Here is an 87,680-nt window from a genome sequence, read left to right as displayed (position 1 = left end):
TGAACAAAATTGAGCGATGTTGGTCATGGTTGAAGAGTCGAATTCGTCAACAACTTATTCAATTTGACTGTATCAGGGATGCTATGGAATATGTACTTCGCCTAGCGTCCTAACCGCCTTGTCTGTTGCTATAGCTGGACAAAAATATTTACAGTCATTGTACAATACGGTTCAGTTAAGAAGAATAGTAGGTTGGGTTGAGCGGCAGCGAAACCCAACAAAGCCTTGATAATGTTGGGTTTCGTTCCTCAACCCAACCTACGCCAGTTTTAGTTTCTAGACTTAACTGAACCGTATTGAGTCATTGCGTACTCCTTTAGAGAACCCGTTGGCGCAACCTCTCATAGAGAATGTGTTATGTAGCAGATTAACTGCTTTTAAAAAGTTAGATCTGAGCAATTATAAAATTTTAAAATATGCCAAAATGGCAACCAGCTTTTTATTAACCAAGTTAAATTATATGAAGATAAACGACTTCAAGGGTTTTGTTGTCAGGGGCTACCACGTATGCAAATTCCTTTTGTAAAACACTATTTACCAAGTGATTTACAAAAACAAAAAACTATCTATATCAATTATTTGCAGAGTATTTTTCCCAGCAAATAAATAGCAATAATTAAGTTTGGCATTTGCTGCAACAGGAATATTAAATGCGTATGGGCGTTGTTGTTGAAGTACGCATTAGCCCCCAAATAACGGGCAACGTCTGTATACATTCCTGTTCACTTCAGCAGCAAATGGCAGAGTGGGAGTTTGAAAGCTAACGGATATGCTTCCTCCCACTCTCTTTTTATCAAAACAGAATTCTGGCTTCTGAATTATTCTTTAAAAATTAGTATCTTGTAAAAATTCAATAATCGCTGCATTCAGCACCTTAGAAGCACCGCTAGAGGCATCATGACGACAGTTAGATAAAATCTGTAATTTGGAATTAGGGATACACTGATGCAATTTTTCACCATGACTAGTAGGAAACCAACTATCTTGCTCACCCCACAAAACTAGTGTAGGACACTTAATTGCACTCAGTTTATTTTGAATCTTAGTGAGCATATTTGGCTTATTTGCTTGCCAATTTTCAATTTCTCGCGCGGCGATTTGTAATTCTTCGGCAACTTTTGCGATCGTACCAGGCAATTCAGTAAACGGGTAAGTTATCCAATAAATATCTTCCTGTGTCAAGATTGAGGGATCGAATAATACCCTACGTCTTTCTATTGCCATAACTTCTCTAAATAAAGGTGCAAACAGATATGTTAGACGTAAAGAGTCAATTGTTTGCATTATTTCTAGTGGCATTTGGGCAAGTAAGAACATAGACCAATGAGGTAGTTGTTCGGCAAAAACAGGTACATTTACTACTACAAGCCGCCCGATTAATTGCGGATTCTCTTGAGCAAGAGCCAGGGCAACTAATCCCCCCAGAGATTCTGCCACAATCACTGCGGGTTCATCACATAATGCCTGAATAATTCTTTTAAACTCAATCACTTGATGACCATTATGTTCTCTACGAGACAATGGTTTTTCGGAAAAACCAAAACCTTTGGCATCAAAACAAATTACCCGATAATATTTAGATAATGGCTCTACACTGTGACGCCAATTGTAGCTCCAACTCCCCATACCATGTAATAAAATTAGCGGCTTACCTTCACCTTTTTCACCATAAGCAATTTGTACAGGATAGCCTTTAACATCAGTAATAACTACACTTTGCCGCCCTTTAGGGAAAGTAGCTTGCCACCAATCTTTCATTCTTTTATCAATAAACAATTTAACCAGTTTTGTGAGTTTAAGTTGCATAGCAACTTATAAGCAGCAAGCCTTGTAGCTCTTGTCTTTATCCCCGTTATAAAACTTAATTACGAATTAGGAATTATTTTAACCACCTGTTAAGGCGTTCCATAAAATTCTAATTAGTATCACGGGCAATGCTACTAAAACAATAGATATTAGCAACAATCCAACTAAAACGGCAAAGATAAACCACCTGTCTGCACTCTTTTGCTCACTGGGAAACTTTAAGTACTCTTCTAATAGTTTGATATTATTAGTGTTAGCTCTCCAGGCAAAATCAAAAAAGTCTCCCAAAACGGGGACAGCGCCTACCAAACCATCAATAATCACATTCAAAACCATTTTACCCAAAGTGGCTCTAGATACACCTAGCCGTGCAGCTTCTAGGATAATGTAGCTAGAAAACATTATTCCCAAAAAATCACCACCAATCGGTATGAGTCCTAAAATTGGATCTAAACCAAAACCAATTTTTGTGCCAGGAATGGTAATAACATTATCGAGCAGCCGACTTAACTGGCGCAGGCGCTTCAACGTGGGTGCTTTAATATCAGGTTCAATCATTGAAAATCCAGAAGGAGAATCAGGCATGAAAGCGATCGCTAACTTTGTATTGAATCGTTAGATATTCTACTCCCCAACTGAGCTTTTGCAATAAATTTCTCAGGGATTTACTATTTAATATTTTTCTCTAGATGTCGACTGCGCTTTTAAGCGCATATCTTCGCCGACAGTCACGTTCAATTGATCGCCGATTAACATAACAGCAGCGCTCATTGACAGCCAGAGCATTAAAACTATCACAGCCCCTACAGCACCATATACTTTATTATAATTGCCAAAATTCGCCACATACATCCGAAATAGGCCAGATAATATTGCCCAAAAAACAGCTGCTAAAATTGCTCCAGGCATCATTGGTGTGCCTGAGTTCCACTGGCTTGGCCCATAGCGATAGACAAAGCTAAAGGCGGCAGCAACAATACTTAAAGCTAAAGGCCAGCGTAACAACTGCCAAAGATGCAACAAGAAGATCAAAGAGCCATTTTGGTTCACTACCATTGCCAATAGCCAATCACTAATAAACACTAAGAAAGAAGCCAACATCAAAAGCAACATAGTACCGACTGTTAATCCTAGAGAGACGAGTTTGGCTTTCCAAAAGGGGCGTATATTTTCTGAAGGAATTAGATGGATTTGGTCGAGGGCTGTCATAGCCGTATTCACCGCCCCAGAAGCAGTCCAAATTGCTAATACAAAGCTTAGAGAAAACAAACCACTGTTTTTGGAGTTGGTAATTTCTGTAGTGGCAAAATCACGAATTAGATCCAGGGCTTCTTCAGGTAGGACTTGGCTCAGTTGCACCGCCAGTTGATTAAAGGTGTTTTGTAAAGATTCTGCTAATAAGCCAATGGCTGTGAGGATAGCAAGAATTGCTGGAAACAGCGATAGTATCGCATTGTAGGCGATTTCCGAAGCAAGTCCCAAAAGTCGCCTTTCCATTGTCCTAGCAAAAGTTTTTTTGAGCGTGTGCCAATTGAGGTGGCGAAAGAAGCGGAAAAAGCGAGGCTTTGGCATGATTTAGAGTAAAAACTGGTTGGGTTTCTTAACTACTGTGCCAAATTTTGTGTAACGAGCGCATCTATCTTTTTACCGCAAAAATACTGAGTGGGATAGAGGACTTCCAGAGAATAAATTACCCAATTTATTCAAATGATATTTTTCTTTTCCCCCTGCTCCCCTGCCTACACAGCGATTGATTATTTTAATTGAAAGTACCTACTGGGGGTGAGTTCCTGTCTAATGACTCTTGACTAATGACCGTTGACTCTTGACCATTGACTAATGACTAATGACTATTAATTTATGAATCAAGATTTAACACAACAGTGGTTGACAGAAATCCAGCTACTCAAAGAGCAGATGGCGGGACTTCAGAGCGAGCGCGATGCGGCTTGGGAAAGCGCCCAAAAATGGCGTCAACTTTATAACACAGAAGCAGAACAACGCCGCACAGATGCCCAATTATCCCAACAGGCGATCGCATCCCTTAAGGCAGATTTGCATAAACTCCAAGGTTTTGAAATGGAGACACTGGCTGTTACACCAGTCACAGCTATCCAGCAAGAAATAGAACAACTAAAATCTGTGCAGGAATTGCAAGCTAAACTTATCGCTGTAATTAAAGAACGCGATCGCCTTTTACAAGCTTTGAAAACTGAGCAGGAAAACCACGCCCAAACCCGCAATAGCCTGACTACTGCCTTGGGCGATGCTATTGATAGCTTGACACGCGAACGAGCCGGGGCAGGGGAGAAGGGGAAGTAGGGAGTGGGGGCAGGGGGCAGGGGAGGCAGGGGAGGCAGGATAATAACCAATGCCCAATGCCCAATGCCCTAAAATCCCATTGCGTCGGCTACTGCGCCCAATTCTGCTGCAATACCCTGTTTAAATTGACTGTAATTGTGTTTGATTGCTGTATCTGGGTCTTTCAGACCATTGCCTGTGAGGACACAAACTACTGTTGCCCCTGTGGGAACTTGATCTTTCACCTGTAACAACCCAGCTACAGAAGCGGCGCTAGCAGGTTCGCAGAAGATACCCTCTGATGATGCTAAAAGTCGATAAGCGTCGAGAATTTCGGCATCGGTAACGGCGTGGAAATTTCCCTGACTGGCGGTTTGCGCTGCGATCGCTAAATCCCAACTAGCAGGGTTGCCAATGCGAATTGCTGTCGCTAGGGTTTCGGGATGCGCCACTGGCTGACCATGTACTAAGGGGGCTGCACCTGCGGCTTGGAATCCCATCATTCGGGGTAAGCGATCGCACTTTCTGGCTTGATGATATTGACAAAAACCCATCCAATATGCTGTGATATTTCCGGCATTGCCTACGGGAATACATAACCAGTCTGGCGCATCACCCAGCGCATCGACAATTTCAAAGGCTGCTGTTTTCTGCCCTTCTAGGCGGTAGGGATTGACCGAATTCACCAAAGTGATCGGATAGCTTTCGGCCATCTCGCGGACAATTTCTAGGGCTTGGTCAAAATTACCTTTAATCGCCAATACTTCTGCCCCATATAGCAACGCTTGAGCTAATTTGCCCAGTGCTACATAACCGTCGGGAATCAGTACAAAGGCATTCATGCCCCCACGCCTTGCATAAGCGGCAGCGGCAGCTGAGGTATTGCCCGTGCTGGCACAAATTACTGCTTTAGCCCCTGCTTCCTTCGCCTTGGAAATTGCCATAGTCATCCCTCGGTCTTTGAAGCTGCCGGTGGGATTGAGACCGTCGTATTTTACAAAAACCCGTACTTGTCTGCCAATGCGTTCTGCGATCGCTGGCACTGGTATTAGAGGCGTGTCGCCCTCCAATAGAGTGACAATCGGTGTTTCTTCGCTGACAGGCAAGTATTCCCGATAGGCTTCTATCAGTCCGGGCCAGGGTTGGCGATGAGATTTAGCAACAGACAGGCTCAAAGTCACAGTATTTAAAATTTCTTAATGTAAGGATTGGATATTTAGAAAGTGTGGGATCGGGACATGCAGAATGGCGAAGAGGAAGAAAGTCAATTTTTCGTTGCCAGTTACCAGTTCAAAGTTCCCTAACCCCAAAGAATCTTATTAAGAATATTATTTTTTGTGGTGCAGGCGTTTCACTTGCTATTTTTATTTAGAACGTTACTTTATCATAAACCGCCACGGCGACCTTCGGTTTAACAAATTACCTAGAGTTACTTGAAAAGTATTTGGCTGTGAATTTAGGTATTTATTGATAAATTCGGGAACTATTTGTGTATTTTTCCACTTTATTCGCTTCCATTACTAAAGGAAAACACGCAATATTTGCCTCTTTAATTGGTAGGCCTCCACTTCCCTTCTCTACGAGAAACTACGGCAATCGCAAGTGCTTCGCCCTACGTGTTTTCATAATTTAGCCTAATTCTTGATAAAGTCTACATATAATTTCTTACGTAAATTCCCCAAAAACAGCAATAATAATTTGTACAACCATAATTGACAGGTTATAAATTAACTGTTCCTAAGTACCGTACAGTGGAAGCAAGCTTGACAGACTTGGGAGAATATTTTTTGGAACACAGCTATTACGATGATCGTCTTTTATGATTGAGACTAAAATCCATTAGAGTAATTGATTGAAAATATACAATAATTTAATAAAGCTTAAAATAGCATTATTATAATATTTCTAATGGTGTGAGTTAAGTTGTGGATTTAATTAGCGATGCCTACTTATTTATCTAGTGTTTCCGATCGCGAGTCCCAGGCCGCCTGGGTGAGCAAGTTAACCAAGTCTTATTATCAAGACGATCAACAAGCTAAATTGATGCATTTACAAGCAGAGGTAGACTCCTTGTTGCAGCAGTTGGAAAACCTGAAGAACCAACGTATAGCAGAAACTAACCAAAAAGAATAAATCAATCTTGATAGATAGCGATATCTACGACGGGCTACGCCTACGCTTTTGCCCTCTGGATTCTAAATTTGAGTCAGGGACGTACTATTCAAAGCGCTGATTTTTCGTTGACCAGCGCTTCAAGCTGTAGTTATGAGCGTTTTCTACTAATAAAGCTAAGGATTGCACATCTGAAAGCTTGGCGATCGCAGATAGTCTTTGTGAGTAATTTCCTGTAAAATCAGTGTAAATTACTTCATTGCTATCAGACAAAATTATAGTTCGGTCACGGCGTTTCTCTGGGTTTTCACCGGAATTTTCCGGGGTAGACTGATTTAAAGATACTATTGCTGCTGGTGAGATAGTCAGTATTATTTCTGGTTGAGCGTTATTTGTTAAATCAATCACTTGAACCGGCCAATCACCTAACTTTTCCTGCATCTGCTCAAAGCTAGGAATAGCGCCACCCTGAACTTCACGAGATTTCTGCAAAGATTGCCACACACTCGATAGTATTACCTTTACTCTTTGGGGATTTTGTTGATGCAGTTGTCGGAGAGTAATGGGAGATGGTTGCACCCATTCCAGTGCTGCATTTGTCAAGGTTAAAGGCTTGGGTTGAAGAGCATTGTTTTGATTCTCTGGAATTTTTGGGCCAGCAGCTAAAAGGCGTAAAACTTTACCCCGTAGTTGCACCGCTTTGATAGCGGCTATAGTAATTTGTTGTTCTCCATTTGGCAACCAGACCACAATCTGGATTTCTGGGTCAGAAGTGATTCCCAAAGTTTTCCATAAAAATTTGGCGGTGTCAATTTTAGGTAAGTTGAAATTCTCAAAGGGGGAATTTAGCCAGCGTTTCCCATCATGAAATGCACTCACCTCCACCTGATACTAAACTTGATTATCTGTGAGTTGCAAATCTGCTGAAGAATTTGGTTGCAGCCACTCGGTATTGGTAACTTGAGTGATTGGTTGCACTGTACCAACAATCTGACTAGGGTGAGTAAAGGATATTTGCGACTTTGTACCTTCACCATTAAGTCTTGCTAACAGACCTTGAATATAGGCAAGATTATCTTTTGTAATTTTTGGTTGCGCCCTTAACCAGGAATTAGTATGTTCTTTTCCTTGCTGAACTTTTGAAATCAAGGCAAACCAAGCTTGCACCTCTCGTCTATTAGGGTTCACCCGCAACGCCTCTGCTGTGCGATTCCACAACCGTTTTTCATCAGCTTTGAGTAGGGTAGCAATTTCTTGGGCATTATGTGGCGATGCTTCAAACACCTGTAATGCTTTTCCCCAACGACCATCAATCAAATCTGCCAGGACTTCTTGACTAGGACTTGCCCAAGTTTTCTCGGCTTGGGTTTTAGTAAGTTGGGAATGGAAGCGAATCAAATCCATTTGGGCTTGCGCCGCCTCTGTCCAAATTCCTTTGCGCTGTTTTTTAATGAACTTTAACCATTCAAAGGCTGGTGTCCACAGTCCACTACGCGCAATTGATAGGGCGTTTTGATATGCAGAATCCTTGAGGGCTGATGATTTAAGGGTAATCGCCTCCAATTGAATTGGTTTAAGGAATAACTTCAGAGGCTTAACTTGGTAAACCTGTAAGTGCGGTTCTAAACCTATACTTTGATCAACAACTAACTCTTTTGTACCATCACCAGTTACCTGCTGCCATTTGGGTAATTGTCCATTAGGACTAGTCCAAGACAACATTTGTAGTAAATTCGTGCGTTCTGGATTGTAGTATACAACTTGACCATAGGTGATAGCACCAGTTCCTTGTTGGCGTTTACCCCGTAAATCAAACCAAACCCCCGGAGATGGTGTGCCACCTTCAAAGCGTTGCACTTCAGTTAAAGGTAGGGAAATACTGACATCGGGTTCTGATGTCTCATCACGCAAGGGAGAAATCACAAAGGATTCTTCTAGTCCAGTTACAGGTAATTGAGTTGCTAGATAGTAATAATTTTCTGACTGAGATTTAAACTCTAACTCCTCTGATAGCTGGTAAACCCTAAGTTCCACAAGTTCTTCACAATCAGATTGACAATTAGCACGCTGTTGAAAAACTGGCAATAAAAATGAGTTTTTCGCATTTTGATTTAAAGGCAGAGTTTCCCCAAATATTTGGTTTTTTCGACTCAAATCTAATTGAATTTGTTTGAGAGTTTGGGGGCGTTCATGATTACCAAGGGGGATTTGTGCCCATGCAGGTAAAATTTTATTTAGCCAGCTTACTTGATCTGGATTGAAGATGAAGAGAACACTAATCCAGGCAAAAGCCGTAATTAGACTAGCACTACTTAAGAGAATTGCGATCGCTAGCATTGATGACAACCAACTCCCCCGTTTTAGCTTTTTCTGGGGTTTTTTAGCGACACGTTTCATGCCACCAGCACGAGGTTGATTTAGTTTCGAGCCTTTTGGTGTGAGCTTGCGTGAGCGATTTGCCATAGATTGGGAACTGGGGATTAGGAATTAGGGATTGAGAATTAGAGATTGGGATTGGGGATTAGGGATTAGGGATTGAGAAAACTCTTTTCTAGTCCCCAGTACCCAGTACTTAGTGCCCAGACCCAATATCCAATACCCTGTTATACTCGCCCTTTCAGAAGTTGCCCAGAAGGATTGAGTCTAATTTGGAACAAAATCCGTAAATGTGCCCATGTAAATACTAGATAATCGCGGATACACTCTTCGCTTAAGTATGTGAGCAGAGTGTAAAAAGTTGAAAGGTATACTTATTAGCCGCAGTCATCGCCAAACCTGGATGCTTGCATGGTTACTAATTGCGGGGGTAAATGGAGTTGCACAAAAAGCACTAGCACAAGAGTACATAAATACAGAAATTACTCAGCAGTTAGGAGTTAAGGGCGATAATATTATTCCCTCATCCCTCTCCCTAGAAGAACCGATGGCGCAAGTTACATCGGTTTCTCAACTCAAAGACGTACAACCCAACGATTGGGCATTCCAAGCATTGCAGTCTTTGGTAGAACGCTATGGTTGTATAGCTGGCTATCCAGATAGCAGCTATCGTGGTAATCGCGCCTTAACTCGGTATGAATTTGCTGCGGGTGTGAATGCTTGTTTGGATAGAGTCAACGAATTAATTACTACAGCCACCAGCGATTTAGCCACCCGCGAAGATTTAGCAATATTACAAAAATTGCAGTCAGAATTTGCCCCAGAATTAGCAACTTTGCGGGGTCGTGTCGATAATTTAGAAGCCAAAACTACCGAAATCGAAGCCAATCAATTCTCAACCACAACCAAACTCAGTGGACTACTGATAGTTGGCATTCAAGGACGGACTAAAAATCGTGGTGATGTTAATCCTAGAGATGGACAAAAAGATACAGATGATGCAGGGACAAACACTAATGTCCTATCACTGGCGCAACTGTATTTAACTAGCCAAATTACTCCTACTAGTTACTTGTTTACAGGTCTTATAGATGGTAAAGGAAAAACTACACCTAGATTTACCAATAGTGTTTCCCGAAATGATGTTTTACTTGGCTACGAATTTCCTACAGATAGCTTAATTGTAAGTGACCTCAATTTTCATTGGTTGGTGACAAATAACTTCGCAGTAATGGTGGGAACAGAAGGCGTAAGTATGCCAGCTGCTTTCCGAGGCCCTAATCGGGTAGAAAGTGCTGCAACCGGGCCGTTGTCTTATTTTGCCCAAAGAAACCCAATTTTAAATATGGGATACGGTCACGGCGGTATAGCTATTGATTGGCAATTTGCTAAACGCGCTAGTTTGCAGGCAATTTATACTAGTTATCTACCAGGAAACCCTGGTAAAAATAGCGGTTTATTTGATGGAACCACTACTACAGGTGTCCAATTGCTGCTGACACCAACTGATACTCTAGATTTAAGTTTGTATTACGTTAACAATTACTCCACCGATGGTTGTTTACTAACCTTTGTTGGTGATGAATGCTTAACTGCGGTTAATACCACTACCGGGAAATCAGCACCTCTGCAAACCAACGCCATAGGTGCGACTGTAACTTGGCAAATTTCTCCCTACATTAGTGCAGGTGCATGGGGTGGTTATACTAAATCTTATATTCCTGGGCAATCGGGACATGTAGAGACGACAAATTATATGGTGTTTCTGAATTTCCCCGATTTATTTGCTAGAGGAAATTTAGGGGGAATTTATGTCGGTCAACCTCCTAAAATCACCAGTAGCGACTTACCGATAGGGAATAATGTCCCTGATTTTGTAAATACTGGTTTAAGACGTGCAGGTGGACAACCAGGAACAACTACTCAAATTGAGGCATTTTATCGTTTTCAACTAACAGATAATATCAGCATTACACCAGGATTAATTCATATTTTACAGCCTGGTAATACACCAGATAGTGACTCAGTTACCGTCGGCATTCTGCGAAGTACTTTTAGTTTTTAACTCAACTTTCACATAAATATTATGTAACTTAAGTATTAACAGATGCTTATACCCAATACGCTTGGGTTAAGAATAATTGTAGGTTGGGTTGAACGGAGTGAAACCCAACAAAGGCTGGAAAATAGACTTCTTGCATAAGTCCGGAAAAGGGAAAGGAGGAAGGGAGAAAAGGTTCTGTATTGTCCTTTTACCCTTTTCCCCCTCTTGCAAAAAGCACTTTTATAAGAGGTCTAATGTTGGGTTTCGTTCCTCAACCCAACCTACAAATATTACAAGTGTTTAACCGAAACTGATATTACTTGCAAACTGCTGTATGTAAAAAAAGGTTTGGCTCACCGCCAAACCTCTATATAAATCCAGTGCATAACAACATCCCGCATATAATTTACCTATTATTATATGTATAGGGCATCTTCCTATAGGGTGTATGCAAATATTCTGGAACCTGATGTTTTATTTTTTCAATATAACCCAATACCTAAAATCTAAAATTAATCAGCCATAGGCTAGAGGCGAATAGCACAGAGTTTGTCGGCGTGTGATATATTATGTCAAAATCGCCCCACCCATCAACCGCTCATACCGATATTTCAACTCTTCTTTCATCAAATACCAACGCTCTAAAGTTGCATCCATCTCTATTATTTTCTCTGCTGCTTGTCGTGCCAAAAGTAAAACTTCCTCATCTTCGACCAAACTCGCTAAGGTAAAATCTGGCACTCCAGATTGGCGGGTTCCCAGTACTTGCCCTGGGCCGCGAAAACGCATATCCATTTCGGAGATGAAAAAACCATCCTGAGATTGTTCCAATACCTTCAACCGTTGTTGAGCATCAGGATTCCTAGAACTGCTCATCAACAGACAGTAAGACTGAGCTGCGCCACGACCAACACGCCCCCGCAGTTGGTGCAGTTGTGATAAGCCAAACCGCTCTGCATTTTCAATGAGCATCACTGTAGCATTGGGTACGTCCACACCCACCTCAACAACTGTAGTAGAAACCAAAATCTGCGTTTGGTTATCGCGGAATTTAGTAATTGCTTCATCCTTATCGGCTGAACTCATGCGACCGTGTAGTAGCCCTACTTGGAAATCGGGAAAAACGCTTTCTTGTAGCTTTTGATGCTCTTCTGTTGCCGATCGCAGATCCAGTTTTTCTGATTCTTCTACCAGGGGTAAAACCACATAAACTTGTCTACCTTGGGCAATTTCTCGGCGGATCAGATCGTAAGCATGGTTGCGTTGCTGTCCTGACAATACTGTTGTCTGAATCTTTTGCCGTCCTGGTGGTAACTCATCAATCTGGCTTACATCCAAATCCCCGTGTATCGTCAGTGCTAAGGTTCTGGGAATCGGGGTAGCTGTCATAGTTAACACATGGGGTTGCTCACCTTTTTGCTGCAAACGCGCCCGTTGTTCTACGCCAAAGCGATGCTGTTCATCTATTACCACCAATCCCAGCTGATGGAAGTTTACGGGGTCTTGAATCAAGGCATGGGTTCCCACTAACAAGGGTAATTCACCAGTTCCTAACTGAGAATGTATTTGTCTTCGTTTAGCAGTTTTAGTGGAACCTGTCAGTAATTCCACTGGTAAATGCAAAAGGTTAAACCAACTAACCAACTTGCGATAATGTTGTTCTGCCAAAACTTCTGTGGGAGCCATCAGTGCTGCTTGGTAGCCAGATTGAATTGCTGCAAGGATAGCTAACACGGCGACAACCGTTTTACCAGAACCGACATCGCCTTGCACCAAACGATTCATTGGCACAGGTTTTTGCAAATCGTTGAGGATGTCGTTGAGAACTCGTTGCTGTGCGCCAGTAAGTTGAAAAGGTAGTATTTCGTGGAATTTCTCTACAAGTTGACCGCGTGGGACAAGGATGGCGCTGGTTTGAATCGCTCTTGCTTGCTGTTGACGTTGCAGTAAACCAAGTTGTAGGTAGAAAAATTCATCAAAGACTAGGCGACGGCGGGCAACTTGTAGGGCGGCGCTATCACTGGGAAAATGGATATTAGCGATCGCATCTTTCAATTCCATCAAACCATATTTCTGTCGTAAACCACTTGGCAGAGGGTCTTTCAAATTAGCCGCAGCAGGCAAAGCAGTAATTACCGCCTGTCGCACTGTGTTCGCCACCACGCCCTCAGTCAGTCCATAAATTGGCACCACCCGCCCAATATTCAGCGACTCAATCGAATCTCCTGGATTTGCCAAAACCTCTAGTTCTGGATTATCCAGTGTCAAGCCGTATTTACTTTCTTTCACCAACCCACAGGCCGCCAAAATGCTACCTACTGCATAACGGCGTTTTAAACTTTCTTGCCAAGCCCGACTGCTAAAGCGCGTACCTGCGTAAAAACGACCAATTTTAATTTGACCACTATTATCTTTTACTACCAGTTCTAAAATTGATAATTTCTGATTTTTAGGGCTAGTAAAGCAGTTGCAACGCTTCACTGTAGCTACTATTGTCACAGTCTCACCCGCCTGTAACTCGCGGATATTTACCTGACGCGCATAATCAATGTGGTCACGAGGATAGTAGAAAAGCAAGTCACGGACGGTATGTAAACCAAGCCGTGCCAAATTATCAGCTTTTTTAAAACCTATTTCTGGTAAATCACTGAGCTTTTGCTCAATTTTCGGTGCAAGTCTCCGACTCACCTCAGTAACAATTGGAGATTTTGGATTTTGAGTTTTGGATTTATAAGTTCTCCCTTGCTCCTCTGCTCCTCTGCTCCCCTGCTCCCCCTGCTCCTCCTTCCGCTGCTCCTCTTGCTGTAATTGCGAAAGATACCTGCGAGTCTCTGCTACTAAATGTTGTCTTTCTTCCAGTGCTAAATGTGGATAACTAGCAAATTGCACCGCTAATCCTTGCCAACGGCGGCGTTCAGTTTGGGGTAAGCCTGTTGGGAATTTGCCCAAAGTGAGGCTTAGAAATTCACTGAAACGGTATTGTCTGCCCATCAAGTCTGTAAAGCCACGTTCAGCTTCTATTGCCAAGGCTTTGTGCAATCGTATCCAATCTGGTTTTTCATTAATCATTGGTCATTAGTCATTAGTCATTGATCATTGGTCATTTGACTTTGGACAAAGGACATAGAGCTGCCAAAGGCAACCCGCAGGTAGGACAAATGACTAATCCTCAAACCAACTAGCACGCCATGCAGCTTCAGCTTCAGCAATTGCCTTTTCTTGATGTCTCTTTTGATACTCTCGTCCTAGCTTGTTTAGTTTAACTAAAGTACTGCGGATTTGCCTACGCTCAGACGAGAGAGTTACATCAGCAAATTCAATTTCTCCTAGCCGCAGGTTAATAGCCATAATTTGTGTCAGCCTAGAATCTTCTGACTGCTGCTCATTTTCAATTTCAATTACTAAGTTTAATAAATTGGGTGGCCCTGGCATTACCTCAGCAGATGCTTCTGATGCCGCAGCCGCGGCTGCTAAAATCGGTTCTGGTAATTTTTTGGGTAATACCCCAGCTTTTTGTAATAGAACATTAGCATCATGCGAAAGTTTTTTCAGTATCTCTTGCGTGACCTCTTCTAAGTTCTGTTGCCATTTTGCCAACTCTATAGGATTAGAGGTGTCGGCAGTCAGAGGCAGAGAATTAGAGGTGTCCAGAAATACCGAAGATGAAGAGGATGTTACTTCCCCATCTCCTTCATCCCCGTCATCCCCCTCATCTCCCTCATCTCCCTCATCTCCCTCATCTCCCTCATCTCTCTCATCCTCTTCATCTCCTCCTGCTTCTTCACTTTCAATGCAAACGAGCAACTCTTGCGCTGCCAGTTGGCCCAACTTGCGGATGGCTTGTTGCAATTGTTGGCGCTGATTCAATGACAAATGCAGAAAGTTTTCGGGATATCCTTGGGTACAGAGGTGGTAACTTGCGAGAATCAACTGTTTTCGTACAGCTAGCCCCAAGGTGGCTAGATAACTAGCATAAGCGTTTTCTAGTTCTACTGCGATCGCGCGTATCGCTTCTTTCAGCGCTAAAATATCACGTTCAATTCGCTCGATTGCTCTTGCCATATCTTTTCGTTCTTGTCCATGTGAACTATTACATAGTACAAATGTACGAATTTATTTTAGGATAATTTTACAGAGGATTTTAGATTTTAAATTAAATGCAAATATCTTGCGTCTCTATTAAATAAAATACAGGTCAGGCGATTTGCTTGACCTGTTTGGTAAAGAATCATTAGTCATTAGTCATTTGTCCTTGGTAAACACTAAAGACTAAACTGACTAATGACTAAGTATTACTTGCTGCCCATTTGTGCAGCAACTTCATCAGCAAAGCTAATTTCTTGCTTTTCAATGCCTTCGCCCAGTATATAACGGACAAAGCGAGTCACTTGAATGTCTCCGCCTAATTGAGCCTTCGCTTGCTTCAAAAGGTCTTCCACGGAAATACCTTGATCGCGAATGTAAGGCTGATCGAGCAAAGCCAATTCTTTCAGGCGTTTTTCAATCCGTCCCTGAACAATCTTTTCTTTGATGTTATCTGGCTTGTTCGCCAAATCGTCCTTGCCCATTTCAATGTCTTTTTCCTTTTGGGCAATTTCGCTAGGGATTTGATCTACGCTCACATACTCGACATTTGGGCAAGCCGCAACTTGCATTGCAGTGTTACGTGCCAAGGTTTGAAACTCTGGATTAGCAGCCACTGATTCACTTGGTGAACCCAGTTCTACCAATACACCAACTCGACCACCAGTGTGAATGTAGCTGTCTACTACACCTTGTTCGCCTTCTGCTATGGGAAAGCTGACAAAGCGACGAACTTGAATATTTTCACCAAGGGTAGCAATGGTTTGCTTGATGAATTCTTCTACAGTCACGCTTTCATTATCAATATAATGTTGAGCCAACAAAGACTCAACATTATCAGCAGTCGCTGCTTGCTTTGCTAGATTCTTAACAAGAGCTTTAAAAGCTTCGTTACGAGCAACAAAGTCGGTTTGGCAGTTGACTTCTATGAGTACTCCCACTCGACCACCGGGCTGAATGTAAGTATCCACTAAACCTTCTGCCGCAATGCGATCGCTTTTCTTCCCCGCCGAAGCGATGCCCTTCTTCCGTAGCCAGTCTACGGCTTCTTCTATGTTGCCATCAGTCTCTTGTAGCGCCTTTTTGCAGTCCATCATGCCAGCACCAGTTTTTTGGCGTAGCTCTTGGACGAGTTTTGCAGATATTTCCGCCATGTTGCCTCAATTCCTAACTTGACCTCGAGTTGTAATCGCTCACGGGTGTTGAGTATTTCTATCTTACTCAGGGCTGGGGGAGAAAAAATAATGAAGTTATAAGGTATGAGTTTTTTTCGCCTCTACCTTTGCCTACCTTATGCCGCAGGCGAGGGCGGATTATTGCGATTTTGCAAACAACCGCCCTCTGCTGCACACTTACTTCACCCCGGCTTTGCTTATTCCTCTGTTTCCTCGTCGGGAATTACGGCATCAGTATATTCGGTTTCTTCGTAGTCATCGTCATACTCACTACCGTCGTAATCTTCGTAATCTTCTTCAGCATCTAGCTGACCGTGACGACCTTCATAAATGGCATCCGCCAATTTTCCGACTATCAGCTTGATTGACCTGATAGCATCGTCGTTGGCTGGGATGGGGATATCTACTACATCTGGGTCACAGTTTGTATCCAGCATAGACACAATCGGAATATTCAGCTTTTGGCATTCTTGAACTGCGTTATATTCCCGCCGTTGGTCTACAATTACCACGATATCGGGCACTTTCCGCATTGTTTTAATGCCGCCTAAGTATTTCTGAAGCTTCGTCATTTCCCGACGTAGCATTGATGCTTCTTTTTTCGGTAACAAATCTAGTGCGCCAGTTTCTTCACGGCGTTCTAAATCTTTTAGGCGGTCTACCCGTGTTTTGATGGTTGCCCAGTTGGTCAACATTCCACCCAACCAGCGTTGGTTAATGTAGTGGGAACCACAACGGCTGGCTTCTTGGGCAATAATTCCAGCTGCTTGGCGTTTGGTGCCGACGAAAAGAAATTTCTTTCCTTGTTCTGCGTGCGATCGCATATAGTTGTAAGCATTATCCATCAACTGGGCAGTTTGCACCAAGTCGATAATATGCACACCATTGCGGGAAGTATAAATGTAAGGAGACATTTTTGGGTTCCAACGCCGGGTCTGATGCCCAAAGTGAACCCCTGACTCCATCATTTGAGCCAATGAAACTACTGGCATATATTTTTCAACTCCGATTCGGGTTAAACCTCCATCCAAGTGTATTTCCCAACTGGGAAACACCCGAATTCTTAGATGTGCGAGATTAGTTAACCATACTAGGTTAGCATATTCCGAAGAGTTGTAGTTGCTTGACTGAGTGAGGGCAAGAAAATAGCGCTGCCCACTCAACAATTGAACAACGCTATGCTTGTTACTGATAAAAATCTTGCTGTTTTCAAGTCTATTGACGGTCTTCTTGATCCTTGGGCTGAGATTTTTGTCGCCGTTGTTCAATCTGATCGTCGATAGTTTCTCTCATTTTCCGATCAGCAGCATCCATCGCAGAATACTTAAAGCGGTTGATTATGCCACTGAAGAAGTTGCTAAAGAATCTTTCAATTTCTTGCATAATTTAATACCTCGGTATTTAAAGGTAAATTCTTGACTTTACATTTGTCTGGGAATTTCTAGTAGAAGTGGTAAATAAAACCCTAACCTGTTCTCGAAGTATCTGTTAGTCTCTTAGCGTTTCTAAGTGCTTAGGCGGTTTATTTATCCTTTGTTTGATTCAGTTTTGCTTGTGAATGACTGTATAAAACAGTCTCATCAATTCAATCAGTATTGTTGAGACTTTCTAGGTTTAAACGCTATAGACATTATTTATTGTATTCTGTCTAAGGTAATAAATGTAGCAAAGACATAAGTAACAAATTGTTTACTTGGCATTGGGCTGAGATATAACCAAAAACCTCCAAGATGATCTACAAAGGCTTGATTTTCTGTTGTAAATCAGTAGGGGCACAAGGCCTTGCGCCCCTACCGCGTGGTCTATTTACCTGAAAATAGCTCTAAATCAGGGGTGAAAAACTCAGATATAGCAAATTTTCGAACTGTTTTGCAGAAAATTACATATATATCGGTTTCATATATGGTCTAAAATACTATTTATACCTCGTTCCTGGGCTGCTGCCTGGGAATGTAATACTTGGAGGTCAAACTGGGAGGCAGAGCCTCCCACAATAGCATTACAAGGCAGAACTTTGTAACGAGAAGTAATCCACATTTGGTTATGTCTGTCAATGCGCAAGTCCTAGTTTTCTTCCTTTTGCCTCCTGCCTTTGTTTATAAATTTTTCTGGAACTAAAATATTAAAAATCAAAAAGCACTGAAGAGTAAGCAAGTAGACATCATTTAACTAGATTATGCGATCGCAAGTTTAATTAACTAAAATTAAGCAATCTCAACAATTGGAATTGCTCACCTTTGACTCGATATGAATTGTTTTGTTTATTTCTTATTAACTTTCTTAAAATGAAAATTTAACAATGCTAAGATAGCGCGATTTGCTGAATACTTTCTATGTTAATTTGTATTATTTTGCTCTCAGCCTTTAGATAGACCCTTTAGTGACTTATACCAAACTTTTTGATTGACATCGGCATATTTTTGGTTTTATAAATAACTAATTGAGTTTATGTTATATTAATAAATAGAAGTATAAAAATATCAACCCTTTATTTATTACAACTTTTTTTAGAAAATACACTTTTTGACATTCGGATTAGATTCTTAATTTTTCTCCTTATGCCGCGAGTTGCCTTTTCTAAGGAGGCCCACATTCAAGAGAATCCCAATGTAATTAGACAAAAATACCCCTGCACAACCAGCGAATAAGCTACTCGCATCTCTTCCAGCCAGTGATTATGAGCGTCTTGTTCCCCACCTAAAGCTAGTTTCGCTTTCCCTTCGGCAAGTCCTTTACGAAGCAGGCGAACCGATCACACAGGTCTATTTTCCTATTAAGGCAGTGGTTTCTATAATCACCGTAATGGAAGATGGCTCAAGTGTGGAAGCTGGTTTAGTAAGTAATGAAGGCATGGTGGGTATCCCGGTAATTTTAGGAGATAACACTACAACCACAACAGCATTTGTGCAGATTGCAGACAGTGCCATGCAGATAGATGCAAATATACTCAAAAGTGAGTTTGATCGAGGTACAGCCCTTCAAAGCTTGCTGCTGCGCTATGTGCAAGGCGTATACACTCAAATAGCACAAGGTTCTGCCTGCAATCGGCTTCATAAATTAGAGGGGCGGCTGGCTCGGTGGTTGCTAACTGTTTCTGACCGTCTGGAATCAGAGGAGTTTCCACTCACGCAAGAATTTATTTCACAGATGCTGGGTGTACGTCGTGCTGGTGTCACTGAAGCAGCTAACATCTTGAGCCAAGCCGGAATGATCACCTACCACCGTGGCCAGATTAAGATTTTGAATGGGAAGGCTTTAGAAAACACTGCTTGCGAATGTTATCAGGTTATAGAAAACGAATTTGCTCGTTTATTAAGCAATCAGCCTAATAAACGGCAAAAATAGTTTTATTTAAGCTTCTTTGTACGAAACCGCACAGACTCAAACAAGTCTGTTGATTTAAACTTTTTTAGCTTGTCCACATCTTTCTTTAGAGAATAAACCTTTTGACATTAGGATCAGAAAGCTAAATCCTTTCCTTATGCCCTGAGTTAGCTTTTCTAAAGTCACCTACTTTTAGGAGAGTGACTTCTAATGTCATTAGATAAAAACCTTTTTCAGCAACCACCGAATAAGCTGCTTGCAGCTTTGCCAGCCAGCGATTACGAACGTCTTGTTCCCCATTTAAAGCTAGTTTCGCTCCCAGTTCAGCAAATCCTTTACCATGCAGGCGAACCCATCACACACGTCTATTTTCCTGATAAGTCAGTGGTTTCTATAGTCACTACTATGGAAGATGGCTCAACGGCTGAAGTTGGAATAGTAAGCAATGAAGGTATGGTGGGTATCCCGGTAATTTTAGGAGACAACACTACAACTACAACATCATTTGTGCAGATTAAGGGCACTGGTATGCAGATGAATGCAGATATACTCAAAGCCGAGTTCAATCGGGGTGGAGCTATTCAAACCCTGCTGTTGTGCTACGTGCAAGCTGTATACTCTGAGTTGGCGCAAGGAGCTGCCTGCAACCGTCTCCATACACTAGAGGAACGGCTGGCTCGCTGGCTACTGACAGTCTCTGACCGCTTGGAATCAGAAGATTATCCACTCACGCAAGAATTTATCTCACAGATGCTAGGTGTACGTCGTTCTGGTGTGACAGTAGCGGCTAGCACCCTTAGCCGAGCCGGAATGATCACCTACCAACGTGGTCATATTCGCATCGTCAACCGAGAAGATTTGGAAGCAACTTCCTGCGAGTGTTATCAAGTTATACAAAAGGAATTTGCTCGGTTACTGGGCAAAAAGCCCAGTAACCGAGCCAAAAAAATTTTTTGAGTATGTGTACGAAACCGAACAGACTCGCAAAAGTCACTTGATTTAAAGTATATTGAGCAAATTTCTCTTTTGATGTTCAGTGAGCGAAAACACTCTTAAGCCGCAAGTAAATAAATTACTTGCGGCTTTGCCAGCCAGTGATTATGAGCGTCTTATTCCGCACCTGAAGTTAGTTTCGCTTCCCACTCGGAAAGTCATTTACGAACCAGGAGAACCCATCACACACGTCTATTTTCCCCAACACGCAGTAGTTTCTATAGTCACTAGTCACTATTATGGAAGATGGTTCGACGGTGGAAGTGGGAATAGTTAGCAATGAAGGCATGGTGGGTATCCCAATAATATTAGGAGGCAACACAACAACTACAAAAGCGTTTGTTCAAGTGTCGGGTGCGGGAATGCAAATGGATGCAGATGTCCTTAGAGCTGAGTTCAATCGGGGCGGAGCTATTCAAAACCTACTGGTGCGCTATGTACGAGCTATATATACCGAACTTACACAATCATGTGCCTGCAACCGTCTTCATACATTAGAGGAACGACTGGCTCGTTGGCTCCTCACAGTTTCTGATCGTCTGGAATCAGAAAGTTTTCCGCTAACACAAGAATTTATCGCCCAGATGCTCGGTGTACGGCGTTCTGGTGTGACAGTGGCGGCTAGCGCCCTCAGCCGAGCCGGAATGATTCGCTATCAGCGTGGTCAAATTAGCATTCTGAACCGAGAAGATTTGGAAGCAACTTCCTGTGAGTGTTATCAAGTCATCCAAAAGGAATTTACTCGATTACTAGGGAATCAGTCAAGACGCGTAGGCGTAGCCCGTCGTAGACATCGCCGATGAATTATTTTATTAACTAAGTCGGCATAGTTAAAGCAAACTATCTGAAGAAAATTAAATAAGGCTCAAACCCTTTTTACCTCTGCTCTCTGCTCCCTGCTCCCTGCCCTGCCTTATCGTTACAATAATTATTTAAGCCAAATACTTATGTTCGGAACCGGACAGACGCTTGCTAATTAGTTGCTTTAATATTTGTAATGTATGCATCAAATAGTATTTACAAATAAGTGCCTGATGATGTAATTGCTACTCCAAGTATCTAAGTTACAGAGCAGTGAGAATAATGTCTAATCAATCGATGTCTTTTAAAGGTCTACGATTGCTCGTTGTTGATGACGACGCTGATACCAGAACATTGCTTACTTTCCTGTTTGGATTAGATGGAGCAGAGGTAATCACAGCTGGTTCAGCAGACGAAGCTCTTAAAATCATGTCATTTTTTAGACCAGACATCCTAATTAGTGACATTTGCTTACCCGATGAAGATGGCTACTCACTACTGTTGAAGATCAGAAATCTGGAAGCAAAGCGAGGGAGAAAGATTCCAGCTATTGCTCTGACAGCATCTACTTTCGACGAACACCGGAAAAGTGCCCTATTAGCAGGTTATGACATATACCGATGCAAGCCGATAGACATAGACGAGTTATCTGCTACGGTTGCTAGTTTAGCTGAACTCGAACAATACGCTTGAAATATTTGAATGGAACAAAAGAGAAATCAGTAAGTAAGAAAGCTATAAGCTAAATTTTATTTATTTTAAAAATGGGATGTCTACGACGGGCTAGTTTGTCGTAGACATCCCATTTTTTCGGGAATGTTTTGACTAATTTTATTTTTTTTTAATTTCGCTACTAATAAAAACCTTTTGAAAACACAGTGATATAAAATATACTAAGAATAAATACAGAGAATTACTTGGTTATTCTTTGTGATTACTCATTTTTTCATATATTAAGGAGCGCATTATGGAATATCTTGCTTATTCTCACATGTTTATTGCTCAAGAAGAAGCATCTGGAAATACTAAATATAATCTCCCTAAACCTCAATTCAATTGGAAAAAGCTGCTTAAATCTTCGGCTTGGTTAGCCTTAGCTGGCGTTGGTGTATTACTTACTGCTCTCACCCAAATTCAAATGAGTTCAGCTGCTTATGTAAGAACTAACGGCAGTTGTCTACGTATCCGTACAGGCCCAAGCATCAACTACTCTTATGTTGACTGTATATCAAATGGCACAACACTTCCAGCGATTGAAAGGTATGAAAATGGTTTTGCTAGGCTTTCTACAGGTAGATACGTTTATGCCAGATGGATTGGTGATAGACCTAACTATGCTCCTGTAACTAGACCTGGTGGTGTTGGTGGTTCGGTGATTCTTACTCCTGGTTCTAGAGGTCAGCTTGTTAGAGATGTTCAAACAGCTTTAGGTAATCTCAGAGTTGATGGAGTTTACGGTCAACAAACTGTTAGCCGAGTCCGAAGCTTTCAACAAAGTAAAGGTCTACTTGTAGATGGTGTTGTCGGCCCCCAAACTCGAGCCGCTTTGGGTATTTAGCCAGAAGCCACTCTTTGAAAATCTCGTGGTTGAGTAAAGCTAGCACAATGTCTAAGCTAGTTTTTAAGGTTTGTATAGCAGTACACCTGTAGGGGCACGGCATGCCGTGCCCCTACCCATCTGTCGCATTCTTTTTTCAAATTGGTATTACACAGCAAGTTCTTAAGGGTGCATCCCAGTTTTTATTTTTTAATGAGAAAATAATTGTCATTGCGTTCGCGTAGCGTCTCGTAGAGAGGAGGAACGACGTTCGCGCAGCGTGTCGAAGACAAGCAATCGCATGGACTCGCTCTGAGTTGGAGGATTTGGCGATTGGTTCGCTTCGCTCGCAATGACATGCAATAAAAGTGGGATGCTCCCCTTTTAAATCCAATACGGTTCAGCAGTACGTTGATATCTTTAATTAATTGTTCGCGTTCGTGTGCTGATTTTATTTTTAATCATCCGAGCGTGGTTTACTTTTTCTGCCACCATCTCTAGTTTTGCCTAAAGGCATCTCATCATTATCAATTATCCTTATTGTTTTTTGGAGTCCCTAAAGAACAGCGCAAATGAACCCACGCTGCAAGGGGTCAGAAAATCCTAAGTACTTTTCCCTTTAACTGTCCTCAGTTGTACTTGGTGGGAGCAGCCGCTTCATTTGGTGAGCCAATAATTCTAGTCCAGCATCCTTGGCAAAAAATCCGTCTGCTTCTGGACACATTTGTTTGCCATGCACCTCTAACTCATTTTTGCTCATAAAAGCCGTGACGAGGATGACTACAGGAGAACGAGGCAAGCGGCGCTTGAGAGCGGTAACGATTTCCATGCCATCTGTATTTAACTCATACCGAGCCGTAGGTAACACAAAATCGACCAGAAATATATCGTATTGGTTTAGTTCATCTAACTCCCACAAGAAACTAGATACTGACTTATAGGTTGCTATAGCATATTGCTGCTTCAGAAAGCGTTGGACGATGCGGCACCAGTGTTCGTCATCATCCAAAATCGCTAGCTTGTACATGGAGATTCAATTCCTTTTTTGACCAAGAAGACTAATCATATCCAAAAAGGCATCGTAGTCAGTAATGGGTTTGGTATAGCAACTGTCGGCCCCAGATTGGGATAACAAGAAATGTTGATCGGCGGGCATGGTGTAAGCCGTTACTAAGATAATTGGTATCTGTTTACACAGTGCCTTCAAATGGCGCGACAGGATGGAGCCATCAACTTTTTGTCCTTCCCACCTAACTCCCGGCAAATTGATATCCATAATTACCAGTTCTACTGCCCCCACTTCGCATAAATGAAATATCTCTTTTGGTTCTACAGTAATAAATACTTGATGACCTCCCAAACGTTCGATTAGTTTGGCGGTTCCCTTTGCTAGGAGTTGATTGTCTTCAACCAGCAGGATGTTCAATACTGTCACCTCTGATCTGACTCGGTTCGTCGTTTAAAGGCAGAGTAAAACTCACCGTGTTTCCCTGCCCTAACCCAGGGCTTTCAAGCCATATCTTACCACCCATCAGTTCCACTAATCGCTTGCAGATAGTCAGCCCTAAGCCTGTGCCCCCATAGGAGCGCTGGGCAGAACCATCAGCTTGCACAAATGGGGAAAACAGTTGCTCTGAGCTTTCCATCTCAATACCGATGCCTGTGTCGTGTACCGAGATTTGCGCCATTGTCCCAGTACTATCGACGACAGCCCGGACATCGATTTGACCCTCATCTGTGAATTTGAAGGCGTTATCCAGCAGGTTTGTCATTACCTGACGGACTTTGATCTTGTCGGCGAAAACAGTCTCGATTTCACAATGGAGTGTCAGAGGAATTGCCTTGTAGCGGCTTTCGGCACCTGAGAGGAAACATTGCTCTTGTAAAAGCTTTTGCAGATAAACTGTCTCCAAATCTAAGGCTATGCGCCCGTCTTCAATCTTGGCAATGTCAAGCACATCGTTAATTATAGTGACAAGATTTTGCGTCGATTGATAAGCGCCATCTATATATTGGCGCAACTCATCTTCGTCTTCATAAAGGCGCTCTTTGAGCAACTTTAAATAGTTTAAGGTTGAGGCCAAAGGGGTTCGCAATTCGTGGCTGGTAGAAGCCAAGAAGTTGCTCTTGAGGCGACTCACCTCTTCGGCGGCAGCTCGGGCATGAGAGAGAGCTTCGTTGTGCATTTCAACTACCAGGCGTTGCTGGCGTTCCCGGTGATAGAGGCGGTTTTGCAGCACAGCCAGCGATAGGTGAATGTTCAAAGACTGGATGAGTTCCATCTCTTCGATGCTCCAGACGTGAGCTTTATCTTGTTTGAGCGCCTGCCATTGCGCCATTGACTGGCGAGGTCGCTGTTGGCGCTCATCGGCTTCCTCATAGCCTGGCCAAAGATTTTTTGTGCCGATTTGGTCACGAAAGAATGTTAGATACCCCAGGAATTCTTTACCATAATACAAAGGTTGAACAATCAAACCCCGAATCGGTGTGGTCTGGAAGGATTCAATCAGTTGGTGCAGACGCGGTTCTTGCTGAAGATTAATTACCACTCGCAGGGGAGGTTTATCTTTTTGAGTTAAGGCAGTGTCGATGGGAGCAGGAGTTTCCCCTACCTCTTGCCAAAGGGGATGATTTTCTAGTGAGTTTAGTTGCTCATACTCGGATGGAGCCGGTTGATTTCCGTAAGTATAAAGATGGGCTGGTAAAGCCTCATCCGGGGAAGTGAGGTACAACCTTCCTCCAGAACTACCAGAAGCTTTTACTGCTTGCTCTAGAACGTTATGCAAAATCTCTTCAGGGGTCAGAGGCGCGTGCAGCATAGTGGCAATCTGATTAACGATCGCTTCCCTCTGCTGTTGCTCCTGTACCTGACTCAGCAGATTTGCCTGGGTAATTGCCAATGAAACCTGGTCAGCCAGCAATTGCACAACCAGCAAATCCTCAGATGTAATCTCTCTGGGTTCGGCATGATGAGAGATCAACAGCCCCCAGAGTTCCTGTTGATAAATTATTGGTACCACGAATGAAGATTCCACACCCATCTGGGTGAGATAGTCTACATGGCAGGGGTCTACCGGACGGCTTAAGATATCTTCGAGGGGTTGCTCTTGCACTTCTTCAACGGTCAAGTCCCCGGTTGCCGTTGTTTTGGGAGCCGGCAGCGAGTTGAGGATAATTCGCTGTTCGCTGACATTGACAATGGAGCGGGTACGTGCCTTGACAAACAAAGCCCGCGCTTGGGGCGGAATGTCATCAGATGGATAATGTAATCCTAGCAAAGAAGGTAGGCGGTTGGGGGCGCTGGCTTCGGCAACGACATGTCCATGCCCGTCGCGATCGAAGCGGTAAACCTTAGTCCGGTCGGTTTGCAAAAATGTTCGCAACTCGATCACAGTTGCATCCAAAATCTCTTGCAGGTTCAGCGATTGCCGGATGCGGTTCGCCATGCGAGCCAGCAGAGCTTCTTTGCGTTCAGGAAGGAACTGATCTTTTAGGTTTCTAAAACCGGAATTTGTAGCCAACTCTTACTCTCAACTTATTAAAATAATTATTTATTATTTAACTAGGCTAGCAATTACCATCGCTAATTTTGCTGGTTCTATTGGTTTAGTCAAATGTTCTTGGAATCCTGCTTGGAGAATTTTTGACTGGTTTATCTCTCCAGCATAAGCTGTCAGTGCGATCGCTCGAATCTCTCCCCCTTGCTCAGGCGGTGGCGATGTCTGACGACAAGCCGCTTCGCGTCTACGAATTTCCCGAATCAGCATATAGCCATCCATTTCTGGCATCCCAATATCACTTAAAATAATATGTGGTTTCTCAAGTGCAAAAGCTTCTAGTGCAAGCGATGCTGAAGCGAAGGCACGCACAGAGGCACCATACTGTTGCAGGGTAAAAACTATTAGGTCGCGGGTGTCAACTTCATCATCCACAACTAGCACATTTACCCCCTGGAGATTAGGGGAACCGTCAGTCAAACCCTTGTCTTCACTGGTTTGAGGCTCGACATTCTTGATAGGTAACAACACAGTAAAGGTGGCACCTTTATTTTCTCCCTCACTTTCTGCTTGGACTGTTCCACCGTGCAGTTCAACGATTTGACGGACGATCGCTAAACCAAGCCCCAAGCCGCCAAAGCTTCTTGTTGTGGTATTGTCAGCTTGACGGAAGTAATCAAATACGTAAGGCAGAAATTCTGGGTTGATGCCTTTACCCGTGTCACTCACTTGAATTTCCGCTTGTGTACCCACGCGCTCAAGTCGAATTTCCACCTCACCCCCAGCCTCTGTAAACTTAACGGCGTTAGAGAGCAAATTCCAGACGACTTGCTGCAAGCGACTGGGATCGCCCAAAACTTGCCCTACATCCGGTGCAAATCTTGTCTTGAGTTGAATTGACTTAGCTTGAGCCGCTAAACGCACGGTATCAAGGGCCACTTCAATAACGGCGGACAGGTCAACAGAACTGATCTTCAGGCTGAGTTTTCTTTGAAGTATGCGGGAAACATCCAGTAAATCTTCCATTAGCTGAGACTGCAACTTGGCATTGCGCTCAATGGTTGCTAAGGCATAAGCTGTCTTTGCTTCATCAAGTTTGCGAGTTTGCAGAAGTTTAGCCCAGCCCAAAATTGGATTGAGGGGAGAACGCAGTTCGTGAGATAGAACAGCGAGGAACTCATCTTTGAGACGATTAGCTTGTTCAGCTGCATTTTGTGCCGCTTCGCTAACGACACGGGCGGCTTGCTCACGCCGTGCAGATTCTTCGGCTGCTTGACGGGCGTTGCTACTGTAAATAGCGGTGGCTGTAAAATTTGCGAAACTGGTCATCAGTCGCAAGTCTTCTCGATCAAACTGCCGATCCTCATTGTGAGATACAATCCAAATCGTGCCAAGTGGTTGATTGGCAATCAATAAAGGAACCACCAGTATCTCAACGATTGTTGGCTGAAGCTGTTGCAAGAAGGTGAAATACCGTTCGGGATAGGAATACAGCAAAGGGGCTTGACGTTCTAGGCAGATACCGCAGCAACTAAAACTGTAAAGGGTGGCTGTTTGTTCAGATGCTTCTAACATCCCGGCAAGTGTGACCCAACGGCAAATATCTTCCCCGTTCGGAGTCACCTCAAGTAAGCTGACACCCGCTGTTTCTGCCCGACACAGTTGAGTAATTATTTTTACAAGCTTTTGGAGCAAAATTTGAGGCTGCTCAACTAGTTGCCCTATCAGGGTATGAAGTGCATCGTTTTCTTGCTTGAGGTCAGTGGTTCTGGGTATTCTACGAGACAATTCTTCAGTGATGAGAATATCCTCTAAATATATTTGCTCCACTTCCTCATTGGTCATTACACTACTCCGCTTCTAAGAAATATTGTCTCAGCAGATCCTGTCCAGATTCACCCAAGTTTCGTAACATTTATTGAATTTTTATCAAGAAAAAATCAAAATTCAGAATTAATTCTGAATAAAAGGTTTTATACATTCGCCTAATAAGGACAGTCTACAATTTGGTGGTAGTATAAAATCCTTTTATTCTCAATCCTGGATTTTGGCCAAGCCCTCTGAGCAAGGTAGGAGGCAAGAGTAAAGAAAAATTTTTCGGAAAGCCTTTTCCCAAAATCTAATTGGGCACGGGCCGCCATACCTCTGGTATGGCGGCCTCCAATACACTTACGGACTCGCAATCTTACGCTATCAGTTGTGGTTATAATCCCCCATTGATTGTTCTTTTTAGCATAGATGCCCCCGGTTTCTTTTTTGGCTTTCTTTTATTTACACAAAATAAAGACTACGACAAACGATGTACTCTTGATACTTCTTGAGGGAAGATTTCGGAAGTTCTTGATAATACCAGCACGGATTTTTAATTTTAAAGCCAATGTTGAAATTAATTTACATCCACCAGATTAAGTAGGTCGGCACAATTAAATCGAACTATATAAAATTTTGTATGGGTAAGGGGAAAAGGTTAAAGGGTAAAGGTTTTTTCCTTTTCCCTTTACCCTTCTTAATTTAGTTGTGTTTTTTAGCGCTCACTTACTTAATCAACACAATTGACTTACCTTAGCCGCAAGTTCTGCGGGGTTCATCTGCTCGTAATGTTCAAAAGGTTGATGAATCCAGGGGTCGTCAGGCAGATAATCAACATAATAATTGGGTGCTATAACTGAACAGGCTTTATACCAAAGAACGGCGGTGCGAATTTCTTCAATGGGGAAATCAGTATTTTGCTTAAGCCAAGGTATAGTCTGCTGGAGTGTGATGCCAGAGTCTACCAAATCATCTACTAAGAGAATGCGCGAACCTAAGTTTTCGGCAGTCATCGTTAGGTGGCGGGAGAAAATTAAATTATTTCTTTCAGTGCCACTGTAAGACGAGGTTGCTAAAATTGCCAGAGGCTGCTGGTATATACGGGAGAGAATATCTCCAACTCTTAGTCCTCCTCTGGCAAGACAGATAATCTGGTTAAATTCCCAACCGGATTCATAAATCTGAATAGCCAGTTGTTCGATTTTTTGGTGATAATCTGACCAAGAAACATAAAGGTCTGGCATAAGTCTAACGGGAGTGGTAGATAGCTAGTATTGAAGGCGATCGCAGACTTTTTATTTTAGTATGAGTGCAAAGTTTTATGAATGATTCTACTGCTGATGGTGATAGCCAACGAAATCCTCTTACTGAAAAACTCGACTTAAAAACAAAGCTGGCTTACGGTGCAGGAGATTTAGGCCCGGCAATTACCGCAAATATCTCTGTCTTTTATCTACTGATTTTCTTTACCAATGTCGCTGGTATCCCTGCGGGTTTAGCTGGCACTATTTTGATGATTGGCAAAGTCTGGGATGGGGTAAATGATCCGCTTGTCGGGTTCCTGACTGATAAAACGAAATCTCGGCGTTGGGGCCGTCGTCTTCCTTGGATGTTTTATGGAGCAATTCCCTTTGGAATTTTATTCTTCTTGCAGTGGATTGTACCGCCATTTAGTGCAAATCAGAGTGAGAATATTTGGCCGCTGTTCTGGTATTACGTAGCGATTGGGGTGCTATCTCAAGCGTTTTACACGGTTGTGAATTTGCCTTATACGGCGATGACTCCAGAACTAACTCAAGATTACGACGAACGCACCAGCCTTAACAGCTATCGCTTTACATTTTCCATTGGTGGCAGCATTCTGTCATTGATTTTAGCGCTAATTATTTTTATCAAAATTGCCGATCGCCAACAAGCATATCTAGTTTTAGCAGCAGTTTGTACTGTAATTTCGATTTTAGGATTATATTGGTGCGTTTTTGGAGTCCGCGATCGCATCTTGGCTTTTGAGGCTAAACGCATCCTAGCCGAGGAACCTGCATCTCTCCCTTTCGGCGAACAGCTAAAAATAGTCTTCAGCAACCGACCTTTTTTATTTGTTATTGGTATATATCTTTTTTCTTGGTTAGCTGTGCAGATTACAGCCAGTATTATTCCCTATTTTGTAGTCAATTGTATGGCCCTTAAAGAATCAGATGTGCCCACAGTGCTGATTGCAGTCCAAGCAACTGCCCTGCTGATGCTATTTGTCTGGGGTGAGTTGAGTAAAAAAGTTGGGAAAAAAGTTGTTTATTTTCTGGGAATGAGTTTGTGGATAATAGCCGCCGCCGGACTATTTTTCTTACAGCCTGGTCAAATAGTTTTGATGTATGTGATGGCTGTGATGGCTGGTATTGGTGTCTCCACAGCTTATCTAATTCCCTGGTCGATGATGCCAGATGTGATTGAATTGGATGAATTGCAAACTGGACAACGCAGAGAAGGCATTTTTTATGGCTTCATGGTTTTGCTACAAAAATTTGGTTTAGCTTTCGGGCTGTTTTTGGTGGGAAATGCTTTGCAAATATCCGGTTTCAAAGAATCTGTAGCCGGAAGCCCACTACCCATCCAACCTGAATCTGCACTGTTTGCGATTCGCATTGCTGTTGGGCCTATACCTACAGTTTGTTTGCTTTGTGGCTTAGTTTTAACGTATTTTTACCCAATTACCCGCGAGATGCACGCAGAGATCATGCTGAAACTTAAAGAACGGCAAGAGAAGAGGGGAAGTTGAGGGGGTGGGGAGTGGGGAGGCAGAGGGGCAGGGGGAAATTTTGGAAGTTGCTAGTCATCGCCCAAATATGCAATCCCAGATTTTTGTGTTATGGCAACCGCTAAGGCGGTTAGGACGCAAAATGTGGCACAGCTAACGACAAACATCTCTCTACTCAATGCCCAATGCCTAATTTCTTGTATTTGCGATCGCAAACTAATTTAACCTAAATATATGCCTTTAGCAGAGGTAAATTTAAATCGATATTTTATTAAATAGTAAGTATCAGGAACGATTGAACTCAGTCTCAAATCCACTTGCAATCGCCTTGTAAATTTGTCAGTTGCTTATTCTTACAACAAATTTGGCTTTACGGGACTGATTGTAAATCCTTCTAGATAAAGTATCAAAAGTTTTCTGTCTCCGCTTAATATAAAGCTCTTTTGCCTCATTTCAAATCTTAGAAATTAGGCAATTTTCTATGTAGCAATAGTTAATTCAAATAGTTAAACTCTTTACTGACACTGTTTTCTCAGCTTCATGTACCGTAATTTGTGCCAGCCCAAACTGTTCAATTACGGCTGCATTCGTCGTCAAATGTCTACTCACTTCAGCCACCCGGTAATGACTTTCTTGCGACGCTAAAGCAGCTGGCAATAATAACTGATCTGCTAAATGTTCATCCACTGCTGCACCGGTGTGATGAAACTCAAGTAGTTGCTGACAAGCAATTTCTGCAACTGTCTCCGCCGATAACCGCAAACGCCCAAATCCACCAAAACCAGTCAAGCTGTTCTCATACTCAGCAGTTAGGAAAATACCCGCTCCAGGTGCTATACCTCTTTCTCGCAAGGCGTGTACAGCAACTTTCAAATGGGCTTCCCGTAACAAATTTTCCGCCCGATTCGCCATCCGTTGGGGAATATGCGAAGGCAGTTCCGTTACCACTGCTAACCCCCGCACCTGTTGTAAATCTCCCCGTTCCAACAAGTCGATTCCATTGAGTTTACCACCGCCATGCACCTGTAACTCAACCTCTCCCCCACCTTGAGGAAACCACCCCCAAGCGCCTAACTTGACTTGTGCCTCTACACCCATGCGTTGTAATATCGGTAGATAAACTTGCTCAATGTACGTCACTGTTGGGCTAAAGTTCACATGAGTTCCACCCTTTAGCGTTATCTGGGAATTGCCAGATGCTAGTGCCAAAGGTAAAAGAATTGTCTGTAAAACTAGAGCGATCGCACCGGCAGAACCACCAACTTGTGCTTTACTAACATCAAAGGTATAAGTTCCAGCTTGCACAGCACTACCTGGGATGAATTCTAGCAGCATTGAACCCAAAGCATCACCTTGCATTTGGGCATTACAAATCCTCGCCGCAGCCCGAACTGCGGTTAAGTGTTGTGCTGCTAATCCTGGCTTTTTGCGTCCAGCGCGAATGCCTGAAATTCGTATGGGTTCGCCAGTGATGGCGGCTAGACTTAAGGAAGTGCGAAGAACTTGTCCGCCTCCCTCTCCGTAGGAACCGTCAATTTCAATCATGGGCGATTTTGGAATGGTGGATTTTGGGTTATCCCCACGGCTCTTAAAATCAAACCACAAATTATAAACGTCTAGCAGCTAGTTTTTTAAAGACAAGTTACACAAATATACAGAAAAAGTTCTGATTTGCGTTTTTTGTAGTTTGCTAATTTTGAATTTGCAATTGAATAACCTTGCTTTTACCGGGATTCATCAACCGATATGGGTCAACTATTTCCTTAAATTTTAACTGCTCAGGATCAATAACTTTTCTGCCGCCCTCTTCAATAATATACGTGTGGGGATTGGCAATACTCACACCGTGTTCTTCGTGATAGCGAATAATCTCGTTGAGGCGTTCTTCTGTGCTGTAGCGCACAAGTTGCAAAGCACCAGGAACTACCGCACCGTTCACGCGAAAGAATTCCAAATGCATCATTACCTCATCGCCGAAGTGATGATACATCTGCTGTACTAGTCGCAAACTGCGGTCACGAGGAAACATACTTTGTAAATAGGTAATATCGGTATCTACACTCCGGGCGTGTAAGGTAGTGTGGTTCCAGCAAAATTCTCCTAAATGTATACCTTTGGCTGCTTCCTCGGCTGGTTTTTCATAGGTAATTTTACCGCCATATTGCTGCACCAAACCTGGTAAGAATTCCAAACTCGATTCAGCAATTATCAAAAATACTGGGTGAGTCCCTTCAGGAATATACTCTTGTAAGGCATGAAAGTATTGAGGAATTGGAGATGCAAAAACAGAAATTAACTTCTTAATCATCCCATCAGCATTGCCAAGAGCCTGACCAAACTTTGCTGCTGTCATAAAGTCGTCAAAGGTGACAATCACTTCTGCCCAAGGATAAGCTGGCCCCAAGGGGATTTCTACTTCAGTGATGATGCCGTTAATTCCCCAAGCATGATTCACCTTTTGCACATCGTCGCCGCGTAATTCGATCGCACGGGGTTGATCTTCTACAGTTACCACTCGCAGTGCTAGGATATTACCGCGATCGCCTAGTAACCCATATTGTATGGAGCCAATGCCCCCACTCCCCCCAGCAATAAATCCGCCAATTGTGGCTGTGCGATAAGTCGAGGGAGCCATGCGGATTTCCCAGCCGATTTCTCGTGTTTTTTTATCTACCGCCGCCAACTTCACCCCAGCTTCTACCCGCGCCACCCCCGGCTTTACCCAAAGAATCTCTTGCATCGGCGTCATATCTAAAATTACGCCACCGTGTAATGGTACGCATTGCCCATAATTCCCAGTTCCCGCACCTCGCACTGTCAGGGGTACACGGTGTTTCGCGCAGGCGGCGGCAACTTTTAAAACCTCTGCTTCACTGGCGGGACGCACTACAATATCCCCGACTTTTCCCTCTAGTTTCGGCACAAGTACCGGGCTAAAGGTGTGATAATCTTGGGATAATTTTGCGACTTGGGCGGAGTCGGTGATGGTTTCTATGCCTTCTAGAGAATTAATTAGGGCATCTAATGTTGTCATAGCTTATATCCTTTTTTTAACGCTGAGGGAAGCGCATAGGTTCGCAGAGAGTTAATTACTCTGCAAACCTTTGCGTAAACCTTTGCGTTCCTCTGCGTTCTAAAATCTTAATTCTCATGTTTCACAGCACTTTCATGCCACTTACTTAATATAAAGTCAGATAGGGCACTCAAGCTGACAAAAATTAATACACCCAATCCAGTTGTGAGAAATAATGCTGCAAACATCCGAGGAATTTGTAAGTTGTAGCTGGAGATTAAAATCCGGTAAGCAATGCCAGATTTTGCTCCACCAGTACCAGCGACAAATTCGGCTACAACTGCACCAATTAACGCTAAACCACCGCTAATTTTTAAACCACCTAAGAAATAGGGCATGGCGCTGGGTAAACGGAGATACAGCAGTGTTTGCCAGCGAGAAGCTTTGTAAAGTTGAAATAGATTGAGCAAGTTCCGGTCAACGCTGTTGAGTCCTAGTGTAGTGTTGGATACGATAGGGAAAAAGGCGACAATCCAGGCACAAACTACTAAAGCGGCGAAGGTGTTGTTTCTTAGCCAAAGAATGATTAAGGGTGCGATCGCAACTATGGGAGTTGTTTGTAAAATTACTGCATAGGGAAATAAACTGCGTTCAATCCATTTACTTTGGGTGAACAAAACCGCCATTAGTAAACCAGAAATTGCCGCAGCAATAAAAGCAAAGACTGTGATTTGAAATGTAACTAATAATGATGGAAAAAGCTCGTTCCAATCAGCAATTAAAGTTTTAAATACTAATAAAGGGCCAGGAAGAATGTAAGGAGGTAGATGTGTTATCCGCACAAATATATCCCATAGCAATAATGCTAAAACACCAACTACTATCGGTGCCAAAACTTCAGCAGAAATAAACTTGCTCAATGTTTTTTGTGGTTGGGTACGACGGATAAATAGCATAGAAATTCAAAATCTTAAATTGGCGCAAAGCTTATATCTTGCGCTAAATGCTGAGAAAGCTGCCGACAATATTGGTTATACAGCAATGATGTTCGAAAGTCATCGTTACGAGGATAAGGAGCATCAATTTCTACATCTGCTACAATTCGTCCTGGACTTGTCCCCATAACTAGCACCCGATTTGATAAGTACACTGCTTCATAAATATTGTGGGTTACAAAAACCACTGTCCATTGGTATTGATGCCATAAATCGAGTAAATCACCATTGAGTTTACTTCGAGTAATTTCATCCAATGCCCCAAAGGGTTCATCCATTAACAAGAAATTTGGCTGAGTAACCAATGCCCTAGCAATTGATACCCGCATCTTCATCCCACCTGATAACTGGCGGGGATAGTTTTCCTCAAAACCCTCTAACCCTACCAGTTTTAATGTCTGCTGTACTAATTTTTGGCTATCTTGTTTAGACATTCTCGCCAACTTTAGCGGTAAGCGTACATTCTCCCTAACGTTTGCCCAAGGCATGAGTGCGGCATCTTGGAAAACAAAAGCCAGCTTTTTTGCTTGCTGAGATATACTCCAATCAATACTACCAGAACTCGTGCGCCCCAATCCGGCAATCAGACGCAGGGCTGTACTTTTACCGCACCCGGAGGGGCCAACTAAACTAACAAATTGCGACTCTGGAATTGCTAAATTAAGGTTTTGCAAGGCAACAGTACCATTGATGTAGACCTTGCTAATCTGATTGAGTGTGATAACCGGATGCTTACTCATTCATTCCTACAGATGCAATTTGTGGAGGAATATCAAAAGCTTGTGCTTGCAAAACCGGACAGTGCAATTTGTCAACCCTTAAAAGAGGCTTTTTTAACATTGCGCCAAGCTGTTGAGAGTGTTGAAGGGGAAATAAGCTCAGATGTTGAGACTGAATTAGATACTCCACTTTGAAAGGTAGCTAAAAATCTGGAGAATAGCAAGGGACTTCCAACTAAAAAAATATCCTATCGCGGTATGGGCAGGGGGAGAAAGAAAAATATTATCTGAGTAAATTGGATAATTTATTTTTTGGAAGTCCCCAAGCGAGCGCTTACTTTTTGTAATAGCCTACCCCTTTATTCACAAATTGCAAGGTGTATGCTTCCTTGTAGTTAACGTTAGATTTAGCAATTTTAGTATTAACCATGCTTTCAAAGAGTGATGTCCACTTGGCATCACTCATTGCCCCAATACCTTGTTTTTCTGCTATATCAGAAAGGATAATTTCATATTCTTTTAATTTTTGAATGCTATAGACAAGTTGCTCATCCGTCATTTCTGGATTATCTTTTTTAATCAACTGATTCCCCGGTTGAGGATTTTCTAAGTAGCTATACCAACCTTTAATTGACGCATCAACAAATCGCTGCACTAATTCAGGGTTCTTTTCTACTAGTTCTTTCTTTGTTTCAATAGTGGTTGCATACGGTTGATAACCATAATCTGCTAATAAAAATACCACTGGCTGAAAACCGCCTTGCTTTTCAATAGCAAAGGGTTCAGACGTAATATATCCTTGTTGTGCTGAGTTTTTGTCAATCAGAAAAGGAGCCGGATTAAAGTTGTAGGGACGCTTTTGATCGTTGGTAAAACCATACTTGGCTTCGAGTAAAGGCCAATAGGTAATGCTAGCAGCAGCAGAGACATAAATTGGTTTGCCTTTAAGATCGGCAAGGGTTTTAATTGCTGGGTTGGGATGTGTAATAAGACACCAAGGGTCTTTCTGGAAAATTGCTGCAACTGTGATTTTAGGAATACCTTGTGCTATGGCGTTCACGGCATCTATGCCATAACCCATGAAGAAATCTACCGCACCCCCCATCAACAATTGAGTACCACTGGCAGCCTGTGGGCCACCCATTTTGATAGTTACATCTAAACCGTAGTCTTTGTAAATACCAGTGGCGATCGCTTGGTAAAATCCACCGTGCTCTGCTTGTGCTACCCAGCTTGTACCAAAGGTAACTTTATCCAACTGAGAATTGCTAGTTGACAGTTGCTTGCTGTTACTACAAGCAGCAATAACGCTGCTACCAATCCAGATAGAGCCATATTGAATAAAATTGCGGCGGCTAAAGCGATGAATTGCTGTTGATGGGGGTAATGACAGATTCATAAAACAGTATGATGATTTCTCCTATTTGCCGTTGTAGCTGAATCTAAATGTACATTCTAGAATCAACTTTTGATTCACTAGCGAATAGGGCTGAATTTCTAAAGCGCGTTGAAAAGCTCGGATAGCTTGACCATACTCTCCTAGTGCCGCATAACACAAGCCCATACCGTGAAGCGCACCAAAATGTATTGGATTTATCTGCACAACCATCTGACAATCTGCCAAAGATTTTTGATAATCACCAATACTGTAATAAAGGAAAGCTCGGCGATTCCAAGCTTCGGCAAAATCTGGCTGGTCTTCAATTAATGCTGTCAGCGCTGTTTCCGCTTCAGCAATTTCACCTGCATCTAGCAATTTTTGACTGCGGTCAATTATTTCCAGCCCATAGATTCCCTTTTGCTGAAACCAGATCCGCCAGATTTTTCTGGTTGCTTTGTCCCGGACTGTTGCATCGGGGTTTTTTAACTCTTCAAGTAAGGAATTGATAGATAAAGAATCCATGAATTTAAGATCAGTGAATATACCTTTGTATTAACTTTCTCACAAAATATATCTATTAAATCATTTTTAAAGTCATCTTTAAATTTGCGGTGATTAATTGCTATTTATGAATTTTCTGTGTTCTTTATTGTATTCAGCAATACGACTAATACCACACTAGACATTTAAGTTATCAAAATAAAGACTGGCTAGAGGTAGTTGACATATCCCTAGTGAGTAATAGCTAATAAAAACATCTCAAAAAATAATCACTATGTAACGATCGCTATTATTCAAGCTCATATCAATATGCTAGAACTGCATCCAGTGATTATACAACTAGGCGGTAATTTGGCTGCGATCGCTTCTCCCAACAAATCTATAGCTAGCTGTGCGTGTAGATGATAAATGCAAAGGTTCTGACGTGTTTAGCTTTGAAGAACAGATTAAAATACGCCCTAGCCCCGATGAATGCACTAATGCTTGCTCCCGATCAAAAATTGGTGCTAGTTTCTATAATGCGAGCGGGACAAGGAATTTCGGATCGATGCTGGAGTTAATGCCATCAGCACGCGTGGAGCATATTGCAATACGCTTGGGTTAGCATCAAAAACCATATAACTGGATAGGTAGGTTGGTTTACAATACGATTCGGTTTACAAAGGTATCTGTTGAAGCAAGCAGGGGGAGAAGAGAAGCAGGGGAAGATAAATAATAACGGTTTAGTTTCTCAACCCAACCGAGGATTCTCCTTAACCCAGGCGTTATTGGGGTATATTGGTTTATACCGTGGGTTGAAGATGCAGGCAATGCCTACGCTTATTTGCCACAAAACAAGCTAATTACCCGTGAGCAAATGATGATCAATGCAGTCATTAACCGAATACTAGATGAATCATTGATTGACAAATTTTAGCTTAGTAAAATTTTGAAATTTTTCCCAATAAATTCATAGCAAATATTAAATTCATCTACTAACTTAATATACAAAATTTATTTATTTTCTCAGACTATTCCTTGAACATCTACTATAATATTTGATACTTCGGTTCAGAAAGTCAAACGATAATATTACATGATAGCTGCTAATGTTACAAGCTAATATTGAACAATTAGAAATAGAAATATCACAGCGAATCATCAAGTTCTATAATGATAAGCTAGGCAAATCTCCTAGCAAAATAATTTGTCACTTTTTTGATACTGAAATTGTAATTTCTTTAGAAAACTCAGTTACTCAAGCTGAAAAAACTCTACTGAGGGGAGGTTATGCTAATTTAGCTGAACAAGTACGATTATATTTAGATAAAATAATTAAACTAGAATTAAAAAGTTTGATTGAGGAAATTATTGGTAAACCTGTCTTTGACCTCGTGACAAAAACGAATTTAGCAACAGGTCGTACTGGGATAATTGTAGTTCTCAATCCATTACCTGAGCTTTGTAACCCCGAATCTATCCCCAAAACAAATGTCAATAACTTAGCTGAATAATGTGGCGATTGATTACCACTTCTAATTGATTAAAATGATAGGGTTTAGTAATGCAATCATCAAATCCTGTGAGCCTCGGAGAATTATCATCTTGTGTCATCGTTAGAGGTGTTACTCCAATGATTGGGATACTAGCAGTTTTTGAGTCGTGTTTGAGGTCATCAATAACTTGATTTGCACTCGAATTAGAGAGCATCGTATCTAGGAGAATTAAATCTGGTTGATGAGTTTGTGCCAACATCACAGCCCTCACCCCTTGTTTAGTACAAATGCATGAGAAATTTAATGTTTCTAGATGAGAATTAAGAAGCTCTAAATCATGTAGACTCTGTTCTACAACCAAAATTAAAGGCTGTCCATTCATAAGCAGTTAATCCTGTCCAAGAAAGGCTAGGCGTAAAAACTCAACCTATCAGGAAAACCTGGAGGTCTTTTTTCTGGTAAGTGCTTAAGTAAATCTACGAGGTTTTTTTCAGGCGACTAACTAAGGCATCAAATGAATAAGCTGATGTATGATTCATTAGTTTGTCTATCTGCACTAAATTTTAGGAAAAAACATAATAAATTAATCATAATATCAAGCAAATATTAGCATATATGATGTATATAGTTGCCACAATTAACTAAAAAAATCGTAATTTTTTAGTAAGTAGGGGACACTTAAGGGACTTGGAGTTGTGGATTGATTATGAATTCTGACTCCTGTTTTATCAGTCTTACCCAGCAATGCCACAATTGCGTAGGTTAGCAGGAACCACAGGTATTGCTTCTGTTGATCGCTAGAAATTGATTAAGTATATTTAAGCATCAAGTAACTGACGTGCAAAAGCGATCGCCTCTGTTGCTGTTGAGATTTTCCCCTCAGCTTGTGCAACACCAACTTCTCTCAAAAGTTGGCCAATTATTGGCGAAGCTGGAATATCTAATGCTATAATCAACTCCTTCCCGTTCACTAATGGAGTGGGATGAGCGACTAGATCATCAGGGTTCAGGTAGCGGTTGATCAAAGGTGCCAAGACTTGGCAGATCATTGCCTTGGTTTCCTCTGTAATGGCCACTACTGAGTGTAGCGGCTTGTCACCAGACATCGCCTCTACCAAATTATTAAGTGCTACAGCTAGCACTGCTGTAGCGGGAAATACAATATCTGCGTCATGGAACAAAAAATATTGTTCTCGTAATGACATATCGACTACTTGAAACTGCGGTAATAGTTTCAGAGCAGTGGTTACACCCCGGATTTCAGCACGACTATAAGTTAATTTCTGTAGCTCTATTTCTGCTAACTCTGGATCTGGGTTGACAAGGCAAGCAAGTTTGGCAATACCTAACCAAGTGGTTTTGATACTATCGCGGACATATTTTTGTAGTTGTGCCCCTAGTTGTTGCCAATTTTGAGTGAGTAACGCAGCTGCTGTGTCAACTGCTGCTAGTTTGAGCAAGTTTTCACGGGTGGCGTTTTTGAAGAAAGGGGCAAGTAAACCATCTTCCCAAGCACTTGTGATCCAAGGAGTACCCTGAGAATTGCTGAGTAGATAGCCAATTTCTACCCTAACTCGTTCGGCTGCAACTTTGCTGATATGTGATGCCAAAGAACAAATAGCGGCTTGGGTAGTTGGCTCAATAGTAAAACCTAGTTGCGCGGCTTGGCGATAACCTCGCATTAAGCGTAAAGGGTCAGCTTCTAGGTTTGCAGGTGATACCATTCGTAAAATGCCCTGTTGTAAATCTGCATAACCTTGGAGAGGATCGATGATTTCTTGGGTATGGGGATTATAAGCGATCGCATTTACTGTAAAATCCCGCCTGTGCAAATCAACTTCTAAACTATCTCCTTCCTGTTGGGCAAAATCAGCCGTGGCGTGGGGAAAAACTACACGGGCAATTTGTCGTTCTGCATCAAGCAACACAAAACCAGCTTTGTAATGATGAGCGATCGCTCTCGCTACCTTTACCGCTTTGGATGGTATAACAAAATCTAGATCCAGATATTCACGAGTTCTGCCAAGGATCGCATCCCGTACAGCGCCACCTACCATGTAAGCGGGTTGTGGCAAGAATTCCAAGCTGAAAGGCCAATTTTCGGGAGCTAGAGTAGAAGGAACTGATTTATGCATTGTAATAAAAATCAACCCAGCAACTCATGAATAACAGTTGGGCTTAAGTTAGATTAACAATAAAGGCCCCTGGAGTTGGTTCTATTATGTGTATTTGCGTGAATTGCCACTATGTAGACCGATGTGTTACCTATCATGCTGTAGAAGGGCAGCACCAACAGCCTCACTTGACCGAAACACCGAACTTTGATCCCAATGAACCTTCTATCAATGTCAACATTCGGACTAAAGATGATGTAATTGAAATGGAATGGGATGTTGTTGGTTGCCTAAGCTTTAAGCGAGAAACGGGTAAGTGGTCGAAATTGCGTCCTGGTGAATTAGTGCCCACTTGATAGAAAATGCTTGGTGTATCTTACAGCTATTTTCAGGTAAATAGACCACGCGGTAGGGGCACAGCATTGCTGTGCCCTTACGTCACATGTGGTTCTGTAATGAGATTTTGTTCTTCAGCGATCGCCAATTTATGGCATAGGGAGGAGATGTCAGGAAAGTGATCGCTATTAGAGAGTGAACAGCAGGCGAACATTTGCGATCGCCTACGGCGGGCGCTTGCGCCATCGCCTTCTGATTTTGTTGAAACAGCAAAACCTTTACCCTGAGACTTTTGCCCGTAGTTTATTTAATTAAGAACCACTACGTTATATGCTTAAATAAATCACGTTAACTTTATAAAAATAGATATTTTAAGTAACTTTGACAACGGAACTAAAAGACCTAGCAATAAATAAATACGCTTTAGCACTACACACCACCACTCCCGAATTGGGTTTGGCAATTAGTAATTTTGCAGGTGAAACTCGCTCTCAAGTTTGGAATTTGGGGCGTGATTTATCTAGCTTAGTGCATCAATATTTAATTGAATTTATCAAACCGCAAACTTGGGCAGATTTGTCCTTTATCGCAGTTGCAAAAGGCCCCGGCGGCTTTACAGGAACTCGAATTGGTGTTGTCACTGCTCGTACTTTAGGGCAACAGTTAGATATTCCTGTATTTGCGATTTCAACTTTGGCTGCCGTAGCTTGGGCAGAAGCAGGCAAAAGTCAAAATCCAAAAACTATTGCTGTGGAAATGCCAGCACAACGAGGTCAAAATTTTGCTGCTATTTATCAGTTTGAGTCAGATGCTTCTAAACTAAAAGTTTGTTTATCAGATAGAGTATTCACACCAGAAGCGTGGCAGGAAACTTTAGCGAATTGGAACACTAATTATCAGTTGATTCAAGCTCAATCTGGGTTAGCAACGACGGTGACAAGTATTTTAGAATTAGCTAATCTCGATTGGCAAGAAGGCAAATTTCCTAATTGGTCAGAAGCTTTGCCATATTATGGGCAGCATCCAGTACAGGATGCATAATGCTCCTAAACTATTTATAAACATAGGACTAGCACTTTCAAGGTGGGTAAATTTTTGGACAATAATTTCTCTTTTCTCTGTGTTCTCTGCGCCTCTGTGGTTCAATAAATTACTTTTAAACCGCAGAGGCACAGAGAACACAGAGAGGAAAACAGAGATTTTATGGAAACTCGTTGAAAAAATTACAGCTTCTCAATGAGAATTCAAAAATCAAAATAGCCACAACCAAACTGGGAGAGTAAGCAGCAACAGTATAGCCCCAGCAGCTAAGGCAGTAACTGCCAGATCGTGATCAAGGTTGAATGCCTCAGCAATTACGAGTGTAGCAAAAGCTGGAGGCATGGCCATTTGTAAGACAATCACCTTTGCGATCGCTCCAGTTATTCCAAATACTGGTAAAATAATGCCCAAGATCAAGGGAACTAGCAGCATTTTGATTCCCAAGCTCATCCCTACTTGTGGTAGGCTACGCCAAGATTTGAGCAGCGCCAGTCGCATTCCAATTAACACCAGGGATAAAGCTACACCACTCCAAGCAAATTTTTCTAACCAGAATTCCGCAACTGTAGGAATTGTCACCTGCCGAAACAACAAGCCAAATCCGAAACCCCATAGCGCAGGATTAATTAAGATAGCCCTAGCAGTCTGCCAATGATTCTGGACACCACCGCCAAAACGCGCTGCTAGGAATACACCCAGGCCGTAAGTTCCTGGAAATGAACCTAGCAAATCGTAAAATAGCGCCCAAGCAAAATATTCCTTACCTACCATTGCTAAGGTAATGGGAAAACCAAGATAACCTGTGTTACCCAACATTGCTGCTAATATCAAGCTAGCTTGAGTTGGTGGTTGGGGGACAGTATTTCTAAAATAGGCTTGTGCTTTAATTGCTAACCAAGCTAAAAATGCTCCTAGTAAAATGGCTAGGTAAGCGATCGCAGGTGCAATCCAAATTTGCCCCGACAAGCTAGATTGACGCAAAAACGATACTATGCTTATGGGTACTCCCACCCAAAAAAGAAACTGTCCCAAACGTGTAGGAACTGTCACAGGTAGTTTGCGTCCCAGAATAAAACCTACCAGGACTAATCCTCCCAGCTTGACGTATAGTTCTAAAAGGTTTGTCAAAATTGCGCCTAAGAACCACAGATGTAAAATGCTACCTGTTACGTTTACTTTTGTCCAGTGCAAAATCTGTTATGGTTATCCCACAAAAACAGGAGTTTACCCTTGAATAAGGCTGGGTTTTCTGGAAAACCGCAAAACTCATCGAATGACCTTGGTGATGATATTCCAGTGGCTGTACGCGTTACCCCTGATGCAACACCTAAAATTTGGTTGCAACCCCGAATTCTGCTTATTGGGGGAGCAACGGTATTTGTCTTGCTGGGTTTAATTAGCGGTTTTTTGTTTTTCGTCACTGCACCCAAAAAAACCGCCGATTCTCAACCCTTGGTCACTAGTTCTACACCCACACCAACTACAGAATCTGGTAATGTCAACACTCTGTTAGGGCATCTGGCATACCCAGAAGCCCCTGAATCAGAATTAGTAACCATCTCCGCAAATAGGGGCATTAGAATGCGAAAAACTGCTGCCCAAAAGTTTGAGGAGATGGTAGCAGCAGCGCGGAGTGCAGGTGTAATTTTAGTACCAATTTCTGGCTTTCGCTCAGTCAAAGACCAGGAGCCATTGTTTTTTGGTGTCGGTGCCCAGCGAAATCAGACCCCAGCACAACGAGCTGCCCTCAGCGCTCCTCCTGGTCATAGCGAACATCACACAGGGTATGCTGTGGATGTTGGAGACGGATCAGTACCAGCTACTAATCTTCAAACTAACTTTGACAATACCAAGGCTTATCGGTGGCTGCAAGCTAATGCAGCGCGTTTTGGCTTTGAAATGTCATTTCCTAAAGATAATGTTCAAGGTGTGAGTTATGAGCCGTGGCACTGGCGTTTTGTAGGCGATCGCAATAGCTTAGAAATGTTCTACAAAGCCAGAAATTTGAGACCCGCTAAAATATCGCCATAAAAGACAGTAGACAGGAGTCAGGAGTAATTGGTTTTTCCTTTTCTCTCCCTACTCCTCTCCTATAATGGAGGCTGAAGCACTACTTCTGTAAGGTTTGGACAGTAGTATTCAGCAATTTTTTTAGCGATCGCATCTGGTCGGGAAATTTTATCTAGATTGCAAAGTAAAATTACGGTAATTTTGTCGTCAATAAAGCGGGTAATGTTACTTGCGAATCCTAAAATCGAACCATTATGACCAACTACTCGGCGATCGCCATAATTCAATACCCACCAACCTAAACCTGCAACATATCTTAACTTTTCCCAATCACCCCCTTGATTGGGAAAATGAGGAGTCCACATTTTATTAAGGGTTGATTGCTTTAATAGAGTTCCACCACAAAGCGCCTGTTCCCACTTCACCATATCTTCTACACTAGAAAGTTGACCTCCAGCAGAATAGGTAACAGAAGGACTGTAGTAAGGTTTGTTAACGAGTTTACTGTTTGACAACCGATAGCCAGCAGCCCGGTGTGGCACTATGTCACTGGGATCATTCATCACGGTTGCATTCATTCCCAAAGGAGCAAAAATGCGATCGCGCAACAAATCTCCATAAGATTGTCCAGTTACCTTTTCTAAGATCAAACCCAGTAGATAGTAGCCTGTGTTGTCATAGGCGGTAAACTCACCCGGTTGGAATTTGAGAGGTAGATGAGTAACTAGAGCCAAAATTTCAGATTTCGATAAATTAAGATGGGTAATTTCCCAGTAGTTTGGGGCATCGGTATAGCTAGGAATTCCAGACTGATGAGACAGAATATGCCCGATTGTGACATTTTGCCAGGTTAGGGGTAGATAATCGAGATAGTCTGCGTAGTTTACCGCCGCAGGCATCGTATCTTCTAGCGAAATTATCCCTTGTTCTACCAGCATCATTACGGCTGTAGCGGTGAAAGTTTTACCGACAGACGCAATTTCATAAACTGTATGTTCAGTAGCTAGAACAGAGTGTTCAATATTCGCCAGTCCATAACCCTGAACTAAAACAGGTTCACCTTCCTGCACTACTGCAATAGAAAGCCCAGGAATCTGGTTTTGAGTCATTGCGTCTCGAATATAGTCGTCAATCATAATCGGCAACGCTCAGTACAAGTGTCCAATGCCCAATGCCCCACACCTAGTTCCGTCTGCTGTTTTCTGGACTTTTAGGCACTGGTTTCTGATACTTACCTGGATACTTGCGCTGAAAATATTCTTCCATAATTTGTAAGATCATTGGCGCAGCAATGCTACCACCACCACCGCCGGAATGTTCAGCAAATGCCACAATCAGAACTTCTGGCTGTTCAGCAGGTGCATAGGCTCCAAACCAAGCGTGATTTTGCTTAACACGCCCCTTCCACGCTTCAGCAGTGCCACTCTTACCAGCGACTGGGGGAACTGTTGGCTGCATCAAAGTCTTACCTGTACCTTCAGTTACTACTTTCCGTAGTCCTTGACGGAGAACACTTATGGTTGTTGGCTTCATATTTAAAGATTCTCGCCAACTTTTTGCTTCTTCATTGTCTTTAAGCAAATGCGGCTGGACTCGGTAGCCACCATTAGCGGGCACAGCAAACATAATAGCGACTTGTAAAGGTGTAGTTTGTAAAGCACCTTGACCAATTGACATATTAATGCTATCACCTACAGTCCAAGGTATCTTCCAAGCTTTCTGCTTCCATGCCTCATCTGGCACTAAACCTTTTGTCTCTTCGTTGGCAAACTCAAAACCAGTTTTTTTACCAAATCCATACTTGCGAGTCCATTCAATTAAAGTTGGGCCGCCGACTCCGCGACCAATTTGATAGAAAAAGGTATCACTACTCCACTGCAATGCACCGACAAAACCCAATGGCCCAAATCCGGCGTGATTCCATTCACCAAATCGGGTGCCGCCAAAGTTTAAGGAACCGTAAGTTTGCAAGACTGTGCTGGGAGAAAATTTACCTGATTCTAACCCGGCTGTAGTAGTGACAATTTTGAAGGTGCTAGCGGGTGGAAAAGCACTGAGGGCGCGATTAACCAAAGGATGATCGGCTCCTTGTACAGTTTCCCAATCTTTTTGGGTGAGTTTCTGCTTCGAGAAAATATTTGGGTCAAAGGTGGGGTGAGATACCATTGCTAAAACAGCACCGTTCTTTGGGTCAAGTGCCACGATCGCACCGTCGCGATCGCCTAAAGCTTTTTCTGCTGTCTTTTGCATATTTAAGTCTACGGTCAAGTGCAAATCATTACCAGCTTTTGCCTGTTTCTCACCTAAAACCCGGAGTGGGCGACCTGCACCATCCACTTCTACCTGCTGACCGCCCCATTCGCCCCGCAGACTTTTCTCATAAGCTTTTTCAGCTCCCATTTGACCAATCACATCACCTAATCTGTAGCCTTCCTGCTTTTTTTCTTTTAACTGATCGGCCGTCAGTTCTCGCGTATAACCTAATATATGAGCTAGTTCCTTGCCGTGGGGATAGTAACGAACGGCTTCTGTATGAATTTCTACGTCCTTCAGTTCGGTTTGATACTCCTTCAATGCTGTAATTTGCGCTTCGTTCAAGTCACGAGCAATTCGTATGAGTGAAGAAGAATTAGCACCTGCCTCTTCTAATTTCTTTTGAATCTCTTCTTGGGGAACGTCGAGAATTTGAGATAGACGCGCTCCCACAACTGACCATGCAGGCTTGGTATGTGCCATCGGCCACAAATATACAGAGCGAGGATAGCGAGTACTGGCCAAAAGTTTGCCATCGCGGTCAAAAATATTACCTCGTTCTGGTTGTTTAGGGATCATCCGAATTCGATTTGACTCGGCTCGTTTTCGGTGATTTGCTCCTTCAGTAATTTGCAAATATGCTAAACGAACACTGATACCAGTCATCATCAGTAGAGTAAATATAATTAAAAATATTGGCTGGAAACTCCGTCCAACTGTACGTGTATTTTGTTTTCCGCCAAGTGGAGATGGGTTGAATAAAGTCATAAGGCAAAAAGAAAAAACATTTCCAAATTAAGATTATCTGTAAATAACTCTGCTAAATTCTTAGCAGGTATTTAACGCCAAACTAAGTGGCAGTGATTAATTGTTTTCAATAGATACCATAACCTCATTTCCTCCATTGCGTCGCTCAAAGGCTCCATCGTAGAGATGCCACACCTTATGCCCCTAAAAATATACACATAATTTGGGATGATTTATTTTTTGAAGCCCCTACTAGTAGTCTGTCCCATTAATTTTGAGGGATAAGAGAACGAACCGCAAAGGGCGCATTCGCGCAGCGTCTCGTAAGAGTTGGACGCAAAGTATAAGAAGGAAAGAAGAGAAGTTGAAATTTGATTCACCTATCAGAACTAATGGGACAGACCACTAGTGGTCTACCCCATTAATTTTGATGAGTTCGTAAGTAAGCACTTCAGTGTTTAAAAATCTAAGACTTAAGTCCTTGTTTTCTAAAGACTGAAGTGCTTACTACAAACCTTCAAAAATAGCTTGACAGACTACTAGTACCGCAAGGCAGAAGTCAGTAAGAGGCAGGGAGTGGGGGGAAGGGAGCAAGAACTGCTTCTTGTTGACGCGCGCGTTGCCCTGTAATTACCATTTGGACTCCACTGGCTGGCGCAAGGGTAAAACCTCGACGCTGAGGTAGTTCTGTTCGTTGATTAACTAGCTCTAACTGATAGCCTGACAGAATAGTTGCTAATACTAGCCTCATTTGAAATATGGCCAAAGCCTCGCCAATACAACGACGGACACCACCACCAAAGGGCAGAAATTCATAGGGAGAAAATTGCCGTTCTAAAAAGCGCTCTGGTTGAAACTCCTTCGGTTGGGGATATAAGTCTTCACGCTGATGAGTTAGATAAATGTTGGGAAGCAGTACAGTCCCAGGCTCTAAAGAATGTCCCAACAGCTTGGCAGGTTCTTGTACTACTCTGGGAAAAGAAAACATGACGACGGGGTGAATTCGCAAGGTTTCATTGCAAACAGCACTTAAATATGGCAGTCGGTAAATGCTCATGGGATCTGGAGAATCACCCAGGGTATCCAATTCCTGAAGTAGTTTTTCACGGACTAAAGGCTTTTGATGAATCCAATACAATCCCCAAGCGATCGCCGTTGCTGTGGTTTCATATCCAGCAAGTATCAAGACCATCAATTGATCGCGCAACTCCTGATCAGTCATCATTTGACCAGCTTCATCCTGGGCTGATAACAGTAAGGAGAGGATATCGATGCGTTCTGGATCTGCTTGCTGTCGGCGTTCAGCGATTTCAGCGTAGAGCAATTGATCAATTGTCTGCCGATCGCGCAGAAACTTTCCCCAAGGACTCCAAGCTCCTAAATCCTGTTGCAAGAATGAAAAGAAAAATAAACTAGAGGTCAAAGGTGAGCGAAACAGATCTAGCAACAACGGTAATAGATGCTTAAGCTGTTGAAATCTTTCTCCCTCAGACAAACCAAAGACGTTCTGCAATATGACTTGTAGGGATATTTCCTGCGTTAAATTTCGAGCCGAAAAGGGCTTATTGAGTGGTAACTGATTAAAGATTTGTTCAGTCAGATCACAGATTTGTTGACCGTAAGCTTGCATCCTCTCTCCATGAAAAGATGGCATGACCAGTTGTCGTTGACGTTTGTGGCGATCGCCTTCTAGTGTGAGAACTGAATAGTTTCCTATGAAAGGTTGTACAATTCTGTTAAGCTTGCCAACAGCAGCAAATTTCTTTCTATCGTTGGTTAAAATTTCCTGGATTGCTTGGGGATGGTTTACGAATACTACAGTGTCCCCAAAACCAATTATCTTACCAGTAAAAATGTCGGGATACTGTTGAGCAGCTTTTTCCATATACTGAACAGGATCAGCTACCCATTGCAGCTTTTGGAGAAAAGAAGGAATTTTTAGAAGATTAGGTAGTTGCATTTTTTGGAAAGGGGTAAGGAGATATTATAAGATAACGGTTTGCTTCTTTCTGCTATGGCATTAAAATCAAGGTTTTATAGTTAACCTTCAAAAACTAAAAGCCCAACCAATATCATCAACATAGTTGTATTGATTGGAACTTATAAAGGAGAGATAAAGTCAATCTAACTCTCCTTTTTTATTTGTAAGCTTATACTATTTAATTAATATTTTGCTAGCTCCAGCATCTCTACAGTTTTGTAGCGAGCAGTGAAGGAATACCAATCGAGATTACCACGTATCCAAGCATGAATTCCTAATATATATTTTGCTAACTCAGCATCTATTTCTTGTCCAAAAGATGGAATGTTTGCTTCCAAATCTAACAATTTTTGGATCTCATTATCATGCATTTTAGTAGCAAGCTTCATTGCTTCTTCTAAAGAAATTTTGTGTTGGCAATGTAGTACAAATACTAAATTATGAACATGACCAGTTGCCAACTCTCTAGATAATGAAAAGATATCATTAGACCAGCCAAGAAGGTTATTTGTAATTTCATTAAGTTGTTTAAAAATATCCTGTTTTCGTAAAAAATCAGGAATTATCAACTGATCACAAAGTTCAATTAATGGCAAGGCAACATCTGCACCTGCGCTTAACCTACGCATTGCAATATAAGTCTCAGTATCGGGTACAATTCCATCTACACGGTTGTTTGCTTCTTCAAAACAACCGTATAAATATTTCTCAAAGCCGCAGATAAAATAATTTAACCATTTCAGGCTTGCTTTTTCAAGCATCCGCTCTCGTAAGTTACTTAAAGCACGACTAAGAGGTATATCATGGCTCGTAACTTCTGCCCCTTTCAATATTTCTAGAAATCTCTTGTGAATAGCTTTTAGAAGTTCAGGTTTTGTTTTCAAGTTTGATAAATCGCATTGATCATCCCAAATAAATAGCCAACTCAACCAGTCATTTGCTATCTTCAGTTCTTGAAAGTTAAGTTGCAATAAGGATAGGTAGTAGCTGCCATCAAAAAGAATTTGGACTTGCAGAAACGCTGATAAGATGATTCATTTGCCAGAAGATTAAAACCAAGTACCCATTCAAGAGCATACTCTTCTAGAACATTAATATTTTTATTGATTTGTGGTGAGAAAGGACAGAATAAATCGGCAGAAATTAATTTTTCCATAACCAATATAGTTATTAAAAGTTTACAAGTTAAAATTTTGGAAATAACTCCTTTAATACCAGTTTTCATGCAGTGCATAAATCATCTTTACGCTAAAATCCTGATGTTTAAGAAGATATAAATATTCCAACTATTAACTCTTTATTTTTATTTATTTTTTTAAAAAAGATATCTGAAATCATACTAAAATAAGATTTTTAAAAAATATTATTTACGTAAGTGTGCGTTCAGGATAAATACAGAAAACAAGTTTGCAAAGTCAGTAAGAGGTAAATAGCAGTAATATTATTTTTATAAAAAATATACTAATTGTTTAAAAAAACAAGAGTATTAATAACTAACTTCATAACGATTGCTTTTATTAAAAAGATTGTTCAGTAGTAATATTGTTCTGGGCTAACATTATCTTTTTCAAAAGACAAGAGTAATAATGACTAATTTAAAGCCAGCCGTCTTCATGAAAGAGGTGTCCATCTGTAGTCAAAATTAAAATTAGTGCTTCATTTTCATACTGTAGCGATCGCTCCCGTAGTCGCAGAGAGCAATTTAGCGTGAGAATGTTGCTGTTATCCAAGTTTTTGGGAACTATAGGATTGTCATAGAAAAAAATTTTCAGTCGGTCTGCAAATAAAATAGAGGTAACTTAGCTGTGATCGCAGGGCAATAGTGAATAAGTAACAAGTAGTTAAATTAATTTAAATACATGAATTACGAGCTAGATATAAAAATGCTTTATACACCAGAAGACAGTTTAATTTTAGTGGTAGATGATACTGCTACCAATTTAGAGATTGTCTTTAATATATTAACTAATGTCGGCTTTAAAGTTATTACAGAGAATGATGGTAAAAAGGCCATTAAACAGGCTCAAGAAAAATTACCTGATTTGATTCTGTTAGATGTGATGATGCCGGGAATAGATGGATTTGAAACTTGTAAAAGGCTGAAAGAAAACTCAGATATTTGTGATATCCCCGTAATTTTTATGACAGCTAATTCTGATACTGAGAGTAAGGTAAAGGGTCTAAATATAGGGGCAGTTGATTACATTACCAAACCCTTTCATGAAGAAGAATTATTGGCTAGAATTAAAACCCATCTGCAATTACGAAATCTCACCAAAACTTTAAAAAAACGGGTTGCAGAAAGGACAGCAGCATTATCTAGGGTATTGAAAGACTTACAAGAGTCTCAACTTCAGCTTGTACAAACAGAAAAAATGTCTGCCCTTGGTCAATTAGTAGCAGGAGTTGCTCATGAAATTAATAATCCGGTTGGTTTCATTCATGGCAATCTTGGACACGCTTCAGTATATTTCCAAGACATGATCAACCTCATTGATCTTTATCAGCATCACTATCCTAATCCAGTTTCAGAAATTCAGGAGCAAATTGCAGCGATAGATTTGAAGTATATACTTACCGATCTACCTAACTTAATTTCTTCAATGAAAGAGGGCGTTCAGCGCATTCGTGACATTAGTACCAGTCTGAGAACCTTCTCTCGAGCAGATAGCGATCGCACAATTTCTTGCAATATTCATGATGGCATTGACAGTACAATCATGATTCTTAAACACCGCTTAAAAGCATCCGAGGTTCGTCCTGATATTCAAGTAATTAAAGATTACGGTAATTTGCCAGAATTAGAATGCTTTATCGGACAACTAAATCAGGTATTTATGAATTTGTTAGCTAACGCTATCGACGCTTTAGAGGAGTCTAATGTAGGACGCACCTATATTGAAATTGAAACCAATCCCAATCAAATTTTGATTCAAACTACTCTTGCTGAAGATAAAAATTATATTTTGATTCGGATTAAAGATAATGGAGTGGGAATGTCCGCTGATGTCCAGCAAAAAATCTTTGACTATCTATTCACCACCAAGCTTGTCGGTCAAGGCACAGGACTAGGATTATCAATTGCTCGTCAAATTGTTGTCGAAAAGCATGGAGGAACTCTGGAGGTAAATTCAGCAAGAGGAAAAGGTTCAGAATTTATCATCAAGCTTCCCATTTAAGAATCATAGCAAATCGTAATTCCCCTAGTAAAATGCTTTCCAGGACAATTGAATCAGGTATTTATGAATTTATTGGCAAATGCCATTGATGCTTTAGAAGAGTCTAACTATGGATGGAGTTTTAATGATATTAAGGTAAATCCTAATCAAATTACAATTCATACTGCTCTCACTGAAGATAACAATCATGTCTTGATTTGGATTCAAGATAATGGCGTAGGAGTATCGGCTGATGTTCAGCAAAAAATGTTTGACCATTTATTCACAACCAAACCTATGGGGAAAGGAACAGGTTTAGGATTATCAATTGCTTATCAAGCAATTGCCCAAAAACATCAAGGTAGTCTAGAAGTAAATTCTGTGTTAGAAAAAGGTTCTGAATTTATAATCACTATTCCACTTTATTAAACTATAAAATATACAAAATATACACATTTTTTATGGAAATAAAAATTAAAATTTCTCAATATATAGCAATTTTATCTGATTTGCGACAATAATTTTTTATAACATAGATGCAGAGCAGCTTGTCGCAGGCTACATCATTATAAACAGAAGCAAACATCAAATTCTCAGAATAAAAAGATTAAACAGTTACTTTAGAGACATTTTGGGGAATTCTATAACTGTAGTTCTAAGATTGTGTACTCAAAATTTATGACCAATTCACTTAACGATTCAATAACTCCCCTTAATATTTCTTTAGAACGCGATATATTTTTACGTACATTAATCAGAGAATTATCTGGCACTTTGCAGGATGTTGTTGGTTTAGAAGAAGCTTCTGGATTTATTAGCGTAGTTGGTGAAAGGATGGGGAGGCAGATTAACCAAGATTATAAATCTGCCCTGGCAGTCTCCAACCTTTCTCCTGAGCAAGTAACTAATGTCTTGATTGATTTAAAAAAACGAATTCAAGGCGATTTTTATGTCATTGAGCAGAATGATGAAAAAATTGTATTCGGCAACCGCGTCTGCCCATTTGCCGAAAAAGTACTTAATCGCCCTGCCATGTGCATGATGACTTCAAATGTCTTTGGGACGATCGCAGCTAATAATCTAGGATATGCGAAAGTAGAATTGCAGGAAACTATAGCACAGGGTGCTTCTGGATGTAAAGTTATTATTTACTTAAAAGTTACAGAAGAGGCAGAAGATGCAGAAGGTCGAGAATACTTTAGGGGAATGGAATCTGTGTAAATCCTTCAGCAGCAAACAAAATAATTTCAGGATATAAGCTTAGTATAGATATGTAAAGTAGAGTCAAACCCGAAAGTGGAAGCCCCATGACTCCTGAACAATTTCTTGAATTTGCCAGAGTTTTACCAGAACCTTTACTTCTGGTAAGTGGAGAGGGTCAGCTGTTAGCTACGAATCAACCAGTAGCAGATATGCTGGGGTTACGCCGTCAGGAATTGCGGGGAAGAATGCTTTTTGAACTGGTAACTGAGCCTACTAACGATATTGTTAAGTACTTGCAATCTTGTTCAAGTAGCAGGGCAATGGTGATTGGCACTTTGACTTTACGGAAGAATGATGGACAAACCTTAATATGTCGTAGTCAAGGAGCAGTTATTCAACCTTGGTCTCCTGAATCTTCAGCTTTAATTATCTTACGCTTGGAAAGTAGAGCTTTAGCCAGCAGTAATTTCGTTTTGTTGAATGAAAAAATCGATGAGTTAGCAAAAGAAAAGAAGTTCAAAGACGAAAACAAGCTGAAGAAGCGCTCAAGAAAGCAAATCAAGAGCTAGAAGTTCGGGTTGAGGAACGCACAATTGCTTTACAAGAAACACTAAATGAACTACAACTTACCCAAACTCAGCTTATCCAAGCTGAGAAAATGTCTAGTTTAGGTCAAATGGTCGCTGGTATTGCCCATGAAATTAATAATCCCGTGAGTTTTATTTATGGAAACCTTCACCACGCCCATAAATATAGTCAGGATTTACTAACATTGGTACAAACTTATCAACAACTTTGTCCACATACTCCTCCAGAAATTCAAAAGCAAGTAGAAGAAATAGATTTAGATTTTTTGATTCAAGATATAACTAAACTCTTCCAGTCGATGCAAGTAGGAACATTACGAATTCAGGAAATTGTTAAATCATTACGTAGCTTTTCCCGGCTTGATGAAGCAGAATTCAAGCAAGTTAATATTCATGAAGGAATTGATAGTAGTTTAATGATTTTAGAGCATCGCCTGCGAGATAAGCGTGAGTGCCCAGAAACCAAAGTCATCAAAAAATATAGTCAACTACCCAATGTAACTTGCTACCCCAGTCAACTCAATCAAGTGTTTATGAATATTCTTGCTAATGCAATCGATGCATTGGAGGCATCGGCGAACAATGACAATCAAAAACTAACAAATAATAATCCTCAAATTGAAATTAAAACTGAGGTAATAGATCAAAAATGGATAAAGGTTAGTATTGCTGATAATGGTTCGGGGATAAATGAACAAGTTTGCTCAAAGCTATTTGATCCGTTTTTTACGACAAAAGCGGTGGGTAAAGGTACTGGACTAGGGTTATATATAAGCTATCAGATTATAGTTGAAAAACATAACGGAGAACTTAGCTGTTTTTCTGTTCCAGGGAAAGGTGCAGAATTTATAATTAAGATACCTGTTAGTTCAGTCTGATAAAATTTAATTTTTACTTTAATATTCTATAGTTTTAATTATTCCATCATCGGGGCGCAAGACCTTGCACCACTAAAAATATAGAAATAATTTAGGATAATTTATTTTTTTCAATTCTCCAATATTAAGTTAGAAATTTAGTTTAAAGTTAAAATATATGACGAACGCCTGTCTGCATATTAGCAAACAGGCGTGTCTCTAAGTACAAACTTTGGTTGAGACTCAGGCTATTAAATCTTAGCAGTAGAATCAACTGAGAGTTGAGACTGACTAACTGAATCTAATTCTGGCAAAAGCAGTGGATTTTCTGCTTTTACATTAGTGTTAATTGTTGCTTGCAACATGGGGGTATTGGAGACGGAATTGTTCGCCAATGTAAACAGTGGATTTGACAAAATCCCTGCTATGGAAGTAGCAATTAATGTTACTACCAACCCAACTTGCAAAGGTCTTAGTCCAGGTAAATCCCAACGCACTTGTGGATAATTCTTTACCGCGTCGGACATTTCATGGGGTTCTTTAACTACCATCATCTTGACTACACGAATGTAGTAGTAGATGGAGACAACGGTGGTAACTAAGCCCAGCAGGACTAACCAATAAAGACCTGCTTGCCAACCAGCCCAGAATAAGTAAATCTTACCGAAAAACCCAGCTAATGGTGGAATACCACCCAAGGAAAGTAGGGAGATACTCAACCCCAGTGTTAGAAGTGGGTCTTTTTGATATAAGCCAGAGTATTCGGAAATCTGGTCGGTTCCCGTGCGTAGTGAGAACAGGATAATGCAGGTAAAGCCGCACAGGTTCATGAACAGGTAAACCAGTAAGTAGAATATCATACTGGCATAGCCCGCCTGTGTACCAGCAATCAAGCCAATCATCACAAACCCAGCTTGGGCAATGGATGAATAAGCGAGCATCCGTTTCATGGTAGTTTGGGCTAGGGCGACTACGTTACCCAAGATCATGCTGAGAACAGCCAGAGCAGTGAAGACAAACCTCCACTCGTCAGCAACAAGGGGGAAGGCTGTTGTTAGCAAGCGGATGGCTAGGGCAAACCCAGCTGCTTTGGAACCGACCGATAAAAAGGCGATGACTGGGGTGGGAGCGCCTTCATAAACGTCTGGTGTCCACTGGTGGAAGGGTGCAGCGGAGATTTTGAAGCCAATACCTGCGATCGCAAAAACCAGGGCAATGACTAAACCTAAAGATTGACCACCTTTCGCTGTGGCAATGCCATTAGCGATCGCACCTAGTTCAGTTTGTCCTCCAGATAGCCCATACAGCAGTGATACACCGTACAAAAAGATTGCTGTACTGGAAGCTCCAATTAACAAGTATTTCAGCGCCGCTTCATTGGAACGGGGGTCACGCTTGGTATAACCTGTTAACAAGTAAGAGGAGATACTCAGGGTTTCTAGGGAGATGAAAATCATCACCAACTCACTAGCCCCGGATAAAAACATCCCTCCCAAAGTAGCACTCAGCAAAATAGCGATGAATTCGGCTAAAGGAGTGCCGCTCTGCTCAACGTAGCGAATTGACATCAGTATAGTCGCGATCGCAGACAAGGCAATAATACCGCGAAAGACAATACTCAGGTCATCACTATTAAAGCTACCGGTAAAACCGATGGGATTAGGAGCGTCCCATTGAAAATATAGGGCGACAATCGAAGTAAATAAACCTGCGATCGCTAGATATCCAATCCAGCGTGCGGATGTACGCCCCAAAATCAAATCAACAATCAAAACCCCCAAGAGGGTGAGAATAACAATCCCCTCTGGTAAAATCGTTCCAGCGTTTAGCTGGGATGCAATATTAGCAAAATCCATGAGATGTATAGGTTTTGGGGATTAGACATTAAGGCTAACTCTGTTCACTCTAGCAAGTTTTCTAATTCCCAGACTAGCTCTTTTAACAAGAGCTTAACAGCTTGGGTGCAGATGGCAATCGCACCAACTTGATTGGCTTACTCGCAGCTTTCTCAGTATCTAGGAATTTACCTAACAGCTTTCCTACCTCGTTTTTCACGCGTGATAGCAAATATGATAAATAATTATGCGGCAACAAGTGCGTGCCGTAGGCGATCGCTACGGACAAAAAGCTCATAAACTAATTAATAAGGGCACAGCAATGCTGTGCCCCTACAATATTCATAATTCCTAAGTTTATTAAAAACCTACTGATGGCAGCTTGCCTTGTAGTGACTGAAATTTAGACTGAACACAGTTAGCACAATTGCAACCAAGTTGATCAATAATCGGATTCGATGTTTGATTCAACTTTGGTGTTGCCAGTTCAGGAATTTGTTGTGTAGATGCTACCGTAATAATTTGTGTAGCATATTCAGATTTCAGGCTGGATGCGTGTGCTGGATTGAGTACCAGCAGCATGGATACTAGAAATGCGGGACAGGCAAGTAAAATCAGTTTGACTATGTTCATAATTCACACAAAGATAGCTTTGCTGATACAGCATAGCTAATAAATTGCCCACCTTCAACTTTAATAATTCGTAATTCGTAATTCGTAGTTCGTAATTGTTGGGTTTAATTACCCTTCTCCCAAAGGGAGAGGCCAACGCCACCGTCTATAAGTGGCGCTTTTTTTCGGTCTGCGTATAAATACTTTGATGTAATATCGGAATCCGATTTGATTTCTGAATTACTCGAAGAGGTAAGGGACTCTTTATTGGGGACTGGGGACTGGGAAGAAGGAATAAAGGTGTACTGAGTTTTGTTCAAAAATCAAATATGAGTCCTACAGTCTTTAATTACGAATTACGAATTACGAATTACGAATTATTTTAACTGCGCCCAAATCCTTGACCCCGCAAAACCTTTGACCATACAAGTAATTCGCCCTGTTCACCCCCTGCGGCCAGTAACTTGCCTTGGGGATGCCAAGCTAGAGTGGAAAATCCTCCTGAGACACCTGTGATAATTTGGGATACTTCTTTGGCTTTGTTCCATAAACACAACCAACCGTCAGCAGCAGCAGAAGCGAGAAGGAAGCTTTTAGGTGCAAAGGCGATCGCATTAATCACACCCACATGATTAGTTAATACTCGTGCTTCCCAGCCTAACGAATCATCTTCGAGCTTTTCCCACACCACAATACCTTCAACGCTAGAAGATGCTAATATTGGCGCACCGACTTTAGTGGTAGCTTCTGACCATGCCAATTGGCGAATTTTACCAGGGAAGCCACGCATCACCCAAGGGTCGGGATTGTTCCATTCCAAAACGGTGACACTACGATCCATATTGCCAGAAGCCAGGAATTTACCATCAGGCGACCAAGCCATCGCTACACTCACACTAGGCATATCCAAGATGTATGGTTCTTCATCCCAGCTTTGACTATGCCAAATCTTGATACCCTGATAACCGCTAATGGCTAAGTATTGCCCATCAATGCGCCAATCAATCGCCAAAACTGACGAGTTTTCAAAATTCAGCGTTACAACAACCTTGCGAGTATCTGCATCCCAAACTTGGACATAACGCCCCAAACTAAAAGCCAGTTGGTTACTGGTGTAATTCCAAGCTAGCTTGTCAACCCATGCGGGGGCATTTTCCAAGGTGGCGATTAATTCAGTATCGCGCCAAATTTTCACCTGTCCATCTTGTCCACCAACAGCTAAAAATTTTCCATCTGGTGAAAAGGCGAGACAGTCTACTGATTTACCGTTACCAGTTTGTAAACTTGTGAGTTCGCCATTATTCCACAGAACTACTTCACCAGCGGCGGAAGTTGCTGCTAAAGTTTTACCTTGTGGCGACCAAGCGATCGCAGTTACATAATCTGAAAGTGTTCCCGAATAGTGTTGTTCAAATTCCTTAGATTTGCTGGTTGTGGTGTTCATAGTTATTGGGTACTGGTTACTGGGGACTAGGGACTAGGGAGTCAATTTTCCCAATCCCCAATCTCCTATTTATGCTAGACAAGCGAGAAAATCTTGCTTAAGTTTTGCTGCATCAAGGTTGCGCCCGATGAAGACTAGTTCGTTTTTGGGGGTTTCGTTTGGTTTCCAGGGGCGATCGGGTTTGCCATCAAATATCATGTGTACTCCTTGGAATACAAATCGATTATCTTCTCCAGCAATATTTAAAATGCCTTTCATCCGAAAGATATCTGTCCCTTGGGTACGTAGTAACTCGGAAAGCCAAGTGTTTAATTTTTCTCCATCCACTGCACCTGCTTCTACTAAAGCTACAGAAAAGACGCTTTCATCGTGTACGTGGGCATCTTCGCCTAAGAAATCTGGATCAATTTCTAATGCACGATCTAAATCAAAGGCTTTTACACCTAATAAAGCATCCATTCCTAGTTCAGAATTTTGGGTACGGTAGATTTTTGCGATCGCATTCATCGCCCGAATCCGTTTCTCCAATTCATTCAACTCTTCTGGCGCTACCAAATCTGTTTTATTAAGTAAAATTACATCGGCAAAAGCAATCTGTTCTTGTGCTTCGTCTGCATCCCAGTGCTGCGAGATGTGCTTGGCATCTACAACTGTCACCACTGCATCTAAAGACAGTTGACTTTGCAAATCTTCATCCACAAAAAATGTCTGAATCACTGGTGCAGGATCGGCTAATCCAGTTGTTTCAATTACTAAATGGTCAAATTTATCGCGCCGCTTCATCAAGTTGCCAATGATGCGAATTAAATCGCCGCGTACTGTACAACAGATACAGCCATTATTCATTTCAAAAATTTCTTCATCTGCATCGATAATCAATTGATTATCAATACCCACTTCCCCAAATTCATTGACAATCACAGCAACTTTTTTGCCGTGTTCGTAGGTGAGGATGTGATTGAGTAGAGTCGTTTTACCTGCTCCCAAATACCCTGTAAGAACAGTAACGGGAACTGAATTGTTGATTACGTCAGCCACCATACTCTAAATTCCTCTTGTCTCACCTTATGGATAATCATTATCACATATCATAAATCTTTTTATATTTTTGTGCGAACTTACTATTATTTTGGGTTTCAGGAAAATAATCACATAATTTAATGACCAAACATTTTATTTTTATACATCTGTAATAAGTAATAGATATTCAAACCTTGGCTGGCAATATTGCATACAAGCCAACACCCTGCGGTAAGTTGCAGGTTAGTACCTTGGCAATCTTGCTATTAAAATGATAATCATTATCCAAGCAAAAAAATTATACTTTGATGGAGTAGCGTAGTGGTTTCAAAAAACACTATCGGTTTGAGAAAGCAATTAACTCAAGCAGGACAAGCATCTGCGTCTATTGCAGTCAGCTTTTTGGTCGTTGCGCCGTTGGTTTTATCTACCGCTTTAGCATCCGCACAAGCAGATGATACTCATAATCATTCGGATGAAACGGGCTTTTATATCGGATTAGATGGTTTGGAGGCTCTCTCTACAGGGACATACGCAGGTTTGGAGAACCCCAATTACAATCGTTTGACCCTTCTGTTTGCACATAGGGATGAAGACACACCTGAATCTAGCCATTTCCACGGCATTGGTACTTATAGCTACTCAGGGTCATTAAATAACCCAACCATTAACCCAACCAACACAAATAACCGAATTCCTGAGTCTTACTCAGAACAACCGCCGCTAACATTATTACCTGGTACAGGGTTTTATAGTGGTCGCTTGATTAGTACTCCAACAGATAAGGAATATAGCAATCTGACAATAGAACCTATAGCGTCTCTAAAAACTTCAAAAGAATTAGACAACCAGTATTTGTTCAATAGCTCTAATGGTCGTTGGCAGTCGTCTCTTGAGGGTGCAAATATTGGTTTACAATTAGCCTCAATTAGCAGTGGATTGAATATTGGTGATTCAGCAGGCGTTGATATTGTCAAGTCAGTAGGCGATATCTACACAATCGGCAGTGGTGATAATTTTTCGTTCACCCCTACTTTTTGGACTGATGCTGCTGCACCACTGGGAACTTATTCTGCATCATTCAAATTAGTGGATTTAGGCACTGATAATCACCGTATTCCCTTTAAAGAGTCTGGCACTTTCAATTTTGATTTTGAAGTCAAGGCAGTCCCTGAGTCATCAACTGTTCTTGGTCTTGGTATAGTCGGTTTACTAGCGCTTTCTCTTTCTCGCTTGCAAAAACTGACTCGCAGTAGCTTGAACTAATCTAATCTCGCACCAAGGTGCAAAATTATTCTTTTCCTCTTGGTGCAAAAATTTAATTTTCTGAGGAGAACAAAAAATCTTGAACTGCTTCTAAAACAACCCCTGGGTATTCTTCATGTAGTCCCAGAGAACCAGGGATAACAACGCTTCTCACTCCTGGTAAGGCTACCAAAGCGTTCATTTCTTCTCGTGATTTGGGGGGGCTAGATTCCCCAACTACTACCATAAGCGGTACGGTTAAAGACTGCACAAGTTCCAGAAAATCAGATTGTTCGTGTACAGCATCGAGATTACCAGTTACAAAGGCAGCAGATGCAAATCGCGCTCCTGGTTGTTGAGTTGTTTGCCATTTCTTCTCGATGAAACTGGGTGTAATTTTACCTGCGTCAGTAAATACATGACGGCGATACATCAAACTTAAGAAGGATGGGGTAGTGTTGAGTTTGTAGAGAGCTTGACCAAGTATAGGCGATCGCACCAATTCTCTCACCATGCCAGCTATTTGCTGACTTGCCCCCATTGTCGGCAAAGGCCCACGCCAAGTAGGAGCTAACAATACAATCTTTGAGAAAACAGCCTGCTTCACAGCTAATTGTAAAACGTAACTAGAAGCATGGCCAGCCGCTACCACAGTAATGGGAGTATTAAAAATAGCTTTGACAAAATCTTCTAGAAAGTGCTGATATATTTCCGGTCGATAATTCAAACTAGGGCGAGAAGATTCTCCAAATCCAGGCCAATCAATGGCCACAACTTGAAAATTGGGAGCTAATAACTTGGCAAGTTCGCCTACTTCCAAACGCGTTGAAACACTGCTGAAAGATGGTAATAGCAATAGCGGTGATCCTTTACCAAGGGTTTCATAAACAACGCGCAATTGCTGATTTTCCCAATTCCAGAGATATTCTTGAACCACTCCACCAAAACCAGTAGCAGCAGAGGTAGATAATAAATTTGTTGACATTAGACTAAATTTTGGTAGTTGTACCTTATTTATCAACTGTTTTTTGTCAGTTGTCTTTTGCTAATGACCAATGACAAATGACTAATGACTAATAACCAAGTTTAGCTAGGCAAATCTAACTTACATTCCAATGCTTTTTTTTGCATGGTTTTAAAAATATTGTAAAACCCATTAGCACGGGAAGGTGTCAGGCTAACATTTAAGCCTGTTTCTTGAATAAAATCTGGAGTAAGTTGGACAATCTCACTTGGCGTTAGTCCATGCAATCCTTCAACCAGAAGACCGACTAATCCTTTAGTTAACTGAGAATCGGAATCGCCCTGAAACACAACCTTACCATCATCCAAGGCTGCGGTGATATAAACTTGAGACACACAACCAGGAACTTTATTTTCGGGTAATTTATCAGCTTCTGGGAACTCATTGAGCTTCTGAGCATACCAGATTAGCTGTTCGTAGCGTCGCTTCGGTTCGGAAGCGCGTTGAAAGCGCTGGACAATTTTAGCGAGCGCAGGTGGCAAAGAATCTAGAGTTGAGGACATAACAGAAGCTGCAAATGATCGGTATCACTTTGAGTGTAGATTATCTTTAGAGCGATCGCGCCTCCGGTTAACCTTGGCATATCAGCTAGCTATGATATGTCAAATCTAGACATTTATTGCGTAGGCGCAGCCCGCCGTAGGCATCGCATTCACATCGGTCAGGTTTTTGATGTGTGTAATTACAAAAACTTAATTTTTTTATAAGCAAGCTTTAACAGCAACTCTATACAAGTTATTCCTGTAATAGTATTTACTTTTTACTATTACGTAAGTGTGTATGGTGTATGTTGAAAATTTATGTGTCGTTTAATTTAACTTAAATCCAGATTTTCTGGAGGTTGGCGTGTTTCTTAACTGGCAACTTTAAACTACACCTCAGTAGTGACAAATGACCATGCAATGCCTACGTTAGCCTGCGCCTATGCACTTACAAAATTAGCTGCGACTAGATTTTAACTAAGCAGCTAGTACCGCAACGCGGAAGTCAAAACTCACTCATGCTTTAATCTTGGGCTTCCTCAATGTTTTGAATGCTAGGTTTATTTTTGCCAACCTGCACTAAGTAATAATCGATAATTAAAAATTAAAAATCAAAAAAAATTCTGATTTTTAATTTTTAACTTCTCTCCCTTAGCGATTAATTCGTAGTTTGTGCAGCTAACATCTGCTTCAGCTTTTCTAATTCCGAAGCCCAACGAGGATCTGGACGAATAGCGTCTGAATCGGTGGTTGTGGTGCTGTTTTCACGAGAACCGCCGCCGCCACTGCTACCGCCGCCACGACGAGGCTTCTTAGAGCTTTTCTCACGACGGCTACCTTCTCTGTTGGGGCTAGGTGTGGGGGTACTACTACTACTACTATTACTAGCAAGAGTAACTGGTTTAGGAGCTTGCTCGTCACCCTCTTCACCCTTTGTCCGAGGTAATGCCTTCTCTAGCTTAATAGGAGTGTCTTTGAACATCTGACCATTATACTTTTCAATAATTTCGTCAGCTTGTTCGTCATTGTTGACTGTAAGAAAACCGAAACCACGACATTTGCCGGTTTTGCGGTCTTTAATTAATTTAGTAGTTACAGCATCACCTTCGGCTGCAAAAACTGCTTGGAGATCTTGACGATCTATTTCATCTTTAGGCAAATTACCTATATATAGGCGAATGGACATGAACTATACCTCCAGAGTTGAATAAACATGGCAAGGCAAGAAAACAATCACTTAGCTTTGGCTTTTAAATAGATGCTATTGACCAAGACTGCCATCAACCAATTTTTTTGCTCGAAACTGTCAACCTATATAACAATACAGTTTTTCGTCGGGATCAAGCTTGTTTAATCCAAAGGCTCACACTATGGTGAGCTAATAACACCTTAATTCTAAGAATTGTAAATTTAATAGCCTATTGCCTGCTAAAGTACACGCTTTTTTTCATGCCCTTTTTCGCAGAATCTAATACCATTCCTTACATTACCACGGTATTTTCTACGTAGCTAGTTTAGCGCATACATTTCCGACTTTAGTTTTACTATATCGTAACATAAAACACATTTTTCTCTGTAAGTGAGAATATTTTGAAACAAAAACCAGCCACTGGCTGGTTAATTTGCTGCTGTGTTGGGAGGAAAAAAGGTATGTAGCAGGGGAAAAGCATCCAAATTCACAACCAAGCTGTGGTGCTGAGTTATGTGGCGTGCTATTGTTTGTGTAAATAAATGTAACACTTGTTAAGAAAACCTGCAACTTTTGTTTACATTCTGATTTGTCTTTTGTCCTTTGTCCTTTGCTAATGACTAACCAGTGAGAAAAACGTATGCGCCCAAAGCCTGTGCTGCAACTGCCAAAAAAGTAGACCAAATGGGATGAGGGCTGTTAATGGTTTTACCACTTTGAGTTTCCAGGGTTTGGATATCGATCCAAGGTGTTGCTCCTCGCCGGAACCAACCAGTGACGATAATTTGCCGACCGATTAGATGCTGGTGATTGACTGACTGTCCTAGCCAAGAAATGTGGTGTAATTTCAGCAAACCCGCGCTGGATTGGAAGATTAAATCTTGCGCTAGGGAGTTGCTAGTGCCTTGACGACCTAACAGTTTGCCCACTAGACGCACGCTGATGCTGTCGATGGGTAAGGCAGAAGGGTTAGATAACAGGTTGGGTAAGCTGTCATCAGTTTGCACTGTGGTCGGTTTAATATCGGGAAAGAAAGAATTAATCCGCATCAGTGTACCGATACTAAAGCCAATCAGAAGGCAGCCTGTAATGAAAGACCAATCTTCATATATCCACTTTAGATTTAAAAACTTGAGTGCGAATGCTAGTTGCCAGGTTAGCCAGACTAAAGCTGCAAACAGAACCCCTAGAGGAATTCCCAACCAGGGAGCGATTTGTAATAAGAAAGACTGACGTTTAACCTTTGATGGTTCACTAGCAAAATGTAGTTCGGTGTCTAGATGCCAGTGACGGGCTATTTGGCAAAGACGTTCGATGCGATCGCCCATTAACGGATGGCTATTATTAATCGTAAACCATCGACGATAGGGGTTGGCAGTATCCCACTTCAAAAATGATTCAAAAGATAAATTACTGGCAATAGTGCCCAAAGCAAGGCTCTGTTGGGAGCTGACTGGTGTCAAGAGATTTAAGCTTTCTAGTTGCCAACTTGTCTCTTCCTCTTTTTGGATATCAGCGGCAATGCCAATGGCGATTTTGAGTAAAGCGCGAATCAGGGCATTGGGATTACCAGTAATTTCAGCTGCGACGCGATCGCTATAATAAAGTCGCAACCGCGACAACCACAATGCAGTCCCAGTCAGCAAACACCAAACTCCATAAATTAGACTAGCCAGAATTGTCACCGGCGATCGCCAAATTTTCGCTGATATTTTGTCTCCCAACTGCGACACTTGCTGATATAGCTTATGAGTTGGTAATGTCACCAGCAGCAACAAAGACATCACAGCAAAATCCCAGTGAGCAATATGCCCTAGCTGCGTGGCGTAGATAATGGCGATTTCATCATCCGCCAGCTGTTCTAATAGCCCTTGACTGACAACAATCCTGGCATTACGTGGTAAGCTACCATAAGTCAGGATAATTGGTGCAGCCATCGGTAAAATCCGCAGTTTAGGTAATGGCCGGTGCCGTTGTTGGCAACAACGTTGTAGCACTCGGACAGCTTCTCGGCTGTGGGTATTCAATACATCTTTAGGAAATTCTCGCTGACCATAGAAGTTTGCCAGTAGTATATCCAGCAACCAAGGTGATGCTCCGATTAAAATCACCAATACTATTAGTAACAATTTAGTCGGGTCGCCGTATAAAAACTGTAACGGCTCAAAATAAGGTAGTTTAACTAAAGTATGGTTGATGAATCCCATTGCTAACTTGAGGATTTCTCGCATCACCCAAAAGAAAGCGATGAATGTTCCTGCTGACAGTAGCCGCAAGGGAATTAATTTTGGTTTACGTAATGGTTGCCATGCTCTAGCGCGTTGTGCTTGCCGCCAATAAATAACACCGAACAATTTGGCTTGGGTGCGGGTAACAGAACCCATGAAGCCATTTAGGGGCGCAGCAGGTGGTGGTGGCGGTGGTGTTGCTAATGTAGCCTTGAGTCTAGGTAGTGGCACCATCTGCGGGACGTCGTCGCTTTTGGCTTCTATTACTTGATCATTCGATTTTTCCTCTAATGTAGGAGTTTCCGGGGGAGTAACTGGAGGAGAATCTGGGGTTGAATTCTCAAAGGCAACAAATCCAGTTTCAACTTTTTTTGGTTCTTGATCGGGTTTTTTACGTTTTGTCAGGTGTTCGAGAGCGCGTGTTGCCCACTCTTGGACTTGGGGATTGTTACTCTCAATCAGATTCTGGGAAATAGCGATCGCATTGGCAACTTCGCCAGTGCGAGCATAAGCCATCACTAAACCAACCTTGGCTTGTAAGCTAGCAGTACCATTGCTTTGGCTGTTAGCAATAGGTTTTAGTTGAGCGATCGCTGTTTGGTAATTTCCTTGCTTGAGGGCAACTAAACCAGCCTCCAAAAACGGTTTGGCATGTGAAGGCATACAAATTCTGGCACTCCAATCTCTTCTAGGTGATCCACGTTTGTGCAAAAGCGCGAACCTCGGATGCCGTGGAACTCAACCGCGCTCAAGTTTTGTTTGTCAAGTGAATGATAAAGATTGAATCCAGGAGTCAGGAGTCAGAATTCAGTTAGCTCTTTTGTAGAACTAATTCTGAATTCTGGATTCTGTATTCTGTATTCTTCTTCATTCCTCCACTGGTTGTTGACTAGAAAATACTGGAGCGATCGCGCTTAATTTTAACTCTGGATGGTCGCCCAGTAATTGTTGACAATTCCATTCATTGCGGAATAGCAATACTGGGCGTCCCATACTGTCTTTAACTGTAGTGGTATTGAATATTCGTCCCACTTTTTCTAATGCTTCCCAACCACCCTCAACCCAACGGGCGACACTGTATGGTAATAAATCTAATATGGTTTCTACACCATACTCATTTTGTAAGCGAAACTGCACCACCTCGAATTGCAACTGACCCACCGCCGCCAAAATTGGATCGCGCTTGGCTTCATCAGTTGAATACATAATTTGCACAGCACCTTCTTCGCGCAATTCCGCAACGCCTTTTTGGAACTGTTTAGACTTCGAGGGGTTGGGATTCCTCAGAGATGCGAACAGTTCCGGCGAGAAATACGGAATCCCCTCATATTCGAGCTTTTGTCCCGTGTAAATTGTATCTCCGATCGCAAAAACACCGGGATTGTTCAAACCGATCACATCGCCAGGATAAGCCACATCAATCGATTCTCGCTCTTGGGCAAAAAGTTTTTGCGGGCGAGACAGACGGATGAGTTTACCAATGCGGGCGTGATTCACCATCATATCTTTTTCAAACTTACCAGTGCAAACCCGGATAAATGCGACGCGATCACGGTGTTTCGGATCCATGTTCGCTTGCAGTTTGAAGACAAACCCCGAAAATTCTGGGTATGTAGGGGCAACTTCGCCAACACTGCTGTAATGAGAACCAGGTTTGAGGGCATAGTCGAGGAAATATTTGAGGAATAACTCTACCCCAAAATTGGTCATGGCGCTACCAAAGAACACAGGCGTCATTTTGCCTTCGTGTATCAACTGTAAATCTAGCTCTGGCCCAACTCCATCTAACAGTTCCAGATCATTTTTCAGTTGGTGGTACAGGCTTTGTTCTAGCTGTTCTTCTATTCTCGGATCGCCTAACTCGACTATCGTATCACGGGCTTCTCGGCTGCCGTGGGCGCTGCGTTCAAACAAGTGAATTTGTTGCTTGTGTCGATCAAAAACACCTTTAAAGCGATCGCCCATACCAATCGGCCAATTTACCGCATAGGTTTGCAATCCCAATTCTTGCTCAATTTCATCTAACAATTCCAGAGGTTCCCTTCCTGGGCGATCGAGCTTGTTGATAAATGTAAAAATTGGGATACCGCGCAACTTACACACTTCAAACAATTTGCGGGTTTGGGGTTCCAAACCTTTTGCTGCATCAATCAGCATTACTGCATTATCGGCGGCGGCGAGGGTGCGATAAGTATCTTCACTGAAATCTTGGTGTCCAGGAGTGTCTAATAAATTTATTTGACAATTCTGGTATTCAAATTGCAAGACTGTGGAAGTAATAGAAATACCCCGTTGTTGCTCCATCGCCATCCAGTCAGAGGTCGCCTTACGCTGTGCTCGTCGCGCCTTAACCGCCCCAGCTTCGTGAATTGCACCTCCGTATAACAGCAGCTTTTCTGTTAGTGTAGTTTTACCCGCATCAGGGTGAGAAATAATCGCAAAGTTGCGGCGAAGTTCAACTGCTTGAATAAGTTCAGACTGAAGTTCAGTAGACATAGATGTATTTGTTTGTTAGCTAACTTAATTTTTTTTGACTCTGGCTAAGTCTTTTAATCTTAAGACAACGATGCTCGTGATAGGGTCGTAATATAACCAACAATCTGACCAAATAGGAGAAAGCAATGTACGACACAGATAAGCGAAAGCTTTTATCCGCCTTGTCTCATGGAGCCATTTTTCTCAGCACGACATTGGTATCTGTAGGTATACCTATCGCCATACTGTTCGTATCTGACGATCCTGTTGTTAAAGAAAACGCCAAAGAATCCATTAATTTCCACTTTAATGTCTGGCTTTATGGAGGAATTCTGGGAGCGCTGTTTTTTCTATTCGGTTGGTTAGTGTTACCTCTATTATTACTGGGGCCATTAGCCGGTCTGGGATATATATTGCACTGGGGATTAACAATTTGGGCGCTCATAAAAGTTTTCAGCAATCCTGATATACCCTTCCGTTATCCCTATATTTTCCGAGTTTTTTAATACAGATTATTGTTGGGCATTGGGCATTGTTAATTGTCAGTTATTTGCTACTAAGTACAATATTTCATGAATTAGTAGCGAATTCTCTGCGTGCCTCTGCGTTTACCTCTGCGCCCCTCTGCGTTTAAATTTCAACCCTCAATTCCCCACGATTTTGCCAACAGAGAGTCTTATCATTTTGAATTTTTAATTGCTTACTATGTTGTTTTTTTTCCAGCCCGTCGGATAGATGCAAGCAAGCTGTAGAATACAAAATTGCCCTACAACTTGATTAAGAGTAGGGCAAAGGACAGTTAAGCACTGTTTGTAGTCTGTCTGACGGCAGGAAAATTTTAGCCTGCTTTTGTGACGCTTTATTTTGTGTCCATTTGCGTTGTTTTTCTTCATAAAATTTTATGTTTCCTACACACCGCCCCCGTCGTCTGCGTACTCATCCCCAACTGCGCCGGATGGTTCGTGAAACTGTTTTAACAACAAGCGATTTAATCTATCCACTATTTGCTGTACCAGGTGAGGCAATCGCTAATGAAGTAAAATCTATGCCCGGAGTCTACCAACTTTCGGTAGATAAAATTGTCGAAGAGGCAAAAGAAGTTTACGACTTAGGAATTCCTTCGATTATTTTATTTGGGATTCCGGCTGATAAAGATGTGGATGCCACTGGCGCTTGGCATGATTGCGGTATCGTCCAAAAAGCTGCGACTGCGGTAAAAGCAGCTGTGCCAGATTTGATTGTAATTGCTGATACTTGTTTATGTGAGTACACCAGTCACGGTCATTGTGGTTATTTACAAACTGGTGATTTAACAGGACGAGTTTTAAATGATCCAACTTTGGAATTGTTGAAAAAAACGGCGGTTTCTCAAGCGAAAGCCGGTGCCGATATCATTGCGCCTTCTGGGATGATGGATGGTTTTGTCCAGGCAATTCGTCAGGGTTTGGATGAAGCCGGATTTCAAGATACACCGATTTTGTCTTACGCTGCTAAGTATGCTTCGGGTTACTATGGCCCATTTCGGGATGCAGCAGACTCGACACCGCAATTTGGGGACAGAAGAACTTACCAAATGGATCCAGGTAATGCCCGCGAAGCGATTAAAGAGATTGAATTGGATATTGCTGAAGGTGCTGATATGCTCATGGTTAAGCCAGCCTTGGCATACATGGATATTATCTGCCGGGTGAAGGAAGCGAGTAACTTACCTGTTGCGGCTTACAATGTTTCTGGTGAGTATGCGATGGTGAAAGCTGCGGCTCTCAACGGTTGGATTGATGAAGAACGCGTGGTTATGGAAACTTTAACTGGGTTTAAACGGGCTGGTGCAGACTTAATTTTGACCTACCATGCCAAAGATGCGGCGCGATGGTTAAAGTAGGATAAACGATTGAATAGTAATTTAGTGGAAAATCTCACGCAGAAACATCCAGACGTAGAGTTGTGTTTTGGTGTTTGGGTGTGAGATTTTTGTATTTTTAGTTTGGCTGGTGCAAAATTCAAAAAAAAGCTGAACGCGCTTATATATTGCTGCGATGCCTGCAATATCAGTTTTTTCAATAGTATTTATTTTAAAGCTTTGTTTCATAAAATCTCTTTTCTTCTCTCTGTCATCTGCGGTTTAAAAGTAATTTATCTAACCATAGAGGCGCAGAGAACACAGAGAAAAGAGGAATTATTGCCCAGAAATTTCACTAGGACTTACTCACTGTACGAGGCGATCGCTCGTAAAACCGATAAAATCTAAATTAAATAGCTTTGATATAGTTATGGCAATTATTCGCTCTATACTTGGGGCGGTTCGTTTAAAAAACCCAATCTCTAACTAGTGCGATCGCTCACCGTATTTGCGACAGCAGCACGATAAAATTCTATAACCATAATCGTACAAAAAGGTCTAAATGGCAGAAACACTATTCTTCAACGCCTTACGGGAAGCCATTGATGAAGAAATGGCGCGTGATTCCAGCGTATTCGTTCTCGGTGAAGATGTCGGACACTACGGCGGTTCCTATAAAGTTACCAAAGACCTGTACCAAAAATATGGCGAACTCCGCATTCTAGACACCCCCATTGCTGAAAATAGCTTTACTGGCATGGCAGTGGGAGCCGCGATGACAGGGTTGCGTCCCATCATTGAAGGCATGAATATGGGCTTTTTACTGCTCGCCTTCAACCAAATATCCAACAACGCTGGGATGCTGCGCTATACTTCCGGCGGTAATTTTAAAATTCCGATGGTAATTCGCGGCCCTGGCGGTGTCGGTAGACAACTAGGTGCAGAACATTCCCAACGACTAGAAACCTACTTCCAAGCTGTGCCAGGGTTGAAGATTGTTGCCTGCTCCACACCAAGAAACGCTAAAGGACTGCTGAAATCCGCTATCCGCGATGATAACCCCGTGTTGTTCTTTGAACACGTTCTGCTTTACAACTTGAAAGAAGATTTACCAGAAGAAGAATATTTACTACCCCTAGATAAAGCAGAAATTGTGCGTGAGGGTAAAGATGTAACCATTATTACTTACTCACGGATGCGGCATCATGTGCTGCAAGCAGTAAAAACTCTTGAAAAACAAGGATATGATCCAGAAGTTATCGATTTAATATCCCTCAAACCATTAGATTTTGATACCATTGGTGCATCAGTAAGAAAAACCCATAAAGTCATTGTTGTGGAAGAATCCATGCGAACTGCGGGTATTGGAGCAGAAGTCATCGCTTCAATCAACGATCGCTTATTCGATGAATTGGATGCGCCAGTACTACGACTTTCTTCCCAAGACATCCCCACACCTTACAACGGCAATCTGGAACGACTAACAATCATCCAACCAGAGCAAATAGTGGAAGCTGTGGAAAAAATGGTAGCGTTACGAGTCTAAGGACTAGGGAATGGGGACTGGGGACTGAGGAAGAGTTTTCCAATGCCCAATCCCCAATTCCCGATCCCCAATGCCCAATGCTCAATGCCCTAACTCTACAAAAGAACGCTATTATAGCCTTTGTCAGTTGCGAGTTATGGTATGCAAAGACAGCGATCGCTATTAATTTTGATTTTAGTCCTGATAATCGCCGCTATTACGGTGATTGCCACAATTCCGATACCTCTTGGGCTGGACTTGCGCGGAGGTTCACAGCTTACAATTCAGGTGAAACCATCAGCGGAAATTCCCCAAATCACCGAACGAGAATTGGAAGGTGTAAAGAAAGTTGTTGAAGGTCGGATTAATGGTCTGGGTGTTTCTGAGCCAGTAATCCAAACAGTCGGTACAGATAAAATATTGGTGCAACTACCAGGAGTAAATGATCCAGAGCAAGCTGAACGGGTGCTAGGGGGTACGGCGCAGTTAGAATTTCGTACCCAAAAACCGAATACAGAAACTCAACTACTTGCTTATCAAGCATCTAGAGTCGAATTGAAAACCAAGCAAGAAGAATTGAAAAAGAATTCAGACAATGCGGCAATTGTCAAGAATCAAGAAAATTTACAAAAAAATAATCAGGCGATCACAGAATTGTTTGAAAGCACCAATCCACCCCTAATTGGTAAATACCTCAAGGATGCCTATGGTGAACCCACTCAAGGTAACAACTGGAATGTTGCCATTCGCTTCGACCAAAAGGGTGGTGAACTGTTTGCCAATTTGACAAAAAATCTTGCTGGTACTGGGCGTAGTATTGGTGTTTTTCTGGACAATGAACTGATCAGCGCTCCTACCGTGGGTATAGAATTTGCCGCTACTGGCATTACTGGTGGTTCTGCTGTGATTACAGGACGGTTTACCCCCCAAGAAGCCAATGACTTAGGTGTGCAGTTACGCGGTGGGGCATTACCCGTACCGGTAGAAATTGCAGAAATTCGCACTGTTGGGGCAACCTTGGGTAAAGACAGTATCACTAGCAGTATCTATGCTGGTATCGGTGGTCTGACTTTAGTATTAGTATTTATGGTAGTGTACTATAGACTACCAGGGCTGATTGCCAATGTAGCACTATTGATCTACGCCCTGCTAACCTGGGCTACCTTTGCTTTGTTGGGTGTCACCCTTACTCTGCCAGGAATTGCCGGTTTTATCCTCAGTATTGGGATGGCAGTGGATGCAAATGTACTAATTTTTGAGCGGACGCGGGAAGAATTGCAAGCAGGCAAATCCCTGTATCGTTCTGTAGAATCTGGTTTTTACCGTGCCTTTTCCAGTATTTTAGATGGCAACGTAACTACAGTCATTGCTTGTGCTGCATTATTCTGGCTGGGGGCTGGTTTGGTGAAAGGCTTCGCTCTAACTCTGGCTTTGGGCGTAGCAGTGAGTATGTTTACAGCAATTACCTGTAGTCGCACCTTAATGTTTTTAGCAATTACAATTCCCGCACTCAAGAAACCAGAACTTTTCTCTCCAAACCTGCCAACATCAAATAAGGCAGAGGTGGCTCAATGAAACTAAGTATTAACAAATCGCGATCGCTTTGGTGGACTATTTCTAGTGCCATTATTCTGGCTGGTATCATCTCAATGGTGATTTCTTGGCAAAACCCGAACATCAAAGCACCCTTACGTCCCAGTTTGGATTTTGTCGGTGGTACACGATTGCAGTTTGAACGAGATTGTACCAAACCCGGTAACTGCGACCAGGCAATTGATATCAATATTGTTCGGGAAGTAGCTAAAGCACAGGGGTTGGGTGATAGCAGTATCCAGATTGTTGCTGACAAAGGTACTGGTGCGGAAAATGGTATACTAATCCGCACAAAAAACTTAGATGGCGAACAGCGTAGCAATTTGCAAAATGCCTTAAGTGAAAAAGTCGGTGCTTTTGACCAGCAAAAAAATCAATTTGACACAGTTGGCCCAACTCTGGGGGCAGAGCTATTTAGGTCTGGGGTAATAGCTCTAATAGTTTCGTTCGCAGGCATCATAATCTACTTAACCTTCCGGTTTCAGTTGGATTATGCGGTGTTTGCGATCGTTGCACTATTACATGATGTCTTCATCACGGCAGGGATTTTTTCGATTTTTGGTTTAGTATTGGGTACTGAAGTAGATAGCTTGTTCATCGTTGCTCTACTGACAATTACAGGTTTCTCAGTCAACGATACAGTAGTAATTTACGATCGCATTCGGGAAACCCTCAAGACGAATCCCAACCGACCGATCGCTGACATTGTGGATGATGCAGTTAACCAAACTTTAGGACGGTCAATCAACACAACCTTTACCACAATGCTGTCATTGTTTGCTATCTTTCTGTTTGGTGGCGAAACTCTGAAAAACTTTGCTTTAGCTTTAATTATTGGCTTTACAGCAGGGGCTTATTCAAGTATTTTCATCGCCAGTACTCTTCTAACTTTGTGGCGAGAGCGCAATGGTCAAGCAACTATGGTAGTCAGTGGTGAGTCGATCGATACATCTGCTGGTAACTAATCATTGGGCATTAGGCATTGGGCATTGGTTAATAACCAATAGTTATTCTTCCCCTGCTCCCTCATCTTCCTCATCCCCCACCTTCCCACAGCCTATGGATCAATCCGAACAATTGTCAATAACTGACCCTTCGTTTGCTCAACAAGTACAAAGGCTACATCAGCTAACAGTATATGGTAGGTGGCTGTTTGTGGGCTTTTTATGGCTGACCATTGCGCCTGTTTCTTTGTGGGGTCTACGTACAGAAATTGCTCTGTGGCAACAATATTTTACCTGGGTGGCAGTGAGATTTGGACTTTTCTACCATCCACTGTCTACCTTTGGTCTAGCCTTTTGTCTGGGGATGACGGCTTCTGTTTTAATTTGGCAAAGTCGGAATATTCTATTCGGACTACCACCGCAGGAAAAACAACGTTTAGAAAAACAAGTTTATCGGATACGTCAACAAGGGCCAACTCATCCTCTATGGAAGTGGGTTTGTCAATAATTTTCCTTTCTCGTTGCATATACATATACACGTACAGCAATTTCTAGCAAAATAGAACTTAACTATACTAGATATCTGGTGAAAAAGAATTGTTTTGACGTAGCAGTGCTACTTCTCTAAAAAAGTTCTGGATAACGCATATTTACAGCAATTTCCAGGTAAATAGACCACGCGGTAGGGCGCAAGGTCTTGCGCCCTGACGGCGGATGTAATTCAAATACATGATTTATGCTGTAATTTCTGAAGATGTCTACTAAAGATACTGCCAAAAGTGGATGCCATACATGAACGAGTCTCAAATTCAATTTAGCGATCGCAAGTCTGAAATTGACCTTTACCAACTCCAAGAATTGTTAAACCTTTCAGCTTTCTGGGCAAAGGGACGCAGTATTGAGGATTTAGGTATAGCCATTGCCAACAGTGAGCCAGTGATTTCCGTCTGCGATTGCGATCGACTCATTGGCTTTGCTAGAGCAACATCTGATGGCATATATCGCGCCACAATTTGGGATGTTGTAATTCATCCAGAGTATCAACATAGTGGGTTGGGAAGCAATTTAGTAGAAACCCTTTTAAGACATCCCCGCATGAAGTGGGTTGAGCGCGTTTACCTGATGACTACTCACCAGCAGGGTTTCTACGAAAAGATTGGTTTTCAAACTAACACCACCACTACGATGGTGCTACACAACTTAGCTAACCGTGCTTTCGTTTCTGCTACAGAAGTCCAGTTTCAGGAATCACTAGGGGGATAGAAATTTGTACCCTGGTAAACTGCTGAGATGATTCCTTCTCAAGCGTCGTGGGTAGAATTTCTAACTTTCCTCCCATAACTTCCACCAACGTCTGATTCATCAATAGCCTCATTCCTGGGGAAAGAGCAGCATCCTTTTGGCCAATCTCGGTCTGATGATCTTCAGATTTGAGCAAATCAATCGGCTCGCTTTGCGGTATGGCATGGGTTGGTAAATCCAGCCAAATGTTTACAAAATTATTTGTAGGTAGGCTGCTAGTGGAAAGATAGATACTGCCTTCCTCCATCTGAGTAATGGCAGTGTCTATTAAACTTATCAATACTTGGCGGAGCCAGAGATAATCTGCCAAAACATAAATTTCTGGGTCGACGGGTAACAATTGTAAGGGAAAATTACGATTTGCCGCCAGCATATAAGTTAAGTCATGAACCTCCTGAAAAATTTGGGCTAAGGGTCTGGGTTGAATATCTAATTTATTGGTGCCATGTTCAGCTCTAGCAACGTTGAGAATTTCATCCATTAGCTTCAGCAACTTCAGCGTTCGCTCGTGAGCTTGGGCAATAAATTCTCGCTCTTCAGCTGGACTTTCACACAAATCTGACAAAATTAACTGATGTAAGCCGATCAAACCATTAAAAGGCGATCGCAATTCATGAGTAGTCCGCGCCAAAAAACCAGCTTTAAACAAGCTCATTTCCCTTGCCATAAGGTATGCTAGCTGCGTTTGCTGGAGCTGTTGCGATATTGGTGGCATATCCTGTGGAGCTAATGGTGCTACTGGGGATGAGCTAGATGAAACATTTGGCGATGCCTGCGGCGGCTGTAGCCATCGCCCAAATAACTGACGGAAAACCATACCTAGTGCTATTCCTGCTCCTAGATACATCCAGTTGCTCCAATTCATAATCTGGCAATATTAACTTGTTAATTGACCACAACAGCGCAAACTACACTTCCAGATTTGTCTGTTGTTCAAATCACGGAAAACAACATTATAGCTACCTGTATATGGTAATCAGTCTAAATCTCTAAGGTACTGACAACAAATAAATTATCCAAAATTATTTGTAGATTTGTCGGGGCGCAAGCCCTTGCGCCCCGACGTACCCTCTGGAACGCTGACGCGAACGCGGAGCATGGGATGTTTTTTCTAACAAGAAATCTCTAACTCGATCGCACCTTGCCGCAAAATTTGCCAATTTATTCCTGTCCATTTAGCAACGGTAGAAGGTATACCCATCGCTGGCGTTTGATCCTGGTATTCCGTTGTTGCTATCAGAACTTTGGGAAACTGAGTCTCAATTTCTGCCATTGTTTGCAAAGGCGGCTGGCCAGAAAAATTGGCGCTAGTAGTAGCAAGCGGGCCTGTTTGCGCCAAAATAGTTTGAGCGATCGCACTGTTTGGGACTCGGATACCAACTGTTGTTGGATCAATGGGATTCATAACTTTTGGTAAGCGATCGCTTGCTGGCAAAACTAATGTCAACCCTCCTGGCCAATATCTATCTGCTAGTTCTTGCCAAACTTTATACTCATTCTCACTACCTTTGACATAGGGCCACAAATCTTCAGCACTAGCTGCCATCAAAATCAAGGGTTTGTCTTGACTGCGTTGTTTCGCCTCAAAAATTAATCCTGCTTTTTCTGGTATCGCTGCAAGTGCCGGAACAGTATCAGTGGGAAAGCTTACCAAAAGACCAGCGCGTGCGCCACCAATTAGATTTGTTAGAGAAACTTGTGTCATTTTTATAGGTTTGGGTATGGGGCATATTTCCTTTTTCTATGCCCCATGCCCTATTTTCTAACTTTTGTAGGCAAGGGCAAAACGTTCAATTCCAGCTAAATCAGCGTGAATTTGAATCTTACAATAGCTACCTTGATTTTGCAAAAGTTCTCGTACTGCATCCGCCTGCCCTGCCATCATCTCAATCAGCCACACGCCATCCGGTTGCAAATAACTAGGGGAAATTTCTATCAAATGGCGAATGCAATCTAAGCCATCAGCGCCACCATCCAAAGCTAAATGTGGTTCATGGTTAACTACTTCTGGTTGCAGGGTAGGTAAGGTACTGGTGGGTATGTAAGGGGGATTCGACACCATACCACTGAATTGACCTTTGAGAAATGTTAGTGGCTCCCACCAGGAACCTTGATAAAATTTAATCCGGTCAGCAAAACCCAAATTATCGGCGTTGGCTTGGGCGATCGCTAGAGCTTCTAAACTGTAATCAACAGCATGAATTGTTGCTTTTGGCAAGACATCTGCTAATCCCAATGCGATCGCCCCACTACCAGTGCCTAAATCTGCCCAGTGTCCTGAAGCATTACTAGTAGATGCTAAAGCTAAATCAATTAAGCATTCTGTCTCTGGTCTGGGAATCAAAACCGCATTTGACACTGCAATTTGAAAGTTATGCCAAGGTGTAACTCCGGCAATATACTGCACTGGTAAACGATCATTTAATCGCCTCTGCCACAGATGCTCTAACTCTTCTAGAGGCAATTGCAGCTGAATTTGCGGCCAGTTTTTAAAAGACTGCAAACGCAGTGCCAACCTGTCTAACCCAGCAATTTCGAGCAGCAGCCAATCTACTTCCATTGGGGGGACATCAGTGGCGATCGCTGCTTGGATAGCTGCATTTCGCCATTGCCAAAGTTGTAAACCAGATATCAGATGTTTCTCCCCCATGCCTCAACCTTGGAGTGCATAACCGTTATTTTTTCGGAGCGGGTGCAGCAGCAGGCTTGGCAGCTGGTGATTGATTCGGTGCAAGCGAACGAATAAAATTGATTGACTCCCGCGACGGGTAGAGAACAATTTTATTTATACTAGGGTCGGTACTGCTATTGAGAGCCTCCATAACACCGTACAAATCCACCACCTGAATTTCAGTGTTGGCTGCTTCCTTTGGCACGGCTTTTTTGAATTCCTCTAACAGAGCCGTTGCTTGCTCTTTCTCAAAAAAGAAAGGGATATACCGTTCTTTGCCGTTGGGGACAGGAATCGTCAAATAGCTATTATCTTTCTTAAATTTGGGTACAAATAAGGGAATACCATTAAATTGCTCCCCTTTTTTACCATTCTGATTCATCATACTAGTTGCCGATGCTACCTGTTGCTGCGTCGGTACTAAAGTATAAATCACAGAATCTGGTTTCTTTTTGCTTTCTTGTACTATTTTATAGTAGTCTGCCAGGGACAAAGGTCTAACCTGTAGGGTGCCTGCCAACTGGGGATTTTCTTTCTTGAGCCGATTGTCAAGGAATTTTTGAGCATCTTGCTTGCTAATAAAAAATCCAACTTGCGAGATCGTCTTCGATGCGTTGTTCCTCGAAAGAACTACGAATTCGCCTTTAGGATTGGTGAGCGTGAATACAGGTACTTCTTGGAGCTTTTTCACTACCTGATCTTGTGGCAAAGCGATCGCCTCTAGATTACCTATTCCTGGTAGATTGCCTATTCCTGAAAGCCCCGTGAAAAATACACTGCCAGCTATACCCAATGTTGCGCCCAAGCGAATAAATGATTTCATGACTGCTCCTCGCATCAATAGTCCAATTAAATCAAACAAGTGGTTGGATTTGCACAGCACCAACTAGCTTTAGTTATATAGCAATCTATTTCAGTTGCGAAAAATTCATTATGCGCGTTGAGGTTGAGTGTTAAGCGTCAACGGTCAAAATCCAATATTCCCCAGTTATTTAGAGTTGCTATGGTATCGGTTTTAGAAATTGACTGTACTAAAGTTGTGTTTTGCTCAGTTTCGTTTCGTTATTCACCGCCAAATGTCGTAGATGCCTATTATATGTCTTCTCAAGCAGTGAAAACTTTGTCCTTTTCTGGAATTTTGGAGATGTTATAGATGCCATTTTATCGGCTTTTTCTAATATTGAGTGACACGATTACTTAATTAATCGTTCCATCTGCAATTAGTTTAATATTTTCGCAAATTTATGCAAAGCTAAGTGTCACAATTATCTGACTACTTAAGGAGGAAATTTGCATACTAGGCTTTAAAAGCCAATCCAACATTAGAATAGCCTAACTAATTAGTATTGTCCGTAAAAATGTGCAATTTAGTTGCACATCTTAGCAAAAAGCTTTAGCTAATTTGCCTTAACTTTTAACTTTTATTAATTAAATCGGGATGACAGGATTTGAACCTGCGGCATCCTGCTCCCAAAGCAGGCGCGCTACCAAGCTGCGCTACATCCCGGTTACATATATCTGCTTTTTTGGTTTGTTTTTTAACTTGCCATCAAAGCAATCGCGCTTCTACAAAAGCGTTAAATTAACTATATCACATAACACTGCTGATGCCTAATATCTTTAGATATTCTGTAAAGACGAGCTAGATTACATCCTTACACTGAACCAAGGTTTTTCTGCCGACTTAGTTTTACAAGAGATGTACTTGCTTGTTCGTCGGCTGAACCTTGTCAAACCAAATCAGAATAATAGATTTGTACTACTATACCTAATTTTATTGTGCGAATCGGGTTTTATTTGAATTGAGAGCTAGTGAGGATACCAGAACATGCCTTTGATGCCTTCTGGATCAGCCATAAACCCCATAGTTCGGTAGAAATCGACAACATGGGGATCGGCGAAGAGAGTGACATTACTAATTTCTTCACTCCTAAGTTTTTTGAGAACGTATTTCATCAGCGCCTTGCCCAGTCCTTGACTTTGAAAGTCTGGGTGAACTACCACATCCCAAATAGTGGCATTAAACGCGTGATCTGAGGTAGCACGGGCAAAACCAATGAGCCGCTTTTGGTTTCCTCTCACCTGCCACATTGAGGCAACGAGAAAACTATGCTCAATAGCTTTTTTGACTTTTCTTAGAGGACGACGCGACCAACCAACTGCATCACAAAGTTCTTCTAGCTCATATAGGTCAATGTCTCGTTCCGTACTGAAGACGATTCGAGCATCCTTTGAAGAAGCTTCGCTAAAGCTACCGGGGCTGGAGTTGCCCGCAGTTGCGGCTGTATGCTCCTCAAAAGGGTTTGTCCTAGTTGTCGCTATAGATTCAGGAGTACTAAACCAAGTTTTCCAAAAACCCATGCCAACGTGGTTCGGGTAGTATAACTGAATTGGTTTCCACTCTTAGGAGTGTTGATTCACTTCTAACATAGCTACCTCCGTTTACTACCCCTTACACTCAAAGTTTTTCGGTTGTTTTTGGGATTTAAACGGTAACAGCCAGTTAGAGCGTGTTTCACACCAATCACTTTCAACTTTAGCATTTTGTTGTAGAGGCTAGGAGAAATTCACCAAAAGGGAGAATATAAGTAATTCAAAATTCAAAATTCAAAATGGAAAAACCTAATCTTAGCAATTGCTCGTATAGAGCTTAAATGCACGTTAACTTAGGAGGGAATTGTATATAAAAGATTGGGCATTGAAAAGAGGCAGAGGGACGGAGTAAAGGGGGTAGAGGGAAAAACTCTTCTCCCTTGCTCCCTGCTCCCCTCCTTCTCCCCCAGTCCTTAGCCCCCTAACCTCCAACACCCAGCCCCCAGGTGACGAAAGCAAGCGAGTCTTACCCTTAACAATGGCTTCTGGTTTAAAATCTTCGACACTGGAACTCCTAAAGCGCTTTAACCGAGCGTTTCCCCAGTTTTATGAGCAATTTGTCAGTAGTGAAATTCAACTGCAAAATTTGCGGCTAGCCTACCGTCTCTATAAAACTAGACGCGCTGTTATTGAGCTGAAACCGGAAGGTAGCAAAAGTGCCCTGCATTTTGCTTACCGCAACCAGTCTTTTCTCCTCAGCGATATTTTTGGTGTATTAGCAGCTTATGGGTTGACTATCCACGGTTTAAGTCTATACGGTCAGATCCGTCCACCAATGTTAGTTTTTATCAAACTGTTGGTGTCTCGTGGTAGTAAAGCCTTGACCGATAAAACCGCAGAAAATGTCTGTCGTGCCATCCGCGAGGCTTTAGGAGGTCGGTTTGAGGTAGAAGAGATGTTAGCAGTAGAGTTCAATCTTGACACTGGCTTAGAGCAGGTACAAACTGAGTTCTATGTCGATCCAGTGTTTCATCTTCCTGCCTTAGTGATTGAAGCCGATAATCAACCAGGATTATTTTACAAAGTGATGTACGCCATCTGGCAGGAAGACCTGCTGGTAGTCAATGCCAATTTACTGGTTTGGCGCGGACGTACACGGCTAATCCTCTACTTGTTGGGGCCGAATGAAAGCCTCATTCCTAAATATCTGGGTCACAAAATTGCTGAAGGAGTGCGACAGAGGTTGCTGGGTAAGTGAAAAAAGTGAGGAGTTATGAGTTAAATAATTCGTAATTAAAAATTAATAACTGCTCACTTCTAATTTCTAACTCTTCCCACTTTGTATTTAGTCGCACCCGCCGTTAAGGGTACGATATAAGTATGGCAACTATCGAAATCTTGGGCGTTCCACACGCATACGAGCTAACGGCTCCCACTTCCTGCCCCTATGCTTTAGTATTTATCCACGGTTGGCTCAATAGCCGTGGATATTGGCAACCTGTGATTTCCCGCCTATCAGATGATTTGCAGTGCCTTTCCTATGATTTGCGGGGTTTTGGTGAATCCCAGTCCCAGGCAAAAACCGATTTTAGCCGGGCACAAACGTCTTTGAGCTTAACACCCATCTCCAGTAGTGTGGTTGGCTCACCTTTCGAGTCTCTATATACTCCTGCTGCTTATGCTCAGGATTTAGCAGCTCTTCTCAAACAGCTCAACATTACCAGTGCTTGGCTAATTGGTCACTCCTTGGGTGGAACGATCGCTCTTTGGGGAGCAGATCAAATACCTGAATGTGTTAGAGGAGTGATCTGTATCAACGCTGGTGGTGGTATTTATCTAAAAGAATCCTTTGAGCAGTTTCGCTCGGCGGGTCAAAAATTTTTGCAAGTCCGTCCCCGTTGGCTGTCCCAAGTGCCTTTGATTGATTTGCTGTTTACCAGAGCTAGTGTGGCTCGTCCTTTAGATCGCTATTGGGCACGTCAACGGGTAATAGATTTCGTTGTGGCTGACCCAGAAGCGGCTCTAGGAACTCTGTTAGACTCCACAACGGAAGAAGAAATCAATCGTTTACCTGAGCTAGTATCCCAACTAAAGCAGCCAGTTTATTTTTTGGCTGGTGCCCAAGACAAGGTTATGGAACCCAAATATGTACGCCATTTAGCCAGCTTTCACAGACTGTTCCAATATTGTGGTGACAATGTTCTAGAAATTCCCAATTGCGGACACCTGGCTATGTTGGAACAGCCGGATGCAGTCGCCGATCACATCAGGGCGATAGTCAAAAGTCAATAGTTATTCGAAATTGGGAATTGGTAGTTACAAATGACAAATGACAAATGACTACTCAACAGGTTGATACAACTTCATCACCTGGGTAAGCCCTAACCTAGACTCAACGCCTAGCGTGAGGGGGGATGTATGACCACGGGATAGATGGTCAGCGGCGGCGCAGCCAATCATGGCGGCGTTATCGGTACAGAATTTTAAGGGTGGGAATAGAACGCGTAGGTTATGTTTAGCGGCGGCGGCTTGGAGGTTTTTTCTCAACCCGCTATTAGCTGCTACGCCGCCACCAATGGCAATTGTGTCTAGACCATAGTCAAGGGCACAGGCGATCGCTCTTTTGGTCAGCGATCGCGCTACAGTATCTTGAAAACTCGCTGCGATATCTGCCACTGGCAATTGTCCATTATCTTTCTCTAACTGCTGCACTAAACGCAATACAGCCGTTTTTAACCCACTAAAACTTGCATCATAACGATGAAACCCCCCGCCGGGTAAAGAAACTCTTCCTTCTGGTAAAGCAAAGGCTTGAGGATTCCCTTCTTGTGCCAATTTGTCAATCACTGGACCACCGGGATAACCGAGCTTTAACAATCGCGCCACTTTATCAAAAGCTTCACCTGCAGCATCATCACGAGTTTGTCCCAAGGTTTCGTAATTACCACAATCTTTGACATAAATCAAGCTTGTATGTCCGCCTGAAACCAGTAAGCTAAGGAAAGGGGGATTTAAAGTTGATTCGCTCAAGTAAGTTGCGTAAATGTGACCTTCGAGGTGATGAACTCCCAAAAATGGCTTGTTGTGTACCATTGCCAAGGTTTTGGCAGCAGTTAAACCTACCAAAAGCGCTCCTACAAGTCCAGGGGCACAAGTGGCGGCAATTGCGTCAATTTTTCCCCAGTCTAGTTCGGCTTGCTCTAAGGCCTGTGCGATCGCTTCATTGATTATTTCTAAGTGCTGGCGAGACGCTACTTCTGGCACTACCCCACCATATTGCTGATGGACTAGAATTTGCGACGCTACAATACTGCTGCAAACTTTACGATTCTTAACAATTGCGACGGCAGTTTCATCACAGCTGGTTTCTATTGCTAAAACGGTTGCCATTAAGAGTAATAATTGCTGGGTGCTGAGTCTAAAGTCCTGAGAAATAAAGAGAAAATTTTGCTTCTTTACTACCCTACAACAACAATTCTTATACTTTCCACTTCTTTTTGGGCATTCAACACTCTATTTTGGTTGAGAAGCTTTAACTTTTATTTACTTAAACTTTACTCGGTTCCCACCCAAGAGTATGATGACTTCCTAGTTATGCAAATAAACAAACTGTACAAGCCGCTTCGTTTTGTACAAAGAACTTTTTGTTTTGTAATAAAAGGAAACAACTCTATGCCACGATTGTTTGCTTTGATGTTAGCGATCTGTCTTTGGTTCAATTTTGCCCCCCCAGCACAAGCTTTAGGGGCTAATTTGACACCGTGTAGAGACAATCCCGCTTTTCAACAGCTAGCAGCTAATGCCCGTAATACCACTGCTGATCCCGAATCTGGGAGAAAGCGGTTTGAGCGTTATTCTCAAGAACTGTGCGGCCCTGAAGGTTATCCCCACTTGATTGTTGATGGTCGTCTAGATTATGCTGGTGACTTTTTGATCCCTAGCATTCTGTTTCTATATATTGCTGGTTGGATTGGCTGGGTAGGTCGTGCCTACCTGCAAGCGGTCAAAAAAGAGCCGAACACTGAACAAAAAGAAATCCAAATCGATCTTGGTTTGGCACTACCCATAATAGCGTCAGGCTTTACTTGGCCAGTAGCGGCTATCCAAGAGTTTCTCTCTGGAAAATTAACAGCCAAGGATACAGAAATTCCTGTTTCCCCACGCTAAATCAGCTTAACGAATTCATTTGTTTTGGAGAGTAAATTCATGGCAGACAATAACAACCAATCATCCTATTTGGTTAAGTTTATTACTACAGCGCCAGTGGCAGCCACTTTATGGCTGTTCGTCACAGCCGGTATCTTGATTGAATTCAACCGCTTTTTCCCCGACCTACTTTTCCACCCACTGCCATAAGTGGAAAATTGGATTTAGCACAGTTGAATGTCTTGTTTTTGCTTAATATTGTGTAGTTGATGTATTCAGCTTATTTAGGCAGAATTATCACCAAAATAAGTAGCAAAAATAGTTTTTTGAAACTCGTGATACTGTTTACAGATCGCGAGTTTCACACCTTTAAAATAAGCTAAATTAATTTTTCTAAACTTCCTAACTAAAAAACATCTTTAGCGACAATTATTATTAATATAAAAATGCCACCATTCTAAATTTAGAGGCAAACATAAAATATGGCACAATCAGTAGATGCATCAAAAAACCTCCCCAGCGATCCCAGAAATCGTGAAGTTGTTTTTCCCGCATTTCGCGATCCACAGCTGGGTAATCTAGAAACCCCAATTAATGCTTCTCCTTTGAGCAAGTGGTTCATTAATAACTTGCCAGCTTATCGTCCTGGTATAACTCCTGCCAGACGTGCTTTAGAAGTTGGTATGGCTCATGGTTACTGGATATTTGGCCCCTTTGCCAAATTGGGCCCACTGAGGGATACAGATAATGCAAACTTAGCTGGGTTATTGGCAGCCATTGGCTTGATTGTTATTCTTACGGCAGGATTATCCCTCTATGCGAATAGCAATCCTCCGAAAGCGCTTGCCAGTGTTACTGTACCCAACCCTCCAATAGATGCTTTTAACTCCAATGAAAGCTGGAACAACTTTGCCAGTTCTTTCTTAATTGGTGGTATTGGTGGTGCAGTAGTTGCTTACTTTTTGACTAGTAATTTGGGAGTAATTCAAGGCTTATTTGGTTAATTACTAGGAGTTAGGAGTTAGGAGTTAGGAGTTAAAAGTTTAAATTTATAACTTCTACCTCTTAACTCCTAACTTATTTAAACAAAACCGCTTCAATCTCATTTAAAGCAGTTTCAAAATCGTCATTAACGATTTGAATATCAAACTCATCTGCGGCTTGAATTTCTTCGTGGGCGCGGATTAGACGGCGAGCGATCGCTTCTTCCGAGTCTTGGGCACGAGAGCGTATTCGTTTCTCCAATTCATCAAAAGAAGGCGGTAAAATAAAAACGCTGAGGGCGCTGGGGAAGGAAGCACGAATTTGTCTCGCCCCTTCTAATTCAATTTCCAGCACTACCAACTTACCAGAATTAATTTGGTTAAGCACAGTTTCACGAGGTGTGCCGTAATAGTTACCAGCAAATTCTGCCCATTCTAAAAACTCATCTTCAGCAACTAATTGTTCAAACTTGCTGCCGCTAATAAAATAGTAACTTTTACCATCAATCTCGCCTGGACGGGGAGAACGAGTCGTCACGGATACGGAATAATAAAGTTCTGGATGACGCTCTAGGAGCGATCGCATTAAAGTGCCTTTACCGACCCCACTGGGGCCAGTTAAAACAACTAACTTGCCTAAATGTAAGCATTCTTCGGTAGTAGCACTACTCTGGATGGGTAAAACTGGCATCATCCCTTCAACCTGTGAATCAATGAATAGATATTATTCATTAGTCTTGTGTTCTTGGTCTAGTCCACTAGTGACTAAAGATTTTGTAACAAGGGCGACAGAAAACCTGTCTAATTCACATCGTACTGCCGATACGGTGCAAATAGAAGTGGGATTGTTAACCTATGGCTAGTAGTCCACCAAAGCAACTTTGCTAGGCATCCAAAAATTTGACAAAACGAAAAAACTTTTTTCTACTCCCCACTTCCAATTTTCCACTAATTACTCCTCACTTCACCTAGCAATTTTGGGTTGGTCGAGTACTAATCAATTATCTACAGTTTGATGATCGCGAGAAATAACAAAGCGATTTGCTACCGTTTCCGGCTGAATCGCTGACAGAATTACGTGGCTGGAATCGGTGATAATTACAGCTCTAGTCCGACGACCGTAAGTTGCATCAATCAGCTGACCTCTATCCCGTGCATCGGTAATAATCCGCTTAATCGGGGCAGACTCTGGACTGACAATGGCAACTACTCGGTTGGCAGACACGATGTTACCAAAGCCGATGTTGATTAACTGAATGTCCATAAAAAAAACTGACGCTAAACGCGGTTTGAGAAGCTTGAAATAACCTTATTCTCATGTTATCGCCAAAAAACAGGAGTTACAACGCTTAAATTAAAGCCAGCCTGCGTTTTTAAATAATGTCTGCTTTTTTTTAGCTATTTATCAGCTATATTTCCTTAATATCTTCCTGAAGATATATGTGCAATTCCACTGATCCAAGCTAATCGGATGATGTAAATTTATTTTCTTTGAAATAAGTATCTGGTTCAGAAATTGATGAAGAGCAAAATTAATTGGAACAGCCTCGCTTTAACCGCGCTGGCTCAGTACAATCTTAGTGCAACTCAATTATCCCTCTTCTGTCACTTTCCGGGTATTCTAAATAAAAGGATTAGAAGAAAAAACTCTCTTCAGGTAGGTATGGCAATGGATGTAGAATTACAAATCCTGAAACATTTGGCAAGAGATGCCCCAATACGGTTCGGTTAAGCTCTAAGCAGTATTGATTACAGAAAAAGTAAGTGTTTCCAATTTAACTCCTGCCCCCTTATGTACTGGCTTCTTGGACGGAAACTTAGCCCTAGT

82 protein-coding genes, 1 tRNA gene and 2 pseudogenes are annotated in these 87,680 nt (G+C 42.0%); 33 read left to right on the top strand and 52 right to left on the bottom strand.

The window, feature by feature from the left end; translation table 11 throughout:
- Positions 1 to 113, top strand: a pseudogene (locus H6G97_RS52450) (IS630 family transposase); the annotation flags it as partial.
- Between the two features lie 712 nt (positions 114 to 825).
- Here the strand turns inward: H6G97_RS52450 and H6G97_RS14685 are convergent.
- From H6G97_RS14685 to H6G97_RS14675, 3 genes are all read right to left on the bottom strand, one after another.
- A complete protein-coding gene (locus tag H6G97_RS14685) occupies positions 826 to 1,758 on the bottom strand; it encodes an alpha/beta fold hydrolase (protein WP_190941345.1) in 933 nt (310 codons plus the stop codon).
- 126 nt (positions 1,759 to 1,884) lie between these two features.
- Complete coding sequence (locus H6G97_RS14680; RefSeq protein WP_190941336.1) at positions 1,885 to 2,391, bottom strand: DUF4112 domain-containing protein; 507 nt, start codon at positions 2,389 to 2,391, stop codon at positions 1,885 to 1,887.
- A gap of 87 nt (positions 2,392 to 2,478) precedes the next feature.
- Positions 2,479 to 3,378, bottom strand: a complete 900-nt coding sequence (locus H6G97_RS14675) for a YihY/virulence factor BrkB family protein (protein WP_190941334.1) — start codon at positions 3,376 to 3,378, stop codon at positions 2,479 to 2,481.
- 288 nt (positions 3,379 to 3,666) lie between these two features.
- Between H6G97_RS14675 and H6G97_RS14670 the strand changes: the two genes are divergently transcribed.
- Entirely contained in the window at positions 3,667 to 4,128 is a 462-nt protein-coding gene (locus H6G97_RS14670; protein WP_190941332.1) for a hypothetical protein, read from the top strand.
- 68 nt (positions 4,129 to 4,196) lie between these two features.
- Here the strand turns inward: H6G97_RS14670 and thrC are convergent, their stop codons facing one another.
- Positions 4,197 to 5,288 carry a threonine synthase gene (gene thrC / locus H6G97_RS14665; RefSeq protein WP_190941331.1) on the bottom strand — a complete coding sequence of 364 codons (1,092 nt, stop codon included), beginning with the start codon at positions 5,286 to 5,288 and terminating at the stop codon, positions 4,197 to 4,199.
- Between the two features lie 760 nt (positions 5,289 to 6,048).
- On the opposite strand from thrC, the gene H6G97_RS14660 reads away from it, so the two are divergent.
- Positions 6,049 to 6,240, top strand: a complete 192-nt coding sequence (locus H6G97_RS14660) for a hypothetical protein (protein WP_190941329.1) — start codon at positions 6,049 to 6,051, stop codon at positions 6,238 to 6,240.
- An 84-nt stretch (positions 6,241 to 6,324) separates the two neighbouring features.
- Here H6G97_RS14660 and H6G97_RS55375 read toward each other — a convergent pair whose 3' ends face one another.
- The gene (locus tag H6G97_RS55375) at positions 6,325 to 7,098 is read right to left on the bottom strand and encodes a hypothetical protein (RefSeq protein ID WP_338421711.1); all 774 of its coding nucleotides are present in this window, start codon (positions 7,096 to 7,098) and stop codon (positions 6,325 to 6,327) included.
- Between the two features lie 12 nt (positions 7,099 to 7,110).
- Positions 7,111 to 8,682 (bottom strand): hypothetical protein, encoded by a 1,572-nt coding sequence (locus H6G97_RS14655; protein WP_338421710.1) that lies wholly within the window; start codon positions 8,680 to 8,682, stop codon positions 7,111 to 7,113.
- Between the two features lie 316 nt (positions 8,683 to 8,998).
- On the opposite strand from H6G97_RS14655, the gene H6G97_RS14650 reads away from it, so the two are divergent.
- On the top strand, positions 8,999 to 10,660 hold the full coding sequence (locus H6G97_RS14650) for an iron uptake porin (RefSeq protein WP_190941343.1): 1,662 nt from the start codon (positions 8,999 to 9,001) through the stop codon (positions 10,658 to 10,660).
- Between the two features lie 546 nt (positions 10,661 to 11,206).
- Here the strand turns inward: H6G97_RS14650 and recG are convergent.
- The 6 genes from recG to H6G97_RS14620 all read right to left on the bottom strand — a co-directional run bounded on the left by recG (position 11,207) and on the right by H6G97_RS14620 (position 17,934).
- Positions 11,207 to 13,708, bottom strand: a complete 2,502-nt coding sequence (recG, locus tag H6G97_RS14645; RefSeq protein ID WP_190941327.1) for an ATP-dependent DNA helicase RecG — start codon at positions 13,706 to 13,708, stop codon at positions 11,207 to 11,209.
- A gap of 93 nt (positions 13,709 to 13,801) precedes the next feature.
- Entirely contained in the window at positions 13,802 to 14,701 is a 900-nt protein-coding gene (locus H6G97_RS14640; protein ID WP_190941325.1) for a hypothetical protein, read from the bottom strand.
- A 230-nt stretch (positions 14,702 to 14,931) separates the two neighbouring features.
- Complete coding sequence (tsf, locus tag H6G97_RS14635) at positions 14,932 to 15,876, bottom strand: translation elongation factor Ts (RefSeq protein WP_190941323.1); 945 nt, start codon at positions 15,874 to 15,876, stop codon at positions 14,932 to 14,934.
- Positions 15,877 to 16,094: 218 nt separating this feature from the next.
- Positions 16,095 to 16,889, bottom strand: coding sequence for a 30S ribosomal protein S2 (rpsB, locus tag H6G97_RS14630; RefSeq protein WP_190941341.1), 795 nt, complete (start codon positions 16,887 to 16,889; stop codon positions 16,095 to 16,097).
- Between the two features lie 223 nt (positions 16,890 to 17,112).
- The gene (locus H6G97_RS14625; protein ID WP_190941321.1) at positions 17,113 to 17,280 is read right to left on the bottom strand and encodes a hypothetical protein; all 168 of its coding nucleotides are present in this window, start codon (positions 17,278 to 17,280) and stop codon (positions 17,113 to 17,115) included.
- Between the two features lie 513 nt (positions 17,281 to 17,793).
- Positions 17,794 to 17,934 carry a hypothetical protein gene (locus tag H6G97_RS14620; protein ID WP_190941319.1) on the bottom strand — a complete coding sequence of 47 codons (141 nt, stop codon included), beginning with the start codon at positions 17,932 to 17,934 and terminating at the stop codon, positions 17,794 to 17,796.
- A 603-nt stretch (positions 17,935 to 18,537) separates the two neighbouring features.
- On the opposite strand from H6G97_RS14620, the pseudogene H6G97_RS14615 reads away from it, so the two are divergent.
- The 5 genes and pseudogenes from H6G97_RS14615 to H6G97_RS14595 form a co-directional block, all read left to right on the top strand.
- Positions 18,538 to 19,242, top strand: a pseudogene (locus tag H6G97_RS14615) (Crp/Fnr family transcriptional regulator); the annotation flags it as partial.
- 189 nt (positions 19,243 to 19,431) lie between these two features.
- Positions 19,432 to 20,178 carry a Crp/Fnr family transcriptional regulator gene (locus H6G97_RS14610; RefSeq protein WP_190941318.1) on the top strand — a complete coding sequence of 249 codons (747 nt, stop codon included), beginning with the start codon at positions 19,432 to 19,434 and terminating at the stop codon, positions 20,176 to 20,178.
- A gap of 275 nt (positions 20,179 to 20,453) precedes the next feature.
- Positions 20,454 to 21,017: a Crp/Fnr family transcriptional regulator gene (locus H6G97_RS14605; protein ID WP_338421709.1), complete on the top strand. Its 564-nt coding sequence runs from the start codon at positions 20,454 to 20,456 to the stop codon at positions 21,015 to 21,017.
- 280 nt (positions 21,018 to 21,297) lie between these two features.
- Positions 21,298 to 21,708, top strand: coding sequence for a response regulator (locus H6G97_RS14600; protein WP_190941316.1), 411 nt, complete (start codon positions 21,298 to 21,300; stop codon positions 21,706 to 21,708).
- A 274-nt stretch (positions 21,709 to 21,982) separates the two neighbouring features.
- Complete coding sequence (locus tag H6G97_RS14595) at positions 21,983 to 22,573, top strand: peptidoglycan-binding domain-containing protein (RefSeq protein WP_190941314.1); 591 nt, start codon at positions 21,983 to 21,985, stop codon at positions 22,571 to 22,573.
- A gap of 598 nt (positions 22,574 to 23,171) precedes the next feature.
- Here the strand turns inward: H6G97_RS14595 and H6G97_RS14590 are convergent.
- From H6G97_RS14590 to H6G97_RS14570, 5 genes are all read right to left on the bottom strand, one after another.
- On the bottom strand, positions 23,172 to 23,579 hold the full coding sequence (locus H6G97_RS14590; protein WP_190941312.1) for a response regulator: 408 nt from the start codon (positions 23,577 to 23,579) through the stop codon (positions 23,172 to 23,174).
- Positions 23,580 to 23,585: 6 nt separating this feature from the next.
- Complete coding sequence (locus tag H6G97_RS14585; protein ID WP_338421708.1) at positions 23,586 to 23,987, bottom strand: response regulator; 402 nt, start codon at positions 23,985 to 23,987, stop codon at positions 23,586 to 23,588.
- Positions 23,959 to 26,073, bottom strand: coding sequence for a sensor histidine kinase (locus H6G97_RS14580; RefSeq protein WP_190941308.1), 2,115 nt, complete (start codon positions 26,071 to 26,073; stop codon positions 23,959 to 23,961). The genes H6G97_RS14585 and H6G97_RS14580 overlap by 29 nt, the downstream gene beginning before the upstream one ends.
- Positions 26,074 to 26,106: 33 nt before the next feature.
- The gene (locus tag H6G97_RS14575) at positions 26,107 to 27,894 is read right to left on the bottom strand and encodes a hybrid sensor histidine kinase/response regulator (RefSeq protein WP_190941306.1); all 1,788 of its coding nucleotides are present in this window, start codon (positions 27,892 to 27,894) and stop codon (positions 26,107 to 26,109) included.
- Between the two features lie 698 nt (positions 27,895 to 28,592).
- A complete protein-coding gene (locus tag H6G97_RS14570; RefSeq protein ID WP_190941304.1) occupies positions 28,593 to 29,102 on the bottom strand; it encodes a phosphoribosyltransferase in 510 nt (169 codons plus the stop codon).
- A gap of 77 nt (positions 29,103 to 29,179) precedes the next feature.
- Between H6G97_RS14570 and H6G97_RS14565 the strand changes: the two genes are divergently transcribed.
- Complete coding sequence (locus tag H6G97_RS14565; RefSeq protein ID WP_190941302.1) at positions 29,180 to 30,631, top strand: MFS transporter; 1,452 nt, start codon at positions 29,180 to 29,182, stop codon at positions 30,629 to 30,631.
- A gap of 477 nt (positions 30,632 to 31,108) precedes the next feature.
- Here H6G97_RS14565 and rtcA read toward each other — a convergent pair whose 3' ends face one another.
- The 4 genes from rtcA to H6G97_RS14545 form a co-directional block, all read right to left on the bottom strand.
- Positions 31,109 to 32,155, bottom strand: a complete 1,047-nt coding sequence (rtcA, locus tag H6G97_RS14560) for an RNA 3'-terminal phosphate cyclase (protein ID WP_190941300.1) — start codon at positions 32,153 to 32,155, stop codon at positions 31,109 to 31,111.
- A gap of 145 nt (positions 32,156 to 32,300) precedes the next feature.
- The gene (locus tag H6G97_RS14555) at positions 32,301 to 33,644 is read right to left on the bottom strand and encodes an FAD-binding oxidoreductase (protein ID WP_190941298.1); all 1,344 of its coding nucleotides are present in this window, start codon (positions 33,642 to 33,644) and stop codon (positions 32,301 to 32,303) included.
- Between the two features lie 107 nt (positions 33,645 to 33,751).
- A complete protein-coding gene (locus tag H6G97_RS14550; protein ID WP_190941296.1) occupies positions 33,752 to 34,579 on the bottom strand; it encodes an ABC transporter permease in 828 nt (275 codons plus the stop codon).
- Positions 34,580 to 34,593: 14 nt separating this feature from the next.
- Entirely contained in the window at positions 34,594 to 35,358 is a 765-nt protein-coding gene (locus H6G97_RS14545; RefSeq protein ID WP_190941294.1) for an ABC transporter ATP-binding protein, read from the bottom strand.
- A gap of 21 nt (positions 35,359 to 35,379) precedes the next feature.
- Here H6G97_RS14545 and H6G97_RS14540 point away from each other — a divergent pair, with 21 nt between their 5' ends.
- A complete protein-coding gene (locus tag H6G97_RS14540; protein WP_190941347.1) occupies positions 35,380 to 35,532 on the top strand; it encodes a hypothetical protein in 153 nt (50 codons plus the stop codon).
- A 139-nt stretch (positions 35,533 to 35,671) separates the two neighbouring features.
- Here H6G97_RS14540 and H6G97_RS14535 read toward each other — a convergent pair whose 3' ends face one another.
- On the bottom strand, positions 35,672 to 36,736 hold the full coding sequence (locus H6G97_RS14535) for an ABC transporter substrate-binding protein (RefSeq protein ID WP_190941292.1): 1,065 nt from the start codon (positions 36,734 to 36,736) through the stop codon (positions 35,672 to 35,674).
- Between the two features lie 21 nt (positions 36,737 to 36,757).
- Complete coding sequence (locus H6G97_RS14530) at positions 36,758 to 37,240, bottom strand: tetratricopeptide repeat protein (RefSeq protein ID WP_190941290.1); 483 nt, start codon at positions 37,238 to 37,240, stop codon at positions 36,758 to 36,760.
- Positions 37,241 to 38,307: 1,067 nt separating this feature from the next.
- Between H6G97_RS14530 and H6G97_RS14525 the strand changes: the two genes are divergently transcribed.
- Complete coding sequence (locus tag H6G97_RS14525; RefSeq protein WP_190941289.1) at positions 38,308 to 38,712, top strand: Na-translocating system protein MpsC family protein; 405 nt, start codon at positions 38,308 to 38,310, stop codon at positions 38,710 to 38,712.
- On the opposite strand, the gene H6G97_RS14520 is transcribed toward H6G97_RS14525, so the two are convergent.
- Positions 38,693 to 39,076: a response regulator gene (locus tag H6G97_RS14520; protein ID WP_190941288.1), complete on the bottom strand. Its 384-nt coding sequence runs from the start codon at positions 39,074 to 39,076 to the stop codon at positions 38,693 to 38,695. The genes H6G97_RS14525 and H6G97_RS14520 overlap by 20 nt on opposite strands.
- A gap of 436 nt (positions 39,077 to 39,512) precedes the next feature.
- A complete protein-coding gene (locus tag H6G97_RS14515) occupies positions 39,513 to 40,829 on the bottom strand; it encodes a tRNA nucleotidyltransferase/poly(A) polymerase-related protein (protein ID WP_190941287.1) in 1,317 nt (438 codons plus the stop codon).
- An 86-nt stretch (positions 40,830 to 40,915) separates the two neighbouring features.
- Between H6G97_RS14515 and H6G97_RS14510 the strand changes: the two genes are divergently transcribed.
- Positions 40,916 to 41,164 carry a Ycf34 family protein gene (locus H6G97_RS14510; RefSeq protein ID WP_100899275.1) on the top strand — a complete coding sequence of 83 codons (249 nt, stop codon included), beginning with the start codon at positions 40,916 to 40,918 and terminating at the stop codon, positions 41,162 to 41,164.
- A gap of 82 nt (positions 41,165 to 41,246) precedes the next feature.
- On the opposite strand, the gene H6G97_RS14505 is transcribed toward H6G97_RS14510, so the two are convergent.
- On the bottom strand, positions 41,247 to 41,417 hold the full coding sequence (locus H6G97_RS14505) for a hypothetical protein (RefSeq protein WP_190941286.1): 171 nt from the start codon (positions 41,415 to 41,417) through the stop codon (positions 41,247 to 41,249).
- 108 nt (positions 41,418 to 41,525) lie between these two features.
- Here H6G97_RS14505 and tsaB point away from each other — a divergent pair, with 108 nt between their 5' ends.
- Positions 41,526 to 42,185, top strand: a complete 660-nt coding sequence (tsaB, locus tag H6G97_RS14500; protein ID WP_190941285.1) for a tRNA (adenosine(37)-N6)-threonylcarbamoyltransferase complex dimerization subunit type 1 TsaB — start codon at positions 41,526 to 41,528, stop codon at positions 42,183 to 42,185.
- Positions 42,186 to 42,395: 210 nt separating this feature from the next.
- On the opposite strand, the gene H6G97_RS14495 is transcribed toward tsaB, so the two are convergent.
- Positions 42,396 to 43,313 carry an AEC family transporter gene (locus H6G97_RS14495; protein ID WP_190941284.1) on the bottom strand — a complete coding sequence of 306 codons (918 nt, stop codon included), beginning with the start codon at positions 43,311 to 43,313 and terminating at the stop codon, positions 42,396 to 42,398.
- A 102-nt stretch (positions 43,314 to 43,415) separates the two neighbouring features.
- Here H6G97_RS14495 and H6G97_RS14490 point away from each other — a divergent pair, with 102 nt between their 5' ends.
- Positions 43,416 to 44,216 carry a M15 family metallopeptidase gene (locus H6G97_RS14490; protein ID WP_190941283.1) on the top strand — a complete coding sequence of 267 codons (801 nt, stop codon included), beginning with the start codon at positions 43,416 to 43,418 and terminating at the stop codon, positions 44,214 to 44,216.
- 59 nt (positions 44,217 to 44,275) lie between these two features.
- Here the strand turns inward: H6G97_RS14490 and H6G97_RS14485 are convergent, their stop codons facing one another.
- From H6G97_RS14485 to H6G97_RS55370, 5 genes are all read right to left on the bottom strand, one after another.
- A complete protein-coding gene (locus tag H6G97_RS14485) occupies positions 44,276 to 45,331 on the bottom strand; it encodes a serine hydrolase domain-containing protein (protein ID WP_190941282.1) in 1,056 nt (351 codons plus the stop codon).
- A 46-nt stretch (positions 45,332 to 45,377) separates the two neighbouring features.
- The gene (mrdA, locus tag H6G97_RS14480) at positions 45,378 to 47,216 is read right to left on the bottom strand and encodes a penicillin-binding protein 2 (protein WP_190941280.1); all 1,839 of its coding nucleotides are present in this window, start codon (positions 47,214 to 47,216) and stop codon (positions 45,378 to 45,380) included.
- Positions 47,217 to 47,754: 538 nt separating this feature from the next.
- Positions 47,755 to 49,155, bottom strand: a complete 1,401-nt coding sequence (locus H6G97_RS14475; RefSeq protein WP_190941278.1) for a cytochrome P450 — start codon at positions 49,153 to 49,155, stop codon at positions 47,755 to 47,757.
- Between the two features lie 203 nt (positions 49,156 to 49,358).
- Positions 49,359 to 50,105, bottom strand: coding sequence for a terpene synthase family protein (locus H6G97_RS14470; RefSeq protein WP_338421707.1), 747 nt, complete (start codon positions 50,103 to 50,105; stop codon positions 49,359 to 49,361).
- A 17-nt stretch (positions 50,106 to 50,122) separates the two neighbouring features.
- Positions 50,123 to 50,401, bottom strand: coding sequence for a hypothetical protein (locus H6G97_RS55370; protein WP_338421706.1), 279 nt, complete (start codon positions 50,399 to 50,401; stop codon positions 50,123 to 50,125).
- A gap of 658 nt (positions 50,402 to 51,059) precedes the next feature.
- Here H6G97_RS55370 and H6G97_RS14465 point away from each other — a divergent pair.
- The 5 genes from H6G97_RS14465 to H6G97_RS52435 all read left to right on the top strand — a co-directional run bounded on the left by H6G97_RS14465 (position 51,060) and on the right by H6G97_RS52435 (position 55,002).
- Positions 51,060 to 52,355, top strand: a complete 1,296-nt coding sequence (locus H6G97_RS14465; protein WP_190941339.1) for a hybrid sensor histidine kinase/response regulator — start codon at positions 51,060 to 51,062, stop codon at positions 52,353 to 52,355.
- Between the two features lie 48 nt (positions 52,356 to 52,403).
- A complete protein-coding gene (locus H6G97_RS14460) occupies positions 52,404 to 52,763 on the top strand; it encodes a sensor histidine kinase (protein ID WP_277883294.1) in 360 nt (119 codons plus the stop codon).
- A gap of 249 nt (positions 52,764 to 53,012) precedes the next feature.
- The gene (locus H6G97_RS14455; RefSeq protein WP_190941274.1) at positions 53,013 to 53,555 is read left to right on the top strand and encodes a methanogen output domain 1-containing protein; all 543 of its coding nucleotides are present in this window, start codon (positions 53,013 to 53,015) and stop codon (positions 53,553 to 53,555) included.
- An 86-nt stretch (positions 53,556 to 53,641) separates the two neighbouring features.
- Positions 53,642 to 54,106: a PAS domain-containing protein gene (locus H6G97_RS52440; RefSeq protein WP_242054932.1), complete on the top strand. Its 465-nt coding sequence runs from the start codon at positions 53,642 to 53,644 to the stop codon at positions 54,104 to 54,106.
- Between the two features lie 89 nt (positions 54,107 to 54,195).
- Complete coding sequence (locus tag H6G97_RS52435) at positions 54,196 to 55,002, top strand: sensor histidine kinase (protein ID WP_242054931.1); 807 nt, start codon at positions 54,196 to 54,198, stop codon at positions 55,000 to 55,002.
- A 230-nt stretch (positions 55,003 to 55,232) separates the two neighbouring features.
- Here the strand turns inward: H6G97_RS52435 and H6G97_RS14445 are convergent, their stop codons facing one another.
- The 5 genes from H6G97_RS14445 to H6G97_RS14425 all read right to left on the bottom strand — a co-directional run bounded on the left by H6G97_RS14445 (position 55,233) and on the right by H6G97_RS14425 (position 59,913).
- Positions 55,233 to 56,837 (bottom strand): NAD(P)H-quinone oxidoreductase subunit N, encoded by a 1,605-nt coding sequence (locus tag H6G97_RS14445; protein WP_190941272.1) that lies wholly within the window; start codon positions 56,835 to 56,837, stop codon positions 55,233 to 55,235.
- 82 nt (positions 56,838 to 56,919) lie between these two features.
- On the bottom strand, positions 56,920 to 57,114 hold the full coding sequence (locus H6G97_RS14440) for a hypothetical protein (protein WP_190941270.1): 195 nt from the start codon (positions 57,112 to 57,114) through the stop codon (positions 56,920 to 56,922).
- Positions 57,115 to 57,176: 62 nt separating this feature from the next.
- On the bottom strand, positions 57,177 to 57,449 hold the full coding sequence (locus H6G97_RS14435; protein WP_190941268.1) for a hypothetical protein: 273 nt from the start codon (positions 57,447 to 57,449) through the stop codon (positions 57,177 to 57,179).
- Positions 57,450 to 57,810: 361 nt separating this feature from the next.
- On the bottom strand, positions 57,811 to 58,872 hold the full coding sequence (locus tag H6G97_RS14430) for a WD40 repeat domain-containing protein (protein ID WP_190941267.1): 1,062 nt from the start codon (positions 58,870 to 58,872) through the stop codon (positions 57,811 to 57,813).
- A gap of 69 nt (positions 58,873 to 58,941) precedes the next feature.
- A complete protein-coding gene (locus H6G97_RS14425) occupies positions 58,942 to 59,913 on the bottom strand; it encodes a CobW family GTP-binding protein (RefSeq protein ID WP_190941265.1) in 972 nt (323 codons plus the stop codon).
- Positions 59,914 to 60,213: 300 nt separating this feature from the next.
- On the opposite strand from H6G97_RS14425, the gene H6G97_RS14420 reads away from it, so the two are divergent.
- Positions 60,214 to 61,158 carry an all3515 family Zur-repressed PEP-CTERM protein gene (locus tag H6G97_RS14420; RefSeq protein WP_190941263.1) on the top strand — a complete coding sequence of 315 codons (945 nt, stop codon included), beginning with the start codon at positions 60,214 to 60,216 and terminating at the stop codon, positions 61,156 to 61,158.
- A 52-nt stretch (positions 61,159 to 61,210) separates the two neighbouring features.
- Here H6G97_RS14420 and H6G97_RS14415 read toward each other — a convergent pair whose 3' ends face one another.
- The 5 genes from H6G97_RS14415 to H6G97_RS14395 form a co-directional block, all read right to left on the bottom strand.
- Positions 61,211 to 62,122, bottom strand: a complete 912-nt coding sequence (locus tag H6G97_RS14415; RefSeq protein WP_190941261.1) for an alpha/beta fold hydrolase — start codon at positions 62,120 to 62,122, stop codon at positions 61,211 to 61,213.
- A gap of 101 nt (positions 62,123 to 62,223) precedes the next feature.
- Positions 62,224 to 62,664: a SufE family protein gene (locus tag H6G97_RS14410; protein WP_109011258.1), complete on the bottom strand. Its 441-nt coding sequence runs from the start codon at positions 62,662 to 62,664 to the stop codon at positions 62,224 to 62,226.
- Between the two features lie 637 nt (positions 62,665 to 63,301).
- Positions 63,302 to 63,829, bottom strand: coding sequence for an RNA recognition motif domain-containing protein (locus H6G97_RS14405; protein WP_190941260.1), 528 nt, complete (start codon positions 63,827 to 63,829; stop codon positions 63,302 to 63,304).
- Positions 63,830 to 64,452: 623 nt separating this feature from the next.
- Positions 64,453 to 66,723, bottom strand: coding sequence for a M48 family metalloprotease (locus tag H6G97_RS14400; RefSeq protein WP_190941259.1), 2,271 nt, complete (start codon positions 66,721 to 66,723; stop codon positions 64,453 to 64,455).
- A 204-nt stretch (positions 66,724 to 66,927) separates the two neighbouring features.
- Entirely contained in the window at positions 66,928 to 68,556 is a 1,629-nt protein-coding gene (locus tag H6G97_RS14395) for a peptide chain release factor 3 (RefSeq protein ID WP_190941258.1), read from the bottom strand.
- Between the two features lie 125 nt (positions 68,557 to 68,681).
- Between H6G97_RS14395 and H6G97_RS14390 the strand changes: the two genes are divergently transcribed.
- Together H6G97_RS14390 and hemB are read left to right on the top strand one after the other, a co-directional pair.
- On the top strand, positions 68,682 to 69,041 hold the full coding sequence (locus H6G97_RS14390) for a DUF4870 domain-containing protein (RefSeq protein WP_190941257.1): 360 nt from the start codon (positions 68,682 to 68,684) through the stop codon (positions 69,039 to 69,041).
- Positions 69,042 to 69,436: 395 nt separating this feature from the next.
- The gene (hemB, locus tag H6G97_RS14385) at positions 69,437 to 70,417 is read left to right on the top strand and encodes a porphobilinogen synthase (protein ID WP_190941256.1); all 981 of its coding nucleotides are present in this window, start codon (positions 69,437 to 69,439) and stop codon (positions 70,415 to 70,417) included.
- A gap of 21 nt (positions 70,418 to 70,438) precedes the next feature.
- Here hemB and H6G97_RS14380 read toward each other — a convergent pair whose 3' ends face one another.
- Complete coding sequence (locus H6G97_RS14380) at positions 70,439 to 70,624, bottom strand: hypothetical protein (protein ID WP_190941255.1); 186 nt, start codon at positions 70,622 to 70,624, stop codon at positions 70,439 to 70,441.
- Positions 70,625 to 70,937: 313 nt separating this feature from the next.
- Between H6G97_RS14380 and H6G97_RS14375 the strand changes: the two genes are divergently transcribed.
- The 5 genes from H6G97_RS14375 to H6G97_RS14355 all read left to right on the top strand — a co-directional run bounded on the left by H6G97_RS14375 (position 70,938) and on the right by H6G97_RS14355 (position 75,700).
- Entirely contained in the window at positions 70,938 to 71,921 is a 984-nt protein-coding gene (locus H6G97_RS14375; RefSeq protein WP_100899866.1) for an alpha-ketoacid dehydrogenase subunit beta, read from the top strand.
- 141 nt (positions 71,922 to 72,062) lie between these two features.
- Positions 72,063 to 73,475, top strand: a complete 1,413-nt coding sequence (gene secD / locus H6G97_RS14370) for a protein translocase subunit SecD (RefSeq protein WP_190941338.1) — start codon at positions 72,063 to 72,065, stop codon at positions 73,473 to 73,475.
- Positions 73,472 to 74,458, top strand: a complete 987-nt coding sequence (gene secF / locus H6G97_RS14365) for a protein translocase subunit SecF (protein ID WP_190941254.1) — start codon at positions 73,472 to 73,474, stop codon at positions 74,456 to 74,458. Before secD ends, secF begins: the two co-directional genes overlap by 4 nt.
- 94 nt (positions 74,459 to 74,552) lie before the next feature.
- Positions 74,553 to 74,945 (top strand): hypothetical protein, encoded by a 393-nt coding sequence (locus H6G97_RS14360; protein ID WP_190941337.1) that lies wholly within the window; start codon positions 74,553 to 74,555, stop codon positions 74,943 to 74,945.
- 284 nt (positions 74,946 to 75,229) lie between these two features.
- Positions 75,230 to 75,700: a GNAT family N-acetyltransferase gene (locus H6G97_RS14355; protein ID WP_190941253.1), complete on the top strand. Its 471-nt coding sequence runs from the start codon at positions 75,230 to 75,232 to the stop codon at positions 75,698 to 75,700.
- On the opposite strand, the gene H6G97_RS14350 is transcribed toward H6G97_RS14355, so the two are convergent.
- From H6G97_RS14350 to H6G97_RS14325, 6 genes are all read right to left on the bottom strand, one after another.
- Positions 75,663 to 76,604, bottom strand: coding sequence for a sensor histidine kinase (locus tag H6G97_RS14350; protein WP_190941252.1), 942 nt, complete (start codon positions 76,602 to 76,604; stop codon positions 75,663 to 75,665). The two genes, H6G97_RS14355 and H6G97_RS14350, sit on opposite strands and share 38 nt — an antisense overlap.
- 246 nt (positions 76,605 to 76,850) lie before the next feature.
- On the bottom strand, positions 76,851 to 77,444 hold the full coding sequence (locus H6G97_RS14345) for an L-threonylcarbamoyladenylate synthase (RefSeq protein ID WP_190941251.1): 594 nt from the start codon (positions 77,442 to 77,444) through the stop codon (positions 76,851 to 76,853).
- Between the two features lie 57 nt (positions 77,445 to 77,501).
- Positions 77,502 to 78,389 carry a peptide chain release factor N(5)-glutamine methyltransferase gene (gene prmC, locus H6G97_RS14340; RefSeq protein ID WP_190941250.1) on the bottom strand — a complete coding sequence of 296 codons (888 nt, stop codon included), beginning with the start codon at positions 78,387 to 78,389 and terminating at the stop codon, positions 77,502 to 77,504.
- A gap of 25 nt (positions 78,390 to 78,414) precedes the next feature.
- Positions 78,415 to 79,233: a Tic22 family protein gene (locus tag H6G97_RS14335; protein WP_190941249.1), complete on the bottom strand. Its 819-nt coding sequence runs from the start codon at positions 79,231 to 79,233 to the stop codon at positions 78,415 to 78,417.
- Between the two features lie 610 nt (positions 79,234 to 79,843).
- Positions 79,844 to 79,917, bottom strand: a tRNA-Pro gene (locus H6G97_RS14330).
- A gap of 302 nt (positions 79,918 to 80,219) precedes the next feature.
- Positions 80,220 to 80,771: a GNAT family N-acetyltransferase gene (locus H6G97_RS14325; RefSeq protein ID WP_190941248.1), complete on the bottom strand. Its 552-nt coding sequence runs from the start codon at positions 80,769 to 80,771 to the stop codon at positions 80,220 to 80,222.
- A 490-nt stretch (positions 80,772 to 81,261) separates the two neighbouring features.
- Between H6G97_RS14325 and H6G97_RS14320 the strand changes: the two genes are divergently transcribed.
- Together H6G97_RS14320 and H6G97_RS14315 are read left to right on the top strand one after the other, a co-directional pair.
- The gene (locus H6G97_RS14320; protein WP_190941247.1) at positions 81,262 to 81,981 is read left to right on the top strand and encodes a hypothetical protein; all 720 of its coding nucleotides are present in this window, start codon (positions 81,262 to 81,264) and stop codon (positions 81,979 to 81,981) included.
- A 122-nt stretch (positions 81,982 to 82,103) separates the two neighbouring features.
- On the top strand, positions 82,104 to 83,015 hold the full coding sequence (locus H6G97_RS14315) for an alpha/beta fold hydrolase (RefSeq protein WP_190941244.1): 912 nt from the start codon (positions 82,104 to 82,106) through the stop codon (positions 83,013 to 83,015).
- Positions 83,016 to 83,063: 48 nt separating this feature from the next.
- On the opposite strand, the gene tsaD is transcribed toward H6G97_RS14315, so the two are convergent.
- Positions 83,064 to 84,113 carry a tRNA (adenosine(37)-N6)-threonylcarbamoyltransferase complex transferase subunit TsaD gene (gene tsaD, locus H6G97_RS14310; protein ID WP_190941243.1) on the bottom strand — a complete coding sequence of 350 codons (1,050 nt, stop codon included), beginning with the start codon at positions 84,111 to 84,113 and terminating at the stop codon, positions 83,064 to 83,066.
- 282 nt (positions 84,114 to 84,395) lie between these two features.
- Between tsaD and H6G97_RS14305 the strand changes: the two genes are divergently transcribed.
- From H6G97_RS14305 to H6G97_RS14295, 3 genes are all read left to right on the top strand, one after another.
- Positions 84,396 to 84,890, top strand: a complete 495-nt coding sequence (locus tag H6G97_RS14305; RefSeq protein WP_190941242.1) for a Photosystem I reaction center subunit III — start codon at positions 84,396 to 84,398, stop codon at positions 84,888 to 84,890.
- 39 nt (positions 84,891 to 84,929) lie between these two features.
- Positions 84,930 to 85,079, top strand: a complete 150-nt coding sequence (gene psaJ / locus H6G97_RS14300) for a photosystem I reaction center subunit IX (RefSeq protein ID WP_100899853.1) — start codon at positions 84,930 to 84,932, stop codon at positions 85,077 to 85,079.
- 272 nt (positions 85,080 to 85,351) lie between these two features.
- Positions 85,352 to 85,873 (top strand): photosystem I reaction center protein subunit XI, encoded by a 522-nt coding sequence (locus tag H6G97_RS14295; protein WP_190941241.1) that lies wholly within the window; start codon positions 85,352 to 85,354, stop codon positions 85,871 to 85,873.
- Between the two features lie 73 nt (positions 85,874 to 85,946).
- Here H6G97_RS14295 and gmk read toward each other — a convergent pair whose 3' ends face one another.
- Both gmk and remA read right to left on the bottom strand, forming a co-directional pair.
- On the bottom strand, positions 85,947 to 86,546 hold the full coding sequence (gmk, locus tag H6G97_RS14290; protein WP_190941240.1) for a guanylate kinase: 600 nt from the start codon (positions 86,544 to 86,546) through the stop codon (positions 85,947 to 85,949).
- A 303-nt stretch (positions 86,547 to 86,849) separates the two neighbouring features.
- Positions 86,850 to 87,116 carry an extracellular matrix/biofilm regulator RemA gene (remA, locus tag H6G97_RS14285; protein WP_073639751.1) on the bottom strand — a complete coding sequence of 89 codons (267 nt, stop codon included), beginning with the start codon at positions 87,114 to 87,116 and terminating at the stop codon, positions 86,850 to 86,852.
- Positions 87,117 to 87,680: the final 564 nt, after the last annotated feature.

Origin of the sequence: Nostoc flagelliforme FACHB-838, assembly GCF_014698065.1 — a bacterium.
GTDB classification, from domain to species: domain Bacteria; phylum Cyanobacteriota; class Cyanobacteriia; order Cyanobacteriales; family Nostocaceae; genus Nostoc; species Nostoc flagelliforme_B.
This window is presented reverse-complemented; position numbering and strand designations above follow the sequence as displayed.

Excerpts from the sequence above, each read along its gene's own strand:
- H6G97_RS14685 (WP_190941345.1), bottom strand. The coding sequence starts at position 1,758 with ATGAAAGATTGGTGGCAAGCTACTTTCCCTAAAGGGCGGCAAAGTGTA.
- H6G97_RS14680 (WP_190941336.1), bottom strand. The coding sequence starts at position 2,391 with ATGCCTGATTCTCCTTCTGGATTTTCAATGATTGAACCTGATATTAAA.
- H6G97_RS14675 (WP_190941334.1), bottom strand. The coding sequence starts at position 3,378 with ATGCCAAAGCCTCGCTTTTTCCGCTTCTTTCGCCACCTCAATTGGCAC.
- H6G97_RS14670 (WP_190941332.1), top strand. The coding sequence starts at position 3,667 with ATGAATCAAGATTTAACACAACAGTGGTTGACAGAAATCCAGCTACTC.
- H6G97_RS14660 (WP_190941329.1), top strand. The coding sequence starts at position 6,049 with ATGCCTACTTATTTATCTAGTGTTTCCGATCGCGAGTCCCAGGCCGCC.
- H6G97_RS14655 (WP_338421710.1), bottom strand. The coding sequence starts at position 8,682 with ATGGCAAATCGCTCACGCAAGCTCACACCAAAAGGCTCGAAACTAAAT.
- H6G97_RS14650 (WP_190941343.1), top strand. The coding sequence starts at position 8,999 with ATGCTTGCATGGTTACTAATTGCGGGGGTAAATGGAGTTGCACAAAAA.
- recG (WP_190941327.1), bottom strand. The coding sequence starts at position 13,708 with ATGATTAATGAAAAACCAGATTGGATACGATTGCACAAAGCCTTGGCA.
- H6G97_RS14640 (WP_190941325.1), bottom strand. The coding sequence starts at position 14,701 with ATGGCAAGAGCAATCGAGCGAATTGAACGTGATATTTTAGCGCTGAAA.
- tsf (WP_190941323.1), bottom strand. The coding sequence starts at position 15,876 with ATGGCGGAAATATCTGCAAAACTCGTCCAAGAGCTACGCCAAAAAACT.
- rpsB (WP_190941341.1), bottom strand. The coding sequence starts at position 16,889 with ATGCCAGTAGTTTCATTGGCTCAAATGATGGAGTCAGGGGTTCACTTT.
- H6G97_RS14625 (WP_190941321.1), bottom strand. The coding sequence starts at position 17,280 with ATGCAAGAAATTGAAAGATTCTTTAGCAACTTCTTCAGTGGCATAATC.
- H6G97_RS14620 (WP_190941319.1), bottom strand. The coding sequence starts at position 17,934 with ATGTGGATTACTTCTCGTTACAAAGTTCTGCCTTGTAATGCTATTGTG.
- H6G97_RS14610 (WP_190941318.1), top strand. The coding sequence starts at position 19,432 with ATGTCATTAGATAAAAACCTTTTTCAGCAACCACCGAATAAGCTGCTT.
- H6G97_RS14605 (WP_338421709.1), top strand. The coding sequence starts at position 20,454 with ATGGAAGATGGTTCGACGGTGGAAGTGGGAATAGTTAGCAATGAAGGC.
- H6G97_RS14600 (WP_190941316.1), top strand. The coding sequence starts at position 21,298 with ATGTCTAATCAATCGATGTCTTTTAAAGGTCTACGATTGCTCGTTGTT.
- H6G97_RS14595 (WP_190941314.1), top strand. The coding sequence starts at position 21,983 with ATGGAATATCTTGCTTATTCTCACATGTTTATTGCTCAAGAAGAAGCA.
- H6G97_RS14590 (WP_190941312.1), bottom strand. The coding sequence starts at position 23,579 with ATGTACAAGCTAGCGATTTTGGATGATGACGAACACTGGTGCCGCATC.
- H6G97_RS14575 (WP_190941306.1), bottom strand. The coding sequence starts at position 27,894 with ATGACCAATGAGGAAGTGGAGCAAATATATTTAGAGGATATTCTCATC.
- H6G97_RS14570 (WP_190941304.1), bottom strand. The coding sequence starts at position 29,102 with ATGCCAGACCTTTATGTTTCTTGGTCAGATTATCACCAAAAAATCGAA.
- H6G97_RS14565 (WP_190941302.1), top strand. The coding sequence starts at position 29,180 with ATGAATGATTCTACTGCTGATGGTGATAGCCAACGAAATCCTCTTACT.
- rtcA (WP_190941300.1), bottom strand. The coding sequence starts at position 32,155 with ATGATTGAAATTGACGGTTCCTACGGAGAGGGAGGCGGACAAGTTCTT.
- H6G97_RS14555 (WP_190941298.1), bottom strand. The coding sequence starts at position 33,644 with ATGACAACATTAGATGCCCTAATTAATTCTCTAGAAGGCATAGAAACC.
- H6G97_RS14550 (WP_190941296.1), bottom strand. The coding sequence starts at position 34,579 with ATGCTATTTATCCGTCGTACCCAACCACAAAAAACATTGAGCAAGTTT.
- H6G97_RS14545 (WP_190941294.1), bottom strand. The coding sequence starts at position 35,358 with ATGAGTAAGCATCCGGTTATCACACTCAATCAGATTAGCAAGGTCTAC.
- H6G97_RS14535 (WP_190941292.1), bottom strand. The coding sequence starts at position 36,736 with ATGAATCTGTCATTACCCCCATCAACAGCAATTCATCGCTTTAGCCGC.
- H6G97_RS14530 (WP_190941290.1), bottom strand. The coding sequence starts at position 37,240 with ATGGATTCTTTATCTATCAATTCCTTACTTGAAGAGTTAAAAAACCCC.
- H6G97_RS14525 (WP_190941289.1), top strand. The coding sequence starts at position 38,308 with ATGTTACAAGCTAATATTGAACAATTAGAAATAGAAATATCACAGCGA.
- H6G97_RS14520 (WP_190941288.1), bottom strand. The coding sequence starts at position 39,076 with ATGAATGGACAGCCTTTAATTTTGGTTGTAGAACAGAGTCTACATGAT.
- H6G97_RS14515 (WP_190941287.1), bottom strand. The coding sequence starts at position 40,829 with ATGCATAAATCAGTTCCTTCTACTCTAGCTCCCGAAAATTGGCCTTTC.
- H6G97_RS14510 (WP_100899275.1), top strand. The coding sequence starts at position 40,916 with ATGTGTATTTGCGTGAATTGCCACTATGTAGACCGATGTGTTACCTAT.
- H6G97_RS14485 (WP_190941282.1), bottom strand. The coding sequence starts at position 45,331 with ATGATTGACGACTATATTCGAGACGCAATGACTCAAAACCAGATTCCT.
- mrdA (WP_190941280.1), bottom strand. The coding sequence starts at position 47,216 with ATGACTTTATTCAACCCATCTCCACTTGGCGGAAAACAAAATACACGT.
- H6G97_RS14475 (WP_190941278.1), bottom strand. The coding sequence starts at position 49,155 with ATGCAACTACCTAATCTTCTAAAAATTCCTTCTTTTCTCCAAAAGCTG.
- H6G97_RS55370 (WP_338421706.1), bottom strand. The coding sequence starts at position 50,401 with ATGAAAACTGGTATTAAAGGAGTTATTTCCAAAATTTTAACTTGTAAA.
- H6G97_RS14465 (WP_190941339.1), top strand. The coding sequence starts at position 51,060 with ATGCTTTATACACCAGAAGACAGTTTAATTTTAGTGGTAGATGATACT.
- H6G97_RS14455 (WP_190941274.1), top strand. The coding sequence starts at position 53,013 with ATGACCAATTCACTTAACGATTCAATAACTCCCCTTAATATTTCTTTA.
- H6G97_RS52440 (WP_242054932.1), top strand. The coding sequence starts at position 53,642 with ATGACTCCTGAACAATTTCTTGAATTTGCCAGAGTTTTACCAGAACCT.
- H6G97_RS52435 (WP_242054931.1), top strand. The coding sequence starts at position 54,196 with ATGTCTAGTTTAGGTCAAATGGTCGCTGGTATTGCCCATGAAATTAAT.
- H6G97_RS14445 (WP_190941272.1), bottom strand. The coding sequence starts at position 56,837 with ATGGATTTTGCTAATATTGCATCCCAGCTAAACGCTGGAACGATTTTA.
- H6G97_RS14440 (WP_190941270.1), bottom strand. The coding sequence starts at position 57,114 with ATGAGCTTTTTGTCCGTAGCGATCGCCTACGGCACGCACTTGTTGCCG.
- H6G97_RS14435 (WP_190941268.1), bottom strand. The coding sequence starts at position 57,449 with ATGAACATAGTCAAACTGATTTTACTTGCCTGTCCCGCATTTCTAGTA.
- H6G97_RS14430 (WP_190941267.1), bottom strand. The coding sequence starts at position 58,872 with ATGAACACCACAACCAGCAAATCTAAGGAATTTGAACAACACTATTCG.
- H6G97_RS14425 (WP_190941265.1), bottom strand. The coding sequence starts at position 59,913 with ATGGTGGCTGACGTAATCAACAATTCAGTTCCCGTTACTGTTCTTACA.
- H6G97_RS14415 (WP_190941261.1), bottom strand. The coding sequence starts at position 62,122 with ATGTCAACAAATTTATTATCTACCTCTGCTGCTACTGGTTTTGGTGGA.
- H6G97_RS14410 (WP_109011258.1), bottom strand. The coding sequence starts at position 62,664 with ATGTCCTCAACTCTAGATTCTTTGCCACCTGCGCTCGCTAAAATTGTC.
- H6G97_RS14405 (WP_190941260.1), bottom strand. The coding sequence starts at position 63,829 with ATGTCCATTCGCCTATATATAGGTAATTTGCCTAAAGATGAAATAGAT.
- H6G97_RS14400 (WP_190941259.1), bottom strand. The coding sequence starts at position 66,723 with ATGCCTTCACATGCCAAACCGTTTTTGGAGGCTGGTTTAGTTGCCCTC.
- H6G97_RS14395 (WP_190941258.1), bottom strand. The coding sequence starts at position 68,556 with ATGTCTACTGAACTTCAGTCTGAACTTATTCAAGCAGTTGAACTTCGC.
- H6G97_RS14390 (WP_190941257.1), top strand. The coding sequence starts at position 68,682 with ATGTACGACACAGATAAGCGAAAGCTTTTATCCGCCTTGTCTCATGGA.
- hemB (WP_190941256.1), top strand. The coding sequence starts at position 69,437 with ATGTTTCCTACACACCGCCCCCGTCGTCTGCGTACTCATCCCCAACTG.
- H6G97_RS14380 (WP_190941255.1), bottom strand. The coding sequence starts at position 70,624 with ATGAAACAAAGCTTTAAAATAAATACTATTGAAAAAACTGATATTGCA.
- H6G97_RS14375 (WP_100899866.1), top strand. The coding sequence starts at position 70,938 with ATGGCAGAAACACTATTCTTCAACGCCTTACGGGAAGCCATTGATGAA.
- secD (WP_190941338.1), top strand. The coding sequence starts at position 72,063 with ATGCAAAGACAGCGATCGCTATTAATTTTGATTTTAGTCCTGATAATC.
- secF (WP_190941254.1), top strand. The coding sequence starts at position 73,472 with ATGAAACTAAGTATTAACAAATCGCGATCGCTTTGGTGGACTATTTCT.
- H6G97_RS14360 (WP_190941337.1), top strand. The coding sequence starts at position 74,553 with ATGGATCAATCCGAACAATTGTCAATAACTGACCCTTCGTTTGCTCAA.
- H6G97_RS14355 (WP_190941253.1), top strand. The coding sequence starts at position 75,230 with ATGAACGAGTCTCAAATTCAATTTAGCGATCGCAAGTCTGAAATTGAC.
- H6G97_RS14350 (WP_190941252.1), bottom strand. The coding sequence starts at position 76,604 with ATGAATTGGAGCAACTGGATGTATCTAGGAGCAGGAATAGCACTAGGT.
- H6G97_RS14345 (WP_190941251.1), bottom strand. The coding sequence starts at position 77,444 with ATGACACAAGTTTCTCTAACAAATCTAATTGGTGGCGCACGCGCTGGT.
- prmC (WP_190941250.1), bottom strand. The coding sequence starts at position 78,389 with ATGGGGGAGAAACATCTGATATCTGGTTTACAACTTTGGCAATGGCGA.
- H6G97_RS14335 (WP_190941249.1), bottom strand. The coding sequence starts at position 79,233 with ATGAAATCATTTATTCGCTTGGGCGCAACATTGGGTATAGCTGGCAGT.
- H6G97_RS14325 (WP_190941248.1), bottom strand. The coding sequence starts at position 80,771 with ATGGGTTTTTGGAAAACTTGGTTTAGTACTCCTGAATCTATAGCGACA.
- H6G97_RS14320 (WP_190941247.1), top strand. The coding sequence starts at position 81,262 with ATGGCTTCTGGTTTAAAATCTTCGACACTGGAACTCCTAAAGCGCTTT.
- H6G97_RS14315 (WP_190941244.1), top strand. The coding sequence starts at position 82,104 with ATGGCAACTATCGAAATCTTGGGCGTTCCACACGCATACGAGCTAACG.
- tsaD (WP_190941243.1), bottom strand. The coding sequence starts at position 84,113 with ATGGCAACCGTTTTAGCAATAGAAACCAGCTGTGATGAAACTGCCGTC.
- H6G97_RS14305 (WP_190941242.1), top strand. The coding sequence starts at position 84,396 with ATGCCACGATTGTTTGCTTTGATGTTAGCGATCTGTCTTTGGTTCAAT.
- psaJ (WP_100899853.1), top strand. The coding sequence starts at position 84,930 with ATGGCAGACAATAACAACCAATCATCCTATTTGGTTAAGTTTATTACT.
- H6G97_RS14295 (WP_190941241.1), top strand. The coding sequence starts at position 85,352 with ATGGCACAATCAGTAGATGCATCAAAAAACCTCCCCAGCGATCCCAGA.
- gmk (WP_190941240.1), bottom strand. The coding sequence starts at position 86,546 with ATGATGCCAGTTTTACCCATCCAGAGTAGTGCTACTACCGAAGAATGC.
- remA (WP_073639751.1), bottom strand. The coding sequence starts at position 87,116 with ATGGACATTCAGTTAATCAACATCGGCTTTGGTAACATCGTGTCTGCC.